Source organism: Paenibacillus hemerocallicola, assembly GCF_006265175.1.
Classification (GTDB): domain Bacteria; phylum Bacillota; class Bacilli; order Paenibacillales; family NBRC-103111; genus Paenibacillus_AB; species Paenibacillus_AB hemerocallicola.
Genome location: NZ_VDCQ01000029.1, coordinates 1 through 102,016 on the forward strand (window position 1 = coordinate 1; position 102,016 = coordinate 102,016).

The window sequence follows — 102,016 nt, forward strand, 5'->3', positions numbered from 1 at the left end:
CGATTGCTGCTTCAAATCCCGTTTCTGCGACAGGTCGCCGACCGTGTTATAGGTCAGCAAGTCCGCTTGACCGGCTGCGTCCACGTTTTGCTTCACGCGCCCGAGCTCGTCGTACGCTTTGGCGGTCGTATACGTTTGCCCCGCATCGTACTGCTTCGTATCCTTTAGCTGACCGAGCGCCGTATATGTATAGTCTGTCGCCTGCGACAACGGGTCAATCAGCTTGACGAGTCGGTTCAGCTTGTCGTACTGGTAGCTCGTCACTTGGTTTTTCGGGTCGGTGGTCATCACGGTATTGCCGACGTAGTCATACGTATAGGACGCTTGCACCTTGTTGTTGCGGTCCGGCCAGCTCGGGTAGACGGTGCTGGACGTAACACGTCCCAGTGGGTCATACTGCTTCTCCAGCACGTTCCATTTGACGTTGTCGTCGGCACTCCCTATTTGGTCCGGCGTCACCATATAAGATGTCTCTTTGCGCGCCAGCAAGTCGCGCACGGCTTTATACACATTGCCATAAGGGTCCGTCACTTGCCCGATCTGCCCCCATGCGTCATAGCCGATCGTTTGCACATTTTGCTGCGCGTCCGCGACGTAGATCGGCCGGCTCATCGCGTCATAATGATATTGCGCTTCTGCGATCCATTGTCCGCGCTGGTCGTCGTAGCGCTGCTGGTAAAGCGGATTGCCAAACCCGTCGTAGAACGCTTCCCTCACGTCATAGACCGTTACTCCGTTGGTCGAAAGATTTAGAACGGAAGTATAGGTTTTTACTTTCATCGTTTGAACGTTGGCGTTCGTTGCATCGAATCCGGACGATATTTGGTTTGGAGCGTATTCCGTTTTTGCTTCCATTTCATAGGTCGCGCCGTTTAGTCCGGTGACAGGCGGCTGCTTGACCGAGACCGGGCGCCCCAAAGCGTCGTACCGGTACGTTGTCACCCGTCCTCCCGGTGCCGTCTCGGATTGCAGCAGCCCGGTAAGCATACTGTACGTTCGGCTCGTTTGCATCGTTTGCGGCTGGTTATTGTCATCGGTATAAAATTGCGTGATGTGGGTCGGGAAAGCGTAACTGCCTGCCGGGCCGTAAACGGTTTCGGTTCGGGCCGTTTTGCCGTTTTCCAAGGTTCGGGTTGCGATCGTTTTAGAGACTTTGCCGTCTGTCAACTCATACGAATAATCGACGGATTCGCCGTTCGCGTTGGTTGATTTTTTGAGACGGCCCAGTAGCACAGGATTTGTATAATCAAAATAGTATTCGAAAGATTCCGTCAGCGTAGTATTCGCATTTTGCTTCCACTGCGATTGAAGCAGATCATGATAACTTGGATGGTATTGATACGTCGTGGTGTAGTCCGCTTTAACAGCCGTATTGTTGATATCATAATAGCCGAGAGGTTGTGTATTGCTCTCCAATCCACCCCAATTCGTATAAGTACGATCGACATACTGATCGTTAGCAACATGCCCAACCATATCCCTGTATTCCGATCGAGTCGGTTTGTACTTGAATATGGGATGAAACGTTTGATGAAGCATCGTTTTTCTTTCAAAATTCGAAGCGATTGTCTCGACTTTGTTAATTTGTCTATCCGCGTTGAAGGATGTCGCGGTTTGGAGGTTACTTTGGTTAATCGCCGCGGATTTATATGCACCTAAATTGCTATTCGGGTAATAGGTGTAGTCACCCGAATAATAGTACCCCACTTGATTTTTGCCGCCGAAATTATTAATTTCGAGTTCTGTCATTTCATGCTGAATGGATTGGAACAGGATGCGTACATATCTGGCCGTCGCGTTTAGACTATTGCTATAGTCGGCAATGCCGTTGCTTTTTTGAATTGCAACCAGGTCGGTCCAATTATTCGCATCGTTCGAAATCTGTATCGTGTATTGGGTAGTAGCGAATTCTGTTCCCATTCGCCAACGGATCAAAATTTGATTAAACGATTGAATCGATCCCAAGTCCACATGAAGCCATTCGTTCTGGGCGCTGCTCGGCCTCCAAAACGTGCCGGTATCCCCGTCCACGACATTAAGTCCGTTATAGTAAGTGTAAGTATCATTATCCGAGTCATAATCTGCTGCAAAAGAAGATACTTGAACCGATTTCTGTAATGCCAAATTTGATTTTGAAATGGACGGTAATCCGCTGCCCGTACGGTTTAAATCGTAACGCTCCTTGATGCGGAACGCATCCATCCAACCGCTTCCCATTAGGCGATGGGAGCTTTCGTACTCATAACGCGAGACGCTATGCGGATAGACGATCCCGGTCAGCAGTTGGGTATAGACCGAAGCGGAATTGCCGTAAAAACTGAAAGGCTGCTCTTTCGTGTCATATTGGTAATAAGTTATTGTTTCCTCCGAAGTACCCGGGCTCATGCTTGCCGAATATAAATAAGGCTCATATCGTCCGTCCACCATATGCCGCATTTTGGTGTATTTGACCGTAAGCTGTTTTCCGAGCTCATCCGGGTGAGTTACGGAAACTGTTACATTGTCGCCTGCGAAGGTAGGATTATCGATTGCGTTATCGTAAACAAACTGGATGATCCGACCGATACTATCCGTAATTTGACTAAGATACGGATACGAGCTTCCATTGACCGAACGGTTAATATGTGTAAATTTGATCTCGTTTCCGAATCGGTCCACAATTCCCAATACTCGGCCGTCATCGGCGAAATAAGTTTTTCGTTTATCGTTTGTGATGAATACATATACCGACGTCTTCTCCCCGTTCGAGTATGTGCCGGAATCAAGATCGAACTTGACGTCTTCCCTGGGGTATCCTTCCAGGTTGCTGTCGTCTAAAAAAGCTGTAAAGTACACCCGGTAGGCAGCGCCGGTTCCGTCATGGAAGTGGATCTCGTTTCCATTGTCCGGCTCTGCTTTCTTGATCTGCACGGAAGGAATGCCAAGCGACCATCCTGCGCCCAAGTCAAATCTTTCCCGTTGGTAACTCGTCTTCTCAGCAATACTCGCTACATTGAAGTTTTTACGGTAAGTGACATATCTTGCTTGTGTATAAGTATGGGTCACCGGATCAATATAATTAGCCCCATTCGTTTCCAGCAGACGGCAGCTATAGTCTGCGTAGTTCGAAGCATTTGCAAGACAAGCCGCCTGCGCTTCTTCGATAGTCCTGTAGTTGCTGCCAAACTCCTGATTCGGGCCGCTTCCCGTGCTGGAATACCAGACTAAAATATAATACCAGTAGTATACGTCCTTGTAATAATTCCCGTTCGTTCCCGCATCGGTAAACGACGCTTTCATCTCTCCCATTTGAGCTTGGTTGGAGTTGTAGTGACGGGTCAGCGCGAAATCCAATCCGTCCCGACCCGGCAGCACCAGATCCGATACGTTAATCGATAACGATCCGCTTTGCGGATCTATCGCTTCTTGACTCCGGTAGCGGTCCAAGTAAGGAGCTTTGTTGCTTTCGTTAATGGTTTGGGGCATCTCTACTCCATTCATCCTCAAGCTCCAGCCGCTAATGTCGACTGCTCCGAAGGCTGTGGAAGAAAAGCCCGTCAATAGAACGAAGCACAGAAGAAACGACTGAATTGTGCGAAGAAGGGTATACCTCATGGCTTTTCGCTTCCTCCCGCAACATCAAATTGTTCCTGTATTTGATGCGATAATGAATCTTTCCTCTTTTTCAATAAATCAGCCACAGCGCTTCCAGACGCTTGCTCCATACGGCTCAGCTTCTCGTCGGTCAAACGCAGCCCGATTACCTCTTTGTCCGTTAATCCGTACTTTTCCATATTCGTCTTCGAAACTTTACCGTAAAACCGATTCTCCCGATGAATTTCGGCTATTCCCACTCTTCCCTTTGCTTGATAACGATCGAGCGCATCTTTCATATCCGGCACCAGAGACTGATCCACTAATGCCAACAATGAAAATTGCTCTCCCAAAGTGAGAGTTTCTTTGTCCAATAGTTTGCCGGCATCCGAATGTTTCCGTTTCAACTCATCTACCAGCGGGCCGTATTTGGCCAATTGGAGTCGATTTTCGATACTCGTCCATTCGGATTGCTTCTTTTCCTCCAGGAGCTGGAAGGGATCGACATCCCATATGTTGGCCAACTCATCGGCTTTTAAGATATCGTCTATCGAAAAACCTTGATCAAATAATTCATCCGCTTGTTCCCGAGAAATATTATATTGATCTACAGGCGTATTCGGATCTATCCCTTGCTGCATTGTTCCAGATTCCAAGGCCTTTATCGGTTTGCTTGGCACCGACTCGCTGCGGGTTTGCAGCAGCAGTTCATCGGACGGCTGAGGGGGTGTAACTTGGATTTGCATACTATTTTCGGGTATCGATCTGTTAAGGATAGGTTCCAATAATTCATTGGCAAAGCCGGAAGAAATATTCCCGATGCCGGTTAGAACGATAACGGCTGCCAGGCAGACAGAGCTCCATTTTCGATTGTGTTTCAAGATTATAACCTCCATATATGTAAGATTCATGGAAAGAGCGCTGATTAGTTTAATGCTACTCCGGTTTGGTTCCCGTTGGCATCATAATGGTAGTCCAGAGTCTGACCATTCGGAAGAATGATATAATCAAGCTTGCCGGATGCGTCATAGTAATAACCTTGGGCTCCGATTGCCGCTTTGACGGTTCGACTCGGGGAAGATTCGTTGCCGACGACATCTTTCGCTTTCACGGTAAACGCGTGCAGCCCTTGCGACAACCCTGATGCTGTAAACGTCGTAGATGGGCTTGTGCCTATCAAAGTCGCCCCATTGTAAATCAGGTACTCGGACACGCCGATATCGTCCGTCGAAGCTGTCCATGCCAACGTAAAACTGCTGCTCGTCTTTCCTATTACTCTGAAATGCTCCGGGATAGTAGGAGGCCCTGCGTCCAGATTAGGAATGGATATGTTGCTGCGATACGCCCAATCGCCCCATTCCATATCGTCCTTCAAGCGAATTGCGAAACTCCATGTTCCGAGGGCCAGAGGCGCCGTAACATGATTGGATGCCGGTCCGTTAATTTCGCCGGAGTTATACGCCCAACTTGCCCAATTATCCCGCGTACCTACAACTTGATAAGCGGATTGGGCTTGTCCGTTCGGATCATTGTAATTCCATGTGAAATTTAAAACATTGGTATATAGCGTCTGGTTATCGTTGTAAGATGTAATCGACAACGACGGCAGAGAGTTCGGCAACATGTAACGGCTTTCGGAAAGCGGGGATTCAAGACCATAATTGTCCCAAGTCTTCACTCGCCAAAAGTAGAAGTTCCCACGTGACAAGACTCCTGCCGGAACGGTATAAGATGAACCTCCGGAGCCTACCCATCCTGTATCGTGTATGGGATTTCCACTAGAATTGTAAACGACGATTTGATAGGCGGATTGTACATTCCCTGGATCAGGGTCCGAGAATGTCCATTGCACGGTCGGGGTCGTCCCGGCAATGAGAACAGGAGACGCTGATGCAGGGTTTCCCGGCACCGGATTGGCCGGAGCATTGGGTGGCCGATTACCCAGAACGGTAAAAGTACCGGATTCGGCCCAATTCCCGTATAAAGACCCATTATAGGTACGTATTCGAACTTTGTTGGAAGTCGTGCTGGACGCTCCGGAAAAATTATAAGCATATGAAGTCGCCCCCGGATTCGTTAAGGCAACCAGATCGAACCATGCCCCGCCGTTTACGGACATTTGGACTTGATAACGCAGATTCCATTGAGGCGTATCCAAATCGTATGCCGGCTGCCAGACGATGTTGTAAAGTGTGTTTACTACTTCCGCGGCGATCGGAGACACGATAACGGGTGTACTTGGCGGTGATTTATAGACCACTTCAAGACTGGCGTGGGGTCCGATGGCAATATATGACCCGTCTCCGCCATACTTCCCATAAACCAATTGCCCACGGACGATAAATCCGTGATTCACTCCGGAAGTAACGCTGTCTTGAACTGCTCGCGACACGTCAAGATCAAAGGAATAAAATCCCTTTCCGTATACATAATTCTGCCTTATAGGAGGTACCTCATTTGTAGGATAAACCGAATAACTAGGTGCAAGAGCACCGTTTTGAGGATTCCAGTCTGCTGTCACTCTTGCGCTTGTAATATCAATACTATAGTCATGGTAGACACCCTCATCATCATAATCCTCGGGCAAAAAAAGTTTCGTCTTCAAAGCAGCTTGAAATGTTGTATAATTCGTGGAAATGGAAGATAAATCATACTTATATATAGCCGTGGCGCCATAGTCTAAGTTACATCCATTAATGTTGTAATAGCTGAAATAGGTTGAATTAACAAACCTGTTGTTGTAGCCATCCGTACAACCCGCTTTTATCGCGGAGGTCAAAATCACCGTAGGATCAATTACGATCGGGAATATCAGGCCTTGAACATCTGCGGTCAGATCCAAGTAAGTCTTGTTCTTCTCCACCCGAAGGGTTTGCGCCACATCGCGGTAAGTTCCGTCAGCGTCCACCAGCCATGCCGGTTGCAGCGTAAATTCGTTGGATCTCAGAGATTCCGACAACGGGCCCGTCACTTGGAAACTGAACCGGTGAGGAGCTGATGCATCCTTAAGCAAGATGGTCTCTTTAATCCCGCTTTCCAGCACCTGCAGCGTGACATCGGTTTGATTCCAGGCATTGGGATATAGCAATCCGGATTTCCCATACACAACACCCGCTACGTTGGAGCCCCCTACCGGCACAAACGTAAGACTATCGTTATTTTTGTTAATGGAGTACCCTTTCCCGAATCGTACTGGGAGAGTCGCATCAAAGGGGACTTGAGGCGCTTTAAAGCTCTCCTCTTGCAGCGCCTTGCCGGCTAGACGGCTGGATTTATTGAGAGCGGAAAGTTCCTTTATCGCTTTCGCGCCCGCTTTGGACAAAGGAAGATATACCATGTCCAGTACCGAATCCTTGTAAAGGGTAGTATCGATGTCATACAGTTTGTCGTCCTCTGCTTCATAGTGCTGATCTTGCATCGTTATAACCGCTCTATAAGACCCGTCCTTGCGCAAGTAATGCTTGCTGTTTGGCGTTCGCCTATCCATCGCTTCGCCGATGATTTCCGGATCTTCCTCTAGCAGTTTCCTCTCTTTCTCACCTGCTGTCTGATACACTTGCCGGGACACATCATTGAATTGGTTGTGGGAGTATACAGTATCCCCCACACTTGACAGCGCTTTCACTTCTTGTGCACCCATTTCCCCTGATGCGTAAGCAGCGTACGCCTGTCCGAGCATCGATATGGCTAGCAATGCAGATACGAGCCTCTTTCTTAGACCATTCAAACATTTCCCCTCCTAGTATAAAATGTATATCAATGAATAATTTTACTATAGAAGAGATCTTTTTGAATAGGTATTTTTAATCAATTGCGCAATATTCAACACCATTCGACTCACACACCCTCTGCCAATGGTCCTGTGAAATCAATGCGATATATAGTCCGATCTGCATAGTTCATATTGAGTTATACTTTGTTGGAACAACTTATGACACATGTAAACCATGTCCACAGCAAGTTCGAATTAAAGCATGACAAAAGGCCGTCGAACTCATCGGCAGCCTTGAGCGGTTTGATACCATTCCGTGTCCCGTTACTTTAGTATTACCGGGTAATATTCCACATTCTTTTAACCTCTACCAATACCTGATCATTGAATTCCATTCTGTATACGTCCGGCTTCGATGTTTGCAATAAAAAATTCAAATCGTACCGTTTGTCATAATACCCCATCATTAAAGTCATTACAGCCCCATGAGTGCCCAATACTAGCTTCCGTCCTCGGTAGATCTTTAATAGTTTTTTCAAGACCGCTATAGCTCGGTTCTGACAAACTGCGTTAGACTCCCCTCCCGTTAAGGAAAAGTTTGGATCAGAGAACGACTTCTCCAATAAAGGGAATAGCTCCTTATCGGGCATTCGATTGTCTTCATTAGAAAAAATTCTTTCTTTAAGATCTTCAAATACTAAAATTTCTTGTCCTGAGCAGCGAGCCAGCTCCTCAATGGTTAGGACAGCCCGTTGGTATGGACTAGAAACGAAAACCTCGATCCCCTCTCCTTTCAATAATTAAGTGATTCGATTAGCATCCGATTTCCCTATATCCGTTAACCCTCTTGTTCTTTCATTTCCTTCCATCTTCGGTGATTCGCCGTGTCTTACCATGTAAATAAAAGTTCTCATAATAGCCTCCATGAAGAGAAACTTATGATTCACAACTAACCCGTGCTGCTTTATATCGGAAACGATCATTGATAATTGGATATGCCATTCTTAAACGCTTGTTCATCATTGTTCTCAATACCAAACAGGGCTTCTTGCAGCGCAAATGTGCCTATATAAAAATTTGTCCGCGATTGAGCGCTTCCTAGTCCAGGGTAGGATTCATACATCAGTCGTAAGAAGCTCTCTCCGTAACCGCTCATTATGGCGGCAGCATCAATGGCCGGATCTCCGATATGTGCTCCGCCAAAATCAATTACTCCTGCAACTTTCGGTAGTGTATGTTCAATCAATATATTGCTCGTGCCAAAGTCTCCATGCACGAATGTCGGTTCATATTGAAAATTCAATGCGTTGTTTAGAAAATGTTCATTTAGAAAATGTTCAAAGTGTTTTCTAACGCGTAGTTGACCTTCATTACTCATATGGCGAAATAATTTGTTTTGAATACGCTTGTACATATCCTCCCAATACTTGTATGGATTGTTTTGATGAAGACGATCGATGAACTCACCTTGAAGAGGAATACGATGCAGTTCAATAAGAAAAGTTGATAACTGTCGGGCAATAACACGCAGATCAATACGCTTTATAGCGTGAAAGGTTTTCATGTCGAAGCATCTTCCCGGTATCATACGGTAGCCTACAAATACATCTCCCACGACCTGCGATTCGAGGTTCAGATAGATAGGTTTGGGAATATCAAGGGTGATATGCTTGTCTACGAATTGTAATAGCCGCGTTTCCGCTTGTAGATCGGCAATACCTTGTTGGTATTTGGGGAAACGGAAAATGAGTGTATTATTGACCTCAATGACAGTATTGTTTTGACCGTTTTCATTGAGTGTGACCGAATGGATGAATAGATCCGGATAAGCTTCGAGAATTTTTTGTACATATTTTTGCAGCATGAACAACCTCACTTTAAAAAGCTCTTGTGATCAAGGGCCTCATCGATAGTGCCCGTGATATTCGGGCAAGTACGGGATTCGTATCCAAGTAGTATGCATAGGCGATCAGCCCGAAGGACAGTGCCCAGCCGCGGCCTTGAGCCCAGGTGGCGTCGTCTACCGGCAGCGCTGCGCGGAATATATCACGGCTTTCGGCGGAGAGGAAAGTCCACGCGACCATCAAGTCGCATGCCGGATCGCCTACGCCCAGAGTGCCGAAGTCTATGACGGCGTGTAGTCGGCCTTGGGCGACCAGCAGGTTCCCCGGATGGAGGTCTCCATGGGAAAGCGGTAGCAGCGGGGCAAGCTTCGGCAGCCACCGTTGCTCCTTCTCAACTTGCCCGATGGCCCATTCGACGCCGGGTAATTGCACGGCCATATCCTCGCCGAGACGATAGATCGCATTGTCCGTCCCGGCCGATTCGACCGGCCTGATCGGATGGTCCGCCCATTGCGGAAATTGTTCGGCGATCAACCGCTTCACGAGAGTTGCGTCGATCTTCATCTTGTTCGCTTGGCTCATTTGAATAGACCCTCCTCCCTCAAATTCGGAACGCGGTCAAATGCTCCTTCATGGAACATGATACCAAACAGAATTAGGACTCAACCGGTAAAGAATGATTATACTGATTTCGGGCCGCCGCTCCATTCTCCAATACTACAAAAATAGACTATATGAACGGTATAATAGTAGTGCTTCTATATTCGAACCTCCATATACTATAGGATCAGGAACCTGGAGGTGATAGCATGCTTGAGCGCATCATGGGACTTTTGAACGGTAAGCAATCCAAGAAATTCGGTCTGGACAACCTGGGTCTTTTCAACGGCAAGCGCAGCAAGAAATTCGGTCCGGAAAAATTAATCGGTAAAGTAATCGGCAATTTTACAAGAAAGCGCCGCTAGTCCAGCCTATAGGTACAAATAGAACAATCCCCGCTCGGCTATACGCTGGCGGGGAATTGTCATGTTCAATTGTCTCTTTGTTCCGCTGTACTATTAAGTTTGATGTCCTTAATAAAAAATCCCAGTCGTACCTACGGTCAAAGTATCCTATCATTAATGTCATAACAGCTCACGCTTAAATCCTTTTTCATTTCATTTCGTCTTAGTAGGTGAGGTGGTCAAATGCCTGAAGATCAGGAGCTCGCCGAGGAGATCATGGGCGGCAGTCAAGCGGCGATGGAAGTGTTAACGAGAAATATTATAAGCCCATCTACGCCTTTGTCTATCAAAATATTGGTTCTGAAAGAAGGACGATTGCTTCATAAGGAAACACCGGAAAAGCTGTTGGCAGGCATTGGGGATAAAGTGTGGTCGGTTCTGGCGGACGAGATGGACATCGAACATCGGAAATGTTCTCAGAATGCTATTCCCGTTTACGTCCAATGTACATGAAATGTTCCGCCATACTCAGCAAATCCTCACGCTCGCATACTTGCTCGGCCAAGTCCAGCCAAGCGGATACCACTTCCTGCGATTGACCAAGCAGTTCCGGTTCGCGCAAATATAAGAAGCTCTCGCAATTGAGCAGATGCAGCTTTTCCAGTTGAAAAGGTTCGAAAAAGGGAAGCACATCTTTTGGGCGGATGAAAAAATTTTCCGAAAACCCCTGTCCGGCAAAGTTCGCATCGTCCACTATAGCATTGAGCTGAGCTCGCCTCTCCTCGTTCAGAATCAAGCTTGGATGTTGGATCAGATAATCCCACACGAAGGAGTACGAAGAAACAAAGGCCACGAAAAGCGTCCCTTTCGGCTTTAGTTTCCTCAAGCATTCATGAATCGTGGCAACTCTGTCGCGCTCGTCCTTCAGATGATACATCGGGCCCATGCAGAGCACATGATCATATTGTCCATCTTCAATAGCCGATAAATCGCGACAATCCGCACGCAAGCCGTTCAGCGGCAGTCCGAGCTCCTGTGCTTTATTCAGCGCAAAGTCTATGTTGTTCTGAGAAAGATCCGCCAAGGTCACTTGGCAACCAAGCTGCGAAAGGTAAAGCGAATACTTTCCCGGCCCCCCGCCGAGGTCCAGCACCTTGTCATTCGGTCTGACATAGCGGGTTATATAGCGTTTGCTAAGCTCATATTCGACCTGGTGGCGATCTAGTCGTTTCCACTCGTAGTTTACAGTCTCGTCATAAAACCTTCTTACGCTTTCAACGCTGTCCATGTAACCCCTCCCGAGCATACGATCGTTAACTCGAAATAAAAAAATCTCACCCCCAGGACCATAGTCTCAGGGACGAGATCTGAACTCCTCGCGGTACCACCCAGGTTCGCCGATAGGCCGCCAATATTGGAAATATGTTACCAAGTAATCGGGGTACTGTAAAAGATTCAATTTCACCTTAACAACTATTCAATTAATAACCCGGCCATTTACGCGGTGTTTTAAATAGAACAGGATGGCGGCACAGTCGATGTTAATAAACTGCAACGGATCGCTGTGGATCCGTTCGGCCAGTTCGTCTACGGTGATCCAGCGGGGGTTTTGCGTGCGGTCGCCTTCTTCGAGCAATTCGCCTTCCGCCTTGCAAACAAAGTAGTAACCGACCGAATCGATTCCGCCCTTAATCGTCTGGTATGCGGCAAATGGCCGAACACATTCGACAACAAAATTCGGATTGATCCCTTCCGTATCGATACGCGTATCTTCTCCTTCAATCCAAGTGACCTCGAGACCGGTTTCTTCCTTCACTTCGCGGCGCAGCGCCTCTGTCAACGACTCGAACTGCTCCACTCCGCCTCCCGGCAACTCCAGCTGTTTCGGTTGGTTCGGCTTGTTGCGCGTCTGAACTATAATTTCGGTTTTCCCATCGCGTTCGCGCTCTACGATGGCACGGGCATTGACATAAAACAATTGGACTCACTCCTTCTTCGGCAAAAGATATGTAATCTATTATATAATGGAAAATAATTGCTTGCATTGAAATTCTCTTCTCGCTAACTGTTTTTCTCACTTGTTGCATGAAACGATAGCAAAGATTCAGGCAAGGTCACTGAAGCTGAAGAAATACAAGTAGTCGAACAACCGGATTCGATCGAACCCGGCTTGCTCTTCATGTTCTTCATGTCGTTTGCTTCAAAGCTTCATCAAACGCGCGTTCCATTCGGTCGGCGTCCTTCAAAACCGCGAAGAATACGAACGGGCCATTTGATTTCAGCACATGCTTTTCGATCAGATAATACTCTTCGGGGCGATAGTCTTTGAATTTGACCGTTTGCGAGGAGAAAAAGAAGCCCAATGGAATCTACCGGGTCTTAGGGGCGCAGCGCGGCCTATAGACCCGGTGATTCGCTTGGGCTTCCCGACTGAATATGTTCCTGCAGAATGAATATGTTCCTGCAGAATGAATATGCGAAATGAATCCGAAGTCACCGCTCAGTCGGCGGCGGCACCCTTGTTGCGATGCACAAAGGCGCAAGCTGGACTGCGGCATGCATCGGCGTGAGGCGACCTTACGGGAAACTGAGAGGAGTGATGTTCCAAACCATCAAACAGCGTTCAGGATGCTCGAAATTCAACCAGTGAGTTGATCCGGGCGAATGGAGGAAGTTCAGATACGAATACGAATCTAACTATTACAAAAGGATTTATATTCCTTTTTCTCTCCTCATGACTAAATGAGGTCGAGTCCGGGCTTAATCTTGCCCCTGAACTCGACCTTTTTGGTTTTTTTCCCACATGGGCAATTGTGGGCAAGTAAAAGCCACACGACCTCCACTCTTTCGTACTGACATTCTCGTTTTAGCTTAATGATCCCACAATTCTTTTATCTTTAAAGAATTTATTAAATAAATACCGAACAAGCGGTCCCACAATTAGGAGCTGTAGAGGGAGAGCAAAAATAAAATTTTTAAAAACGAAAGAAAAATAACTTTCGAGTAAAGACTCTCCAGTTAGGTGGTTAGAAAAGTAAGCGGTTCCCAATCCATAAAGAGACATAAGGAGAACCATTCCAATCACCATAAAAAATGAAATGGATACAATCACAAATACATTGTTAGATTTGTCATACGGTAATGAAAAAGCAATTTTTCTTGCCACTGGACCGACAATAAATAATTCCAATAAGAAAGCGGTAAGAAAGCCCAAAATCAATTGAATAAGTATTCCTTTCAAGGATACCGTGCCAATCAAGTCATGTGTAAATAAATTATAAAATGTCATGACTACGACCATCCCACAGCACATCATCAACCCAAAATAAAAACTTTCTTTCTTAGTTGTTGGCAATTTCCATCATCCTCTCTTTTACCCTTGTTATTATAGAGATAATGGAAACTCCTCATAAGTGAAAAGTCTGTGAACATTTTGACGATGAATCGGCTTCCGCAATACATGATTTTCTGATTGCATTACACCTAATAAATCTAGGTTTGCATCATTTGGAAGGCTATAATCGATTATTCAAGGGTTGACAACCGTATATATCCGGTACCGTTCGGAATAGGGCACTGTCGAGCGATTGGAGAAGGCGACGATCCGGTTGATTCGAGTCAGTTGTCTAGACAATCGGGTATCCTCCCTTTCGCTGCGTTGCTCCAGAACGCCGGTTCGAATCGATTCCGACTCCTCCTCTGTCAGTGACACGCTTTGTAGCCACTCTGCCAGTGGCCCGCGCAAATCATGGAACTCATTCCAGCCCGAATCCTTCAATGGTCCGCCCCTCCTTACTGGTTTCGTTATTTGTCAGCTCGAGCATAACACGTTTACGGGCCAAACTAATTCGGTAGCGGACCGTACCGGCCGGTATCTCAAGCAATTCGCCGATCTCCGCACTGTTCATCTGGCCGACCAGATGAAGAATGAGTACGCTGCGCAACTCATCAGGCAGTCGACTGACCGCATCCTCGATGTGCTGCACATTACTTTTGATTTCGTAAGCCTCCTCCGGGGAACGACCGAATGCTCCCCGAACGATGGCATCTTGTCTCATCCGGCCCTCCGCTTGGTCGCGAGTCGTGCGCCGACGATAGTAATCGGTTATCAGATTTTTCGTTATCCGGAAAATCCAGAAGCGGCAGTTGACCCGCCCCATCTCATAACCGACATGGATTTGATTCCATGCCCGGAGAAACGCCTCCTGCATCAGATCTTTTGCCATTTCCCGCTGTCCTACGCGTGCCAGAATATAGGCAAATACCGCCCGGTGGTACGAATCGTACGCTTCATGGAAGAAGGCATCGTATGCCGGATCATCCATGAAACTCGCCCTCAAGCTTGTCGGAAACTTGGATCATGCTCATCTGTTCGACCGCGAGCGCCGTCAGGATCGGTACAAGCTTCTTGTCCGCAGCTTTCAATACCCCCATTTGAATAATTTCCGTAACCTTCTCCCGAATGAGCTCGGCGCTGACGTCGGATTCGATCACAAATTCCCCCATCAGAATCATCGTTATCGGTTCTTTCAAATAATCGAAAAACTCTCGGCCGAACCGTCCTTGGCCCATAAACCATCTCGGATTGCGGTGGTCATAAGCGATGATTTCCCCGCTCGTTTGCGTAATGAAAGGGGTCAACACGCCCTCGCTTCCCCGCGGGATGAACAGCTGTCCCACTACGATAAGCTGCTTGTAACCGAATTGGGTCGGGGGAGACGTGATGAGCAGCTCGCCCGTTACCAGAAGAATATCCGAGCCGTCGGCACTCGGGTTCTCGAGGAACTCGCCTCCGAGCTTCAATTTACCGCCGATCTGGTTCACTTTACTGCCTGCGGCCAGCGTAATGACCGAGCCGACGCTGCTCATTGGAATGCCGGCCAGCGTGCCTTGGAACGTATCGGATAAGAGAATCGTGGCGACCGACGAGATTCCCTTGATGTTGCGCAGTTCGTCGACCGACTTCATGTGTCTCAGGTCCAATACGGCGACTGAGGAGATACGGCCTTTTCCTTCCTGATTGCCGGGCTGATGGGCATCCATTAGGGTTCAACCTCCGCTTGTATAGTTTTTATAACATTCTATACCTATAAGACGAACGAAGGTGAAAACTGTTGGCTGTCGGGCCTTACCCGAGCATTTGTTGTATTTTTATCCGACATATCGATTTCATCGGGGGATAGCGCTTTCCCCGGACCGTTTCCCGACTTTGCACACGGACATCTTACTTGCCGACTTCCGCGGCAACCGCCTTATTGATTTCCTCATCCGCCTGGGCAAGAGCAGTGTTGACATCGATGGCGCCATTGACAAATTCATTGAATTTCGTCCGTACGATTCCTTCGGCTTTGCCCCGGTACGGGGACGCAATCGGATATTTGACCGGCTTGCTTTTGAATATGCTCTGCACGCTTTTCCCCCGAAACACTTCTTTATCCTTGCCGAACGCTTGCTTGATCTCGGCCTTTTGGAGCGGCGAAACTCTCCCCGACTTCGAGTTCTCGAGCTGCACCTCGTCCGATACGGCCGCCTCCACGACCTGCATCGCCCGGTCCTTGTGCTTGCTCGCCTTCGTAATCATAATTACACTTACGCTGGCGTTGCCATATACGTTCGGCTTTTCCGGATAGCTCGGGTATTGAACGACATCCCAATCGAGTCCGGACTTGGAGGCGATTTCCAATTCGCTCGCAATACTGAGATCGGCGTACATCGCTAAAGTCTTATCCTTTAGAAAATCGTCCTTCGCTTTACCGGTCGTCATATTTCCCGGAATCGTGTAGAACGCTTTCATAAGTTCGAAGACCCGCTTCCATTCATCCGTACGCATCGTCGCTTTATCCGTTTTGTAATCGATCGCCGCGATGCCGAGCGGCTGCGAAGCCCAAACCATGTTGCCGATATCGAAGCCGCGGAATTGCGTGCCCCCCTCATTGCGGGTTAATTTTCGGGCCGGCTCCAACATTTGCTCCCATGTCATGCCGTCCTTCGGATAGGGAACTCCGAATTTGTCGAACAAGCTTTTGTTGTAATAGAGCGCATGGTAGGCCAGACTGACCGGCAGTCCGAATAGTTCGTTCTTCGCGGAAGCGATTTTCACATCGTCTATGTAACCCGGCTCGAACCTGCCTAAATCCATATGGCGCGACCCGATAAGCGAAGTCATGTCGTACAGCAAATCTTTGTCCCGATAGGAAGCCAGCTTGCCGTTGTAGGAAACGATCAGATCGGGTGTCTCGCCTGCCAGGATAAGTTCGTCCAGAGTCGAGCCTTTCTCGCTCTTGTATATTTTCAACTCGATGCTCGGATGCTTCTTCTTGACTTCGGCCGCCACTTGATCGATATATTCCTGCTCGGTGCCGGAATCGTTTAGCAGAACTAGGCTTACGGGCTCCTCGCTAACCGGGGAAGCATCCGCTTCCTTCGTGCCGCCGGACGTTTTCCCGCACCCGGATGCGATGACGGAGATGAGAAGCATTAGAATAACCGATTTTTTATTGATCAGGTTCATGTCGAGTCCCTCGCTTGTCTGAATATTGTATATTTACACGTATAGATATCGACCGTGAGCCACCCGTCTCCGGATGATTCACAAGGACTTGCGTTCCACGAGCGTAGCCTGCAAAATACGGTCGGTTACGGGGCGCTTCTGCATTTTGGCCAGCATCACTTCCATCGCAATCTCCCCGACCTTTTCCCGCGGATAATGAATGACCGTCATGGGCGGAGCCGTCTGGGATGACATCAATATATCTTCCGAGCCCGCTACGGCAAGCCCGTTCGGAATATGGACGCCCTCATCGCGGCATGCCGCAACGATGCCTGCGGCCATCAGATCGTTCGCGCTGACAATGGCCGTATACCGGTCGGGCGCGGAAAGCGAGAGCTTGATCGTATCATAAGCCGATTGCAGCCCTCCTTCCGCATAAAAAACGTCGTGCTCCTCAATCGGCAGCCGTTCGATTTCCATAGCTCGCCGGAACGCCTCCAGCCGGTGCTGAAGCGGGTGCTCGGGGTCGCGGATCGCCATGAAAGCAATTCTTCCGTGCCCTTTCGCCTTGAACAGACGAATAAGACGCGTGTATTCGAATGTCCAGTCCAAGTCGATGCAGGTTACGTCCTCGGTACGGCGAGACACCGGCGTCGTAACCGAGACGAACGGTATGTTCTGTTTACGGAAATGCTGCAGCGTATCCTCCTGCAGAGACTGGCCGAGCAGGAATATTCCGTCCACCCTGCCGTTCAGCAAAGACTTCAGCTTGCTTTCCTTCTCCTTCTGGAACGTTTGGAAAAACAGCACGTAGTTATGCTTCGCCGCATCCTCCTCGAGGCGCAGCAGCAAGCCGGCCTCATGCGGATTTCCCAAATGATTGATCAGGACGGTAAGCTGCTCCGTCTTGCGCATCTTCAGCGCGCGTGCCGCCATATTCGTCTCGTACCCCAGCTCCTCTATAGCCTGAAGTACTTTCCGGCGAGTCTCTTCCTTCACGTAATTGCTGTCATTGAGAACGTACGATACGACTGCTATCGATACGCCCGCTCTATCCGCGACTTCTTTCCGCGTTGTCATAAATTCCTCCGCCGTTGCAGTTCAATTGTACTCGAATATCTTCTCGACAAACCCCTGTCCTGCTGTTGATTCAATCAAGTCCAAATCCCTTGCCTTGCCCAAGATAGTGATAGCGCTTTCTCGCGATGAAGCACTCCTCTCGATACAGCCAAGGAAACCGCTTACCCTTATAAGCTTGGGTAAAATGAATGCGACACCTCCCGAAAGCCATATTTACACGTATAGATAATGGAGGCAATGAAAAACGATCTATACACGTATCCATATTGTATGTCCTGCTTTTCCCGCAGTCAATATCTAAATAAAAAGCGGTAACGAAAGAGACTGCCGATTCGTGCCGGCAGCCTCGTCCCCGTTTATGGTTTGACTGCATATTTCTCGCGTGCCTGTTCGGTTGCCAAAACCATATTGCGCAATGATGCGACCGTCTCCTCGTACTTGCGTGTCTTCAGACCGCAGTCCGGGTTGATCCAGAATTGTTCCGGAGAGAGCACGCGCAACGCGCGGTCGATCATGGAACCGATCTCCTCGACCGTAGACACCCGCGGGCTGTGGATGTCGTATACACCCAACCCGATGCCTTTGTCATACGTATGCTCTTCGAAGCTTCCAATGAGCTCTCCATGGCTTCTTGATGTTTCAATAGAAATGACGTCGGCGTCCATGGCACGGATCGAATCTATAATATCGTGAAATTCGCAGTAGCACATGTGGGTATGAATTTGCGTCTCGTCCTTCACCGTGGAAGTGGATAGGCGGAATGCCCGGACGGCCCAATCCAGATAATGCGACCACTGCTCCCGCTTTAGCGGAAGTCCTTCACGCATCGCGGGTTCATCCACCTGGATCATGCCAATGCCCGCCGCTTCGAGCGCCTCCACTTCATCCCTGAGCGACAGCGCGATCTGATAAGCGACCTCTTCCCGCGGTTTATCGTCACGCACGAAAGACCAATTCAGAATGGTGATCGGCCCCGTCAGCATTCCTTTGACGGGTGCTTCCGTCAGGGATTGGGCGTAGACCGTCTCCGCAACAGTCATTGGCGACGTGAATTCGACATCGCCATAAATAATCGGGGGTTTCACGCAGCGCGATCCGTAGGACTGCACCCAGCCGTTAGCTGTAAAAGCGAAGCCGTCCAGCTTCTCGCCGAAAAACTCCACCATATCGTTCCGTTCGAATTCGCCGTGAACAAACACATCAAGTCCCAGCTCGCTCTGGACATCAATCCAAAGTTTTATCTGCTCTTTGATAAAGGCTTCATACTGCGAGTCGCTCCACTCGCCCTTACGCCACTTCAGTCGGGCGCTCCGAATTTCCGGCGTCTGCGGAAAGCTGCCAATGGTCGTTGTTGGCAAAAGGGGCAAATTCCAACGCTGTTGTTGCGCTTCTCGCCGAACATCTGCATGGCCTGAGCGGGACGACGGCTGGGACGCCAGATCGGCGATCCGTTGCCCCACGTGCTTGCGGGCGCGGGACGGCGATTGTTGCAGCGCTTCGCGGCTTCGTTTCGATACCGCCAACTCGGAGGCAATCGCTCCGGCACCGGATTGGCCGGCCTTTGTCAGCAGCACGAGCTCCTCCAGCTTCTCCTCTGCAAAAGCGAGCGCTTCGCGCAGCGTCGGCTCCAATCCGCTTTCCTGCGCGGCACTCACCGGAACATGCAAGAGACTGTTGGATGGCTGTACGAGGATGCGGTCTGCAGAGACGGCTTCGCCGATTGTTTGCAATAGGTCCAATTTGCTTTGAAGCTCTGCCTTCCAGATCCCCCTGCCGTCGATCAGTCCCACGCCGAGCACTTTGTCTTCGGGGAAACCGTGCTTGCTTACGGCCTGCAAATTCCGCCCTCCATCATGCACGAAATCCAATCCAATACCATGCACCGGCAACGAAACAACAGCCTCATAATGATCAACGGCTTCGAAATACGTCTGCAGCTGCAGCTTGATGCCAGGCGCTTCCTTCGTAAGGCGTTCGTATATGCGGGCGACATGAGTCAGGTCCTCAGCAGCGAGCGTCGTCGCCAAAATCGGCTCGTCGATCTGAACCCATGGCACACCTTCCGCTTCCAATTCGCGCAGCACTTGCCCGTATAGAGGGAGAAGCCGGTCAATCCATGGCGCCAGCTGCTCCGGCGTATAGCCCTTGGATAATTTCAAGAAGGTGTAAAGCCCGACAAGCACCGGTCTGCCTTCGATACCCAGCTCCGACTTCGCCTCGCGAAAAGCATCCAGCGGACGATTCCGTGTCAATTTCGGCTCGATTTCCCCCAACTCAGGAACAATGTAATGATAGTTCGTATTAAACCATTTCGTCATCTCGCAGGCGGTCGCTTCCCGGCTGCCGCGGGCCATGGCATAATAAACGGTAAGGTTCGGATAACCGCCCTCATAATGAAACCGTTCCGGAACGAGCCCGAACATGGCCGCCGTATCCAGCACATGGTCGTAGTACGTAAAGTCGCCGACCGGAATGACATCGATCCCCCGCTCTTGCTGAGCCTTCAGATTTCGCAGACGGATCGCTTTCAACTCCGTATGGAAGTCTTGCTCGCCCAGCTTGCCGGCCCAGTAAGACTCCAGCGCCTTTTTCCATTCCCTGTCTTTGCCAATACGGGGGTAACCCAGATTACCGCTTCTCATATGCTCATCTCTCCTTAAGAAGAAGATAGCATACTCACATAGCTATAACGTAACATCCATTATCTATTACCGGCTATAACCGGAAGCTATAGCAAGCCCATTAATCGGCTATACTCTGATGCAAGGCTTCAATATAAGCGGCTGCAAGCTTGGAAAGCGTTGCATTTCGATGACCGATCCACCCGACGTGGATCGTCTCGTCACTGGCCAGCGGGACCGGAATGATCTCGTTGCCGTTCAGATCGGCGCTCAGCACACCCGTGGAAATCGTATATCCGTTTAGTCCGATCAACAAATTAAAGAGTGTCGCCCGATCGTTGACGCGTATGCTTTTACGATGCGACAATGTGCTCAAAATTTCTTCGGAGAAATGAAACGAATTATACTCTCCCTGCTCAAAATATAAATATGGGTACTCCTGCAGCTGATCGAGGGTAACCACGGAATGAGTGGCGAGAGGGTTGTTGACGCTAATAAAAATATGCGCCTTTGCCGTAAACAGGCTTGTAAACGTCAGGTTTGCCCGCTTGAGCAGCCGATTGATCACTTTGGCATTAAATTCGTTCACATACAAAATCCCGATCTCGCTGCGCTGACTTCGCACGTCCTCGATGATTTCATGTGTCTTGGTCTCGCGCAAAGCGAGCTCGTATTCGTCCTGTCCATGCTCGCGAACCAGCTTCACGAACGCATTAACCGCAAAAGCATAATGTTGCGTCGACACGGAGAAATGCTGAGGCGAAGGCTTGGCGTTCAAATACCGACCCTCCAGCAGCTCCGCCTGCTCCATGACCTGCCGGGCATAACCGAGGAATTCGGCCCCCTCCTTGGATAACGAGATGCCTTTATTCGTACGTTCGAAAATGGTCACGTGAATTTCCTCTTCCAGCTCCCTGATCGCGTTAGAGAGACTGGGTTGGGATATAAAAAGACGCTTGGCCGCCTCGTTCATCGAGCCGCGCGCCGCCACCTCGATGACATATTTCAGTTGCTGCAGTGTCATATCGTGCCTCACTCCCTCATTTTCCTATACCAACAGTAACATACGCGGCTGCAATGCAGACGGTTTTGCGCCGTGTCTTGCATAAATAAGGAAAGCTTCTAAACGAAGCCTTCTCCACGAAGCATGACCCTGCGTATGAGGTTGCTTTTCTTCGTAAAGAAACTCGCCCTTCTCTTTAACGCTTTAGCGAAGTTAAACTTTCTTTAACGATAAAAAAAGCTTGATTGTTCAAGCTTTTCAGATTTGTTTAGAAAGTATACAAAAAGAGGAAGCGAGGAAGGCAAGGGGGAGGGGAATGCACTCCACTTCCGTTAAAATCGAGTTATTCGGATGAAAATTAGAGGTTATAACCCGATTTTAAAGTCAGACGCTCCGCTTTACGTACATTTCCCCAACCCCTTCCAGACGATACTGTTCTCTTTTGACTTTCTCAACAACCAAAAAAAGCTTGATTGCTCAAGCTTTTTTGGAAACTTCGCACACTCAGCCGCCCCTTGTACACGGCAACTGCTCTAACCCGATACGGAGTGTTATCCTGCCGGAAACCCCTTCAATAACCTTCAACCGGTCACCGGCGTCCGCCGCTTCCGAACGGTCTTGCGAATATAAACGGTTCGCTTGCGTCGTTCAGCTCTTGCAGAACATCGTGTGACAGTTCGAGCTGGACGGCCTTCAAGTTATCGTCGATCTGCGATTCGCGGGTCGCACCGGCAATGACCGTGCATACGGCCGGCTTATGCATCAGCCATGCGAGCGAAAGCGCCGTAGCCGTCGTTCCGATCTCGGCCGCAATCCGGACGACCCGGTCGCCAAGCTCCATCCGGTCGGCATCCATTCGCCCCGCAAAGTTCGGATTCTTCTCCAACAACGAGCCGCTGGGTACAGCGCCGCCGGAATATTTACCGGTCAGAATGCCTCCTGCAAGCGGAAAATAAGGGATTATACCGATTCCCTGGTCGATGCAAAGAGGCACCAACTCCCTTTCTACTCCGCGATCGACAAGCGAATAGCCCGGCTGAACCGTTACGTACGAGTTCAACCCTTGGCTTCTGCTGATAGCCAATGCTTTCATCATTTGCCATGCCGAGTAGTTGGATGCGCCGATATACCTTACCTTGCCGGAAGTGATCAGATCGTCCAATGCCCGGAGCGTCTCTTCGAGAGGCGTTTTCGGATCGAAAGCATGGATTTGATACAAATCGACGTAATCCGTGCGCAGACGACGCAGGCTTCCTTCCAGCTCCCGGATCATATGATAACGCGAAGAACCGCCGTCGTTCGGTCCTTGTCCCCGTTTCATCCCGACCTTGGTCGCCAGAATCACCTCTTGGCGACGGCCTTCGAATGCTTCGCCGATAATTTCTTCGGATTTCGTGCCGGTGTAAATATTCGCGGTATCGATAAAGTTAATGCCATTGTCTGCGGCATGATGGAGAACGCGGATGGACGTCTCTTTGTCTGCGCGTCCGCCGAACGCATTCGTACCTAATCCCAGCATCGAAACCTGCAAGCCGCTCGTACCCAAACTCCGATATCGCATTCCGGCTTCCTCCTATTCCCGCTATACTTTATGACCGTTATCCTACTCTTTCATTAATATGGCGGTTATGCCAGGTTCAATCAAATCGATAAATTTCACTGCATCATCCCGAGTGCCGACAACATCGGCATAATGATACGGAATGACAATACGCGGGTGAATAAGATTGGTCGCTTTGGCCGCTTCCTCGTATGCCATCGTATAGGTGCCGCCCATCGGAAGGAAAGCAACGTCTGCGTCGATATTTTCCATCTCCGGAATCAGATCCGTATCCCCGGCCAGATAATAGGACGCGCCGTTAACCGTAATGATGTATCCGACCCATTCCCGATCTTTCGGATGATTGCTCTTTTCCGTATTGTACGCCGGTACCGCCTTGTACGAAATATTTTTCACAGTCCCTTCTTCACCGGGAGCCGCGCCGACCACGTTCTCGAATCCGGCATTCGTCACTTTGTCCAGCTCTTTGGCCGGGAATACGATGGTCGCATCGCTTTTGGCTACCTTGCGGATTTCATCGAGATTGAAATGATCGCCATGCGTATGCGTAATAAAAATAAGGTCTCCATCCTTCGGCTCGCCGTCCACCTTGTAAGGATCGATGTATATGACTTGCTCCCCGGTAAGCTTGACCATCGATTGCTTGAATAGCTGTACGCCCTTCAGCACGTTCGACTTGGTCGTAATGGAAACGGTCATCTTCTCTTTGTTCCATACCGCTTCGGCCCCGAGCTTGTCTTTGATGAATGCCAGATCGACATAGACTCGGCCATCCTTCAGAAACGGCTTATTGCCGTTCGCGGAATTTTCCGGTTTAAACGTTACAGCCCCATTTCCTTCCCCGATCCGTACCGACGAGGCGCTCGCATCCCAATAGACGGAAATCCCCATATTCTCGGCAGCAATCCGGACGGGGACGTAGACGCCTGCCGTTACCGAATAAGGCTTGGCGTCCGGAAATACGATTTCACGCCCGTCCACCTGGACTGTTACCTGGGCGGTTGCTTGGTCGGCTGCGAACAATGCCCCAGTACCTGTCAAAGACAGGAGCAAAACTAGCAAAACGGCTACTCTTACCTTCATTTTGGATACCCTCCACAATATAATTTGTTGTTCCCATCTGGAAATGGCAGCGGGCCGAAGCCTGTATTTACCAGATAACAAATCCTTGCCGCAGATTGGATTCCCATTGACGATAACATTCTACAAGAGCCGTATAATTCCTGTAATGGAGTAGACAAAATGTTATAAATCTTTGTTCATAATCTCTATTTTCCTGGCCCGGGCTTGCGCGGGAAATGACTCGTCAACCCCGCCTTCGACCCAATAACGGACTTTCTGTCCAATCACTGCTGCTAGGAAAATCTGCAGCTGCCTCATTATGGATTCACCTCCATAAATTAAAACGAATCCGATAGCGTCATTCGCATACGGAAGCACATGCCTCGTCTTGCTCGGTGAAGGCTTGTCTGTCGCCTTTGCCGGCGTTCGCGCGACCACGTACCCGTCAAATAGCGGAACTGGCAAACGTTATTTACCCGTATATAATTATCGATAGACAAATAACGGAAATCCATTCCTCTATTCCGCTGCTCGCTACTCATATCACCTCGAAAGATCGAAATAACGGAAACCTGTGCCGTTATATTCAGCAGTGCAGCGAAAATCGAGACGATAACGGAACCCATTGCCGCTATATACAGGCAACGTGTTGTCACGCCTACCAAACCGCCTCCGGCTTGTATGCGGTCGTAGTTTTTTAAGGCCACCTACAAGCTTGACATAATGCTGTCAGGAACACCCCTATATAATAAAAACATAAGCAAACCAAATACGAGGAGGAAATTAATCATGACAAATCAAACGACGGTAAGCAACCATAATCTGAATACGGAGGCCGATATCCGGCCTTATCGTATCAACATCCCGCAGGCAGCGCTGGATCCGTCAACAACACCTGTTGGCGTAGCGGTATTCCAACAGTCCGATGTCGCAATCCGGTATGCTGCACAGCAAAATAACAACATTGTGCACTGGAGCGAGTATGACCGCGGCACCCATTTCCCGGGAATCGACGCACCGGATCTGCTTATTTCGGATGTGAGACAATTTTTCCGCAGTCTGCGTTCGAGGTAAACGATCGCATCCCTTAATTCGACCGGGGAGAAGGCCCGAAACCGTGGATCATGCGAAGCTGACAATGGTTGAGATTCACACTATTTTCGGGCAAAACGGTGCCGGAGTGCGATTTGATACAAGTGGTATGGTAATATTAAGCAAGGAATGGAAATGGGACGGTGAGGCAGCATGCACGGAAAAATATTGGTCGTAGACGACGAGAAGCCGATCGCGGAAATATTGAAATTCAACCTGGAAAAAGAAGGACATCAAGTCGTATGCGCATTTGACGGCGGCGCGGCGGTAGAGCTTGCCTTCATGGAAAATCCGGATTTGATACTGCTCGACGTCATGCTGCCGGTCAAAGACGGAATGGATGTATGCCGCGAAGTGCGCGCGAAGAAAGATACGCCGATCATTATGCTGACAGCCAAAGATTCGGAAGTGGACAAAGTGCTCGGCCTAGAGCTGGGTGCCGACGATTATGTAACGAAGCCGTTCGGATCGCGAGAATTGCTCGCTCGGGTAAAGGCCCATTTGCGCAGACAGAACAAATCGGCCCCAAACCAGCAGGAAGTGTCGGAGGCGGTCGGCTTGCACCTTCACCGGCTGATGATCGATACCGATACGTATTTAGTGTACAAGGATGGACAAATGCTCGATTTGACTCACCGTGAATACGAGTTGGTACATTATATGGCTAAAAATTGCGGCAGAGTGATGACGCGCGAGCATTTGCTGCAGGCGGTTTGGGGGTATGAATATTTAGGTGACGTTCGGACGGTAGACGTCACGATCTGGCGTTTGCGGGAGAAGATCGAGGACAACCCTAGCAGACCGGAATATATTATCACTCGACGAGGTCTAGGGTATACGATGCGCAATCCGAAGCCGGGAGGCGCCTTAAATTGAATGGCAAAGATGAACTCGTTACACGCAAGCAGCGGCAGCCTTGGATGAGAAAATACAGTCCTGGACTTCCGCTGTTTACCGTTCTCCTTTTAGTTGAAAGCTTTTGAAGATAATCGGATTTCAAATCATTCTTGGCGTTCAGCTTTTGAACGATAACCCGCTTTCCATCAAGGCAGTCCTAAGTTTAGGCAAAGATGCCGGTCCCATACCGTGAAGTTGCAAAATCTCTTTTTCACTATAGCTTGAGAGCTGTTGCAAAGTAGTTATTCCATTGTGCTCCAATGCTCGTCTTGCCGGTGCCGAGAGCAGGGAAAGCAATCCGTCGGCAGGCTTGCTTTTTTGCTCACAGATCGGGCACGAAGGACAATCGCTGCTTTTATAATAGTGGTGTCCTTCGTTGCAAGTTCTTAAATTTTTGTTTGAAGTTTCCATTTCTACATATCTCCTTTTCGCGGAATTAAGCTATCGGATAGTATACGATGCAATCCTACCGATCCACCCTGCGTAAGTCGGAAATATTTCTTGCATTAGCGGGTTTTATGCAAGCCTTTATATAGCGAACAAAATACAGATAGTCTTTTCTCAAGCGAACTCTCCTCCCTTATAGGAAGCCCCGGCCGCACACACTCTTCGAGCAGGACGCCGTTTTCAATATCGGCGTCGAAGACTCTGCAAAATCGTCTGCCGTTATATGGATACAAAGTATTTAATTCCGTATATATTTCTCCCCATTTATCCGCGTATGTTTCAATATCCCTCAAAACCTTTTCATAAAAAGCTTTACCAAAACGATTCCTTATCTTTTCAATTTCATTTTGACTGTAACAATAACGCTTGTCCATCCTTGATATCTGCCTCCGCTCCTCAACAAATCGTCTATTCGTGCTTAGCGAACTCGTAAAGTCGATCATCCAAAGTTTTGCTTAGAAGCTTGCAGCAGCCATTAGGAATAAGCTCGGAATCGATATACATACAAACCGGTGCATACAAATGCGGTTTGCCGGAAGAATACCGCCGCTGATCGGCGGCGCCTTCTCGGATGAGTATTTCGGCAATCACGCGAGCGCTTTGGACGCCGGATCGGAGCAATTGTTCGACCTTGGGCATTAAGCCGGTCTCCAATAACACTTCGCTGCCCGTGTAATTCATCCTCGCATTCCGATCGATCGTTTCCGGAACAGACAACCCCTCTACCGGATCCTCGCCGGGAAACAGCATCGTTACTTGTTCCGGCTTAACATAGATATCCGGAGCAGCATATGCAGAGACAGGGGATCCCACCCTTTTCAGTACCGCCTCTCTCCTTAATGCAGCTTGGTCCATAAAATCGATAATCTTCTTGCGGAACCGCACAATCTGTCGGTCCAGAAGAGGAAGCCGTGCCTCCATGTGAGCCTGAATGTCTTGCGGAATCGGAAAGCCTTCGGGTATAGAAATGGATAAAGCCGCTTGCATCGTCCATTTATCCCGAACCTTCACCAGAATCTCGTCCATTTCTTGATCCAAGACATCGAAGCCCTTCTTAATAAGCGATACGGTTTTCGCATCGAGCTCCAAATGCTCGCCTAGGTGAACGATTCCAAAATGCATGACATTTCCCGTAACTTTATGCTGTACCTGATGTTGGTAGCGTAATGGCCGCCCGCAATCGCACGGATAGTCCGAAGACACCATGCCGGCATCCCTGTATCCGGTATAGATCCAACCGTCCAAGAATCGTTCTACGTCTTCATGGGAAGCTCCTTCCGGAATGTCCGCCCCCTTCGCTTTGGCCATCATTTGCGCGAAGACCGTTCGACGGCTGCGAAGCATCTCATGGTTGAGAAAATGTCTTTGGTCGTCCGAAAGCGATTGAAACACAACGTCTCTTTCCTCTACAGACAGTTCAACTTTCACCTCGCAAGCCCTCTCTTCTCTTTAAAATGCCGGCTGAGCGATCGTTTTCGGCAACGATGTACAAGCCTATTATCTGTTGGCAGACGCCACTATTTTAACCGATTGAAGAGCGGCATGCCTGTCTCTCGTCAAATCTTCCCTCTTCATGTAACTATAACACAAGGATTACATCAGAAAATCGCTCCCTGCTCCCTACCATGATTAAATAGAAAAAAGGATCCAAGATTTTGTCCTTGGATCCTGCTTTCCGACAGGTTATTGGGGCGGGTGTTCTTCACTATCCAGTGCCCGCAAATGCCGGGTACAAGCATAGAGCACATATTCCCATCGATCTCCGTCATGCGCAACGGTCGTTACGGATGTATTGTGCAGATTGTCGCCTGTCGTTTCATCCCGGAGCAGCGCCTTTAACGTCTGACCGAGAAAAATACCGTGGCTGATCACGAGCACCTTCTTGCCGGGGTATTGGGCCGTTATATCCCGAATAAAGCTCATTCCCCGCTCGCGAAGCGATGCTTGGCTCTCCTCGCCCAGGTCGAGGTCGCGCCAATTCGCTCCCCATTTCGCCGGACGAAAGTGACCGTCGTCATTCCGCGCTGCCTCCTTTGCGGACTTTTGCGGGAACCGTCACTTCCGTCACAATCGGTCGGTGATCGGATGCAAGCGTCTGGACAATGTCCGCCGATTTCGTCCGGATTCCTCTGGATACGAGAATATGGTCGATTTTACGATTCGGTTTCTGTGCCGGGAAAGTGAACCCGGGGTCGCTGCGGACATGTGCCCATGTATCGTAAAACGTCGAAAAGAGCGGAGCCAGCTCGGGATTCGTCGTCTTCGCATTAAAATCGCCGAGCACGATTTTCTCATATTCGTTTTCCGACATCGCCTTCAGCATCTCTTTGACCTGTATGCTTCGGATTGCCGCTTCCGGACGGAAATCCAAATGTGTCGAATATACCTTCACATGAACGCCATGAACATCCAATAAAACCTCTGCCAGTCCCGGCCCAGACTCCGGAGCCGGGTTGGGGACTTGAGTGGATAGCCGGGTCATCTCTCGATTTTTCGCGTCGAGAATCGGATATTTGCTCAAGATCGCCACGCCGAATTGCCGGTTCGGCTCCCCTTCCCGCTTCGGGGGAAGATCGTAGATCGGAGCGAAGAACGAATTCATCTCCAGCTTCTGCGCCAGCTGCCGGACTTCATCCTCCAGACGACTTCGGCTTGCCCAATGCACATCCACTTCCTGCAGGCCGATTACTTCCGCCTTGGACTCGCGAATGACGTTGGCGATTCGGTCTAAATCATAAGCGTTATCCTCGCCAATGCCGGAGTGAATGTTATAGCTCATCACTTTCATATCGACATCGGTCGCGCGTGCTTCTTCCTGCGGGGAACATGAGCTTAGAAATAGACTTGTACTCAAAAGTGTGATCATAGCGGCTACCTCCCCGAATTTCCCCTTCTTACCGGCTCTTCCTCTTCCCAGAGCTTGCACCTCCAAGTCTTATTGCGTTACAGGACAATCCCTACCTTGCCCTCGTCGACCTGCACTTTGTAGGAGCGCGTCCGCACTTTGTCGCTGAAAATCGATTTGCCGGTCTTGATATCGAACTCCCAACCGTGCCACGGGCAGCGGACGAGCTCTCCCTTGCGGCCATACTCGTATTCGTACACCGGGGAAGGCATTGTCGTTCCGCATATTTGCCCTTTGCACAATTGCGCTCCTTCGTGCGGGCACCTGTTGTGCAGGGCGTACAGTTCCCCGTTTACACGATACACCCCGATCGATCTTCCCTCTATTTCCACGATAACCCGCTCGCCTTCCGCGATGTCGCCGGCTTCGCCCACATAATGAACTGCCATTTTTGCTCCCCCCGCTCTACAAATGATATAACGCCTTCGCATTCTCGTAATAGATTTTCCGCTTCGCTTCCGGACTGAGCCGCTTCAATATTTCCGTCGGCACGTCGTTGTCCCAATGCGGGTAGTCGCTTGAGAACATGAGGATATTCTCCGCGTCGATCATATCGAATATCGAGATCAGGTGCTTCGGGTCTTCGGGCTCCTCGATCGGCTGCGTGGAGAACAGGCAATGATCGCGTATATATTCGCTCGGCATTCTCTTCAGCCACGGTACGGAGGAACGCAGGCCTTTATAGTTTTTATCGAGCCTCCACATCAGATGCGGCAGCCAGGCGATACCGCCCTCGAGCAGAACGAACTTCAATCTCGGAAACTTCTCGAACACTCCTTCGCACACAAGACTCGTCAAATGCGCCATATAGTTTTGCGACAAGCTGGTGTGCCATTCCAAGTATCGCGTCGGATAACCGGACGCCGTCGGCGGGTTCGACCCGCCCGCGCCTTCCGTACCGGGGTGAATCGCGACAGAAAGGCCATGACGCTCCGCCGCTTCATAGATCGGGTGAAATTGCCGTTGGCCGAGCAAGGCGCGCTGACCGCTCCCCATAATCACTCCCACCATTCGCGGATGATCGGCCATCCTGTCTATCTCCCTGGCGGCCAGAAGCGGATCGTACGCCGAGACGAGAATCGACCCGCGGAACTGCGTATGCTTCTCCAACCAATTCTCTACTAAATGATCGTTATAAGCCGAAGAGATCGCAGCGGCATGATCCGGATCGTGCATCGTCGAGACGCCCATCAGGTTTCCGGTCAAAATGCCGTATTCGATATGAAACGGCTCAAGCAGATCCTTCACCAGAAATTCCGGGTCCGAAGCCGCCGGACCTCCCGAGGGCGGCCTGCAGTCATTGCGAATAACCCCGATCGGGCTCTGGTAGCCGTGTCCGGGCAGACCCAAGCCCGAGCCGGCCACTCTGGATTTCCAGGGCTCCGGCAAATAGGGGATAAGATCCATGTGGCTTTTCAAACTATTATGGATATCGACGTCAATGACTTTCATTTCCTGATTCATGCTAAGTTTAGCCCCCTTCATCGTCGGTACAGCTTTGCGCATCCATGCCTCGCAATCGTTATTTCACTTTGTTTCCTGCTAATATTGTAATCCGGTCGCCTATCGATTACGATTGGTAATCATATCGTTTTTTTAGTGATTCTTCGTTTTTGATTTCTATAAGGGAGGTTCCGATCCAAATGAAGATCGACAATATCGCTTTTCAGCATGCTGTTAACGGGAACTGGCGAGTGCCGCGGACAACCGTCAAGCACGATATCTTCCTTCTTGTCCTGAAAGGGGCGGCCACTTACCGGATCGGCCAACAAACCGTCAAAGTCCATAAAGGGGAGGGACTGTTTTTCCCGCAGGGCACGCTGCGCTCCGCAGAGTCCGACATCACGGCCGAACCGATTCAGTTGTATTCCGCACATTTTAGGGATTTATCGCTCGCGGACCTCCCCATGCGAGGCGAGCCGTTCATCCATATTCGGCCGCTGGGCTATGATTATCTGAAGCAGCGATTTTCCATGCTGAACGAATGCTGGATCGGGAAGATGCCGAGCTATGAGATGATATCCAGCGGCATTTTATTGGAAATATTGGGCACCGTTCAACGCGAGCTGTCCGGCGGCAACCATTCATCGGCCCGTCGGAACTTGGCACTCCGCATCCAGCAATACATCGTGAAGCGTTATCGGGAACCGCTCCGCCTCAGCGAGTTGGCTCAAATCGTCGATCGGTCGCCGACTTACATCGCTACCGTATTCAAGGAAGTTACGGGGCGCACTCCGATCGAATACATGCATGAAGTCCGCATCTCCGCCGCCCGCGAGCTGCTGCTGACCGACAACATGACGATCGGGGAAATCGCCGAATCGCTCGGTTACTGCGACCAGACATATTTCAACTATATGTACAAGAAAATAGTCGGCCATCCCCCTTCCCATACCTTAAAAATGCAAAGACCGATGTGATGCGGCGATTGTACCATTGCGCCCACCCTGGGCAAGCAAGCCGAAGCATGAAGAAACCATTGCCTGGCGCGGCGCATCATGCGTCTGCAAAGCAACGGTCTCTCATTTCCGTATTATCCTTTATTTCTCCGACCTGATCTGATCTTCAATCTTTTTGTTCGCCTCTTCCTCGTACTCCCGAAGTGCCGTATTGACATCTTTCTTGCCGGTTACCACATCGCTGAACGCATTGAGCAGAACGGCGTCGGCTTGCGTATAATAGGACGAGTAAGGCGACGCTGCGGCGACTTTCTCGGGGAAGAACGCTTTGATGTTTTTACCCGTATAGTTTTTGTTGTTTTTGCCGAACGCGTCCTGGACCGCTTTATCTCGAATAACCGTTGTAAATCCTTCCTTCGCCAGCTCGATCTGATTCTCGACCGAAGTCAGGAAAGCGCTTACCTCTACAGCCTGTCTTTTGTGCTTGGTTGTGGAAGTCACATAGAGATAATACGGATCGTATGCAGCCGCCACGCCTTTGGCTTCCGCATACTGAGGCAGCGATGCGACGTCCCAGTTTAACATTTCCGTATCGGGCATTCTGCGGGCCACGTTGGAGTAATGCGCCCACATCGCCAAGTTCTGATCCTTGAAGAACATATTTTCTTGCGCCGTTCCTTTGGCCATCGCGGCAGTCCCTACGTACCCCGGAATCATGAAAAATCTCGAGAAATTGTCGAATACTTGCTTGATTTTCCCGTCGGAACGCGCCTTATTCGTAGAGGGGTCCACCACTGTCACCGGTAATTGGCTTGTTTTAAGATGCCATTGCACGTTCGTGCCCAGTCCGTAGTACATGATCCCACCGTCCGTACGGCTCATCTTGACCGCAAGATCATAGGCTTCATCCCAAGTCATCCCGTCTTTCGGATAAGACACGCCGAATTTATCGAACAGGCTCCGATTGTAGAACAATAGCGGAAACTGCGTGAACACAGGCAGTCCGTATATCCCTCCCTTGGCGATATCGCGCTGCAGAGCAATAAGGCTCGAATCAAATCGGTTCAAGTCAAACTTGAGCTCATTCAGTACGTCGGATATGTCATTTTGAAGCTTGTAATTGAACATGTAGGCCGGAGTACCCGTACTCGTAACGAGCATAAGATCGATCTGTTCGCCTGCGGTTATTAATTCCTTCAGCTTGACGTTCTGGTTGGAAAGAAATTTAGGTGTAATATGCGGAAACTTTTTCTTGATCGCATTGCCGTAGAGCGACCAGAACATCTCGTCCGTCCAGTTGCTCTGTCCTCCGTAAAAGACAAGCTCGATCGGCTGCTCCGCTTTCTCCTTATCGGCCGGATTAGCCGGGCTGTTGCTTTCCCCGCTCTTGCCGCAACCGGCTAGAGTCGTTCCTGCAATGGCAAGTAGCGCAATCTGTGCAATCGTTTTATAAGGTTTCATAGTTCCCCCTGTTTCTGAGTTATGTGATATTGATCACACCTTAATTGTAATAGGAGGAAAGAACGGTTACGATTAGTGATCATACTGTTTTTTTAGTGATTTTTAGATTTACACAATCTTAATATGCATGGAATTACCTGCTTGATTGCAAACAACTATTTCTCGCGCTTCCCAGGTACGACGAACAAACGGATCATCCTTGAAATTGGGCATTCCGGGTCATACCTGTGATGAATGTCACAGCTACGGCAACCCCCGTCTCTTATGATAAAATTAGCGAATATGTACGAAAGGGGCGAAAGCGATGGGACGCCAGAAGGAGCATCTCGTCTACTTCAAGGTCATTCGTCAGCATGAAACCGAGCTGCTGCGGGGACTTATTTTTCTGGAGGAAAACCGGCAGCCGACGGTCGAGGACTTCGCGCAATGTTTGCGGGATTGCGGCCACAATGTGCGGATCGAGAACGAGAAGCAGTTTATATACCGGGCAACCGACGAGTCGGGAAACGAATATTTGATCGATGTGCTGGAGAACTACCGGAAGGCGGACTGGGACGGCCATGCCGACAATTTGTTCAAAAACTTCATAAAGCAGGAGCCGCAGCTGTAATCCGGGAAAAGCATAAAGCCAAGAATTCGATCGCCGATTGGCGAAGCGGTTCTTGGCTTTGCTTTGTTTGGCATATGAGGGCCGGAGCGAAGCGTAGTCCAAGCTTTACTCCGCTATTCTTACCATGTACTTCCCCGTGCCTCTGCCGGTGTTAGCGGGACCGAACCCATCAAATAGCGGAATTGAAGTACGCTATCAACCTGAGTCCCTCCTGTTCATTGCAAAATAAGGGAAAACCGTTCCGCTATTTCGCTGTTCCACGATCATTTTCACCACGAAAGATCGGATAACGGCAGCCTGTTCCGTTATCTTCAAATGTAGAACGAAATCCGGGACAATAACGGAATCCAGTTCCTCTATTTAAGGAGGCAATAAGTTGGCATACGCCTCATCAGGTGGCCCCCAGGTTGGATGCGAATGAGTGGAACATAACAACCGCATAGACTCCCGACTCGCGGGAATCGGGTGACGTATCGCTAACCTTTTCGGAAGCCTCTTTACAAGGCAGGTCTTATACGAAACGTACTCACCGCATCATGCCAAGAAGCTTGGCATGATGCGTGGAGACGGCCGCCATCGTGTTGGCGGCGGGGTCCATATACAGCTTGGCGCTGTTCAACGCCGTGGGACCTTCCATAAAGCCTCCGGCGATCAGCTTCAGCTTGCCGTCGTAATGGACGGCGTCGCCCGCCGCGAATATGCCGGGAATAGACGTGACCATGCCCGCCCCTACCTGGATCCGGTCTTCCTCCAGCTCGATGCCCCACGTCGCCAAAGGGCCCGGATCGCCCCGGAAGCCGTGGTTGACGAGCAGCTCGTCCGCTTCGAGACGCACCGCGCTTCCGTTCTCCGCATGAACGACCGTCGCTCCTTCGACGATTCCGCCGTCTCCATGAATCGCCTTCAGCTCGTAGGGCGTCATGATCCGGGCCGGTCCGCCGTACATTCGCGCCACATTCGCTTCCAAGCCGATGAATAAATCGCGGCGATGGACGACCGTCACCTGCGCGGCGATCGAACCAAGCGCATTCGCCCAATCGACTGCCGAATTGCCGCCGCCGGATATGATTACGCGCTTCCCGCGAAACCGCTCCAGATCGCGGACGATATAGTGCACATGCATACCCTCGTAACACTCCGCATCGGCCAGTTCCAGCTTCTTGGGCACCGGCTCCCCTTTGCCTGTCGCTAAAATGATCGTACGGGAATAGTGTTGCTCCCCGCCCGAGGCGGTCAGCCGGAACGTACCGTCCTCCCGCTTGTCCACGGAGACAATGCGCTGCTCCATCACGATAGTCGGATGAAACGTGCTGGCTTGCACGATCAACTGTTCTACCAGGGCTCGCCCGGAAATGATCGGGATACCGCCTATATCCCAGATCATCTTGTCCGGATACAGCAGCACCCTGCCCCCGAGCCGGGACGATCCTTCGATAATTTTCGTGCGAAGCTCCCTCATCCCGCTGTACAAAGCCGTGAATAGCCCGGCCGGTCCGCCGCCTATTATCGTTACGTCATACAATGCTTCTTCTTCGCGCATGTTCGTCCTCCGCTCGGCCGATAATGTCGGTCGACTTCGATCATAAGCCGGAGGATGCCGTCATTCCATAGAGCGCGTGGCGGATTTCCATGCACTCGGCGACGCCGCGGTCAACCGCCTTCATGAGAACGCCTTCCCTCCCCGGATAGCCGCGTCCAAGCGAAAGACCGCTCCGCGAAGATCCGTACACCGCTCCCGACCGGCGATACGGCACTGCATAAAGGACGATCGTTTGCGAGCGGCCGGACATCAGGTCGCGTTGCGTTCCAGCAGCAGGTTCGCCTGAATGTCCAATTGCATGTCGAGAGAGATCGGGTCGCCGGCCAAAAACTGCTCCAGATCGAGCTCGTATACCCGATTCCCCCGTACGGCGGGCAATGCGCGCCATATCTCGCCGCGCCGGATCGCCTCGGCTCGCTCCCCGCCTCCGTTCGCTTCATAGACCAGCAGGAACAAATGATCCCCCGCATACTGCGGCAGGTCCTCGACCGCTACCGATTTGTACTTGTGCTTGTCGATAATTTCCCGCCCTACCCGCGCAGGCGGCGACAGCCGCAGAGCGTTGTACAGATTGTAGCCGCCCCTCCCCCATTGATTGCCGAAGACGAATATATGATGGGCCCAAATTTCCACCACCGCCACCGTCTCATGCCTGCCGATCACGCCGGACAACCGTTTGCGCCAAAGCTCGGCCTTCTCTTCGAACCGGCTGATCCACGACTCCGCCTCGCGCTGCCGGCCGACGAGTCCGCCCAACGCGCGCAACTGGTCGAATGCGGTACGCGTGCCATATGGATGCATGGCGGTAGGCGCGATCGGCGAGAAGCGCTCGTATTCGCGCTCGTTGCCGGCTATGATCAGATCCGGCGCCAGCTCCAGCACCTGGTTCTGACTGATCGGATGTGCGACATCCGTTATGCCGGGTACCAGGTCCCGCAGGAAATATTGCTGCAGCAAATGCGTCTTGGCGCCGACCGGCTTGATGCCGAGAGCGAGCAGATGGCCGAGACACTCCGAGGCGAATATGCGCAGGTTGCTTCGCCGCTCCCGGGCGTATTCGCTGGGAGAAAGTCCGACCAACTGCTTGAACCGCCGGCTGAAATAAAATTCGTCCTTGTAGCCGATCGCCAGCGCCACATCTTGCAGACGGCAGTCTGTCAGCAGCAACTGCTTGGCGCGGTTGATCCGCAGATCGCTCAAATAGTCGGTCGCATTGCGCCCGGTAATTTTTTTGAACCAGTATGTGAATTGACGTTTGCTGACATTGGCCTCCCGCGCGAGCTTCTCCACGTCCAGCTCTTCCTGGTACGAGCGCTGCATACGGGAGATGATCCGCTCGACCGCCCGACGGACGTCCGGACCGTCCCCCGCCTCATGCATATGCTCGACCACGAGCAGCATCATCTCCTGGAAGCGCGCCTGATTCCGTATGCGTTGACGCATGTCGCCGCCGTTCCGCCCGGCATGCAGCGCTTGGGCGCAATCCAGAAGCCGGACGAACGGAACGGACTCCAACTCGCCGGAGAAAGAAGCGATGTCCGCCGTGTCGGGGGTCGCGGCAATGCTCGCCGAGTCGGCGGATAGCGACTCTGCCGCGCTTGCCGCCCCCGTCTCCCGAATGGAGTAGACGAACAAATAACCACGGAGCGACGCGGAGGCGGCGCCGATCTCGAGCTCGAGCAGCGACCCGGGCGCCAATCCGTAGCTGCGCCCTTTCGTCAACCGGCTGCGTACTCCGTCGATCCCGATGCGGCCTTCCCCCTCCGTCACGACGAGCAGCATGTGGGAGTCGATCGCCTGTCTGAACGGTCGTCGATACTCGTCCCCGCCAAGGTCTGCAATGCCGATCAGCTCGAATACGACGGAACGAAACGGAACTACCGTCGATTGAAGCATCCTATCCCCTTCTCCCGAACGCGCGTTAATTGATAACCATTCTCAATATATTATAAAACGACGCGTCCGATTCGGCAACAAGCAGACTGGACGGGACACAGCATGAAGCGTCGGCAGACTTCCGCTCCGTGTCGCCCTTCCGCCGAGGCCGCGGGATGCAGCTAATGCTCCATCCGGATCGGAAAGCCTTGCAAATGTTTCTCCTCGCGGTTTGAGTACCGGAGAAGCGCCGGTTGCGCATTTCGCCTTGATCGATCGGTCAAGGCGAGCTTGTCGCACACGAAAGGACGCACATCGGGCGCTGCCCGACTACGCCCTTTCTTAACGCTGCGAAACGTTAACTTCATTAACGCCGTTCATTCGATTCAGGAAGATCATTGCCTTGCAGCCGCAGACAGGCAGTTCCAACTCAAAACTAAACGCGGGTCGACTATTTGAACGAGAGCAACGACTTCACTTGCAGGTCCATTTGCTTCTCGATCGAGATCGGGTCGCCGTCGAACATGACGGCTATGTCGAGCGGGATGACACGGTTGTTTTTGACGGCCGGGAGGTTGCGCCAGATGGCGCTTTTCTTGATCTCCTCCGCGCGCTCGCTGCCCCCGTTCGCCCCGTATACGGTCAGGAAAATGTAGTCTCCGGCATATTCCGGCAGCAGCTCCATGGAAATCTCCGCATACTTCTCCTTGTCTATCACTTCGTTTATTACCCGAAGCGGGGGCTTCAGCTGCAACGAGTTGTACAGACTGTACCCGCCGCGTCCCCAATTGTTGCCGTATACGTAGATCGTCTTCGCCCACACCTCGACGATGGATACCGTCTCGCCAGGCTTGATAATGCCGTTCAGCTGCTGCCTGTACTGCTTCGCCTTCTCCTCGTAAGCGGCGATCCATCGGTCCGCCTCCGTCCGCTTGCCCACCGCGTCGCCGAGTATGCGCAGCTGCTCCATCGCGTTCGTCTGGCCGTACGGGAATACGATCGTAGGGGCAATCTTCGACATATCCTCGTACCCTTTCTCGTTCTGCGACACGATCAGGTCCGGCTTCAGGTCGAGCACCTTCTCCACATTCATAAACGGAGCCCCCGCATCCGCGATGCCGGCCAAGCGATCCTTCAAATGATACGATTCCAGCAAGGCGGTACGGACGCCGACCGGCTTGATGCCGAGCGCCATCAGATGGCCCATGTATTGATCGGCGACGACCCGCTGCGGCGAGGCAGGCACGTTTGTTTCGCCCATTTTATGCTTGACCGTTCTGACTGTCGGTACGCTGCCGGCGGTCGCTTGTTGTTCGGACTCCGCTTGCTTGGCGGAAGCGGCGCTCTGCTTCTCCGGCGATATGCCGTCCCCCGTCCGATTGCCGCCGCAAGCGACAAGCATGGCGGCCATGATCAGGGCCGCGCAGCCGGACAGCCCTCTTTTTCGATTGAACATCCTTTTTCCCTCCGTTTTTTATAATGATAACAATTCTCATTATCATTATAGTAGAGGATGTCCGACAACCGGCGCCATGGAGAGCAGAGCGGTTTTCTTTGTACTGTGGGACATTGGGCTGCATTGAGGTCAGCGAAGGCGACGAAGCGGCCGATGGCGTGTTGAATCTGGAAGCGATGCCTTTGCGAATAGAACGGAGCTGCATGCCGGTATTCGGATTTTTCTTGATCAGAAACGAAAAGCCCGGGTTGGTCGAGCTGACTTGCACAATAGCCATGTTCATCTCCTCCTTGTCTACTTTGCCATCATGTACATGCGGAATGTGACGGCGGCTGCAGCCACACTTCCCGCAAAGCGTCCCGGAACAGCGCGTCAAGCTCTGCGTCATTGCCGCCCTCGGCGGCCTTTAGGCAGACGGCCGTCCGTTCGTAATATTCGATTCGCTCCCGAAGGTATTCGTGGATCGGATTCAGTCTCGGCTCTAGATCCAGCTCGTCTCCGGCTTTTTTGCGCTCGAGCAGCTTCTCGACGACGTTGCGCAGTTCGCTGTCTTCGGGGACGAGCGCCTCTACCAGACGCGCGAATTCCATCGGCGGCATGCTGTCGTGCTTCTCGATCCAGCCGCAGGCGAGAATCGGGCGCAGCACGTAGAAATACTTTTTGATGCGGACCTGTTCCCCTTGCAAATATTCGCGGAAATTTCCTTTGGCCATATTCAGGTAATGGTACATGCACGATTTCGGGGAAAAAGTTAACGGCGATAAGCTTCGGATTCGCTCGGCCACGGAATAGCGCTCGTAATACGGTATCGGCGAATGAAGCCACTCCAGCAGCGGCGGGTTCGACTTGCGGAACAAGTTCAGCGCCTTCTTCAAATCCCAGCCGCTTATATCCAGCTTATCGTCGATCGGCCGTTCGATGACATCTCTTTTCTCGAAAATGGATACATACCAATCGACAGGCCGGACATAGACGAACCGTACGTCGTAGTCGCTATCCCGGGAAGGGAACCCCCAAGCCCGGCTGCCCGATTCGCACGCGTATACGATGCGTACGCCCTCCTCTTGCTCGATGCGCCGCAGCTCCTGCTTGATGATGCGGGTATACTCGGTCATGCCAATCCCCTCCTCCGTTCGGATGCAAACAAAAAAAGCCATGGACTCAAGCGTCCATGGCCGGTTAATCGGGCAAAAGATTCACTGCGCTAACAATACGGAGCTAGCGCGAAGCTTCACCTGAATACAGACCGGCGGGTCCGATGAGATGTGTAGTCGCCATATGCGGTTTAAACGAAAAGAGCTGTATCTCTTGAGCTTGAATAAGATTGAATGATGATGGACATGGACGATGCATGCTCGATCGGACCTCCCTTCGGAAACGAATAGTGAAATCATATGCGGCAACCCAGTTTCTGTCAATAGCAAATTTTGTTGCCGATGTCTTGATTATGCTCCGGTTCCGCCTTGATGAACAGGGTGAAAATATTACGACTCGACGCGAGCGGACGGTTCTCTTGGAGTATCTCAAGTCGGATCGACGTTCCGGTGGCAGGCGAATTCGTTTCCCCGGAAGGAGCTTGCGCCTTATCGGTCCCCTCTTGCGTCGTCAGGCATCAGAGGTCCTTTTTGCGGATGTCCCGCTTCCTCTATTGCCGGATGTAGGGAACAATAAGTTCCGCTATGGTCTCGTGAAGGGGGGGCGCGGAGGGGCAAACGGAAGTTTCAGTTCCTCTATTCGCGGAAATGCTGCGGTAAAAGGACCTTTTGTCGCCAATAGAGGAACTGATCGTTCCTTAAAGCGGCAGCGGAAGCCCCCACCGAAGAAATAGCGGAACTGCTCGTTCCGTTCCGTTCCGCTCCGCTCCGCTCTCCGCCAGTGCTCCTGTTCTCTCCGACAAAAGTAAAAACGGCCCGCGGCAAGGAGACTCCCTTGCAACGAACCGCTTATTACCGTGTATCGCCGTCATTCAGTAGGGCAGCACGATTTCCTGTCCCGGATAAATCCGGTTCGGGTTCGGGATCGAATTCAACCGATGCAGCGTTTGCCAGGTCGTCCCGATCAGCTTGGCGATTCTAGATAACGAATCGCCCGGCTGCACGATATATACTTTACCTTGAGAGACTGCACCGGGGGAAGTCGTCGGTACGGAAGACTGCGCCGCTGCAGCAGAAGAAGCCGAAGCCTCCGCACTCGCATTCGCAGCCGCCGCTTTCACCCGAATGCGGCCTTCAACCTTCGGCTGCACATCCCCTATGCTGCGGATGTAGGCAATGAGCGACTCCTCGAGGGAGGAGAAGTCGTTCGCGATCGGATAGTTTTTGAACATCGTATAGTTGTCGCCTCCGGCCGCCATGAAATCGTTGGTGGCGAGCGCGTACTCTTGCTCCGGATCAAGCGGCTGGCCCTTCACTTGAATCGAAGTGATGCGGGCGTTCTTCGGCAAGGACGGATCGAATTCGAACGCGACGCCCCCGACCTGCGGGAAGCCGCCGAGCGAATCCGGATAAGCCGACACGCCGAGCTCGAGCGCGGCGCGGATGTCCGAGCCCTTTACCTTCTTCGTCTGGATGTAATTGCCGAACGGAAGCACCGTGATAACCTGCCCCTTCGTGATCTGTCCCGCTTCTATGGAAGCCCGGATGCCCCCGCCGTTCGTAATCGCGACGTCGGCGCCGGTCTCGCTCAGCATCGCGTCCGCGATCAGGTTGCCCAGATTGGACTCGCCCACTCGCACGACTTCGCGGTCGCCGACCAGCTTCACTCCGACTGATCCGACTACCTCCTGCAGCACGCTCTCCTGCTCCTTCTTCACCTTGCCGACGATATCCAGCACCGTCCGGTCCGGGGCGATCTTCTGCTCGTCGAACTGCCGCTTGGAGATGAGGCTCGCCGACTTGCCAGTCAGCTTGCCGTTCTCGAACGCCAGGTCGACGCGGCCGACGTTTTTCAAATACTCGCCCGTCTGCGCGATCAGCACGCCGCCCTCCAGCGTCCCCTTCTCCATGACCGTGTGGCTGTGGCCGTCCAGAATAACGTCGATCTCCGGTACGGCTTTCGCCAGCTTGATGCTCGTGTCGACGCTCGAGCCGTCGACGCCGATGTGGGCAATCGCGATGACGGCGTCCACTTTTCCCTTCAGCTCGGCGACGATCGTTTTCGCCTCCTCGGCCGGGTCGGCGAACGTGATGCCCTCGACATTGTTCGGATGCGTCTTGTAGGCGGTCTCCGGCGTCGTCAAGCCGAAGATGCCCAGCTTGATGCCGTCCACTTCCTTAATGACATAAGGCTTCAGCAGCCGATTGCCGTCCGCTTGCTTGACATTGGCGCTCACTACGGGAAATTGGGTCAGCTTGCTCAGCTCGACCAGACGCGCGTACCCGTAGTTGAAGTCGTGATTGCCCGGCACCATCGCGTCGTAGCCGGCGGCATTCATAATATCCACGATACTTTTGCCTTTGACCAGATTCGCGATCGTCTGGCCGTGGAACGTATCGCCGATATCCAGCAGCAGCGTATTCGGATGGTCCTTTTTGTAAGCTTTGACCATAGTGGCCATCTCCGCATAGCCGATATTTTCTTGGCTGGATTCTACCCTGGAGTGAATGTCATTCGTGTGGAAAATCGTAATCATCCGCGCCCCGGTCTCGGCCGCGGCGGCCCCCTGGGCTACGGACAGCATGAGCAGCAGCGCGAGTGCAAGCAGCCCCAAGCTCCATTTGCCGGTTCGTCTCATATCGGTTCTCCTCCTCGAATCAGTCGGAACTGAGTATCCCAATCAGTATACGACCCGATTGTTCGGGGAATTTTTTCCCGACGTAAAGATTATGTAAAGCCCTTTATCACCCCGAGTTGCACACCGCTTCGCTTACCCGCCCGACGCGAAAAAAGGCGCCGAGAAGGCTACACCCCCCTCAGCGCCTATAGGCTTATGATTCCGTTCCCGCTCGCATCATTCGTTGCCGAAGTCGATGCTCATCATATCGCTTAACTCGATGATGTCGAAGCCGTCGTCGTGACTTAGCTTAATCGCTCCCGCTTCCCGGTCGACTCTCGTCACGATCCCTCTGATCTCCCGATCCCGCTGGTCCAAATAACATCTGAACGTAACGAAGGTCCGCTCCCGCATCAGCTCCTCGAGCCGCATCAGTATCGATTCCTTCTCCCGGTGTAGCTCGTCGTTAATAACAATCAATGGCTCCTCCTACTTCCTTCTTATATTCCTTATTTGCCCACGCAGCTCCTTCCAACCATCATAGCAGACCGCACTGAACAAAATCTGAACAAACTCAGGCAAGTTTCCCACGTTATTCGTTCCGTGTTAAAATAAGGATAAGCACGGCTATGCGAAGGACGTGATCTGTATGCCCGAACCTGTCGTTCAAGGCGGACTGTCGAGAAGAAACCGGACACCCGTCAAAACAAAGCTCCCCGAGTCGACGCGCCGCATTCCGGCTCAAGGGGACGTCATCTTGATTTTTATCGCGCTAAGCTATGTCTTATTGGGAATATTGAAGGCTCGGGAGACGGTTGTCGTCGAGCCGGCCGTCATCGCCAGCTTTTCGCTCGCCGGCATGTTTTTTGCGCTATCCGATCTCGCGAAGATCGGGATTCGGTGGACCGGCCGCTTGATCGGATCGATCTGCCTGGCATTGTACTACGCCTTCCTTCTGGCAAGCGCATTATGCCTCATCGTAGTACCGCTATCGTACGGCTCGATCGGCTGGCTGGGGTCTATCATTATCCCGCTCGGCGATATATCGACCTTTGCCGGAATGGGAGTCATTATAGGCATTATCGTCATTAACAACATATGGAGGCGCTCTAAACCGACCGATCCGGCGAAGATCGGCACGGCCGGGGAGACGTACGAAGCGTAACGAACGGTCGCCTTCCGTCTTTCCCGTGCATACTGCGTGTCCGGGAGAATTACGAAATAGGGCCGCAAGTAAGCCGCCCGGAACAAGAAACCTCCTTCCCCGACTGCCACAGCGGTTAAGGAGGTTTTTTCACGTTCATGCCATGTCTATGCGGGCTTCTTCGTCTGGCCGTCCAGCATCTTGGCCTGCTTCCATTTTCCGAACCGGTAATACCCCACATTCAGCAGAGCGGCAATCGCAAAGCTGATCGGAAAGCTCCACCAGATGGAGTCGAACCCGTAACGACCGCCAAGCCAATACGACAGCGGAATGCGGACGATCAGCAAGGCGATGAAGGTGAACACCAGCGGCACGACGACCGCTCCCGACGATCGCACGACCCCGGCCACCACATTGAAAATACCGAACAGGATGAACGACCACAAGGTCACATTGTTAATATGCACGCCGATATCGACGGCTTTGCCTTCCGGCGGGAGGAACAGGCTTACCGCTTCCCGATTGAACAAATGAATCAGGATCACGATCGAGCCCGTCAATACGATATTGAAGCCCACGCCGCTCCACGTTATCCGATGAACCCGATTCCAGTTGCCGGCGCCGATATTTTGAGCCGCCATCGAAGTGACCGCTCCGCCGATCGCCATCGCCGGCATCTGCACGTAGGCCGATATTTGGTTGGCTACTCCGAATGCCGCCGACGCTTCGGAGCCGTATCGGTTGACGAGATGAATGAGCAGCAAATTGCTGAGCGAGACGACGACCATATTGATCCCCATCGGCAGCCCTTTGGCGATCAGCGATTTCAAGATGGCCCCGTTCAAGGTCAACAGGTGCAGATCGTTTCTGGTAATGCGGAGGAAATATTTCTTGGCATACAAATACACGATCAGCAGGCCGAAGCTGACCAGTTGCGCGATAAACGTAGCGATAGCCGAGCCCGATATGCCCATCTGCGGAAACGGCCCCATGCCTTGGATGAGCAGCGGGTTGAGCACGACATCGAGACCCGCGGACAGCAGCAAAAAATAAAACGGCGTCTTGGCGTCGCCGGACCCGCGCAATACGGCCATCACCAGATTATAGCCGAACATGAAAGGAACTCCGGCAAACAAGATGCGCGTATACGCGACCGCAAGCTCCATCGCGTCGGGCGGGGTATTCATCCAAGAAAGGATGGCCGGAGAAAATATAACTCCGATTCCGCCGACAACGATCGAGAGCGCAGCGAAAAATACGACGCTCGTGCCGACGACCCGCTTCGCCTCCTCTACTCGTTTGGCGCCCAGATTTTGCCCGATCAAAATGACCGCGGCCATGGCAATGCCGAAAATCGAGCTGATCAGCAAAAACATCAGAATATTGGCGTTGGACGTGGCGGCTAGCGCCTGCTCGCCCAAAAATTTGCCTATCCATACGGCATTGATCGAGCCGTTCAGAGACTGCAGCACATTGCCGAGCAGGATGGGCAGAGAAAATAAAAACAACGTTTTGGCGATCGGTCCTTCGGTTAAGGAAGGGCGATTGCCTTTTAGTTTGGACGGATTCATACGGTTCTCCTTACTGGGATTGTGGCTTCCATTATACCTCCTGGCGGAGAACATTACGAGTCCGAATCGAACAAATGTTTCTATCTATGATTTGTGAAGACTGGATGAGGATTCCTCCGGACCTCGCTGGAACAATTGCGGCTGCACTCGCATTCGACGAAGCAAACGCAGGTACGGTGCGCTTTCCTGACTTAATTTCCTTCATTCTGCTGCATGCGAGCGTTCAGACAAAACAATGAACCAAATTCCACTATTGGCGAACTTAGGCTCAGCAATAGTATAATTTGGTTCAGTAATTTCGGAATCCCGCCCAAAACAGGCGAATTAACGCATTTAGGTAATTTGGGAATTTGGTTCACTATTACCATCGCCCAATACCGATTGGCTCCCAACCTGCCGACAGGCACTTACCAATCGCTTGACTCGGCTATCCCCGGGCACACCGACACTTACCATTACTCCCGGGCGCTCACCGCTTGCTTACTCGACTGCCGACTGTCACCGATCACACGCCGCTTACCTGCGCGTTCCGTCTGGACAGCAGCTGCTCCAGCCGCTGCGTGGCGGCTTCCTCCGTCTCCAGTCCGGACCAGTACAGCTTCGCCTCGCGGTAGAACATGTCCAGCTCTTTAATGGACATGTTCAGGGCGCCGAACGTCCGGAATGTCGGGATAATGTCCCGATACATATGGAAGCGCGAAGGACGGTAGATGCTTTCCTTGCCGGTCCATTCCGCGGCCGGCTTCAAGCCCGGTATGCTGAGCGTTTTCTGGCGGATCATGAGCTGCGTCCGGTACGAGACCAGAAAATCGACGAAAATCCGGGCGCTGTCCTTTACCTTCGAATTGGCGTTGATGGCCAGTCCGATGAGCAGCAGCAGCGTCTTCGAATCGTTCAAGTACGGCAGCGGCGCGATATCGTATTCGAACTCCTTGCGGCGCTCATGATGGTTCAAGCCCAAATACGTCGTCATAATCATCGATACTTTCTCGCTGAAGAACAGCTCTTCCGCATCGCCATCCTTCTCGGACAAAAAGAGCGGAAACCGATTCTGCAAATAAATCAGCTCGCGGCACGCCTTCAAGCTCTCCGTCAGCTGCTCGCCGTTAATGGAAAAGCTCCCCTTCTCGTCCCGTTCGAAAGGGATACCGCTCTGCAGGAGAAATACGGGCCAACGGTTGCTGGACGGAAAATGGAAATAGAAGCCGAGCCGTTCGTTCTCCACCGTCAGCTTCGACGCCTGCTCGAACAGAACGTTCCATCGCCAGCCGCTGTCCGGCTCCAGCACCTCTTTCTCCCGGAAGTGATCCTTGTTGTAGCATAAAATGAGAGGAGAGAATACAAAGGGCTGCGCCTTCAGCCGTCCTTTATTCGTCAGAGCCTCGGTCAGGAACGGGTATATATGCGGATTCGGCTCGAAGGTCTCCAGTTCATCCAACCCGTCGTTCAATCTGAAGTCGTCATAACCGTTGTAATTCATCGTAAAGACATCTAGCGCATCGTCGTCCATCATCGCCTTGACTCTGCCGTACGTGTTCAATGTGGAGGTAGTCGGAGTCAACTCGATGCGAATGCCGGGATACGCCTTGTGAAACTCCGCGATCAGCGTCTTCATGATCGCCTCTTGGTACAGCGACGAGTGGCAGCCGAACTTCAGGACAACCGTGTCGTCCCGGGAAAATCGGGCTACTTTGTTGCCCACTCTCGGTATTTTCTCGATCAATCGTTCGGCTACGAGCACTTCCAATCCTTGACGGACCGACTTGTTGCTGACCCGGTACTGTTTGGCGTAAGCTTTCTCCGAAGGGAGGAAATCCCCCTCACGGAACACCCCGGTCATGATCTCGTTCCGAATGGCATCGACCATGCCTTCCAATCTCGCCTGAAAAGTCCTGCGGCTCGGTTTCTCCGAATCTTCCATGTTTCCCGCCACCATCTGTTCGATATATTATGTACTTTAGCATACAGGAAGTTGCAGGCCGCTTCAAGAAAAGGCTCGACTCGCCCTTCATGCCGGAGAAGCCTCCACAGAGCTTCTCCGTTCCGGACGAATCGAGCCGCACATTCATTCCGCTATCCCTTAACGGCGATAACGATACACTTCGCCATTGTCCAGCACGATCCATGGCTTCGATTGTGCCTCTCCGGCCTTCAGCGCCGCGATCGGATGCCGGAAGCGGACCGTTTGCTCAATCGCGCCTTGGTCGGACAGCCGGACCAGCAAGCCGTTATCGGCCGCGGCCCAATATTTGGCCGTACCGTTTTGGTTCGAGCCGTCGACCTGCAGTACGCGGTCCGCAATGGCGGTGCGGAAGCGAACCGTGCCGTCCGGGTTCAGCGCATAGAACTGGAAGCCGTCGGAGCCGGCCAACAGCTCCGGTATGCCGTCACCGTTATAATCGCCTTGGCGGATATCATTCACCTCGCCGCCGACGTTCCGCTTCCATCTCTCCTGCAGCTTGCCGTTATAGCCGACGAACCGGACCTCGCTCTGCTTCGTGCCGAAGGCGATGACCGGCGCGGCGCCGGCGCTCGGGTGCCGGAACAGAGTCGCGACTTTCCAGCCCGGTCCTCCACCTGTTCCCCCACGGGTAACCTGCTTTTCGTTCCAGTAAGCATAGTAGGCGTACTCCAGCGCGTACATCCCTTCATCCTTGCCGTCGCCGTCAAAATCGGCGAATTCCATATCCTCGATGCCGTAATAATACAGCAAATCCTCGTACTGCAATTTGCCGGCGGCGTCCAGTCCGTAAATGTATCGGAACTGCGAGCCGACCATGACCCACGGGGCCTGATCCGCTCCGTTCACATAAGCGACCCTTACGTTCGTGATGCCCAGCAGATTGCCCTTGCGCTCGCGATGCGCGGTGTCGCTCGGGAACTTGTAATTCCACAGCTCCTGGCCCTGGGCATTCAGCGCATGCACGTACCAATTCTCGGTTGCGACGAATACGACCGGCTGGCCGTTCAACTGCTGGACGGTCACCTCGTTCACGCGTCCCGCCGCCGGGAACGTCCATAGAACGGTTCCCACTTCGTCTATCGCCTGCACTTTTCCGCCGATGCCGCCAAGTACGGCTTCCTCTTTGCCGTCGCCATTCAAATCGCCCCAAGCGCTGTCCGTCGCCCGCTCGGAAAATGCGTATACCCGCTGCCAATCGCGCGTACCTTCCGGACGGCCGGGACGATCGCCCGCACGGTCGCGACCGTAATCGTTGTTGTCGTATACAAGGTCATATCCGTTATCGTCATTCGCGACATAACCATCTTGATCGCGGTCCTGACCGCCTCGCGGCTTCCCTTGTCCCGGACGCTCTCTCTCCTTCAGCGCCCGCTCGAGCCGCTGATCCATCTGCCGATTCCACGCGGCGGTACCGCTCTCCAACGCTCCGCCCCGGATCGGGTCGCCTTCGGCATCGTATTGAACCCGGTCTCTTCGCAGAGCATACGTCGCCCATTCGCCATTCGACGTATCCATCGCGAACATGACGGGCTCGGCGAATTGCAGCGTTTGCGAGCCGATGCGCACCCGGGTCGCTTCGGCGGCAAGCAGACGGCCCTCGCCGATCAGATGGAACTTCCCGTCGGAGCCGAAATCGGCCGTATCGAGAGCGGACTGCACCGCATACCATTGCTTGTTGCGCTGCTTGATCTCGAGCGTGCTGTCATTCAACCGCCGCGTATTGACTTTCGGTCCGTCCTCCTTGCTGCTGGACAGCACATTGATGAAGCCGGCCTGTTCCCCGGCCGCATAGCCGCGCTCCTCCAGCACCTCGCTCAGCACCGTCTCCTTGTCGGCATATGGATACGGATATTCCGATTTCCAATATTTCATAAAATGGCCGTACCGGTCGATCGTCCGCAATTCCGAATCGTCCAAGCTTTCGATCGTCATCGAGACGCCCTGCTGCTCCGCCTCGAATCGGTCGTCGCGGAGTTTCGGCGTACCCATCGTCTGCCAATTGTTTTTCAGCACATAGCTGCCGGCTTCATTCAGCTTTATCTGGTCGTAGATCAAGTAGAACGAGCCGTTCGGGCTAATGATCGAACGCTCCCAGTCGGTACCGTTATAGTTCGGCACCGTGCTGCGGCTTACGCCGATCCCCTCGATGTCAGCCGCCCATTGCAGCTTGGCGAGAGGCGGCTTCTTCTGCTGCTCGCCATCCTTCACGATCACGAGCCCGGAATGATGCTCCGGCGTATTCTCGATATAATCGCGGTCGGTGAGGAACAACCGGCCGTTCGCGCTGTAATTGAGAATGGCGTTGCCGTCCTGATGCCCGTGCGCGCCGGCCGAGAAGCCGTCGACGATCAAATAGCTGTCGTCCGGGCCGAAGCCTTCGCGGAACGTCATCTTGTGGAACGAATCCGGGAGGGCGACGTCGAGCTGAGTCTGCTCCGTGCTAAGCAGATCGTCGTAGATGCCTTGCTCGACGGGGTAAGCCTGCAGCTTCGGATGAGCTCCCTCGGGCGGCTCGGCCGCTTCGCTCAGTTTAACCGGCGTATACCGGTGAATCGGGTAGTCCAGATCGCTCATTCGCTGCCCCGGGAACGGCCCCGTCCTCGTCCTCTCGAGCAGGAAGCGGTACAGCGGATCGCCGTAGAACAGCGTCGCCGCATTCATCACCTGCGAATGTCCCCACGAGTAGGCGTTGCTGTAGCCGAACGGATACGTATCGCCGCCGCCCGACATCGTGCCCAGATTATCGATCATGAGCGCGTTCAGATCGGCGCTCGGACGCAAGCTGCGGGCGATGAAATCGAGATTGCCCGTCGCCATGCCGTAATCGATATTCGTCATCGGCACGTGCATCAAATAATCCGATCCTTCGTCCAAGCTGATATAGGACGTATTGCCGGTAAAAATCCGTTCACCCAGCTGCCTCCACGCCGCCGTCTCCGGCAAATCGTAGTAGCCGCCGAAGTAAGTGCTCCCCGCAATCAGGGACAGCGCCGGGAATATTTGGTGATTCCAGCGCGGACCGCTGGCCTCGGCTTTCGTCAAATAGCCGTCCTTGGAGTTCGCTTCGTACGTAATATAGAAGGCCGAGACGATCTGCTTGCGCTCGAGCGCGCTGAATATCGGCGAAGCCTCCAGCACCGACCAGTTCTGGATGATCGTATCGCCGTCGGTCCACATATTTTGCCTTTCGTTCAACTGCGTCCTCGCTTCGGCGGGATACCGGTTCACATAATTGGCATAGCCGACAAGCAGCTTCTTGTAAATTTCTCCGAAGCCGGCATGACCGGTCAGCAAATAATTTTCGCCGAATATTTTGATCCGGGACAGCACGTAGTGAAGGGATGCGGCATCCGTCTCGCTGCTCGCATTCGGCTTCAGCCGGGACAGCCACGTATTGACCGAGTTCAGCGCGGTTTGGACGTTGGCCGGCGTCGGATTGCCGTCATATTGCAGGTAAGAGGCCGCCTGAGCGGACAGCTTCGCTTCGAACAGCCACGGGATGACCGCCTCGCTCTGCGCTCCGACGATTTGCAGCAGCCGGTCCGTGCCGAGTCCGGCCCCCTCCAGATCGCTCGAGCCGATGACGACGGTGTTCCCGCCGAGCCCGAACGGATCGATTACCGTCTGCAGCTGGTAGCCTCCGTCGCCCGGATATACCGCATCCGCATAAGACATGCGCAGTCCGTACAGCCGGGCCAGCTGCTCGTTGTTGCCGAGCGTCCCGAGTACGATCGCGGAGCCCGCCCAGCCGTCGCGGAACTTGTCGCGATTCGGTCCGACTACGCTGGCCTGTACGTTCCAGCGGCTTTGCAGCGCATCCGCGATCCTTGTGCCGAGCGCCTGCCAGGCCGCATCCTCGGGAACTACGATCTGCAGACCGTGAACATCGGTGGCGCCGTGCAGAGGCCGCATCGGCAAGTTATGATAAGGCGGTATATCGTTCGGACTGAACACATTGACGTCGAGAGAAGCTTGAGCGCTTCCGTAAGTAGCCTTTACGACCGTCGCACCGGGCGATACTCCGCTGACGCTTCCGCCGACGGCCGTCGCCACATCCGGTCGTTCGGACGCGTAGACTACCGTATTGTCATTCATAAGCCGCACATCTCCATTCGTGTAATGGCCGAACAAATAAACCGGCTCCGTACGTCCGACATTCACGTTCAGCGATTCCGGATAGAAGCTTAAGCTTTGCAAGCTTCCCGCCGGGGCGATCGCCGCGTCGCGGATACGGACATTGTCCAAGTAAAACGTGCCGAGACCGGTCGATATCGTGGCGAAACGCAGCAAATTGACCGATGTCGCGGCCGTATCGCGGAAAGCCGTATCCTTGCGGATCAGAAGCGGCTTATCCCCGTCGAAAACGGTTATCGTTTTCTTCCCGGCCGCAGCGTCGAAGTCGACCCTGAACCGGTACCATTTGCCCGGCTCGTACGTTTCCCCGGTCGTTACGCGCGCGGCGCCGTTATAATATTCGATCGTCCCGTTGGCCAGCAGGCCGATCCACTCCACCGGCTTCGTACCCGATGGACCGGTGCTTTCGAGCAGCATGACCAGCCGGTCGGCCGTATCCGCCTTGACCCACCATTCCACGCTGCCCCGTTCGACCGGCGCGAACGCCACGCGGCCGCCCATCGCCTTCGTCTTGTCGTTGTCCATAATTTTTACAGTCTTGGTGCCGCTGACCGCATACGTTTGATCCGTTACGGTCACTTCCGCGCTTGCGTTCGTCCAGCCCTGCTGTCCGTTCAGCGGGCCAAGGCTGAAATTCTCGAAATCATAAGCGATTTCCCCCGTGGCGGCATCAATCCGGTTGCCCGGCAGCCCGGCGAGCAAACCGCCGAAAGCGACGACGACGGCCAACAGCAAACTGAGCGCCCCTCTGCCCGCCGCCGGATTAAGCCATTTCCGAAACTTGTGGAACCTCATCATTCATACTCCCTCCCGAACCGAAACTTGTGTTCCCTTCGCGATAAGCCGATGTTCAATCATTCATCACGCGATCATTAGCGGCGCATCCTATCACCTCCTCCGAAAATAAACAACTAAAAAAGACTGCCGCAATGATGTCTACTCATGCGGCAGCCTTTCCCTGTTATGCCAAAACGCTCATTTGCTCCTCTTTCACTTCGCCCTGCAGCTTCTCGCCCGCCAGCACGCGCTTTACCTCGTCAATCGCAAATTGCCCGATGCGCTTGATTCCGTTATTGACCGCTCCGGCAATGTGCGGCGTCAAAATGCAGTTCGGCAGGCTGCGAAAAGGATGATCGGGCGCCGGCGGCTCCGGATCGGTCACATCGAGGCAAGCGAACAGTCTGCCCTTCCGCAGCTCCTCGACAAGCGCATCCTCATCGACGATCGATCCGCGCGCCGTATTGATCAGAATCGCGTCATCCTTCATTAAAGCAAGCCGATCGCGATCGAACATCTTATACGTCTCGGGAATCGACGGGGCGTGAATGGAGACGACGTCGCTCGTCGCGAGCACCTGCGCCAGCTCCGCCTTGATCACTCCGAGCTCGGTCGCCTGCGCGTCCGTCATGATCGGATCGTAGACCATAATGGTTACCTCGAAGTTGCGGAGCAAACGGATATAATGCTTGCCGGCCTGACCTGCGCCGATGACTCCGACGGTTACCTGATACAGCTCGCGGATCCGCTCCTTGCCTGCGTTCCAGCCTCCGCCGCGGGTCGTCTGCGAGAGCTGCCACATATTTTTCAACGAAGTAATGGTCAGTCCTAGCGCAGTCTCGGCGACGCCCCTGCCAAGCGGGCCATTGCCGCTCGAAACGCGGATGCCCCGCTCCCACAGCTCGGGAGTTACGATTCCTTTGACGGTTCCGGCGGCATGCATAACCGCCTTGAGCCCCGGAGTCCGATCCAGAATGTCCTGCGTCAATTTGGAGCATCCCCATGAGGTGATGGCGAAGTCGGCCCCTGCGATCACTTCCTTCAGCGTTTCCGGCTGAGGCGAACCTTCCTTGACGTTTCGCACGACGGTACCAATGGCCTCAAGCTGCTTCCAATGCGAATCGTCAAAGATTCGTTCCTGTATTCTCGGTTCCGGCAGTATGGCTATTTTGACTCCCATGTTCCTTCTCCATCTCCTATTCGTCGATCAAGCTATCTGTTATTTTTTTGCCTTTTCCTTCTCGAGCTCCGCCTTCAGCTTCTCGTCGATCTCGCGCAGCGCCGTGTTAATATCCTTCTTGCCTTGCGCCACCTCGATGAAAGCATTGCCTACGAGGTTTTGCTGCGTTCCTCCCGGAACGGTGACTTCCCCCATTTTGCGTTTCGGCGTATAGTTGGCGGGTTTATAGAAGTTGATCGCATTCATGTTTTTCTTGCTGTAGACCGGATCGGACTGACCGAGCACCTTCGCGATCTCCGGATTGTTCAGTGTCGTCGGTATGCCCAGCTTCGAGTCGGATATCTGAGATTCGTCGGACAGCATCGCCATGATCATCTCGAACGCCTCGTCCTTATGCTTGCTCGTATTCGTAATCGCCCAGTAGGCGGGTCCGCGCTGCGGCATCAAATTTGGTCCGTCGTTGAACTTTGGATAGGATACGATATCCCAGTTCACTTCCGGAGGAATGACGAGATAAATGTTATGCTGGTTCGTCATCAATGCGACGTTGCCTTTGTTGAACGCTTTGTCTTCCAGACTGGACGTACTCTCGATCGTATTGCTCGGGATTTGGTAAAACCGGAGCAGGTTTTGGAACAGCGTGCTCCATTTTGCAGAATCGTGCAATCCATCGGCAGTCGGACTGAGAATCGGCAGCGACAGCACGTTGTCGCGCAGCGTGTTGACCGGATTGGCGCTGAAGCCGCGGTATACCGTCCCGCCGTCCACGCGCGTCATCTTCTTGGCCAGCTCGTGCAATTCATCCCACGTCATGCCGTCCTTCGGATAAGCGACGCCGAACTTATCGAACAAGTCCTTGTTGTAATAAAGCGCTTGCGGGAAATAAGGCGGTACGGGCAAGCCGTAAAGGGCGCCGGTGCCGCCGGCATCGACGATTTCGTCAATAAACACTTTGTTGAAACGATTAACATCGTACTTGTACTTTTTAACCATTTCGGTCAAATCGTATCCGATTTTATAATCCAGATACCCGGTCTGCAGCGTCGGGACGTCGGTCCGGATAATGTCCGGTATTTTATTGGCGGCGACCAGATCGGATATCGTCTGTCCTTTGCCGCTCATAATATATTCGATCGTAACGTGCGGGAACTTCTGCTTCAGCGTGGCGCTGAAACGTTTGTCGAACTCCTCTTGCGAAACCCCGGCCGTGAAGATCGTCATCGTATACGGCTCTTTCGGCTTCTCCTCCGCTTTCTTGTCCGTCGAGCCGGCCGCCCCCGTACCTCCGCTTCCTTGACCGCCGCAGGCCGAAACCAGTACGGAAGTCATCAAGGTAAGAGCTACCAATTTGCTTTTTGTTTTCATCGCAGCTTTCCCCCAACTAATTTGTTTGATTGCATGTTCACATATTCATACATCTTCTATATCCGTACGCGAATCCCGGACTGCCGTTCGCGCTGGTCGCGCTGGTGCCCGTTCACCTCCCCCTTTATCGCTCCCACGATGCCGCTCTAGTTGATTGGTTTATACGTGGTTCCCAATAAGCTACAACTTCATTTTAGAAAGCGCTTCATTTTTTGTCAACTGGTTTATTTCCAACGTTCAACAAAGTTCGCATGATCGTTTCAAATGAAAACGGATACATCTTTGCTATATAAGGATTATATGCTTTTAAAATAATTTCAAAAACCGATTTACGAATAAAAGATCCGCCAATCGTGGTTCCCAACTATAAATACTAAGAAACCAGATTTCGTTTGGTTTACGACGCAATTCTCTGGTTTCCCAAAACTGCAACGGCACAATGCACGAACAAAAGGAGACTGGTCTTCCTAAGCGGGGAGAGGTTTGTAAAAAAAAAGGGGGGGGCCGAGGTTCGATGCTTATTCAAAGTATAGATTCCCGATGAATCATTCGTCCCGCATTGTGTATAATGAAAGTATTTCCTGCTTATCAGAGGCGCGGCGAAAGGGGATTTATTGGAAGCCAATGAAACGAAACGGCGATTTTATATATTTGAAGCTATATAGATTATTAAGAGAACAAATTATGAACGGCCTGATAAAACCCGGGGAATTCATTATGCCGGAAAGCGCGCTGTGCAAACAATACGGCATGAGCCGGAAATCGGTCAGACGGGCGCTGGACGAGCTGCTGAAGGAAGGAATGATCGCCAAGAGGGTCGGACTGGGCACGTTCGTCCCGCCGGATTTCTCCATTCCCGCGGCGGACCGCAAAGTATTGCGCATTCTCGCTCCTTATCCGGCCTTCTTCGTCGATTCCGGGCTGCCGTACATTTGCGATGCGTTCCGCCGCAAGCACCCGGGCGTAGATATAAATGTGCTGAGCTTGCCTGCGGCGAGATATTGGGATTCGATCTTACAATCGGAACGAATGGGCTACAACCCGCACGTCGTGTTCTGTTCCGACAGGATATACCGGGAGCTTGAAGCCGAATCGACTTTCGTCGATCTCGAGCCGCTGCTCGGGGATGCTTTATCCGGGGTGTACCCGAAAATCCGCAACGCTTTCCGTCGCGAAGAGGGAATCGCTGCGGCGCCGATTACATTTACGCCCGTTTGTCTGGCCTATAATCCCGAATTGTTCGCAGCCGGCGATATCCCGCCGCCCAAGCCGCATTGGAACGTGAACGACTTTATGAATGCGGCCGAGAGCCTGACCTCCGCGCATGACGGCAAAATCAACCGGTACGGCTTCAGCTTCTTCTCGTCATATAACCGCTGGCTCGTCTTTGCCCTGCAAAACGGAATGCGCCCTTCCGGCAAAAACAACAAGCAAATCATTTCCGGATCGCTCTCCGTCCTGCAAGACTGGCTGAATCGACGACGGATCTCTACCGTCTACCACGACAACATGAATCTGGCCAATCCGTTTATTCACGGAAAATCGGCGATGACGCTGACAACGCTGTTCGAAATGTCGAGCTGGGGAGACCGGGAGCTCGGCTTTGCGCCGGAAATCGCCCCGCTGCCGTTCGGAGATACGAAATCCACGCTCATGCAAGCCAATTTTCTGATGGTGCCGAAAGCCAATGAGGAGGTTGAACTGTCGATGGACTTCGTGAAGACGGCGCTAGAAGCCGAAGTTCAGAAAACGATCTGCGACCGCACCCCTTTTCTATCCGTCTTGGAGGCTGTGAACCTGGCCGTCAGATCGCAAGCTTATTTGAGAACGATCAATGTCGGCAACGGCTTGATCGACCGCAATTATTTTATGCATGAATTGATCGAGTCCGCCGATCAAGCCGAATTACGGGCGGAGATGAGTTTGTTCTGGCTCGGGCTGGAGGACGCGGAGACGATAGCCGAACGATTTTGAACGAGAAGCCACGCAACGCTCGAAGGAGCATACCGACTCTGCGACGATAACGCAGGCCGATATGCTCCTTTCTTTGTACGACAGCTTAATGGGATATACCGCTTAACCGAGCAGCCGTCGCGCGTTGCCACGACATAACGCAGCTCTATCCGAATCGCTTATATTCGCCGACGCCAATTGCAGCGCGGTCGCCTCCATGACCTGGATCGGCGTGCAGGAGCCGTACGCCGCCAGCTTCATTTGCCCGCTCCTGCACAATGCGGCTATAGCGGCCAAAGGCCCGTTCGTAAACCACAAGTCGAGCAGCACGCGCTCCGTATGATGGCCGTCGTTCAACAGCTCCTTCACCCGATCCCATTCATTCACCTTCAAGCCGCTGATCACGACCGGCAAGTCGCCGCACAGCCGGAGCAGCTCGGCCAGCTCGTGAAACGGAGCGGCCTTCGCTCTGAACCGCGGATGCTGCAGCCTGTCGTCCTCCAGCCTCGCGCTTACGTGCAGAGGCAATCCGAGCTCGTTCAGCCGGCCGGCCAGCTCGCCTACCTGCGGAATGAGCAGACTGTAATCATGGTAGCCCGGCACGAGCCGGATACCGCGGACGCCCGATTGTACGGCCCACTCCAACTCCAGGTCCCAGGCGGCTTCCGCCGGATTGAGAATGGCGACCGGCCACAGCCGTCCGTCCGCCGCCGTCTCGGCGAACAGCGCCTCGTTGCCCGAACGCGTATCGAAGCCGAAGACAGAGGCGATGTGGCTGACGCATATCCCTTCCAAACCGTACTTGTCGGCCATCGCGGACAAGTCGTCCGCACCTGCCCGTATTTCCAGCCGTGTCGGCCATTGGCCTATAAATGCCGTCAAATCGACAGCCTGCTGCCGTACGAACGGCTCCAACAAGTGCATCATTTCGCCACCTCCGCCAATAGACGCTCCATATTTTTGCCCATGACCGATTCGTTCTGCTCCGGCGTCAGCCCGGCGCCGATCACTTTGCCGATATTGCTCGCGAGGTCGGCTCCGTGCAGATCGGAACCGAAGATGACCCGCTCCGCGCCAAGCCGCTTGACCGCGATGCTTACTTCGCCGCCCCCGATCGGCGAGCCGGACGTATCGGTGTACACGTTGTGGTGCGGCGCCACGATATTCATCGACGACTCCACCTGACCGGACATGTGGGCCATAATGATTCTCGCCTCCGGATAGCGGCTTGCCAGATTGGCCACGTTCAGGGCCGTCGTCTCGTACGGCATCTGACCGACCGTCTTGCGCCACGCATGGACGAGAATCGGAGCCCGATAAGCGATCGCTCGCTCGATAAACGGATAAACGAGAGGGTCGTCGCACAGCGTAGCCACCCACAGCTTTAGCCCGATCATGCCTTGATCCTCGAACCGCCTGCGGAAGTCGTCGAGCGCTTTCTTTCCGTGACGCGGATTCACGTAGTAATACCCGGCGATCCGTTCGGGATGTCGGCCCATGACGGCGACCAAATCGTCGTTTGCCCTGCTGATCCGCTCGAAGGTTGGATAATATCCGATCGTGACGACCGAGCTGCAGACGAACAGCTTGACTCCGAGTCGGTCCCCTTCCTCCAATACGCCGGGATAAAGGTCGGAACCGCTCAAGTGAATGTGCGCATCGATCATTTCGCTTCCCCTTCCATCGTCTCCGTATATTCCTTGCACGCCCGATCCAATCGGTTTAACGCTTCTTCGATATGCTCATCCCGATGGCTGAAATTGACATAGGACGTATTGTACATCGATACCCCGTGCTTGTAGGCAAGCCGGAAAAACCGCTTCAACGCCGCCGCACCCTCGACCCCTTGGCCCGCTAAGCTCGGACAAGGCCAGAAGCCGCGTAACGCGATCGGCACGCCGTATTGCTCGAACAAGCGCTGCAAGCCGCCCCACATCGCTTCGCCCTGCTTCCACAGGAAGCCGACGACATCTTGCTGCTTATATACGTTCATGCATGCTTTGGCCGCGGCGAGCGACAATGTCTCGCCTCCGAACGTGGAAGAAATGCTCACCTTGCCCGGCGCGCAGCAGGACATGATTTCTTGCTTTCCCGCGTAGACCGATAGCGGCATGCCGTTGGCGATGCCTTTGCTGAATACGGCCAGATCCGGCACAACCCCGAAATATTGCTGCGCGCCGCCAATGGCGATGCGGAACCCGGTGACGATCTCGTCATAGACCAGCAGGGAGCCATGCTTGGCGGTCAGCTCGCGGAGTGCCGGGTAAAACGCGTGCCCGGCTTCCATGTCGGGATAGTTTGCCGCTACGATGACGGCGGCGATCCGGCCGTCGTACTCCGCGAACAGCTTCTCCAAGCCGGCGATATCGTTCCAGCGGCAAGCATGGTGCAAGGCGCTCAGCGCATGCGGGACGCCCGGCAGCACGGCCGTCGTTCTGTCCGGCAGCGTAGCTCCGCCGACGGCAAGCCCGTTCAGCCAGCCGTTATAGCCGATCTGCACGATATGATCCCTGCCGGTGAAAGCACGAGCCAGACGGATCGTGGCGGCGATCGCTTCCCCGCCGGTTTTCAGAAAGCGGGCCTGCTCCGCGCAAGGGACGAGCTCGCAAAACATCTCGGCAACCTCGCCCTCCAGCGGATGCGGATGACCGAATACGATCCCGTGCTCGAGTTGCTCGCGAATGGCCTCGTTGACCGCGGGATACCGGTATCCGAGCGTGACGGGACCAAGCCCGTTGCGAAAGTCGATATAATCCCTACCGTCGGCGTCCCATACCCGGCATCCGTCGCCTCGCACAATGACGCCGGGCTCTTCCGGGGCATACTGGGGAGCTTTGGACCCCGTGCTCGATCCCCAAGGAATCGAAGCATTCAATCGTTCCGTCCATCGCTGCGAATGTGTCAGCTGTTCATTCGGCATAGTTTCTTCCACCCTTCCGTATCCGTATGGCTGCCAGCCTTTTTATTTTTTTCGTTCCTTGTCGACTTCCAGCTTCAGCTTCTCGTCCAGCTGTCGCAGCGCCGAATTCAGATCGGTTTTTCCTTGAGCCGCATCGAAGAACGATTGATAGAGCAAGGCCAGCTGCGTCGCCCCCGCCACATCGGGCAACTCCGCTTTGCGCTTTGGGGTAAACGGAGCGGGCTGATTCGCGTTGAGCGCGTTCATATTCACTTTGCCGTACACGGCATGCTCCTTGCCCAAAGCGTCCTGGATCGGCTTGCTCGCGAGCGTCGTAGGAAGGCCTGCTAGCGAATCCTTCATCTGGATCTCGTCTGAGAGCATCTCCAGGACGACCTGAAACGCCTCGTCCTTATGCTTGCTTTGCTTCGTTATCGAGAAGTAGGCCGGACCGCGCTGGGGCATCAGCTTCGGCGCGCCGCTCATCGACGGAAAGGCGACATAGTCGTATTTCACTTCCGGCGGGATATTCTGATACACGCTGTGCTGGTTAACCTGCATCGCGACGGTTCCCTTGCCGAACATGCCCGCTTCGGCCGAATTGTTGGCAGCAATCTCGTTGCCCGGTATTTGAAAAAACCGCAAGTAATTTTCGAAGATGAGCTTCCATTTCTCTTGATCGGCCAACTTATCGGCGTTCGGATCCAGAATCGGCAGCGAGTACGGATTGTCGCGAAGCGTTGCTCCCGGATTAAAGCTGAATCCGCGGTACGCCACGCCGTTATCGATCCTCGTCATCTGCTTGGCAAGCTCGTACACTTCGTCCCAGGTCATGCCGTCTCTCGGATATCGGACCCCGAATTTGTCGAACAAATCCTTGTTGTAATACAGCACATGCGGGAAGTACGGCGGCACGGGCAGCCCATACAAGGCGTTGCTGCGGCCAAGCGCGACGAGCTCATCCATAAATACTTTGTTGAAGCGCGCGAGATCGTAATTGTACTTCTTGACGTAAGGAGTCAAATCTTCTCCCAAGCCCAGGTCCAAATAATTGCTGAGCAGCGTCGAAATATCCGTCCGGATAATATCCGGAATCGTACCGGCCGCCACCATCTCCGGAACCATAGTGCCTTTGGCATTGATTACGTAATTCACGGTGATATGCGGGAACTTCTTCCCGAGTACTTCCTTGAACCGGCTGTTGAACTCCTCCTCGGTCACCCCTCCGCCATGGATCGTCAGCGTTATCGGCTCTTTCGGTTTCTCCAGCGCCGCCGATCCGGGATTGTCGTCCTTGCCGCCGCTGCATGCGGTGAGCGCTGCCATAGAACAAATCAATAATGCGTACCACTTGCGTTTGTTGAACATTGGACCCCTCCTTGTTTCTGTATAATGGGTACATGTTACCCACATGTACCCATTATACGACAACGATGTTCGATTGGAAAGCTGAAACAATCGACTTTTTCCAATTTCCCTACCGAACATATACTTCACCGTTGCGTAAAATGACCCATGCTTGGTCCAGCTTGTCGTTGACGAGAATGTCGGCAATGTCTGAAGAAAAGCGGGTCGCGCTTTCCATCGAGCCGTCGGAAGTAAGCGTAACGAGCTTGCCGTTATCTGCTCCGGCCATATAACGGACCCCGCCGTCCGCCCTCAGCGCGTTCACTTTCAGCACGCGGTCGCCGATCGACGCTCTCCAGCTCACCCGACCGTCCTCATCCAGCGCATACATTTGATGACCGCCCGAGCCGGCTATGATTTCCGTTTTGCCGTCTCCTTTGAAATCGTTCACTTGAATATCGTTCACTTCTCCGCCCACGTTGATCATCCAAACGTCTTTCAGCGTGTTGTCCTGGAATCGGGCCAAATGCACCCGATTCTCCTTCGAGCCCAAGACTGCCGCGGCGGGTCCGTTCTTATAAGCCGGGAACGTCCTCACGGCCTTCCAGCCGGGGCCCGTATCTCGAACGGCTCTCAGAATGGGAGCTTTCTCCTTGAATATCGCGGGATACACGTATTCCATCCCCAATATGCCCATATGCTTGCCATTCCCGCCAAAATCGGCAAACTGCATATCCTCGATGCCGTAATAGTAAGCCTCTTCGCTATATACTTGCTTGCCGCTGCGGTCCAATCCGATCAAGTTATTGAACGAGGTGCCGACCATGATCCACGGGTCTTCCTCTTGGCCGTCGACATAAGCGATGCGGATGTTGGTCACTCCGATCAAATTCCCGTGAGAAGGCGTTTGGGTCGTGGTCACGAGCTTCGTCCATTTGACGCTGCCGTCGGCTTCGAGAATATGGACGTTCCAGTTCTCGCTTGCCACCGTCACTACCGGCTTCCCGTCTAGCTGCTGCACCGTCACTTCGTTAACCCGGCCACGGCTTTCATAAGTCCATAGCGTCTCCCCGCTATGGCGGAAAGCTCGAACTTTCCCGTTGACGCCCCCGACGACGAGCTCTTCGATCCCATCCCCGTCCAGATCGCCCAATGCGGAGCCGCTTACCGCTTCGTCAAACGAGATCCGTTTCTCCCATCCTTCCGGGCTCTTATCGGGCGTAAACGTCCTTTTGTGGATCGGAGCGGATCTCTTCATCTCCAGCTGTTCCTTCAACCGTCGGACGGCTTCCCGATCCAGCTCATGCGTCCCTTCCTGGACGATCCCTTCCGTGAGGGGATTCCCTTGCCCGTCGTATTGGACCAGCCCTTTTGCGACCGCAAACGCCTTCCACGTCTTGCGTTCGGCATCCAGCTTGAACAGGACGGGCTGAACGAAGCTCAAGGAAAGCGCGCCGAATTCGACGCGGGTCGTACCGGCAACCGTCAATTCACGGCCGTTCATCATATAAAGCCCGCCGTCCGAACGGAATTCCCCGGTATCGGCCGACCGGCCCCATAAGGCCAGCCATTCGTCGCCCTCCTCCCGGATGCGCATCGTATGATCGTCGATTCGCTCCGCTTCCGCCGTGGCCCCGTCCGTTGTGGAGCTGGACAGCACATTGACGAACCGGAACGATTCCCCTGCCCGGTAAGCCCGCTCTTCCTTCACCTCGCGGAGAACGTTCTCCTCCTTGGCATAAAAGTAAGGCGTCTTGCGGTTATAGTATTGTTGAAAATGGCCGTATCGGTCGTAAGTCCGCAGCTCGGAATCGTCCATGCTTTGCAGAGTCATCGTCACGCCTTGCTGCTCGACCTCGAAGCGGTCGGCTTTGACCGATGCGTTCCCGAGCGTTTGCCATACGTTCTCCAGCACATAGCTGCCGTCTTGCTTGAAGTCGATTTGGTCGTAGATGAGATAGAAGCGTCCTCCCGGACTGATGACGGCACGCTGCCAGTCGGTGCCGTTATTGTCGGGCAGCGTTGTCAGGCTGACGGCCATACCGTCGGCATCGCCAAGCCAATCCACTCTCGCCAGCTTCGGCTTCATTTCCTGCACGCCGTCCTTGACGACGACGATGCCGTTCTTATGCTCCGGTCCCCGCTCGATATAATCGCGGGCGTCGATAAAGATGCGGCCTTTATCGGTGTAACGGAGAAACGTGTTGGCGTCATGGTGATTGTGCGCGCCCGCCCCCGTACCGTCGATCAGCAAATACGAGTCTTCCGGACCGTATCCTTGGCGGAACCCCAGTTTGTGGAACGATTCCGACTGCGGCACGTTGATGTCCTCTTTCATTTCTTTCGCCAGATCCCCGTATACGCCCGAATCGACCGGATAGCCCGACACAAGCGAGGTTCGCGCGGATGCCGCCGTTTCCCCCTGCGCCATGTCCGTCGCGTAGCGATGAAGCGGGCGGATCAAATCTCCCATCGCCTGATTCGGAAACGGCCCGCTTCGGGTACGCTCCAGCAGCAATCGGTAAGAAGGATCGCCGTAAAACCAAGCGGCCGCATTCAGAATCGCCGAATGCCCCCAATGATAAGCGCTGCTTCTGCCGAAGGGAACGACATCGCCGCCCCCGACCATCACGCCGAGATTGTCGATCATGATCGCTTGCAGATCGGCGCTGGCTCGCATACCCTCACGAAGAAAGCGCCGGTCTCCCGTCATCAGCGCATAGTCCAGCGTCGTAATCGGCACATGCATCATGTAGTCGGAACCGTCATCACGCGAAATGACAGCCGTATTGTTGGTAAACATTTGCTCCCCGATCGCGTACCAGCTATCGACTTCCGGCAGAAGCCCGGGATAATGGCTGCGGAAATAAAAAGCCCCGGTCATGAGCGAAAAGGCGGGATACGTTTCATGATTGTTCCGCGCGAATTTCTGCGAATGCCTCGGAATGTAGCCGTCGTTGCCGTTGGCGTCGAGCACTACATACACCGCGGATACGATACGCTTGCGCTCCTCGTCGGTAAATATAGGCGAAGGCTCGTTTACATACCATGCTGCAAAAAACGAATGCCCCGCCGTCCATATATTTTCCCGCTGTTTCAGGTGGGCCTTCGCTTCTTTGGGATACCGGTTGAGGAAATCCGCAAAGCCGAGCATTATTTTTTTGTATTGCGCGCCTGCCGCCTCGCTGCCCGTCAAAAAATAGTTTTCGCCGATAAGTCCGGCATCGGATAAAACGGTCAACGTTGCGCGAAAGCTTCTTGCAGCCGGGTCGAGCTTCGCCAATAGCGTGTCCGTGGCGGACAAGGGCTTCAATACCGCGGATAATTCGCTCGATACGACGGCTTCGTTCAGCCAGCGCAGCCGGGGTTCCGGAGACGACTCTAGCAGGTCGAGCAGCCTGCCCTGTCCTTTCCGCAGCCCGGCCAAATCGCTTGCCGCCAAAATGACGGTATTGCTTTCGAGGCCGAACGGATTGATCAGCGTCTGCAACTGGTAGCCGCCTTTACCGGGGTATATCGCATCGGCGTATGTGTACTTCATCGCATACAGCTTGCTCAAATACCCGTTATTGCCCAGATTGCCGACCAGGATCGTATTCCCCGACCAAGCGTCAGGCAGCCGGGCGGCGCTTTCCAGCTTGACTTTGCTGCCCCATTTGGCGACTATTCTCCCCGCGATAGCCTCTCCCGCTTTACGCCAATCCGGGTGATCGGGCACGATGATCGTCAAGCTGTCCAGACTTGTTTCCCGCTTCAACGTTCGAACGGGAAGATCGAACGCAGGGGGGACGCCATTCGTCGGTCGGACCGCGCTTTTGTCGCGTTCAGGCGCCGCCGCTTCGTCAGCGGTACCGCGAGCTTCGGTATTCACTGGATCCTCTCCCCTAGTTGTCCCGATGTACCAGCTTAGAACGCTTGCAAACGCCAAAGCGAAGCAAATGGTCGCAAGTACCTTTACTCTTCTTCTGATCATGGGACTCCTCTTTCTGAAATGGTTTGGTTGGCAAACCCGGGCCGGACAGCTTCGAGCCTTCAATCGCCCCCCGATGATTCCGCTTACATTGTATTTTACTTACGGCACCGCCCCCTCCTTTCCGCTGAATTTGTTGCTCAAAATATGGTATAGGTGCGGTATATGTACCCTATTATAGGTGACAATCGTCATGCTGTCAAAAGATTGCTTCCCGATGTTTGACATTTTTTCTTTACTCTTTACGGCATCCGTTTTACAATAATAACTAATTAGTTAGTTATTTATTGGCAAAGAGGTGATCGTATGGTCTCGACCAAGGGAGAGGCGAGCCGAAGCAGGCTGATCGCTTCCGCGGAGGAGCTGTTTGCGCGCAAAGGCATTCACGCGACGACCGTCAGTCAAATCGTCGCCCACGCCGGTCTGACTCAGGCGGCCTTCTACTTGTATTTCAAAAGCAAGGAGGAGATGGTTACGGAGCTGCTGGATACGTTCGAGCGGAGGCTTGACCTATTCACGGACGCCGGACGCCACGTCGGCGAGCTGCCCGGAGGCGAGATCGAAGACCACGTCATCCGGACGTTCGCCGGTCTATTCCGGCTATTGGGCGACAATACGAATTTGACGCGAATCGCTCTCCAAGGGACGGACCGGGGGGAGCTGCTGCGGGATCGAATCGTCAGCCGGATTGCCGACAATATGGCGAACAACCAGTCGCTAGCCATCGTACGACCGGAGGTGGAACCGACGCTGGTCGCCGAATCGGTGGTCGCTTCGGTAGAGCGGCTCGTCTACCGCTATATCATGACCGGGGAGAAGGATGCGGAGCAATTGGGCCGTCAGGCCGGCAAGCTTTTTTTGCGCGGCATATTGAATCATCATCGAATCGGCGGATAGGGGTGTAACCTTGATACTATTGGATCTGTTGAATGCCCATATTCATCTTCTCAGCCTGCTATGGCTCTTTCCCGTCTTGTTCTTGTTTCACGACTTCGAGGAAATATTGACCGTAGAGCATTGGAGCCGGACAAACGGCGAGCGGATCATGCGGACATTGCCCTCCTTGGCCCGCCAGCTGTACGCCTCCTCCTTCCGGATGAACACGCGGCAATTCGCCGCCGATGTGCTGTGGGTGTATACCGTAATCGTCGCCGCGACTGCGGCCGCGGTGTTCTTTTCCTTCTACTTGCCTTATTTGGCGGCGCTTGCCGTTTTCTTCCTGCACGTATTCACGCATGCCGGCCAGTCGCTTTATTTGAAATCGTATACGCCCGGCGTCATCACTGCGATCGCGCTTGTTCTGCCTTACTCCGCATACGCCTACTACCGTCTGCTCTCGGAGCAAATCATCGATTCGGGGGATATCCTCGCAAGCTTGTCGATTGTGATCGTTCTCGTTCCGGTTGCACTGATGCTGCTGTTGAAAGGAAGACGGCGGCACAGCATCTCCTGATGCCGCAGCCGCCGCGCTCCCTTTCCAGCCTCCGTACACTATGTTCCATTTCGAAGCTCTCGTATTCGTGGGTCTGGCACAAGCAGCCGTGGCCTGTGCCCGTCATGGTCCCGTCATACACGGCGGCGTCTTATCTGGACTTCGCTTCGGCCAGCCCCTTCATCGCACCTTCGTGCGCGTCTCTCAAGGCACTGTTCATATCTTTATTTTCCGCGAGCACCTTCATCATCTCGGGCAGCAAGTATTTATCCTGGGCGTTCACATTGTTAACGAGCCCCGGCGCCCGCCCCTGAGGCTCCGGAGCGAATTTGACGGAATAAAACGCTTTGATGTTCTTGCCCTTGTAGAGCGGGTCGTTCTCCATGTAAGCCTTCTTGAATTTCTCGTCGGTCAGCACGGGAAACAGCCCATCCTTCGCCATCTTCAACTGATACTCCTCCGACGTCATATATGCCGCTACTTCAAAGGCGGCCTGCTGCTTTTTGCTGCCCTTCATGATGAAGTTGTACCGCGCGTTCGCCTGCAGTCCGACGCCCGGCTTCTCCTTATAGGACGGAACCGACACGATGTCCCAGGCAAATTCCCACTGCGGGGTATTCAATGCCATGATCGTCATCCCGGATAGGCCCGTCTGGAATACTTTCCGGTCTTCTTCCTTGAAAGCCGTCTTCAGATCGAATTTCAGCCCGGGCAGCGTATAGAAGCGCAGCCAGTTGCCGGCGATTTTTTTCCAGTCGTCGTGTTGGAATGTCGACTTCTCCTCCTTCGGATCGAGATAAGGCAGCTCGAACGGATTGGCGGCGAAAAACGTGTCCCCCCAGCGGTCGCTGAAGCCGCGGTATTGGACGCCTTGCTCGAAGCGGGTGAGCTTCTTGGCGATCTCGTACATGTCATCCCAGCTCATGCCGTCCTTCGGATAAGCGACACCGAACTTGTCAAATAAGTCTTTGTTGTAATATAAAGCGTTTACAGTCATATTCAAGGGCAATCCGACGATTTTGCCGTTAGCCGCCTTCTGCATGATCTCGATCGTAATCGGATCGAGCCGGGATACGTCGTAGCTGTTGCTCTTGATCAGCGGAGCGATGTCCTCCGTCAAGCTGAGCGCGTTCAATTGGTTCGGGAGCGCCCCCTTCGATCCGACGAACACGTCGGGAGGCGTTCCCGCCGCAAGCAAGTCCTCGATGTAGGCTCCTTTCTCCGGGCGGATTCCTTTCAAGGTGATGTGCGGAAACTTCTCTTTGAGCGGAACGACGTAAAATTTCTCGAACTCCTCCATCGTGGCGGAATACAACGAGAACGTAAGCTCGACCGGCTCTTTGGCGGCCGCTTTCGGAGGTTGGCCGGACCCGCTCTCTGCGTTTGACCCGGCCGGTCCGCCGGCGTCTTTACCGCCGCAGGCGGCGAGAACCGGAACGGTCATACACAACATTACAAAAGCTTTTTTCCACATATCTGTTCCCCCATATCGATTTTAGTTTTTTGCCGCGCTCCCAATAAGTCCGGTCAACAGCTTCGCTGCTGCGGTTCGGCGGGCAAGGAAACGTGGCCTACAAAAGCACGGCTCAATCTGCCTTTGTTACAACTTAACTGGAAAAGATGAGGCTGATGAAAAAGTCTGCAAAGAGAGGAAGCGCCGGAGACAAGAGGTGGGGGAATGCGCTCCACATCCGTTAAAATCATGTTGTTTTAAGATTTTAGGTGGTTACAACACGATTTTAAAATCAACCGCTTCGCTTTCCGCGCATTTCCCCCACCTCTTTTTGTATGACAAATCTTGACTTTTTCAACAACCAGAAAAGATACAGCTAAATATAGAGAAAAGGATAATTTTGTTAATATAGATGGAAAACATACATCTATTTCCCCGCCAAACGGTGTTCCGGCAAACAATGGGCGAAAATAAATGGACAATTTCCAGCTAACTAGGAACGTTGGTTGTTTCCACTAAAATTAACTGCATTTTTTCCAGCTGATACGACCCGATCACCGGACTCTGAAGGGTAGCGCTTTCCTTGCGTGAAGGAGACGTTCTGATCGGAGACGCAGGACTGAAGTATCTGGCAGTTAATGGCAGTGGTCGGCAGTATCTGTAAACATTTGTCGTAATGCGGCAGTAGATGGTAGTATCTGACGGCATATGCCCTCGGGCCCCGCGCATCCTGTGCGGGATCTGGGCGGGCCCCTGCCCTGACGCAATCCGCCCCTTCTCCACGCCCTCGAACGAGGTCAAAGGTGAGGCCTGCATGAACTTTTATCGCCCTATCCTGCTTTGCCTCACGCTGCCTTGTTCCCGATCCACTCCACTTCTTCCATATCTTCCATGCTTTCTTTCTTCCTTACCTTCCTTGTGCCTTCCTTGTGCCTTCCTTGTGCCTTCCTTGTGCCTTCCTTGTGCCTTCCTTGCACTTCCCTACCCTTTATTGCTTTCTGTCTTTCTGTCCTTCTGTCTTTCTGTCTTTCTGTCTTTCTGTCCTTCTGTCTTTCCGTCTTTCCTTCTTTCTGTCTTTCTGTCTTTCCGTCTTTCCGTCTTTCCGTCTTTCCGTCTTTCCGTCTTTCCGTCTTTCCGTCTTTCCGTCTTTCCGTCTTTCCGTCTTTCCGTCTTTCCGTCTTTCCGTCTTTCCGTCTTTCCGTCTTTCCGTCTTTCCGTCGCCTTCTACCTGCCGTACCTCGCTCACCCAACCCCGCTTATTTGGCGATGATACAGCGAATGTCCAGCGGCCGCGCTCCGGCCGCATCCTCATCGACCTTAAGCGTGATCGTGCCGTCCGTATACTGCCACTGCTCGTTCGGCTGCAGCCGTTCGCCGTTCACCGTCACCTCGGAAGGCTCGCCGTCCGCGTGAATGCTGATCTCGTACGAGCGCCGTTCCGGCATCCCCTCGTACCGGCCCTCCCTGACGCCGATGCGAATGCGGATTTCGTTCCCGCTATTTTCCGAGGAAATCGAGGTTAGCGCTAACCTTCCATCGACATATTGGCATGTCGTACCGTCATCCTCATACAGCGCAAATTCGCTCTTCCCGTGCGGATAAAAGTGCAGGCCGATCGTGTCGAGCGGCTTCTGTCCGACGTAATCCATCTCCGGCCATTCCGGGATGATTGCGCCCGCCTTTATGAACAACGGTCCGCCGCGATCGTCCGGTATGTTCGCCTTGATGTCGGCCGGTCCGACGAAGCGCTCTCCGCTCCAATAATCGATCCATACTCCCTCGGGAAGATGGACGTCATTCGTAAAGGCCGCCACCAGCAAATAATCGCCCAGCATATATTGCTGCGTAAGTCCGTCGGATTGCGGATCGTCGGGATAAGCGAGCGGCATGGCCCGGATGATCGGCATGGCGGTTCGCGCGGCAACGTGGGCGGCGGAGTAAATATACGGCAGCAGCCGGTAACGCAGCTTCGCATACGTCTTGAACATCGGCAGCAGGTTGTCTCCGAGCAGCCACGGATGACGCCAGTACGCCCAGCTGTTGACCTGCGACCAAGGCTGCAGGAAGCCGAAATGGATGCCTTCCGGGGTGAACACGTCCATGTCGCAGCTGGCGTTCGCATGTCCGGCCATGCCGTGGTTCAGCATCGAGATGAGCGGCTTCGGTCCGCCTCCCGTATCCCCCGCCCATGTCGCCGCATACTGCTGGATGCCCGCATAGCCGCCGGACGAGTACACCATCGGCCTCAGTCCCGTATGCTCGCGGAAGCCGTCGTGCATCTGCTTGTTGAGCAGCACCGGGTACGCATTGTGCAGCTCCTCGTCATCCATGCCGTTGCCCCATTTGCGGTCGGGATGCTCGTTCACTTGCCGCGCTCCGTCCATTTTGAACGCCTTGACCCCTTGATCGACGAATGCCGTCAAATGCCGGAACCACGGCTCGTCGCGCTTCGTCAGCCCGTCCATATAGACGGGAGCGTGCGCGCGCATGTCTTGCTCGAAATCGTCGGCATTGTAGTCGTCGGAGGCTCCGTCGCTTCCTCCGGCCCTCGCCTCTTGCCCCGCCAGCTTCTCCGCCTGGTACGTCACGTCGTAATCGCTGCACAGCCACAGGCTGAGCTTGAAGCCGAGCCGCTCCAGCGCGCCGACGAACGTCTGCGGCCCCGTCCGGGCCCAGCCGGGAACATAGAACCGTTCGGGATGCCATTTTTTGTCGACCGAATAATCGTAATGTTTCTCCATCCAGCCCGGCTCCAGGCCGATCAGGTCGCAAGGGATGCCTTCCCGGCGGAAGCTCATCGCATCGTCCAGCATTTCGCGGGCGTTGGCCTGCTGATTGCACACGAAGGTCAATCCGTATGCCCATAGCGGCAGCAGCTGGGGCTTGCCGGTAATATCGGTGTAGCGGTCGAGAAGCTGCCCGTAATCCGATCCCGCTATCAAATAATAGTCCAGCTCGCCGCGCTTCGCGAACAGCTTCCAGCGATCGGGCTTCTGATGGCCCAAATCGAAGAAATGACGCCAGGTCGTGTTCAGGAACAGCCCCCAGCCTTTATTGCTGTACAGAAACGGGATCGGCGAGTAGCAGTCGACGTTTTTCACCCACATTTTGGCCCGATGGCCGCGCTTTTGCAGCAGATGTCTGGACTCGTCTCCAAGACCGTACAGCTTCTCGTCCCCGGTCAGCTCGAACTCCGCGGCAAATCCCGTCCCGGATGGCGAAGCCGGCCGCTCCGTTTCCCGCAGCAGCACCTGACCCCGTTCGTCGCGGAACACGATCCGGCCGTCCCGTTTGCTCACCGTGACGAGGGCGAAGCCGGTCTGGACGGTCACCGTCTCCCCGTTCTCCTCGCATTCGAATCGCACCGGCGGCCATTCTTTTCTGACGATGTCGTACTTGTTCAAAGCCGCCTCGGGAAACCGGGAATCCGCCCGCCGACGTATGCGGAACGTATGCCCGTTTACCGGCTCCACCCTCAGGGTGTCTCCGCCTAGCAGCGGGACATCCACCCATCTTTCATTCATCCGGCTCCATCTCCCCCTCTATTTACGGTTCCCCTTCATTGTATAGAACATCGCCCGCCGAACCTATGTCGATCGATTGCGGGAATATGGTATTCTGATGACTTCTTTTGAGATTTCATGGTAAAATGAATGCACTTCACCGAACGAACGGTTTGACTTTGATTTCTCGTGGTACCGCATTCCCGCAGAATCGCTTTCCTGCGGTGCTCCTTTTTTCTACGACAGCATAATCCGCATACAACCCGGAAATAGAGGAACCGTATTCCGTTATTGTCTTGAATTCCGTTGCACTCCCGAATATAACGGAACAGGCTGCCGTTCATTCAATCTTTTCGGGTGAAATTGATCGTGAACAGCGGAGGAGTGGAACGGTTTTCCGTTATTAGGCTGTGGACACGGGTATTCAGGTCCATAACATACGCCAGTTCCGCTATTTGATGGATTCGCTGTCTCGCAAGCCAAGCGCCGGCCAAGGCGGCCAAGCCTTCACCGATGCGATACACGCGCTTCTGTACGCGAATTATAGTTTTTTCCGCAGCTTCGCTTCTAACGTTCCTTCTTCGCTGTTCATTTTATGGGAGGTGCTCCTGCCTTGTCCTCTACGATCCATTTCGCGCTTCCGGACGGCCTCTTTGTCCGCATCCAGGCCGTTGCCGGGCATACGTTCCGGGTACGGGCGGGCTATTCCCCCGATTTCCCCGAGCCTCCTCTCGTCCGCTACGGCTTCATATCCGAAAGCGGCGGCGGAGCGGCATGCGAAGCCGAGCAGCTCGGGCACCGTGTCCTTCTGAAGACGCGCCAGGCGATGCTGGACGTCGACAAGCTAGACGGAACGCTCGTATTGTCGCGCGCGGACGGGACTCTATTGACCAGCAGCGCGGCGCCTCCCCGCTGCGGCACGGCGGACGGCTACGAAGTCGGTCTGCGGATGACGGAGGAGGAGAAATTTTATGGACTCGGCGATACGGTAAAGGATCGTACCCAGCTGCGCGGCCTTCGCTGCGACATAAGACAGTTGAATGACGCCAGCCGGGTGCCGGTCCCTTTCCTGATGAGCAGCCGGGGATGGGCGATTCTCGTCAACACGACACGGCCGCATACGATCGACATCGGCTGTTCGATAAGCGACCGGCTTTCTTTCGGCGGGCAAGAGAGCGAATACGATTATTATTTGATTGCGGGAGAAGGCTGCGATACGCTTCTGGACCGCTTCACGAACTTGACGGGCAGGCCGGCCGTGCTGCCGATCTGGGCGTATGGACTGACCTTTATAAGCAATCAGTATGCCACCGCGCGCGACGTGATCGAGGACGGACTCAACTTTCGCCGGGAAGGCATTCCTTGCGACATGATCGGCCTGGAGCCCGGATGGATGGGGACGATGCGCGATTACTCCACGGGCAAAACCTGGCACCCCGAACGCTTCGCCGTGCCGAGCTGGGATCCGAAAGGCCCCCGCACGTTCATGGGCGCGCTGCAGCGGATGGGCTTCAAGCTGAGCTTGTGGCTGTGCTGCAATTACGACGCGGCCTTCGAGGAGGATCGGCACATAGTTGCGACAACGGGGACGAGACCGGAGGTCGGAATTAGGCCGGAGACGGCAATGGAAACGGAGGCCTCATCCCCGCCTCCCGGAGCAGAGGAGATCTGGTACGGCCATCTGGAGAAATTCGTCGAGCAGGGCGTATCGGCGTTCAAGCTGGAGGGGTATGCCTACGAGAACTATCCGGACAAGCAATGGGCGAACGGCATGAGTGCCGAGGAGACGCACCACCTGTACCATCTTCTGCTCTGCAGGCAAATGCATCGCGGTTATTCCGGTCAAACGGGACGCCGCGCGATGATCTACTCCATGAAGGGGTATACGGGAGTTCAGAAGTATGCCGCCACATGGACCGGCTATCAATATGTGAACCTGATCGAATTGCTGAACCAGAATATGTCGGGGAACGTTAACGCCTTGACCGACATGGAGGTGCATGCGCCCGCCGGCATTCATTTCGGATTTCTGCAGACGTTGTCCCAAGTGAACAGTTGGGCGTATTGGCAGCACCCCAGTCTGCTCGATCCGGGCCTGCTGCAAATGTTTCGCGCGTACGCGAAGCTGCGCTACCGGATGATTCCGTATTTGTACTCCGCCGCACACGCCGCGGCCAGAACCGGTATGCCCGTCATGCGGGCCATGAGGCTGATGTTCCCCGACGATCCCCGGTCGGACGGACTGCTCGAACAATACATGCTCGGCGACGCTTTGCTGGTCGGCTTGACGGAAAACGTTTATTTGCCGGCAGGCGTCTGGATCGACTATTGGACGGGCGAACGCCATACCGGTCCGCAGGAGCTCGCTTGCCGCGTTCCTTCGCATGCCGGCGGTCCCTTGTTCATCCGTGCGGGAGCCATTATCCCCGTATGGCCGGAAATGAGCCATCTCGGGCAAGGCTCCCCGGAGCTGATCGGCCTACAAGTTTATCCGCAAGGATCGAACGAGTATACGCTATACGAGGACGACGGCATCACTTACGATTACTTGGAGCACAAAGTAGCTGTAACGAAAATCGGCTTCCGGTCGGAGGGGTCTCGGTTGGCAATCCGCATTGAACCGCGATGCGGCCAATATGCGGGTATGCCGGAGAAGCGGATGTACGAGCTGTCGATCCACGCGGATGCGGAGCCGTCCGAGCTGCTGCTGAATGGGGCGCCGCTTGCTCTTCATCCCGATGATGCCGGGGACTCCCGAATGACGGACAGTTGGCAGTTTGACCGAGCGTCGTCGCTCATCCGCTTGACCGTCCAAGAGGATCCCGGCAAGCAGCATCCCGTCCGTATCGAGGTAGGTTACGATTCGGACGACATCGGCCGCCCCATGGCGAAACGGACGGCAGGTCTTCCCCCCTCGCCCAAGGCGTCGTCCACGAACAAGCTGATCCGGCAAGTGATTGCCCAAGTCGACGAAGGCTTGGACCGGGAGCTGACGCTGCATCTGGTCGCGGAACGGCTGCACGTGAACTCCTCGCACCTGAGCCGGCTGTTCAAGCGGGAGATGGGCATCCCCTTCTCCGCATACGTGCTCGACAAAAAGATGGAGCGGGCCAAGCAAATGCTGCTCGCCGAACACAAAATCGGAGATGTTGCGGACTCTCTCGGGTTTACGGACTCCAGCCACTTTATTCGCGTATTCCGCAAATATTGGGGAATGACTCCGGGTAAATTGAAAGCTCCCGGTCCTGCCCGCTAGCGGATAAGGCTGCCGGTCCATCAGGATAGGCGGCCTTCCTGACGTCCGACAAACAAGACCGCTCCTTTCCGTACTTTCGGCCAAAAAAGGGGGTGCAAGCGATGCATTCATCGGAAGCCAGCCTGCTCTATGCAGGATACTCCAGACATTCCGAGCCCTATTACGCCAACTTCAAGAAGGGCTTGAATTTTTATTTGTTTCGTCTACAGCTGGAAGGCGGCTGCATGGCATGGATAAATGACCAGTTTACGCCTATCGTTCCCGGCGATTTGCTGTTGTATGGACCGGGCGAAGCCTACGAATTGCAGATCGAACCCCGCAAAGGAGGCAAACGCTCGATCAGCGCCGATATTTATTTCGTCTGCACCGGCCATAAAATCGACGAATGGTGGAGACGCGGATCGTTCCCCACAAAAGTTAACATCTCCTTTGACGATGGACTCATCAATCTATGGAGACATATCGTCTCCGAAAAACGAAAGCGTCCCGGGAAGCGCTCGGACCTGCTCAATTCTTTGGCTTGGGCATTATGCCTTTCCATCGAGCAGGCTGTAAACGAAACGGCTAAAGAGAAGGAAGGGAAAGAAGCATTTATTGCGTACATCATGAAGCAATATATCGAGAAAAACGCAACGAAGCCGCTCACTCTCGAGATCATTTCCAGAAACGCCGGCTTAAGCGTTTCCAGAGCCTGTCATCTCTTTAAGGCTACTTTCGGCCAATCGATGATGGATTACTGTATTGAGATTCGGATGTCCATGGCGTGCGAGTACATCCTGTACAGCAGCCTGTCGCTGGAACGGATCGCGGAATTGGCCGGATTCCGGAACTATCCGTATTTTTGCCGCGCTTTCCGCATGCGTTTCGGGATGTCGCCGAAGCAATATCGGCTTTCGAGATAATCGCGCTGCAAAAAAGCAAAATAAGACCTCGTATCGTTTGCCGGGAAGGCGCGGATACGAGGTCTTACGCCATTACGGTTTCTTCTCCGGCTGGTTCACTTCCACCCGTGCCTCAGCGGTAAACCCGCCATCCCCTGTCTTCACGATGACATAGGCGCTTCCTTTCCGTATTGCCTGTATTTCCCCATCAGCGCTCACTACGGCTACCTCGGGATCGGTTGAATGCCAGATCAGGGATCGGTTTGTCGCATTTTCCGGAATTATGGCGGCCTCCAGCTTGGCCGAATGATGCCCTTTTAACGAAATAACTTGACGATCCAATGTTACCCCGCTAACCGGGGTAATGCCGGCGATGACCAGCGGATCCGTTATCGATCCGGAGCCTCCGGTAATAAGCGGGCTGCGCTTCAGCTTCAACGCGGGAACAACCCCGACTGCCCCGCTGCCAGCGTTGGCGGCCAATATGTTTTCGTTGCCGTATACGACCCTGACCCCATAGGAGCTGTCGGCATACGCATCACGCAGCCAATAGGACCAGTTGCTTTCCGGTTGCAAAGCCGCCGGAATTTTCAGCTCCGATTGGCCGATTGCCTGCAAGGTCGGTTTTTTTGCATGGGTCTCGCCTTTAGCGATCAGGAAGCGGGACAGCTCGCTGATGCTTGGCACAAATACGGTATCCGTCACATTTTTATAGTAAGCCTGCTCGCCGTTTTGCTCGGCGAGAGAAGGGGCGGAGCTCCATGCATGCTTTTCGGTGCCCCCGTCTTTTTGTCCCTGGTCCCGATCGGAGAGCAGTACTTTATGGATGACGGGTTGAATCGCTTCTTTTTCCGCGGAAGTGAAGTCATGCAGGAATCCGGACTCCCTTTCGAAATTGTTGTAAAACCCGAGTACATGATTGTTGTCCGGCGGCTGGTGCGTATAGGGCACCGTCTCCGCTTCGCTGTTCAGCCATTCGCGTATGGTCGATTTCTCCCAATAATTGCTGCCGAAGCCGGCGCGCGAGTCATCGGCCGTATCGGCCGTACCGTCTCCGTCGTAGTCGACTTGGTCCCCGATCGCATCGAAAGGCTTGAGAGAGACGATTCGTTCCGAGAGCAGCAGGCTGCTTCCGTCGGCATCTTGTCCGACTACCTTCCAAACGATCGATTCCCCCCGGTATTTGCCGAACTTCACATATTGACCTTCCGATAGTCCGCCGGGATCGACGTTTTGCGCTTGTACTCCGCCCCATGTAGAGGTCATAAGAGCGGTTGCCAGAGCGAGCGATAACCATCGTTTCTTTTGCGGCATAGCCGTCACTCCTTTCTCCAGTCGTTATTTGACTTGAAACGGAAAATTCGCCGTTCCGACATTGTGATTGCCGTCGTATACGCTCAGAAAGACGCGGTAGTGCCCGGATCTCATCGGCGCATAAAATCCCATTTTATTCGGTTCTCCCGCCTGAACGTCATAAATGATATCCGGGATTTGCCGGGAAGGCTTGCTTGTGTAATCCGCCTTGAACTCGTCCCGGATTTCCCATACGTAGGAGAGAGGGTCCGCTTCCGGATCAAGGGCGACGGCCTTCATGAGGAAAGGGTCTCCCGGGTTTAGCTGCACCTCGGCGGCGACGGACGGATCCAAAGCGAGGTTGCCGTAGGCTCCTCCGCTGAATGTCAATTCCTTGACTGCCGGCGATCGATTGACGGGGTATGTCCCGGTCCAGGCCCGACTGATCTCATCAAAGAGCGGGGTCTTCTTGTGATCTTCCAGCAATAGGTTATACCACGTATGCGTAGTGCCGACTATATCGGCTATTTTGAATACAAATGAACCGACTGCCTTGTCCGGATGGCCCGCGATATGATTCTGGTACCGCTCGTAAATCAATTTGGCCTTTTGGTCGCTGTTCAACTCGATCGGCGCCAATCCGTTTACGTTTTTAACCTCGTACGTTGCATCCGGCCCGAATTCGGTAATCATATACGGACCGTTCCATCCTCCCTCAACGACTACATTTTGATACGCGTTACCAATATGCGTATATGTGTTTACGGCAATGATGTCGATATGCGGCGCAATAGCTTTCACGTTTTTAACCTTAGCCGGACTGGAACCTGCGAGAACCGCAACCGTCGGATGATTGGGATCGTTGTCATGGATAAATTTGCCCAGCTCGTTTACGTGATACCAAACGTCCGCGTTGCCCTTATCCGTTTCGTTGCCGATCGCCCATGCGATAACGGCGGGATGGTCTTTGTATTGCATGACCGCTTGTTTAAACTTGTTTAATTGCTCGGCGATTTTATTTTTGTAGGCCGGGTTGGAATAGTCGATTCCCGCATCCTGCTGCAACAGAAATAGTCCGATCATCACTCCGACCCCATTCTCGTATGCCCGGTCCAATATATCCCATCCGTTCAAAGAATCCTCGTGGTTGTAAGTGCGCAGCGCGTTTCCTCCCATAGTGGCGGTTAACTCCACGTTTTCCGAGCCCGCTACGCCTTTAAGGAAATACGGCTGACCGTTTCTTCGGAGACTGAAGCTGCCATTTCCGTCATGTACGATTTCGACTTTGATCGGTCCGCTGTATCTCGGATTCGGATAAGGTATTGGATCTTGCGTAATCTCCTTCAATACAAGCTTGACGGCATCGGCCGCGATAAGACCGCCGTATTCCCCGGACATCTTAATAAAATAGTTGTCTCCCGACTTGAATTCATAAGTCCCTATATAATTCCACGTCCCGCCGTTCTCCCGCTGATTGACGAAAGGAGAAGAATCGACCGAGTAGTTGCTGTTGGCCGGGCTGTACGCTTCCATTCCGTCCGAGGACTTGATTTGAAGCGGCACCGCTTCAGGCCGTTCCGGACCGGCAGGCCATTTCATATAAATCTCGTACTTTCCGGATGTTTTCATCTTGGAAGTAGACCATTTTGCCGCATTGGATCGGTCGGGGGTCGCATCCGTCACTCTTGCGTAATGGCTTCCCTCATAACCCGCCCCTGTCGTGTCGCTCATCCAGGAACCGGAGACGGAGAACCGTGAATCCGTATTGTCAATCATCATCTCGTCTCCGACGTTGGTCGGCATTTCCGGCGGCGCCGGATCGGGCGGCAAGGCGGAGGTCGGTTTCTTGAAAACAAGCTTCAAGGCATCCGCAACCGTTACCCCGTCGTCGCTTCCCGATATCATCACATAATGCCCGTGCCCGGGAGTGAAGTAGTAAGTACCGATCAAATTCCACCTGCCTCCGAGCTGCTGTTGATTGACCGTTTTGGATGTGGCGAGCCCGAGGTCGAATTTGATTTCCAGCGGAGCTGCATCCGCCTTATCCTCGCCCGCCTCCCATCTCATGTACAAATCGTATTGCCCGGCCGGCATATCGTCCGGAATACTCCATTTGGCCGTGTTCTCCGGATTCCCCGCTGGTCCGGAGGTCACCATGTAATCGCTTCCGTAAACGGCCGCGGTAGCTGTTTTCCGTATCCATGAGCCGGTGGTGGAGAATGGCGAGTATGTATTGTCCAGCACCGTCCCCGGAGGTGTCGGATCGGGCTCGGGGTCCTCGGATGCATGCTTCAATACAAGCTTGACCGCGTCGTAAAATACGTAATCTCCTCCGGCGATATTGGACAGCTTGACATGCTGATCCTCCCCGGCCTGCAGCTCGTAGGCTCCGATATAATTCCATACCCGGCTTCCGACTTGGCTTCCGTTTATTTTTTGATTGACCGTTCTGGACGCGTCCGTGCCATTCTTATGCTTGATTTCCAGCGGAGCGGCCGCCGATCTGTTCGAATGGGATACCCATGTCATGTAAATTTCATATTCGCCGCTGATAGGGATAATCGGCTTCCAAACCCCATACGTTGCCGGATCGTTGCTCGTAAAGTAGTTTGATTCGAAAGCAGCCGAATTTATCGTGTTGCCGCTCCATGTCCCGGGTGACTTCGCAAACGTTCCGCTAAGGTTGACCTGATTGTAATTGTTGCCGTTGTCCACGATAATTTCCAACGGTTCGGCACGAATCGTTTTCGTTTGTCCGAACAGCTGCAGCGCCGTGCAAAGCAGTACGGCAATCAACAGCTTCGCTATTTGCTTCTTTACGATCATTCCGCTATTCCATCCTTCCTGTTCATGTGGTTTTGTGAATACGACGGAAAAAGCCCGCCGGGAACGGCAGGCTTTTCTCGGCCATCGATTACAGCCGCACCTCGCGTCCGGTTTCCGCTGATTCGTAGATGGCACTTAATATTTTTATCATGTCGACACCGTGCTCCGGGGTAAGGATCGGCTTGGCGCCCCGAACAATGCAATCGATAAAATGCTTTAAATGCTCCCCATGCGCGGAGACGTTCGATTTGCCCATAACGGGAATAATATTGGACAGCTGTCCGGCGGTTTCCGTAAATAATTGCAGCTCTCCTCTTTTGATGCTTGAGCCCGCCTTCGTGCCGCGAAGCTCCACAAAGTTCATTTCTTCCCCGATATTCGACGCCCAGCTGAATTCGATTTGCAAGGATGCACCATTTTCGAAGCGGATAAATCCGATAGCCAAATCCTCGACGTCGAAGGTGCCGTCTTCCTTTTTATCGCCGAAGGCGCTATGAGCGGAATCGGATATTTCGTTATTCGCAAACTTGGTGTAGGTTGCTCCCGACACGGCTACCGGCCGCGGATTGCCCATCAGCCAGACGGCGAGATCGATCATATGCACGCCAAGGTCGATCAGCGGTCCCCCTCCCGACAACTCCTTGGTTGTAAACCACCCGCCTTTTCCCGGAATGCCGCGCCTTCGAATCCATCCGCAGCGGCCGGTATAAATATCCCCCATGTTGCCCTGTTCAATATACGTTTTCAAATACCGGGACGCCGGCGTAAACCGGTTATTCCGCATAGCCATCAACACTTTTCCGCTTTGCTTGGCCGCGTCGGCCATTTTCTGCGCTTCCTCCGGGCTCACCGCATCCGGCTTTTCCGTAAACGCATGCTTGCCCGCCTCCAGCGCCGCAATGGCGATCTCGGAATGAAACCGGTTTGGCGTACAGATGTCCACGGCATCGATATCCGGCTGGAGCAGCAATTCCCTATAATCGGCGTATACCCGATCCACGTTGATTTCTTTGGCGATTTTCTCCGCCCTTTCCCGGTTGATGTCGCACACGGCGACAATATCCACCTCCGGATGCTCCAGCAGCGGCTTCAAGTGCGCTCCTCGAAAAATAGCCCCGGTGCCGACGATACCCAACCTTAATTTGCTCATTTTGTATGAACCTCCAACTCCGATAGTAGACGCATTATATTGGTATAGCTGGTGTCGACACAGTCCATGGCGTCGCGCGGACATACGTCCTGCTCCACTACGTACCACTCGACGCCGCTTCGTTCTCCCCATTGCAAGATCGGTTTGAAATCGATGCACCCCGTCCCGATTTCGGCATATGACTGCCCGTCGTCATTCGTCATATCCTTCAAATGAATAATCGGCATCCGGCCCGTGTATGTCTCGATATAGGCAGCCGGATCGAAGCCGACCTTTCGTATCCAGTACACGTCGATTTCCGCCAATATCGGGTTGTCTTCGTCCGGATTCAGCATAAAATCCAAAGCATTCCTTCCATCCACCGTCGTATCGAATTCATAGGCATGATTATGATAGCTGATCCGAAAGCCTCTCTCCCTCAGATGGACGGCCGCATCCTGCAGCGTCCGCTTGATTTGACGATAGCCCGATTCGGTCCGCATACTCGGATGCACGGAAGGACAAATAATGTCTTTCGTCTGAAGCAGCTCGGCTTCTACGACGATTTGGTCCAATTTATTGGCAATTTGATCAAAGCCCACATGCAGTCCCGCCGCTTTCAGCCCTGTTTCGTTAAGGACGGACGCAAGCTCCCGGGGATCATAATCGTGAAAGCCCGCAAATTGCACTCCGGCCCAACCCCTATTTGCCAGCGTGCGAAGAACTTCCGGAAAATGCTGTTGGCACTCCTTGCGCAACGTATACAGCTGTACGGCCAGCTTCTCTCTCATCCCGCTCGCTCCTTTATATAACGGCCTCCTGAAACTTCCCGTTCACGTCTTCGCCCAACCAAGCGCCTTGGCGGACAAGCTGCCTTTGCAGCTCCTCTATATCGATGCCGCGGCTGCTTCGTTTCCCCTGCTTGGCCAACAAGGCCGCAGCCGTACCCGCCGCCTCTCCCATGGCAAAGCAGTTTGGCATGACCCTCGTGGACCCTTGGGTTGCCCGATCGGTGGAGATGGAGCGTCCGGCCACTATGACATTGTCGATACCGACCGGCAGCAGAGCGCGGTACGGGATGCCATGGGATTCCCCCGGGGGTAAATGGGAAACGACCATTCCGCCGGTAGGCTTAGCCATATGAATATCGATAAAATAAGAATTGCGCGCTATATCGTCGGGAAAAGTACGGCATTGCATAAAATCATCGGCGGTAACGACTACATCGCCGACAATGCGTCGCGTTTCCCGGATGCCGACCTGCTCCCCGGTGAGAACTAGAAAGCCGTTTGCGAATCCGGGAATCGTTTGCTTCAGCCACTCTACAATGTGCCGGACCAGATCGCGCCCTTCGATGGCTCCCCGTGTCAAATCCTCCGCCTTCGAGCCGTCAATCCCGAATACGTGACCGAAGTTAAACCCGGCGGTATGATCGTTGACCCAAGAAATACCGGCCCAATCCCGGGCTACCCGCAGCGTGCCTTTCGCTTTGGCCTCATTGATCGCGGCCTTCAGGCTCGGCCCGTGCTCCTTTACATATTCCATATACTTCAAACGGTCGAGATTGCTCATCACAAAGCACATCGTTCCCGGCTGCAGCTCTCCTTCGTCGCCGCCTTTGGCGAATTGCCCTCCGGCATGGTAGGCGAGATCCGCATCGCTGGAAGCGTCCACGAATATTTTGGCTTTAACGGCCTGAGTGCCGGTCTTGTTATGGATAATAGCCGCCTCGACTATTCCATTTCCGTGAATGACATTGCCGACGAAGGTGTGGTACAGGATGTTTACCCCCGCCTCCATCATCTTGTCATCCAGCAGCTTTTTGAGAACTTCCGCATCGATGGGGACCCAATTGAGCTTATCCCCCCAAATGGCTTGAAACTCCGGCTCCATCCGGGACTTCATTTCATTCAAAATTTCAAGTCCGATGCCCCGGATCACCGGCTTCTTCCCGTCGGTATACGGACACCAAGCCGGCACCTGGGCAACCGTCGCCATGCCGCCGAGGTATCCGCGCTGCTCGATGAGCAGCACGGAAGCTCCATTTCGCGCCGCGGCCAACGCAGCCCCGACACCTGCGGGTCCTCCCCCGGCTACAAGCACGTCCACGTCGGCATACACGGGGATATCCATGGCGGGAATCGTCATTCGTTTCGTCACGGCTTCCAATCCTCCTATTTTTTCAGCTCGGCCTCGATATATTTGTTGATTTCTTCATCCGCTTCGCGCAGCGCCGTATTCGTGTCCTTCTTGCCTGTCATGATCGCTCTTAAAGCCTCATTCGCGATAGCTCTCGCTTTTCCGTCATATTTCCCCGCGGTTACCGGCGTGCCGACGGAATCCTTGAAGAGAGCCTCCAAATTTTTGCCTTTGGCGTAGGTCAAATCGCCGGCATACACTTTTTTCGCATCCTCGTTTTTGACGACCGGAATATATCCCGCCTTTGCGCGCAACGTTTGCACTTCATCGGACAGCCAATACGCGAGAACCTGGAAGGCCGCATCCTGCTGCTTGCTCGTCGGTGCGATTCCGAGAATAGGCGAGTTCATCTGATTGTTGCTTGGCGTTCCCTTGATCGTCGGATAAGTCACGAGGTCAAAGTCAAGGCCCGACTGAACGGCGGCTTCCAAAGTCGTATTATTGAGATTGAACAGGTTCGGACCGGTCCGCATGGCGAGAATTTGTTCCTTCAGAAATTGGTTTTGCTCGGAATAAGCCCCGGCGCTTTCGTTGCCCGGTATGTTGAAAAAGGAGGCGTGCAAATCCATCCATCTTTTCCACGGATCGGTGTTGACGGATCCCTTCAACGTTTTATAATCTACGAAGGTTTGCCCCAGCTGGTTTTTGTAGACGATATTCAACTCGTTGAAGTTGAACCCCTTATATTGGATGCCGTCCGTATGTCTCGTCATTTTCTTGGCGATTTCATATACGTCGTCCCAGTTCATCCCATCCTTCGGATAAGGCACCGCGAATTTATCGAACAATGCTTTGTTATAAAATAGAGCATGATTATTCAATACAAACGGGAACACGGGGATATCTCCGTTGTCACCGTATGATTTCAAAGTTTCCATAACGCCCGGCACGAACCGGGTCGTGTCGAAGCCATGCTTTTTCATCAACGGATTCAAATCCGTATATACGCGAAGCTCCTTGTTCGTGTACAGCTCGCCCAACGGCGCATAGATAAGATCGAACTGCTGGCCGGCCGTGAGCAATGCGGCAAGCGTTTCTTCCTTTTTGGTCGTCGCCTGAACGACATTAAGAGTAATATGCGGAAACTTCTTCTCCGTCAATTGTTTGGCCATAGCGGCCCAAGGCACGTCCTGATGGCTGTTCAGAAACGATAAGGTGATCGGCTGCGGGGCGGCCTCCTTCTTCGGCTGCTCTCCGTCGACATTCGGTTGAGCGCTTTCCCTTTGACCGCAAGCCGTAGCGATTAAGGACACAGTCACTGCAAGCAGCAGTATTTTTTTAGAATTCATCTTGAAACCCCTTTCTTGATTTATTCTACTCGGATGTTGCTTCGCGCTGCATCCACATTCATTATATTTCGCATGGATCGCGCCTGAGAATGATGTATCTTCCTGAAACTTGACTTATATTGCTGTTCTTTTCCGGAAGGAGTTGACGCCGCGATCGTCGAATGACTTGGAGCAAGCGCATCATCCGGGAGGCGGACAGATGGGAGCATATCCGATTACGATCGTGTATCAGGACTACTGGAAGGAAAAACCGCGATTTATCAAGTCCAGGGCCAACGAGCCCCGCTGGCTCATGTTCGCCGTGGAGGACGGCCGGTTTACGTATCAGATCGACGATGTGGGAGGAGAAGCTGCCGCCGGGGATATCGTGATTTGCCCCCCGTGCATGGAGTTTCGGCGGGAGGTCGTCGCGCCGCTTTCGTTTCATTATTTCGTTTTTCATACTCACGATAACAGTGAACCCGGCGAAGGAAGATCGATCGATTTGCTTCGCAGCCTGTTCTCGTTCAAATATACGGCGAGCGAGCAGGATCGCCTGTTCAACAATTTCCGGCTGCTGAGCCGCATGTCCCGGACCCAGGATGCCCAGAGCAAGCGGTGGATGCAGCATTTCGTCAACGACATTTGGGTGCTGTTCCATTTGGATGCGGAGCAGCTGGCTACGCAAGACCGGCTGGCCGAGGACAAGCTGATGAAGGAAGCCAAGGCGCTCATCGACCATCATGCTTTCCGCGAGGTCCGGCTGCAGGACATTGCCGCCCTGCTGCACATCCATCCGGTGCAGCTGAGCCGGAGGTTCCAGCATGTATTCGGAATAGCCCCCTCCCGCTACCTGATCTCGGTCCGGATGGAGAAGGCCAAGCGCCTGCTCGTGCAGACGGAGTATACGCTCGACCATATCGCCAGGCTGTGCGGGTACGAGAACGGTTTTTATTTCAGTCGGGTGTTTACCCATTACAGCAAAGTAAACCCGTCGCAATACCGCAAAATGTACGGGATTGGTTCGCCTTGAGTGCGACAAAGAAAGGAGAGCCGAATGAAAACTTTCTATCTCCTTAGACATTGTAAAGCGACAGGTCAAGAGCCTGAATCCGCCCTCACTCACCTGTTCGATAAAATTTGGTGAGGACTTAGATAAATTCGGCATCACGCGGATGATTTTGACGCTCGCTGGCCGACTCTCAGGTTCATCCGTCCGAGCGGACGTCCCTCCGGGATCGCCCCACCCTTTCAAGGCACCGCAAACATAAATAATCCACGTCGTCTGACGTGGATTATTTATGTTTGGCGGACACCAGCGGGATCGAACCGCTGAGCGCATCGCTGCCAGCGATGCGATCTCCCGCCTTCATGTCACCTGTGCCGACACAAGTTCTGCGTATTTTCCGCCTAGTGCCAGTAACTCCCCGTGAGAGCCTTGCTCCACGATTCGCCCCCCGTCCATCACCAGGATTCTGTCAGCCTGAACAATGGTGCTAAGCCGTTGAGCAATGACAATCCGGGTACATCGGAGCGACGCGAGCGCTTCCTGGACGTACGCTTCGGTGACCGTGTCCAATGCGCTTGTTGCCTCGTCCAGCAGTAAAATAACCGGATCGTGGACCAGCGCCCGAGCCAGGGCCAACCGCTGCCGCTGCCCTCCGGAAAGTGTTGTTCCCCCTTCCGCCAACAAGGTTTCATAGCCCATCGGCATGTCGAGAATATCGTCATGAATCTGCGCCAGACGAGCTGCCCGGATGACGGACTCTATCGGTAGGGCCGGATCGGGAAGCGCAATATTGTCCCTGATGGTTGCAGCGAACATGTAGGGATGCTGGGGCACGATGCCGATTTGACGACGAACGGAGCGAAGGTCCAGTTCAGCCAGACGGATGCCGTCATACAGGATTTGCCCCCTGTTTGGCAGGTACATTCCCAGCAGCAGGCCGGCCAAGGTGGATTTTCCCGATCCGGAGCGCCCGACAATGGCAACGAACTCACCGGGACGAATCTCAAGGGACACGTCCTGTATGGCCTCCTCCGATAAAGGACCATATTGGAAAGAAACCCCCTGCAAGCTGATGCCGCCCATCAAATTTCCTGACTTCCTTACCTTGGACAGATCCTGTTCCGGCGGCTTATCCAAGACATCGTTCAACCTGTCGATATAACTGCGAACTTGCTCCAACTGGACGGCGGTCGTAAGCAGGCTCGAGAGAGGGACCAAAAAGCCTCCGGCCAGTGCGCTGAGCGCCAGCATACTGCCGAGCGTTAGACTCCCCTCCAATACTTGGACGCCTCCGACCACCAGAATCAAAAGCGGCGACCCCATACGAATCGTACTGAACAGTGATTCTACGTTAGCATGGAGCCGGTCCCGTTTCAGCAGCTGGTTCACCTCATGAATAAAAAGCCCGGACCAGTGCCTGACGGCACGTTCTTCCGCGCCCGTCGCCTTGAGCGTCTCCATCCCTGCCAGCACCTGTACCAGGTATGCGCTGGAACGGGCGTTAGCCTCCAACCCGACAATTGTTAATTCGCGGAGACGCCTCCGGGATGCGAGAAAGATGCAGATTTGAACCAGCCCCAATCCGAGGGTGACCCATCCAAGGGTTGGGTTCGCAACGAGGAGGATCATCAAATAGGTGATGACCAACCCGCCATCCAGAAGCGTCGAGACCGTACCGGAGGTTAACATCTCTCGCAGTACGGTGTTGCTTCCGACTCTGGACATGAGATCGCCCGATGTCCGGGATTGAAAAAAGGTGTACGGAAGGTCCATCAGATGCGTAAGGAATCCTTCTGTCATCTTCCGGTCCAGGATGCTCCTTAGATGGAGCAGCAAATGTGACCGAACCAGTGAAGCCAGCAGTTGAAAAAGGACAATGGCGAGCAGCCCGACAGACAACACAGTCAGCAGCGAGTAGTGGTGTCCAGGCAGAACTCGGTCCACCAGGGCGCCGGTCAGAACAGGCAGGGCGAGTGCAAGGATTTGAATCAAAACGGACATCAGCACAATCTTGATCAACAGGCCGGGAGACTGGAATACGATTTTGAGATGCCGCCATAAGGGCTGCTCCGTGTGCTTCGACGGCTGGAAGCCGTCACCCGGCTCCAGCAGAAGGGCGACGCCTGTGAAGGAACGGCGAAACTGTTCCATCGGGATGATCCTGCGTCCGAAGGAAGGATCGACGATCTGAACACCATGCGGAAAAATCCGTTCAAACACGACATAGTGATTGAAGTTCCAGTACAGGATGGCACCGGGAGCGAGGTCCTGCAGGTAGTCAAGCTCAAAGGTCACTCCGTTTCCATCGAGGCCAAACCAGTGGGCGGCCTTCAATAGAGACCGGGCATCTAATCCGTCCCGTCCGGAGCCTGTTGCCTGACGTACTTCATCGAGCTTGACGGACATGCCGTAGAAACATAAAACCATCGCCAGACATGCTGAGCCGCAATCCGCCGTCTCCATTTGAAGGATGACCGGAATCTTGCGTCTGAACCGTATCCGGTTATCCAAGGAAGCCACCTCCGAACAGCGTTTCAAGATAAGGCAGTCTGCCTGACAGGACGAGTCCCGCAACGATGGCGCTAACAGAGATGACAAACCAAAACGTACAGTTCACCCAGACCGGAATCGGTTCAATTTCAGTCTCCTTGACTTGTTCCTCGTCCCTATGGGCAAGCGCCTCCTCTCGGAACACGACTCATCTCCCTCCTCTTGTTCGAGCCGACCATGACTCGTAAACCCGGGCCAAATAGTCATAGAGAACTAGCTCTTGGGCACGATGAGCCGAGCGCAACAACCGGTTCACATGCATATGAATGAAACTCGCCGCCAATTGGTCGACGGAGGGAAAACCAGTGCCCGGCCGTTGTAATGCCTGCAAATGCTCTGCCGCTGCTATGATTCGTTCCGACCGTTGCCGAAGGATGGCGAAACCCGGCGCCAGCCAATGGCCGCTGTCCGGATAGGCCGTAAGGTCCTCCTCAATAACGTGCCGTTCCTTGCGAAACCGTTGTCCCAGTTGGATCCTTAAGGCTCTGTCCATTCCGAACTCCTTCGCAAATCCGTCCCGAGCACGGCTAATCACCTTATACTTCTTATCCATGTCCAACCCCAGATCATCCAGGAGCAGGTGAATTCCCCGAAGGGCAAGCCGCCAACGGGCATCCCCGTCGTCCCTATGGAACGCCTCGATCAGAGCCAGGACAGCTTCGCTGTCCATGCGGAAAAGCTCCTCCGCTGCCCTTATTCCCTCCGGACCGCCGTATCGATTCCACTCCGGGACATAGGTGTCAAGTTGAACTCCCCAAACACTGCCGTCATTCAACAACGGAGCAGCCGCCGCCCGAAGAGCCGGGAGGACCTCCGTCAAGAGTCTCTGAGGGTTTCCGTGGAGACGCAGACGCAGATGAAAATCAGGGTCGGTATAGCGGATAAAAAACCAGCGGTCAGCCGCACCGGATTGCAAAGCATTGGCGGTAACCGGACGGATAACTTCCCGCAGCACCCGGTCCGCGGTAGCTGTACCGGTATAGAGCTTGGCATAGAGCCACTCCGACCCCGGAAGAAATGTGCGGCGAGACGGGGAAATTTTCGATGCCGCCGGTCGCTGGGGCGCATATACGGCAAGGTCTGCCGACTCCGCTTGGCGCACGAAGGGAATCACCAGTTCATGGACGAAAGAACCTTCGGGTCCGGAGGCAATCAGGCGGTCGGGCGATGGGAACAGCTCCGTCAATTTTGCTTCATCTCGCCCTTTTACCAAATCAACGAACGATTCCAAACTAAGGACATTATCCAGGTCCACAGGCAGCTCATTGTCGAAATCCGCAAGAACAAACAGCCGCGGAATCCCCCTTTTGGCTGCCCATTCCCGTACATATCTGCAGCGGGCTGCTCCCTGAAACTCGCCTAGGGCACGAAGCTCCGCCTTCGTGACATGCCACTGAGCCCTGGAGAGCACGAGCCGCCCATGAACCACTCGGGGCAGGAACGGACAAGTCGACAGCGGTCCCCAATTCCAACCGAAACTGGAAGAAACCCCCTCTGACTGCAATGAACATAGAAACCGATAAATGCCCAGTCCGGGCAAATCAAAGTTATGGGCCGTGGACATACGGGGAATGACTTGCTTCCGGAGTCGTACGGAGCGGAGGATGATGCGCTCGCCTTCAACCGAGACGGTCAGATCGTCAATAGGAATCTGTTTCTCTATGGGAGCGCCCGACCGGCCCAGATACGCGATCTCGTATTCGCGGAGCACGGGGCGAGCGATTACATTGCCTATACGTCCCTCCGGCAAATGCACAATTTCGGCAAAGACGGCGTCGGACCTAAACGCCTCCTCCTCCCGCAAGTGATGGCGTACGTGGCGGCAGAGAACCTGGTCAGCCGAGCAAAATCGCCCAAGCTGCCGCGCCCCGGAGGGACCGCCTCCCCCCTTCAGCCAGACTTGAAAATCCCCATGTTCCACTGCATCGGTCGTGGAGGCCGCCAGCCTTGCCGTCACGGAAAATGCATCCGGCAGCGGCAGCGGGATTTCTTCCCCAGCCATCTCATCGATTTCTTCCGTATCGATCGATATCTCCCGGGCTCCGGACGAGAGCGCCTCGGCCAACTTGCGAAGCAGCACTGCATGTGGTTTCCCCCACTGTCTGCTTTCGTTGCCGGACGAGGGAAAAACCAAACCCCCTATTAAAGGAGAAGGCTCCACATGGGCGGCATCCGCTTCACGGAAGCCTATCCCTGTCTCTTCATCGAGCGCCTCCGCCAAGGCGACCTCTTGGTCCCCGTATCGGGTAAGGAAAGTCTCACGGAACCGGTCCAGGAAGCTTTTCTGCGATAGTCGGCTCAAGCGATGAAGGATCTGAATCCCCCTGGTGATTTCCTCAAGAACCTCTTGCCCGACGGTCAAGTCAGGTGTCGGCTTGGTCATATCTACTTGGAATAATCGCGGCAGTTCGACCTTGGCCGGCAGGCGGGTCATGCGTTCCCCGATTTCCCGGTAGCGCCCCGGATCGATCCCCAGCCCTGAAGCGTCCAGCTCCTCCAAATCCTTCTCCACCTCAGTCAGGTGCTTTGCCGCTTGTGCAGTGGCGGGATCGCGCTCCAGCCGCGAGATTAATTCGCGAATCGCCTCTGCATCGGTAACTGCGGGCACAATGTCGGGCATCAGGATCTGGCTGTCGATCAATTCGTGGAGGTAATCTACGCCCTCTTCCGGGGTTATCTCCGGATCATGCGCCACCAGAGCCTCCACGAGAGAACAAAAACCGGCTCCGGCTTGGGCACGTTCCAACACCCGATCCAAATATTCCGTCGGATTCACCGCTACTAAATGAGAAGAGCGGTTCGCGCCATGGAGACGGGCTTCCGCATATCTATACCGTCCTGCTGTCCGGTAAAGGCTGGAGTTCGGATAGTAGGTGAATGAACTGCGGATGTCCCGGATCTTCCCGAGCGTCTCCGCAAGCGAAAAGATATAATCCATGTCAAGCCTTGTATGGCGTTGATAGGCATGAATAGGAGGAAGGAGCATGCTGGTCTGTCTGCCGACGGTACCGATGGAATATCCGGCAAAGAGCCCGAACGGCGTCGCCCGCCCTGACATGCGGCACACATATCGAACCAGCGCCGATTCAATATTTTTCCCGCGTTCGCTCGCCGGAGCCTCGACCCACAGACGGATCTGATCTTCCAGGTCCGGCGAAGCCAAGAAAATGGCCTCCCGTATGTCAGGACGGGCCACGAATGCCCGGAGACGGTCACGCAAGAGGGACTGATCCACACAATAGGAGGTATCCCATGCATCGGAGTTGTCTACGGCCATATGCGATTCTGTTCCTTTACTCCACGCGATCAGTTCTTCGAACGGGAGCAGCGGGGTGCGTAAAACGAAAAAACCCGCCGGTCTAAAGCAAGGCGAATGCCGATGCACAATCATGGTCTCCTCCTGAAATACCGAGAAGGGACAGGATACGTCTCCCGCCCCTTCATCGATACCGGTATTAGTTCTGTGTTACTTTGTTGCCCCAGAAGAATCGTTTGTGCACCCAAAATAGAGCGTCGCCGCCCTGCCGCCGACTACGTTCTTAATCTCGGACTCCGTGAGCACGCGAACGGTCTCCTTGTGAAGAACCAGTTTCTTGGCGATTTTTTGATCCTTTTTATCCACCTTCAATCACCTCCTTTCCGAGCGTATTGAGAATGAGTTCCCAACAGGCTCCACCGGTATACATACCGCAAATGCATATATAACGGTGGAGCCCGGGGAACACTGCCGATAGTCTTACATAGAAGATACGAGAAACATGCGATCCCAAGCAGGCTCGACCGGCGTACACGCAGCTAGAAGCGTTAAAGCGGTTCCGGCGCTGCCGCAGAGAATTCCAGGGTCGGCGGCCCGCTCCGTTTGCTCCCGCAGCAAAGATACGGTTTCTTCAAGCCAGAATCGCGCCGCTTGCCTCAGCACCTCATCCCCTGTCATCTGGAACATGCGGTTGTAAAGGTGTGCCAACCCGGCGGTACCCTGGCAAAAACCCGCATCCTCCATCCCGCAAGCCTCATACGGCCGAGTTGCTGCATGCCGGGCGACGGCGAGAGCCTCATTCCTCCACCTTGTGTTTTCAGCACCTCTCGCAGCAATCATCAGCGCCATCGCGATCCCCGGATCCCCATAGTCCCATGCGGCCCCGGCTACCGGTTCAGGCTTAACTCCAGGAGTGAACGCGCCGGGGAAGAGCCCCGTTGCCGCCAAATCCAGCCGTTGTGCCAAAAGCCACGGGACGGCTCCAGCCAGAAGAGACTTGCATTTTTGTTCGGCAACCCCTGCACGGCAGGCTGCGCCGAGGAGTGCGATAACACCTGGAACTCCGTGCGCCATTCCCAAGTTATAATAGCCTTGGGGGCATAACTTTCGAACCCGCTCCGGGAGTGACTCCGGCGGAATTTGCCAACCGATCCCCTGAGGCGTTTCTACAGCGATTTCCGAAAGCCGATCAATCACACGCTCCAAGCACGTAACTGCCGAAGCGGAGGGCAGCCGCTCCAGAAAGTAAATCCCATATCCGACCAATCCGTCGATCAGGCCGTAGTCGCCTCTCCAGGGAGTACGGTTCACATAATCCAGGAGTACGCCGTCCGCCTCGGCAAAGGGATCTTCGAAATCAAAATCGCCAAGCTGTTCCTGAAGATGGGCAAGAGACCACGCTATACCTGTAAAACCGCCATGTAGAGCTGAAGACATAGGAGCAGCCGCAGCCTTGTTCATGGCTTGCTCAAGAAGCTCTGCGGCAGTAGAGGCATCATCGCCGGACCGTACTCGATCCAAATAGGCGAAAAAAACCGCTAAACCGCAAGTACCCTCGCTCAACGTCGGATTTTCGAAAAGGGTCAGATCCGGCTCGGCGGATCTTTTATTCTTGCGCCAAGAAGCCCGGAGACTTTCTGCAATTCCATCAACTGCTTCCAGGGCACGGGTCCTCGCATTTCCTTCCAAAATCGGACTCCACTCGATTGACAAAAGCTCATCACCTCGAATCCATCCGCGGCTTTCCAATTTATCCCGCCGACACTCAAAATGATATTGGATTCTTACAACACCAGCTAGTTACAAACTGTCATAATCTCTGTCACTCTTTTTTGTCGTGTCTGATCCGTCTTAGGACCCTTTTTTTACCGTCATCCAATAACGTACGGGACTTACGCCCTAAAGATGAAACCCATGATGGGCGTACAAAGAAAAACCTTCCGGGGAAATTGAAGTGGTTTCATGATCGGTATTGGTGGAGCCAAGGGGGGTTCATCTCAATAGCTTCGATGCCCCAGGAATGAATGTCCGAATTTCAATTGAACCTGCCTTCAATTGAACCTGCTTCGAAGCTCATTCGACGAAGCAGATCGCAGCGGAAGATTCAGACGCCGTGCTCCTCCGCTTTCGCTCGTCTGCGCGTACGAACCCCGGGGTTCGCCCCCTTTCATTGCCCACCAAAACAAAAAATCCACCTCTTGTCGAGGTGGGATGATTGAGTAGATATGGATTTGATAAAAGTTATTGACATAAGAACGACCTCGGTGATATATTGTGCATACACAAAATACACAATTTTGAAATGGAGGAGACGATATGCTGGCATTAGATATCAAAAATTTAAATAAAAAATATGAACATTTTCATTTAAAAAACGTAACTTTTCAACTGGAAAAGGGTTATATTATGGGATTTATCGGAGCCAATGGTGCGGGAAAAACAACCACCATCAAATCCATTTTGAATTTGATACGTATGGATAGCGGCGAGATTCATATTTTAGGCAAGAACATGGACGAGCATGAAGTTGAATTGAAACAAGAGATTGGCTCTGCATTTGGAGACATCAACTTTTATACGCGCAGTAAAATCAAAACGTTAACGAGTGTGATCAAAAGGTTCTATTCGAATTGGAATGATGAAACCTATTACAAGTATTTGAAAAAATTCAACTTGATTGAAGACAAAAAAATAGCTGAATTATCAACCGGCATGAAAGTAAAATACAGCTTGGCCATTGCCTTATCACACGGCGCAAAGCTTCTGATTCTGGATGAACCAACAAGCGGACTTGATCCGGTTGCCAGAGACAATTTGCTAGATATTTTTCAGGAGCTGGTGCAAGATGGAGAGATCAGCATCCTGTTTTCAACTCATATCACATCTGACTTGGAAAAATGTGCGGATTATGTTACCTATATCCACAACGGACAAATTATCAACAGTGCGGAAAAGGAAGAATTTATCGATACGTATCGCTTGTTGAACGGTAAGAAAGAGCAATTGGATATGGTCAAAAACCATCTAATCGGCTACAAAACAAATTCTTTTGGCTTTACAGGCTTGATCCATACAAAAGACTTTGATCCATCATCAGATATCAAATCATCCGTACCGAATCTTGAGGAGATTATGATCTACTGCTCGAAAAAGGAGGATATGTATGTATAACTTATTAATGAAAGAATTAAAGTTAGGCGTAAGTCCTTTTTTTTATATCATGCCTTTCTTGACAGGCGCCTTAATGCTAATTCCCGGATGGTTATATTTCCTTGTCATCCTTTACTTTTGTTTTATTACGATACCGAACATGTTTGCAGGCTATAAAACTCAGAACGATTTAATATTTTCAAGTATGATGCCTGTAACCAAAAAAGACATTGTAAAAGCAAGGGTGTCCGTTATTGTAATCCTGGAGGTAATGCATATTGTTATTGCCATGATCTATGGCGTGATAACGCTACATTTGTATCCGAATCTTAAGTACATTTTCTTCTCACCCTCCTTTGGTTTCTGGGGACTCTGTTTTGTCATGCAGGCGATTTTCAACATTATTTTTATCACCATGTATTACAAGACGGCGTATAAATACGGAGCGGCAGCGTTTATAGCCATTGCAGCTGCTATGCTGTTTGCCGGGGGCGCAGAATGGCTCGGCATACAAAATCCGTTCGTATTTGATCTTCTCAAAGGAACTGGTGCTGACAATTTGACCATTCAACTATCCATCCTGATCACGGGTATCGTGATATTTGCGATTTTTACGATAATCGCTTATTATATTGCCAACAAACGGTTTGAGAAAGTGGAAATATAATGAACATAGCGATTTCGAACACATCTGATAAACCCATTTATCAGCAGCTTTTTGAACAAATCAGCGCACAAATTCTCAAGGGCGAACTAGAAAATGGGTATAATTTGCCACCCATACGACAAGCGGCTACGGAGCTTCGTGTTAGTATCATTACCGTCAAAAAAGCGTGGGAAGAACTCGAACGACATGGTTTGATTTACACCGTAACCGGCAAAGGATGTTTTGTCGCTGATCTCTCACCCGATGAGATGCTTCAAAAATGCAATGAAATGATCCTGAAGCAGATGGTTATTGATACTTCCTATTACAAATCCTTTGGCCTCACAATAGATGAAGTTTATGAGCTTTTGAAGGAAGTTTATTGAACGTGTAGAAATGAACAGAAAACCACCTCCTATGGACGTGGTTGATTTGTTTTATTGGCGGAGCCGAGGGGGATGCCACTCGCAGTGAAACCCAATAAGATGTCCGAATCCTGATTTAAATTGCTGACGAAGCGAATTCGACGAGGACTTTTAGCGGTGGATTCAGACGCCGTGCTCCTATTAGTGAAGGTATCCTGCGGAACCTTCACTTTGTTTCATCCGCGCGGACGAACCCGCAGGGGTTCTCACCCCATGGCCTCCAAATGAAAGAAGCACCACAACCAATAGGTTGAGATGCTTCTTTTCATTATGGAGCCTAGGGGGATCGAACCCCTGACCTCATCGCTGCCAGTGGAGCGATCTCCCAGCTAAGCTAACTCCCACGAACCATACATCTCCATATATGGAGCCAAAGTCATCATTGTTCTTGCTGAACATCGGGATGTGCTGCTATAAGATCGGTCTGAAATCTGCAGCACGGAATAGAGCGGATTTGGAGGTAGTTCGAAGGTAAACCCACCCCAAGGTTGTCCGAAGGTGGGTTTTATTGCCCTATGACTTTAGAAGGGAAGAGTCTTACTTCATCTTGCTCTGGAACTCCTCGATCTTCTTCTTCGCTTCTTCCTCGGCCAGCCGCATCGCGGTGTTGATGTCCGCTTTATCCTGCCATACTTGGGTGCCGTATTTGGCGTAAATCGTGACCAGCTCGGCATCGTACAGCGCTTTTGGCGGAATCGGAGCCGGCTTGTTGTGGAAGATCGCCTTGAAGTTTTTGTCCTTGAACACCGATTCTTGGCCGAGCGCGTTGCGAACGCTTTCGCTTTTCAGAACCGGCATGATGCCTTTTTTGGCCAAGCCCGTCTGGAATTCCTCGGAGGTCATGTAATTCAGCACCTCCATGGCGGCATCCTTGTTTTTCGCGATGCTTGTAATGCCGAAGTTGATCGAATTGATCTGCGAGCCGACGCCGGGATTGTCCTCGAAGCTCGGTAGCGACACGATGTCCCAATCCACTTCCTTCAGCTGCTCGGTCCAGATCGTAATCAGGCTGGACAAATAAGCCATCATCGCCACGTTTTTCTCCTTGACGAACGGCGTATTGTCGGGGATTGCCTGGATGGCGCCCGGCGATAGCTGCGGATCGATGAAAAAGGTTTGGTAAAAGCGCTTCCACAAATCGTTTTTGTTGACGGTCGGCGTATGGGTCGCCAAATCGGCATTCGGAATCGATAAAGGATTCATCCGGGTGAGCAGCGTCGGGTTCATCCCGAAGCCGGAATACTGCACGCCGCCGTCTTGGCGGGTAAGCTTCTTCGCCAGATCGGTCGTCTGCTTCCAAGTCATGCCGTTAGTCGGATAAGGGACGCCGAACTTGTCGAAGATCGACTTGTTGTAGTAGAGCACCAGGTTGTTGCCGTATACGGGCAGGCTGTACATTTTGCCGCCGGACAGCTGCTTGATGGCATCGATGGAGGTGGACTCGAAACGGCTCAGATCGACCTTGTGCTTCTGGATCAGCTCGGTCATATCGTACTGGAGCCCGTTGGGAATCAGGAAGTTTTCGTAAAAGCCGATGGAATGATACGTAATGTCGAAGCGGGTCCCGGACGTAAGCATCTCCGGCAGCGTCGTACCCTTCTGGCTGAAAATATACGATATTTTGTAATCCGGAAACTTTTTGCGAAGGGCATCCCCGAACCGGTAATTGAAGCTGTCCTCGGGATCGCCGTTAATGGCGTAAAATACAAGCTCCACGGGCTCCTTGGGAGCGGTCGGCTTCGGCGTGCTCCCTTCGCCCTCGCTGTTCTTGTCGGATTGGGTCGCGCCCTGACTGCAGGCCGCCAATAAGGCGGCCGACAGACCGAGAGCGAGGGTAAGCGAGCCTGCTTTGCGAAACGGTTTGTTCGACATAGGCACCCTCTTCTCATATAATGGTTCGTTATGGTTAAACATCCAGCGATTGACCGTCCTGCAGCAACCGTTGCCTCAGCACGGCGTAATCCACATCCTGGACGGCTCGGCCGTCCGCAAGCGCCAGTGCCGCAGCGGTAGCCGCGGATTGGCCCAGCACCATGAATACCGGCTCCATGCGGATCGAGCCGTAAGCGATATGGGAGGAGGACAGACATACCGGCACGAGCAGGTTCGTGCATTCTTCACCCTTCGGTACGATCGCCCGGTAAGAGATCCGATACGGCCCCAATACCGGAATTTCCACGTCGCCCTCGTTGACGCAGCGGCCGTCGAGCACGATCCGCCGACAGTTGTGCGAGTCCATGCCGTAAGAGGCGAGACCGATGGAATCTTCCGCGATCTGGTAACGAAGACAATGGTTCTGGTTCATGACTACGTCTCCGACCAAGCGCCGGCCTTCCCGCACATACAAGTAATGCGGCCAGTTCGCCGTACTCGGAAATTCGTCGGCCGGCAATCCCCAACGGCTAACCTCTTCACGTATCGCCTGCGGTACGCTTTCGTCATTGGACAAGAAGTACAGCATGCCGAGATTGTAATGAACGTGCTCCTGAAAAATGCGTTCCCGCGTGGCGTAATCGCCCTCGGGCCATTCGTGGTTCGCCCCGATATGGTCGGTGCTGACCCCGCCGAAGTTGTTCAAGTCGGTTTTGCCGTTCGGCATCGGCTTGTGCAGCCTCATCACGTCCCATACTCCGGCGCGGATATACCGCGACAGCAGCGTAAACTTGCTCGGGTCGTACCCGGGCGGCTGGGGGAAAGCGACACGGTTGTCCGGAACGTCGGTCAGGCAGAGACGGAAATTGTAAGCCTGGATCGAGCGGTCGCCCTGCCCTTGAATGCCCGGGGCCGCATCCGACACGCCGTACAGCAGCCCGCTGTCGGGCTTGCCTTCCGTGACGAACGGGTCGACCCAAGCTTTGAACGTATGATGGGGCGAGCCGAACTGGATGCCGTTCCACGTTTCTTTGTAGACCGTGTTCGCCTCTCTTCCGACGTGGTACGATACGCCTGCGCGTGCGAACAAATCTCCCTCGTAAGTCGCATCGATAAACATTCCGCCGCGAAATACGTTCCCGTTCTCCATCGTGATCTGCACGATTTTACCGTCCCGCTTCTCCACCTTCTCGAGATGCTGGCCGAGATAGACGGAGACGCCCGCTTTCTCCAGCATGTCGCCGAAGATGTTCTCCGCAACGTGCGGCTCCATATACCAAGCCGTTCCATCGGCATCGTCGCTGCCGTAATGGCGGCCGAGCGCCTGATAAAACTCGCGTGCGATGCCGCCGATCGACGTCTTGTGTCCGAAATCGGTCCGGCCGAGGCCGCTTGCCGTCAGCCCTCCCAGATGCTGTCCGAATTCGGCGATTACCGCTTTCAGTCCCATGCGGCTCGCTTGCACCGCTGCGGCTATCCCGGCGGGCGTGCCGCCGTAAATGCACAGGTCGGCATCCACCTGCAGCGGATTTTCGCTTTTGGCAGCCGGCGCGTAATACCGCAAAGCTTTGAAGTCAGTCAAGACCAGTCCCCCCTCTTTTGTCGCATGCAGTTATCGTCTTGTCGTGCCTTACAGATCAAGCTTACCGGATACGGCTTTCCGTTGAACATACAGAATCTTATTTGGTTTTGTACTTTCTTTCATGCCGCGGCAGCGGAAAAAGACCCCGGAATGCTGACTCCGGGGTCTTTCCTTGCGTTCCATTCGCCTATTTTTTCATCTCCGCTTCGATATATTTCTCGCCCTGCTCCTGCGCATTGCGCAGCGCCGTATTGACATCCATCTCGCCCGTTATGATCTTCAATATATTGGGCGTCAAATATTTTTGCATCAGATCGCCGTCATAGATGCTTTGGTACGCTTTCGGAGCAATCTGGTTCACGTAGACCGCTTTCCAGTTTTTGTCCTTATATTGGCTCTCGCTTCCGATCAGCTTCTTCACGTTGTCGTCGTTCAGCACCGTCATGAACCCTTGCTTGGAATATTCCGTCTGCATCTCCACCGAAGTCAAATATTTGATGACCTCCATGGCGGCGGCTTTGTTTTTGCCCGTATTCGTAACGGCGAACATTCTGGGCGATGCCTGCGAGCCGATCTTCGGCTGGTCCTTGAGCGTCGGCAGCGATACCAGATCCCAGTCGATGTCTTTGACATACTGCGGCCCGTCGAACGGAAACTGCGAATTGAACACCATCGTCGCGAGCTCCTGCGATGCGGTCATTTCCGTATAATACGGCAGCTTCTTCTTGGCGGCGGCCCACGACGTGTAGTTGCTCGTCGCCTCGTTCATGAAGTACAGCTCGAGCGCTTTTTTCCAACGCTCATCCGTAAACATGGGCTTCTTCGTCTTCGGATCGTAGAACGGCACGGACTGCTGGTTCATCCGCAAAATATGGTTCGGCGAAGCGGAATAGCCCATATAGTTCACCCCGCCGTTCGAGCGGGTCAGCTTCTTGTTCATCTCGTGCAAGTCGTCCCATGTCATTCCGTCCTTCGGATAGGGCACGCCGAGCTTGTCGAATATCCCTTTGTTGTAGAACATCACTTGAACCATCGTCAAGACGGGCAAGTAATATATTTTTCCTTCCCCCATCGTCTTCACCGCATCGATCGTCGTCTGCTCGAACTTGGTCAAATCGACGCCGTGGGTCTTGATCAAGCCAGTCATATCGTACTGCTGACCGGTGCCGAGGAGCGGACTGGAGATCGTCTCCAGCGACGCGTACACGAGGTCGACATTTTGACCGGCTATCGTCAGATCCTGCAGTCTCGTGCCTTCCTTGGCTTGGATAAAGCTGATCTTCATATTCGGAAATTTCTTGCGGAGATATTGTCCATACGTCTTCTCGAACGGCTCGTCGGACCCGCCCGCCAAATCCTGAATGACGACCTCCAGGGGCTCCTTCGTGTAATCGATCGCGGCGGGAGCCGGAGTAGACGCTCCCGGCTTTTCCTCGGCCTTCTGCCCGCCCGAACCGCCGCTGCACCCGGATACGAGAACGACCGCAGCCATCGAACCGGCCATCATCATCCCAATCTTCCGTTTAAACATGGTAACGCCCCCGATACTTATATATTTGGAAAATATTATGGAAATCGATTTCTTTAAAGCTCTGGAACAGCGGCATCCACCGAGTAGTTGCCAGTTGCCGACGCCCGCAAAACGCGCCCGCAGCCCCGAGCGATGCCAGCAGCTTCCTTCTGCTCAGCCCGGTCGTTGCCCCCGCTTCCCGTTCAGCGGCCTTCCCCGCATCGATGATGTCCGGATCCGGCTTGTTTCCCGACATGCCCATTCCTCCCTGAACCGTATTGGTCTCGCGCTGCGCAATGGGCCCTTCAAAAGCGATGCTGGCCTTTTTATCATATTCCGAGTACTTTTGACGGAGACCCTTTACTTACACTCACCATTTATATTAATGACTGCAATCGATTTCTGCAACCGCTTTCTTCCGTTATTCATTTTATTGATTCGATGTCCGGATCGTATTCATATTATGAATTTAATGGTAAAATGAAGAATCCTCTCCCAGTCGGCAGGTGACTCCCTTGAACAATGATTTGCTGGAAGCGTTCCTATGCGTCGCCCGTACGAAAAGCGTCAGCCAGGCGTCGGAAATTTTGTTTTTGTCCCAGCCTACCGTCACGCACCGGATTCAATCGCTGGAGAAAGAGTTGAACGAGCGGCTCTTCGTCAATAAGAACCGGCAAATGACTTTAACCGATGCCGGACAGGACTTCCTGCCTTATGCGGTGGACATTTTGAACAGCTGGAATCGCGGCTTGGAAAAAATCCGCAACCGTTCCGAGGAACCCGAGGGGAAATTGACCGTCAGCATGTTTTATCATGCCTCGATGCTGTATGGGGAGAAAGTCGTATCGTTCGCGGAAAAGTATCCGATGATCCATTTATCCGTCAAAACGTTGACACCGGAAGACTCGGTCGAACAAATCGTGGACCGCAAAGTGCAGCTGGGGTTCGTCCGTTCCATCCGCCACCCCGCGTTATCTTATCACAAAATGAAAACCGGCAACTTCGTGCTGGCCGTGCATCCGAATCATCCTTTGTCCAAAAGGAAGCAGATCGTTCCCGGCGATTTGAACGGAGAGAAAATGGCGTTTCTGTACAATGGGGCGGCCGATCAGAAAATAATCGACCAATTTTACCAGGAGTACGGCCAAGCCTCGGAAATCATTATGGAGACGAACAACTTCGAGGTTTGCAAGCATTTTATTATGAAACGTCTCGGCCTTGCTTATTTGCCTCAATATACGATACAAGCGGAGCTGGACGAAGGCTCGATTGCCGGCATTCCGGTAACGCTGGCCAAACAGCCGCCCGAGTACGATATCGATCTCGTCTGGCTGACGGAGAACGCCAATCTCACCTTGTACCGTTTGTTTATTAACCATTTTACGGGTAAATCGTAATGGGTACCGCACGCATCAGGGACACCGAGTCGCTCGCGCAAGCGGGGAGGCTGCCGCATGGATCGTTAATCCGACAGCTTCGCGTAAATGACCGTATCCCTTAGCTCGCGGCCGTCCGCCGACAAATCCTCATTTCTTAGCGTTCCTTCCAAAGCGAAGCCCAATCTTTCCGGAATGGCGCGGCTTTTCTCGTTCCGCGAATCGCACCGGATCTCCACTCTGCAAGCCTTCAGCTCGTTGAAAGCAAACGACGAGATGCCTTGCACCGCTTCCGTCATGTATCCTCTGCCGCTGTAGCGGGTGTCCAGCCAATAGCCGATTTCAAACTTCGGAATGTCCCAATTCGGGTTGTGCAGACCGGATGAACCTATCAATCGTCCCGTTTCTTTCAGAAACAGCAGCAGCCTCATATCCTCGCGCCGCAAAAACTTCGCGTGGGATTCGCGGATGCCCGCTTCCGTCCCCGACTCCGACTGTTCTTTATTCGCAAAGGGAAGCCAAGGCCTGAACTCGGCTAATGAGGCTTGCACGGCTTCATACACCGCTTTCCCGTCCCCAGGCATAGGCATTCGTATGAACAGCCGTTCGGTCGTAAATTCGGTCGGAACATCCAGCAGGATCGGATTCATGGTCGACACTCCTTCGCATCATACTTTCCAGCTATTATACACGAAGACGGTTCGAGGTCGCCTCCTATTTTTACCGGAACCGTGTACTTTAATTTTTATATGAGTTGAACTATAGATTTTCAGGTTGTTGAAAAAGTCAAAAAGAGAGATTTGTCATACAAAA

The 102,016-nt window shown here is 53.3% G+C and carries 79 protein-coding genes and 3 pseudogenes; 17 read left to right on the forward strand and 65 right to left on the reverse strand.

Features of this window, described 5'->3' with window-relative positions; genetic code table 11:
- The 6 genes and pseudogenes from FE784_RS20060 to FE784_RS20085 all read right to left on the reverse strand — a co-directional run.
- The coding region (locus tag FE784_RS20060) for a galactose-binding domain-containing protein (RefSeq protein ID WP_176706379.1) at positions 1–3,480 on the reverse strand (3,480 nt) is incomplete at its 3' end.
- 110 nt (positions 3,481–3,590) lie between these two features.
- Positions 3,591–4,454 carry a DUF4179 domain-containing protein gene (locus tag FE784_RS20065; protein WP_139604013.1) on the reverse strand — a complete coding sequence of 288 codons (864 nt, stop codon included), beginning with the start codon at positions 4,452–4,454 and terminating at the stop codon, positions 3,591–3,593.
- Between the two features lie 44 nt (positions 4,455–4,498).
- Positions 4,499–7,300, reverse strand: coding sequence for a fibronectin type III domain-containing protein (locus FE784_RS20070; RefSeq protein ID WP_139604014.1), 2,802 nt, complete (start codon positions 7,298–7,300; stop codon positions 4,499–4,501).
- A gap of 320 nt (positions 7,301–7,620) precedes the next feature.
- Positions 7,621–8,199: pseudogene (locus FE784_RS20075) on the reverse strand (histidine phosphatase family protein).
- 65 nt (positions 8,200–8,264) lie between these two features.
- Complete coding sequence (locus tag FE784_RS20080; protein ID WP_139604015.1) at positions 8,265–9,149, reverse strand: phosphotransferase family protein; 885 nt, start codon at positions 9,147–9,149, stop codon at positions 8,265–8,267.
- A gap of 13 nt (positions 9,150–9,162) precedes the next feature.
- Entirely contained in the window at positions 9,163–9,711 is a 549-nt protein-coding gene (locus FE784_RS20085) for a phosphotransferase (RefSeq protein ID WP_139604016.1), read from the reverse strand.
- Positions 9,712–9,938: 227 nt separating this feature from the next.
- On the opposite strand from FE784_RS20085, the gene FE784_RS41015 reads away from it, so the two are divergent.
- Complete coding sequence (locus tag FE784_RS41015; protein WP_176706380.1) at positions 9,939–10,094, forward strand: hypothetical protein; 156 nt, start codon at positions 9,939–9,941, stop codon at positions 10,092–10,094.
- Between the two features lie 222 nt (positions 10,095–10,316).
- A complete protein-coding gene (locus FE784_RS20090; protein ID WP_139604017.1) occupies positions 10,317–10,586 on the forward strand; it encodes a hypothetical protein in 270 nt (89 codons plus the stop codon).
- Here the strand turns inward: FE784_RS20090 and FE784_RS20095 are convergent.
- The 14 genes and pseudogenes from FE784_RS20095 to FE784_RS42900 all read right to left on the reverse strand — a co-directional run bounded on the left by FE784_RS20095 (position 10,558) and on the right by FE784_RS42900 (position 24,208).
- Entirely contained in the window at positions 10,558–11,361 is an 804-nt protein-coding gene (locus FE784_RS20095; protein WP_176706381.1) for a class I SAM-dependent methyltransferase, read from the reverse strand. The two genes, FE784_RS20090 and FE784_RS20095, sit on opposite strands and share 29 nt — an antisense overlap.
- 189 nt (positions 11,362–11,550) lie before the next feature.
- Entirely contained in the window at positions 11,551–12,051 is a 501-nt protein-coding gene (locus FE784_RS20100) for an NUDIX hydrolase (protein WP_139604019.1), read from the reverse strand.
- Positions 12,052–12,259: 208 nt separating this feature from the next.
- Positions 12,260–12,418 (reverse strand): annotated as a pseudogene (locus FE784_RS20105) (DUF4358 domain-containing protein); the annotation flags it as partial.
- Positions 12,419–12,939: 521 nt separating this feature from the next.
- Complete coding sequence (locus FE784_RS20110; RefSeq protein ID WP_139604020.1) at positions 12,940–13,428, reverse strand: DUF2798 domain-containing protein; 489 nt, start codon at positions 13,426–13,428, stop codon at positions 12,940–12,942.
- 174 nt (positions 13,429–13,602) lie between these two features.
- Positions 13,603–13,851 (reverse strand): hypothetical protein, encoded by a 249-nt coding sequence (locus FE784_RS20115; RefSeq protein WP_139604021.1) that lies wholly within the window; start codon positions 13,849–13,851, stop codon positions 13,603–13,605.
- Positions 13,829–14,398 carry an RNA polymerase sigma factor gene (locus FE784_RS20120; RefSeq protein ID WP_139604022.1) on the reverse strand — a complete coding sequence of 190 codons (570 nt, stop codon included), beginning with the start codon at positions 14,396–14,398 and terminating at the stop codon, positions 13,829–13,831. Before FE784_RS20120 ends, FE784_RS20115 begins: the two co-directional genes overlap by 23 nt.
- The gene (locus FE784_RS20125; protein ID WP_139604023.1) at positions 14,391–15,116 is read right to left on the reverse strand and encodes a hypothetical protein; all 726 of its coding nucleotides are present in this window, start codon (positions 15,114–15,116) and stop codon (positions 14,391–14,393) included. The genes FE784_RS20120 and FE784_RS20125 overlap by 8 nt, the downstream gene beginning before the upstream one ends.
- A 181-nt stretch (positions 15,117–15,297) precedes the next feature.
- Positions 15,298–16,584 (reverse strand): ABC transporter substrate-binding protein, encoded by a 1,287-nt coding sequence (locus FE784_RS20130; protein ID WP_139604024.1) that lies wholly within the window; start codon positions 16,582–16,584, stop codon positions 15,298–15,300.
- Between the two features lie 78 nt (positions 16,585–16,662).
- On the reverse strand, positions 16,663–17,643 hold the full coding sequence (locus tag FE784_RS20135) for a LacI family DNA-binding transcriptional regulator (RefSeq protein ID WP_139604025.1): 981 nt from the start codon (positions 17,641–17,643) through the stop codon (positions 16,663–16,665).
- A gap of 356 nt (positions 17,644–17,999) precedes the next feature.
- On the reverse strand, positions 18,000–20,285 hold the full coding sequence (gene metE, locus FE784_RS20140; protein WP_139604026.1) for a 5-methyltetrahydropteroyltriglutamate--homocysteine S-methyltransferase: 2,286 nt from the start codon (positions 20,283–20,285) through the stop codon (positions 18,000–18,002).
- Positions 20,286–20,385: 100 nt separating this feature from the next.
- Complete coding sequence (locus tag FE784_RS20145; protein ID WP_139604027.1) at positions 20,386–21,288, reverse strand: LysR family transcriptional regulator; 903 nt, start codon at positions 21,286–21,288, stop codon at positions 20,386–20,388.
- A 568-nt stretch (positions 21,289–21,856) separates the two neighbouring features.
- A complete protein-coding gene (locus tag FE784_RS20150) occupies positions 21,857–22,828 on the reverse strand; it encodes an aldo/keto reductase (RefSeq protein WP_139604028.1) in 972 nt (323 codons plus the stop codon).
- Between the two features lie 42 nt (positions 22,829–22,870).
- A complete protein-coding gene (locus tag FE784_RS20155; RefSeq protein WP_139604029.1) occupies positions 22,871–23,911 on the reverse strand; it encodes an MBL fold metallo-hydrolase in 1,041 nt (346 codons plus the stop codon).
- A gap of 162 nt (positions 23,912–24,073) precedes the next feature.
- Positions 24,074–24,208 (reverse strand): DUF3221 domain-containing protein, encoded by a 135-nt coding sequence (locus tag FE784_RS42900; RefSeq protein WP_139604030.1) that lies wholly within the window; start codon positions 24,206–24,208, stop codon positions 24,074–24,076.
- Between the two features lie 471 nt (positions 24,209–24,679).
- On the opposite strand from FE784_RS42900, the gene FE784_RS20165 reads away from it, so the two are divergent.
- Positions 24,680–24,964, forward strand: a complete 285-nt coding sequence (locus FE784_RS20165) for a hypothetical protein (RefSeq protein ID WP_139604031.1) — start codon at positions 24,680–24,682, stop codon at positions 24,962–24,964.
- 171 nt (positions 24,965–25,135) lie between these two features.
- The gene (yycF, locus tag FE784_RS20170) at positions 25,136–25,858 is read left to right on the forward strand and encodes a response regulator YycF (RefSeq protein ID WP_139604032.1); all 723 of its coding nucleotides are present in this window, start codon (positions 25,136–25,138) and stop codon (positions 25,856–25,858) included.
- A gap of 138 nt (positions 25,859–25,996) precedes the next feature.
- Here yycF and FE784_RS20175 read toward each other — a convergent pair whose 3' ends face one another.
- From FE784_RS20175 to FE784_RS20205, 7 genes are all read right to left on the reverse strand, one after another.
- Entirely contained in the window at positions 25,997–26,290 is a 294-nt protein-coding gene (locus tag FE784_RS20175) for an RNA polymerase alpha subunit C-terminal domain-containing protein (protein WP_139604033.1), read from the reverse strand.
- Between the two features lie 95 nt (positions 26,291–26,385).
- Entirely contained in the window at positions 26,386–26,700 is a 315-nt protein-coding gene (locus FE784_RS20180; protein WP_139604034.1) for a hypothetical protein, read from the reverse strand.
- Between the two features lie 34 nt (positions 26,701–26,734).
- Positions 26,735–27,754 carry a DUF3895 domain-containing protein gene (locus FE784_RS20185; protein WP_139604035.1) on the reverse strand — a complete coding sequence of 340 codons (1,020 nt, stop codon included), beginning with the start codon at positions 27,752–27,754 and terminating at the stop codon, positions 26,735–26,737.
- Between the two features lie 255 nt (positions 27,755–28,009).
- The gene (locus FE784_RS20190; protein WP_139604036.1) at positions 28,010–28,288 is read right to left on the reverse strand and encodes a histidine phosphatase family protein; all 279 of its coding nucleotides are present in this window, start codon (positions 28,286–28,288) and stop codon (positions 28,010–28,012) included.
- Between the two features lie 52 nt (positions 28,289–28,340).
- A complete protein-coding gene (locus FE784_RS20195) occupies positions 28,341–29,192 on the reverse strand; it encodes an endonuclease/exonuclease/phosphatase family protein (RefSeq protein ID WP_139604037.1) in 852 nt (283 codons plus the stop codon).
- Between the two features lie 77 nt (positions 29,193–29,269).
- Positions 29,270–29,620, reverse strand: coding sequence for a Rieske (2Fe-2S) protein (locus tag FE784_RS20200; protein ID WP_139604038.1), 351 nt, complete (start codon positions 29,618–29,620; stop codon positions 29,270–29,272).
- A gap of 16 nt (positions 29,621–29,636) precedes the next feature.
- Positions 29,637–30,695: an amidohydrolase family protein gene (locus tag FE784_RS20205; RefSeq protein WP_139604039.1), complete on the reverse strand. Its 1,059-nt coding sequence runs from the start codon at positions 30,693–30,695 to the stop codon at positions 29,637–29,639.
- A 179-nt stretch (positions 30,696–30,874) separates the two neighbouring features.
- On the opposite strand from FE784_RS20205, the gene FE784_RS20210 reads away from it, so the two are divergent.
- On the forward strand, positions 30,875–31,651 hold the full coding sequence (locus FE784_RS20210) for an AraC family transcriptional regulator (protein WP_139604040.1): 777 nt from the start codon (positions 30,875–30,877) through the stop codon (positions 31,649–31,651).
- A 120-nt stretch (positions 31,652–31,771) separates the two neighbouring features.
- On the opposite strand, the gene FE784_RS20215 is transcribed toward FE784_RS20210, so the two are convergent.
- Complete coding sequence (locus tag FE784_RS20215) at positions 31,772–33,091, reverse strand: ABC transporter substrate-binding protein (protein WP_139604041.1); 1,320 nt, start codon at positions 33,089–33,091, stop codon at positions 31,772–31,774.
- Positions 33,092–33,395: 304 nt separating this feature from the next.
- Between FE784_RS20215 and FE784_RS20220 the strand changes: the two genes are divergently transcribed.
- Positions 33,396–33,701, forward strand: a complete 306-nt coding sequence (locus FE784_RS20220) for a hypothetical protein (protein ID WP_139604042.1) — start codon at positions 33,396–33,398, stop codon at positions 33,699–33,701.
- 526 nt (positions 33,702–34,227) lie between these two features.
- Here the strand turns inward: FE784_RS20220 and FE784_RS20225 are convergent.
- From FE784_RS20225 to FE784_RS20255, 8 genes and pseudogenes are all read right to left on the reverse strand, one after another.
- The gene (locus tag FE784_RS20225) at positions 34,228–35,241 is read right to left on the reverse strand and encodes an NAD(P)/FAD-dependent oxidoreductase (RefSeq protein WP_139604043.1); all 1,014 of its coding nucleotides are present in this window, start codon (positions 35,239–35,241) and stop codon (positions 34,228–34,230) included.
- Between the two features lie 40 nt (positions 35,242–35,281).
- Positions 35,282–35,491 carry a hypothetical protein gene (locus FE784_RS20230; protein WP_139604044.1) on the reverse strand — a complete coding sequence of 70 codons (210 nt, stop codon included), beginning with the start codon at positions 35,489–35,491 and terminating at the stop codon, positions 35,282–35,284.
- Positions 35,491–37,137, reverse strand: a complete 1,647-nt coding sequence (locus tag FE784_RS20235; protein ID WP_139604045.1) for an AraC family transcriptional regulator — start codon at positions 37,135–37,137, stop codon at positions 35,491–35,493. Before FE784_RS20235 ends, FE784_RS20230 begins: the two co-directional genes overlap by 1 nt.
- Positions 37,138–37,567: 430 nt before the next feature.
- Positions 37,568–38,572 carry an ABC transporter substrate-binding protein gene (locus FE784_RS20240; RefSeq protein WP_139604046.1) on the reverse strand — a complete coding sequence of 335 codons (1,005 nt, stop codon included), beginning with the start codon at positions 38,570–38,572 and terminating at the stop codon, positions 37,568–37,570.
- Between the two features lie 172 nt (positions 38,573–38,744).
- A pseudogene (locus tag FE784_RS42905) lies at positions 38,745–38,849 on the reverse strand (hypothetical protein); the annotation flags it as partial.
- Positions 38,850–38,877: 28 nt separating this feature from the next.
- Positions 38,878–39,687 carry a nucleotidyltransferase domain-containing protein gene (locus FE784_RS20245; protein ID WP_139604047.1) on the reverse strand — a complete coding sequence of 270 codons (810 nt, stop codon included), beginning with the start codon at positions 39,685–39,687 and terminating at the stop codon, positions 38,878–38,880.
- 851 nt (positions 39,688–40,538) lie between these two features.
- Positions 40,539–42,305, reverse strand: a complete 1,767-nt coding sequence (locus FE784_RS20250) for a 5'-nucleotidase C-terminal domain-containing protein (protein WP_139604048.1) — start codon at positions 42,303–42,305, stop codon at positions 40,539–40,541.
- 216 nt (positions 42,306–42,521) lie between these two features.
- Positions 42,522–42,764: a YolD-like family protein gene (locus FE784_RS20255; protein WP_139604049.1), complete on the reverse strand. Its 243-nt coding sequence runs from the start codon at positions 42,762–42,764 to the stop codon at positions 42,522–42,524.
- 169 nt (positions 42,765–42,933) lie between these two features.
- On the opposite strand from FE784_RS20255, the gene FE784_RS20260 reads away from it, so the two are divergent.
- Positions 42,934–43,449, forward strand: a complete 516-nt coding sequence (locus FE784_RS20260) for a hypothetical protein (RefSeq protein ID WP_139604050.1) — start codon at positions 42,934–42,936, stop codon at positions 43,447–43,449.
- Between the two features lie 146 nt (positions 43,450–43,595).
- Here FE784_RS20260 and FE784_RS20265 read toward each other — a convergent pair whose 3' ends face one another.
- The 5 genes from FE784_RS20265 to FE784_RS20285 all read right to left on the reverse strand — a co-directional run bounded on the left by FE784_RS20265 (position 43,596) and on the right by FE784_RS20285 (position 54,418).
- The gene (locus FE784_RS20265; protein WP_139604051.1) at positions 43,596–44,999 is read right to left on the reverse strand and encodes an MATE family efflux transporter; all 1,404 of its coding nucleotides are present in this window, start codon (positions 44,997–44,999) and stop codon (positions 43,596–43,598) included.
- Positions 45,000–45,504: 505 nt separating this feature from the next.
- The gene (locus FE784_RS20270) at positions 45,505–46,920 is read right to left on the reverse strand and encodes an extracellular solute-binding protein (RefSeq protein WP_176706382.1); all 1,416 of its coding nucleotides are present in this window, start codon (positions 46,918–46,920) and stop codon (positions 45,505–45,507) included.
- Between the two features lie 159 nt (positions 46,921–47,079).
- Positions 47,080–51,894, reverse strand: coding sequence for a hypothetical protein (locus FE784_RS20275; RefSeq protein WP_139604053.1), 4,815 nt, complete (start codon positions 51,892–51,894; stop codon positions 47,080–47,082).
- 163 nt (positions 51,895–52,057) lie between these two features.
- On the reverse strand, positions 52,058–53,053 hold the full coding sequence (locus tag FE784_RS20280) for a hydroxyacid dehydrogenase (RefSeq protein ID WP_139604054.1): 996 nt from the start codon (positions 53,051–53,053) through the stop codon (positions 52,058–52,060).
- Between the two features lie 39 nt (positions 53,054–53,092).
- The gene (locus tag FE784_RS20285; protein WP_139604055.1) at positions 53,093–54,418 is read right to left on the reverse strand and encodes an ABC transporter substrate-binding protein; all 1,326 of its coding nucleotides are present in this window, start codon (positions 54,416–54,418) and stop codon (positions 53,093–53,095) included.
- 624 nt (positions 54,419–55,042) lie between these two features.
- Here FE784_RS20285 and FE784_RS20290 point away from each other — a divergent pair.
- Entirely contained in the window at positions 55,043–56,392 is a 1,350-nt protein-coding gene (locus FE784_RS20290) for an extracellular solute-binding protein (protein ID WP_281287134.1), read from the forward strand.
- A gap of 102 nt (positions 56,393–56,494) precedes the next feature.
- Here FE784_RS20290 and FE784_RS20295 read toward each other — a convergent pair whose 3' ends face one another.
- The 5 genes from FE784_RS20295 to FE784_RS20315 all read right to left on the reverse strand — a co-directional run bounded on the left by FE784_RS20295 (position 56,495) and on the right by FE784_RS20315 (position 64,488).
- On the reverse strand, positions 56,495–57,298 hold the full coding sequence (locus tag FE784_RS20295) for an amidohydrolase family protein (protein WP_139604057.1): 804 nt from the start codon (positions 57,296–57,298) through the stop codon (positions 56,495–56,497).
- Entirely contained in the window at positions 57,295–58,038 is a 744-nt protein-coding gene (locus FE784_RS20300) for an amidohydrolase family protein (RefSeq protein ID WP_139604058.1), read from the reverse strand. The genes FE784_RS20295 and FE784_RS20300 overlap by 4 nt, the downstream gene beginning before the upstream one ends.
- The gene (locus FE784_RS20305) at positions 58,035–59,291 is read right to left on the reverse strand and encodes an aspartate aminotransferase family protein (RefSeq protein ID WP_139604059.1); all 1,257 of its coding nucleotides are present in this window, start codon (positions 59,289–59,291) and stop codon (positions 58,035–58,037) included. Before FE784_RS20305 ends, FE784_RS20300 begins: the two co-directional genes overlap by 4 nt.
- Positions 59,292–59,333: 42 nt before the next feature.
- Positions 59,334–60,638 carry an ABC transporter substrate-binding protein gene (locus FE784_RS20310; RefSeq protein WP_176706384.1) on the reverse strand — a complete coding sequence of 435 codons (1,305 nt, stop codon included), beginning with the start codon at positions 60,636–60,638 and terminating at the stop codon, positions 59,334–59,336.
- Between the two features lie 109 nt (positions 60,639–60,747).
- On the reverse strand, positions 60,748–64,488 hold the full coding sequence (locus FE784_RS20315) for a hypothetical protein (protein WP_139604061.1): 3,741 nt from the start codon (positions 64,486–64,488) through the stop codon (positions 60,748–60,750).
- Between the two features lie 405 nt (positions 64,489–64,893).
- Here FE784_RS20315 and FE784_RS20320 point away from each other — a divergent pair, with 405 nt between their 5' ends.
- Both FE784_RS20320 and FE784_RS20325 read left to right on the forward strand, forming a co-directional pair.
- Positions 64,894–65,484, forward strand: a complete 591-nt coding sequence (locus FE784_RS20320) for a TetR/AcrR family transcriptional regulator (RefSeq protein WP_139604062.1) — start codon at positions 64,894–64,896, stop codon at positions 65,482–65,484.
- A gap of 10 nt (positions 65,485–65,494) precedes the next feature.
- Positions 65,495–66,040 (forward strand): HXXEE domain-containing protein, encoded by a 546-nt coding sequence (locus FE784_RS20325; protein WP_342779121.1) that lies wholly within the window; start codon positions 65,495–65,497, stop codon positions 66,038–66,040.
- 130 nt (positions 66,041–66,170) lie between these two features.
- Here FE784_RS20325 and FE784_RS20330 read toward each other — a convergent pair whose 3' ends face one another.
- From FE784_RS20330 to FE784_RS20335, 3 genes are all read right to left on the reverse strand, one after another.
- The gene (locus FE784_RS20330; RefSeq protein ID WP_139604063.1) at positions 66,171–67,493 is read right to left on the reverse strand and encodes an ABC transporter substrate-binding protein; all 1,323 of its coding nucleotides are present in this window, start codon (positions 67,491–67,493) and stop codon (positions 66,171–66,173) included.
- Positions 67,494–68,317: 824 nt separating this feature from the next.
- Complete coding sequence (locus tag FE784_RS41020; RefSeq protein ID WP_176706385.1) at positions 68,318–68,722, reverse strand: hypothetical protein; 405 nt, start codon at positions 68,720–68,722, stop codon at positions 68,318–68,320.
- A 6-nt stretch (positions 68,723–68,728) separates the two neighbouring features.
- On the reverse strand, positions 68,729–70,996 hold the full coding sequence (locus FE784_RS20335) for a glycoside hydrolase family 31 protein (protein ID WP_139604064.1): 2,268 nt from the start codon (positions 70,994–70,996) through the stop codon (positions 68,729–68,731).
- 592 nt (positions 70,997–71,588) lie between these two features.
- Between FE784_RS20335 and FE784_RS20340 the strand changes: the two genes are divergently transcribed.
- Complete coding sequence (locus FE784_RS20340; RefSeq protein ID WP_176706386.1) at positions 71,589–74,231, forward strand: TIM-barrel domain-containing protein; 2,643 nt, start codon at positions 71,589–71,591, stop codon at positions 74,229–74,231.
- 101 nt (positions 74,232–74,332) lie between these two features.
- Positions 74,333–75,133 (forward strand): helix-turn-helix transcriptional regulator, encoded by an 801-nt coding sequence (locus FE784_RS20345; RefSeq protein ID WP_139604066.1) that lies wholly within the window; start codon positions 74,333–74,335, stop codon positions 75,131–75,133.
- A 72-nt stretch (positions 75,134–75,205) separates the two neighbouring features.
- Here the strand turns inward: FE784_RS20345 and FE784_RS20350 are convergent, their stop codons facing one another.
- From FE784_RS20350 to FE784_RS20375, 6 genes are all read right to left on the reverse strand, one after another.
- A complete protein-coding gene (locus FE784_RS20350) occupies positions 75,206–76,426 on the reverse strand; it encodes a DUF6273 domain-containing protein (protein WP_139604067.1) in 1,221 nt (406 codons plus the stop codon).
- 24 nt (positions 76,427–76,450) lie between these two features.
- Positions 76,451–79,231: a golvesin C-terminal-like domain-containing protein gene (locus tag FE784_RS20355; protein ID WP_139604068.1), complete on the reverse strand. Its 2,781-nt coding sequence runs from the start codon at positions 79,229–79,231 to the stop codon at positions 76,451–76,453.
- A gap of 88 nt (positions 79,232–79,319) precedes the next feature.
- Positions 79,320–80,381, reverse strand: a complete 1,062-nt coding sequence (locus FE784_RS20360) for a Gfo/Idh/MocA family protein (RefSeq protein ID WP_139604069.1) — start codon at positions 80,379–80,381, stop codon at positions 79,320–79,322.
- Positions 80,378–81,151: a sugar phosphate isomerase/epimerase family protein gene (locus tag FE784_RS20365; RefSeq protein ID WP_139604070.1), complete on the reverse strand. Its 774-nt coding sequence runs from the start codon at positions 81,149–81,151 to the stop codon at positions 80,378–80,380. Before FE784_RS20365 ends, FE784_RS20360 begins: the two co-directional genes overlap by 4 nt.
- A 13-nt stretch (positions 81,152–81,164) precedes the next feature.
- A complete protein-coding gene (locus FE784_RS20370; RefSeq protein ID WP_246132108.1) occupies positions 81,165–82,520 on the reverse strand; it encodes an FAD-dependent oxidoreductase in 1,356 nt (451 codons plus the stop codon).
- 14 nt (positions 82,521–82,534) lie between these two features.
- Complete coding sequence (locus FE784_RS20375) at positions 82,535–83,848, reverse strand: ABC transporter substrate-binding protein (protein ID WP_139604071.1); 1,314 nt, start codon at positions 83,846–83,848, stop codon at positions 82,535–82,537.
- 199 nt (positions 83,849–84,047) lie between these two features.
- On the opposite strand from FE784_RS20375, the gene FE784_RS20380 reads away from it, so the two are divergent.
- On the forward strand, positions 84,048–84,860 hold the full coding sequence (locus FE784_RS20380) for an AraC family transcriptional regulator (protein WP_139604072.1): 813 nt from the start codon (positions 84,048–84,050) through the stop codon (positions 84,858–84,860).
- A 336-nt stretch (positions 84,861–85,196) separates the two neighbouring features.
- Here the strand turns inward: FE784_RS20380 and FE784_RS20385 are convergent, their stop codons facing one another.
- The 5 genes from FE784_RS20385 to FE784_RS20400 all read right to left on the reverse strand — a co-directional run bounded on the left by FE784_RS20385 (position 85,197) and on the right by FE784_RS20400 (position 92,355).
- Positions 85,197–87,347: a peptidase domain-containing ABC transporter gene (locus FE784_RS20385; protein ID WP_218103793.1), complete on the reverse strand. Its 2,151-nt coding sequence runs from the start codon at positions 87,345–87,347 to the stop codon at positions 85,197–85,199.
- A complete protein-coding gene (locus FE784_RS20390; protein ID WP_139604073.1) occupies positions 87,340–87,531 on the reverse strand; it encodes a hypothetical protein in 192 nt (63 codons plus the stop codon). The genes FE784_RS20385 and FE784_RS20390 overlap by 8 nt, the downstream gene beginning before the upstream one ends.
- A 3-nt stretch (positions 87,532–87,534) precedes the next feature.
- A complete protein-coding gene (locus tag FE784_RS20395) occupies positions 87,535–90,777 on the reverse strand; it encodes a lantibiotic dehydratase (protein WP_139604074.1) in 3,243 nt (1,080 codons plus the stop codon).
- A 75-nt stretch (positions 90,778–90,852) separates the two neighbouring features.
- Positions 90,853–91,008 (reverse strand): class I lanthipeptide, encoded by a 156-nt coding sequence (locus tag FE784_RS41025; RefSeq protein ID WP_176706387.1) that lies wholly within the window; start codon positions 91,006–91,008, stop codon positions 90,853–90,855.
- A gap of 114 nt (positions 91,009–91,122) precedes the next feature.
- Entirely contained in the window at positions 91,123–92,355 is a 1,233-nt protein-coding gene (locus FE784_RS20400; protein WP_176706388.1) for a lanthionine synthetase C family protein, read from the reverse strand.
- A gap of 603 nt (positions 92,356–92,958) precedes the next feature.
- Between FE784_RS20400 and FE784_RS20405 the strand changes: the two genes are divergently transcribed.
- Genes FE784_RS20405 through FE784_RS20415 form a run of 3 tightly spaced genes read left to right on the forward strand, consistent with a single transcriptional unit; the run spans position 92,959 to position 94,824 of the window.
- Positions 92,959–93,813, forward strand: coding sequence for an ABC transporter ATP-binding protein (locus tag FE784_RS20405; RefSeq protein WP_139604076.1), 855 nt, complete (start codon positions 92,959–92,961; stop codon positions 93,811–93,813).
- Positions 93,806–94,459: an ABC-2 transporter permease gene (locus FE784_RS20410; protein WP_139604077.1), complete on the forward strand. Its 654-nt coding sequence runs from the start codon at positions 93,806–93,808 to the stop codon at positions 94,457–94,459. The genes FE784_RS20405 and FE784_RS20410 overlap by 8 nt, the downstream gene beginning before the upstream one ends.
- Entirely contained in the window at positions 94,459–94,824 is a 366-nt protein-coding gene (locus FE784_RS20415) for a GntR family transcriptional regulator (RefSeq protein WP_139604078.1), read from the forward strand. The genes FE784_RS20410 and FE784_RS20415 overlap by 1 nt, the downstream gene beginning before the upstream one ends.
- 576 nt (positions 94,825–95,400) lie before the next feature.
- On the opposite strand, the gene FE784_RS20420 is transcribed toward FE784_RS20415, so the two are convergent.
- The 4 genes from FE784_RS20420 to FE784_RS20435 form a co-directional block, all read right to left on the reverse strand.
- Positions 95,401–96,735 (reverse strand): ABC transporter substrate-binding protein, encoded by a 1,335-nt coding sequence (locus tag FE784_RS20420; protein WP_176706389.1) that lies wholly within the window; start codon positions 96,733–96,735, stop codon positions 95,401–95,403.
- A gap of 34 nt (positions 96,736–96,769) precedes the next feature.
- Positions 96,770–98,317: an FAD-dependent oxidoreductase gene (locus tag FE784_RS20425; RefSeq protein WP_246132109.1), complete on the reverse strand. Its 1,548-nt coding sequence runs from the start codon at positions 98,315–98,317 to the stop codon at positions 96,770–96,772.
- Positions 98,318–98,504: 187 nt separating this feature from the next.
- Positions 98,505–99,848, reverse strand: coding sequence for an extracellular solute-binding protein (locus tag FE784_RS20430; RefSeq protein ID WP_139604080.1), 1,344 nt, complete (start codon positions 99,846–99,848; stop codon positions 98,505–98,507).
- On the reverse strand, positions 99,841–100,083 hold the full coding sequence (locus FE784_RS20435) for a hypothetical protein (RefSeq protein ID WP_139604081.1): 243 nt from the start codon (positions 100,081–100,083) through the stop codon (positions 99,841–99,843). The genes FE784_RS20430 and FE784_RS20435 overlap by 8 nt, the downstream gene beginning before the upstream one ends.
- 259 nt (positions 100,084–100,342) lie before the next feature.
- On the opposite strand from FE784_RS20435, the gene FE784_RS20440 reads away from it, so the two are divergent.
- Complete coding sequence (locus FE784_RS20440; protein ID WP_176706390.1) at positions 100,343–101,224, forward strand: LysR family transcriptional regulator; 882 nt, start codon at positions 100,343–100,345, stop codon at positions 101,222–101,224.
- A 65-nt stretch (positions 101,225–101,289) separates the two neighbouring features.
- Here FE784_RS20440 and FE784_RS20445 read toward each other — a convergent pair whose 3' ends face one another.
- The gene (locus tag FE784_RS20445; protein WP_139604083.1) at positions 101,290–101,853 is read right to left on the reverse strand and encodes a GNAT family N-acetyltransferase; all 564 of its coding nucleotides are present in this window, start codon (positions 101,851–101,853) and stop codon (positions 101,290–101,292) included.
- Positions 101,854–102,016 lie beyond the last annotated feature (163 nt).

Bases quoted from the DNA above. Each gene is read 5' to 3' on its own strand.
- FE784_RS20435 (WP_139604081.1), bottom strand. From the start codon at position 100,083: ATGTCGGGAAACAAGCCGGATCCGGACATCATCGATGCGGGGAAGGCC.
- FE784_RS20395 (WP_139604074.1), bottom strand. From the start codon at position 90,777: ATGATTGTGCATCGGCATTCGCCTTGCTTTAGACCGGCGGGTTTTTTC.
- FE784_RS20365 (WP_139604070.1), bottom strand. From the start codon at position 81,151: ATGAGAGAGAAGCTGGCCGTACAGCTGTATACGTTGCGCAAGGAGTGC.
- FE784_RS20130 (WP_139604024.1), bottom strand. From the start codon at position 16,584: ATGAACCTGATCAATAAAAAATCGGTTATTCTAATGCTTCTCATCTCC.
- FE784_RS20275 (WP_139604053.1), bottom strand. From the start codon at position 51,894: ATGATGAGGTTCCACAAGTTTCGGAAATGGCTTAATCCGGCGGCGGGC.
- FE784_RS20135 (WP_139604025.1), bottom strand. From the start codon at position 17,643: ATGACAACGCGGAAAGAAGTCGCGGATAGAGCGGGCGTATCGATAGCA.
- FE784_RS20265 (WP_139604051.1), bottom strand. From the start codon at position 44,999: ATGAATCCGTCCAAACTAAAAGGCAATCGCCCTTCCTTAACCGAAGGA.
- FE784_RS42900 (WP_139604030.1), bottom strand. From the start codon at position 24,208: ATGAGGCAGCTGCAGATTTTCCTAGCAGCAGTGATTGGACAGAAAGTC.
- FE784_RS20205 (WP_139604039.1), bottom strand. From the start codon at position 30,695: ATGAATCAGGAAATGAAAGTCATTGACGTCGATATCCATAATAGTTTG.
- FE784_RS20090 (WP_139604017.1), top strand. From the start codon at position 10,317: ATGCCTGAAGATCAGGAGCTCGCCGAGGAGATCATGGGCGGCAGTCAA.
- FE784_RS20345 (WP_139604066.1), top strand. From the start codon at position 74,333: ATGCATTCATCGGAAGCCAGCCTGCTCTATGCAGGATACTCCAGACAT.
- FE784_RS20270 (WP_176706382.1), bottom strand. From the start codon at position 46,920: ATGGAAGATTCGGAGAAACCGAGCCGCAGGACTTTTCAGGCGAGATTG.
- FE784_RS20310 (WP_176706384.1), bottom strand. From the start codon at position 60,638: ATGTTCAACAAACGCAAGTGGTACGCATTATTGATTTGTTCTATGGCA.
- FE784_RS20080 (WP_139604015.1), bottom strand. From the start codon at position 9,149: ATGCTGCAAAAATATGTACAAAAAATTCTCGAAGCTTATCCGGATCTA.
- FE784_RS20250 (WP_139604048.1), bottom strand. From the start codon at position 42,305: ATGAGACGAACCGGCAAATGGAGCTTGGGGCTGCTTGCACTCGCGCTG.
- FE784_RS20300 (WP_139604058.1), bottom strand. From the start codon at position 58,038: ATGATCGATGCGCACATTCACTTGAGCGGTTCCGACCTTTATCCCGGC.
- FE784_RS20405 (WP_139604076.1), top strand. From the start codon at position 92,959: ATGCTGGCATTAGATATCAAAAATTTAAATAAAAAATATGAACATTTT.
- FE784_RS20230 (WP_139604044.1), bottom strand. From the start codon at position 35,491: ATGTCCGGCCGCTCGCAAACGATCGTCCTTTATGCAGTGCCGTATCGC.
- FE784_RS20430 (WP_139604080.1), bottom strand. From the start codon at position 99,848: ATGTTTAAACGGAAGATTGGGATGATGATGGCCGGTTCGATGGCTGCG.
- FE784_RS20355 (WP_139604068.1), bottom strand. From the start codon at position 79,231: ATGATCGTAAAGAAGCAAATAGCGAAGCTGTTGATTGCCGTACTGCTT.
- FE784_RS20155 (WP_139604029.1), bottom strand. From the start codon at position 23,911: ATGAAGGTAAGAGTAGCCGTTTTGCTAGTTTTGCTCCTGTCTTTGACA.
- FE784_RS20280 (WP_139604054.1), bottom strand. From the start codon at position 53,053: ATGGGAGTCAAAATAGCCATACTGCCGGAACCGAGAATACAGGAACGA.
- FE784_RS20445 (WP_139604083.1), bottom strand. From the start codon at position 101,853: ATGAATCCGATCCTGCTGGATGTTCCGACCGAATTTACGACCGAACGG.
- FE784_RS20200 (WP_139604038.1), bottom strand. From the start codon at position 29,620: ATGGCAGTTCATTATGTGGGCGAAGCCGGCGACATCGCGGAAGGCGAG.
- FE784_RS20150 (WP_139604028.1), bottom strand. From the start codon at position 22,828: ATGCGATATCGGAGTTTGGGTACGAGCGGCTTGCAGGTTTCGATGCTG.
- FE784_RS20245 (WP_139604047.1), bottom strand. From the start codon at position 39,687: ATGACCGAGTATACCCGCATCATCAAGCAGGAGCTGCGGCGCATCGAG.
- FE784_RS20350 (WP_139604067.1), bottom strand. From the start codon at position 76,426: ATGCCGCAAAAGAAACGATGGTTATCGCTCGCTCTGGCAACCGCTCTT.
- yycF (WP_139604032.1), top strand. From the start codon at position 25,136: ATGCACGGAAAAATATTGGTCGTAGACGACGAGAAGCCGATCGCGGAA.
- FE784_RS20305 (WP_139604059.1), bottom strand. From the start codon at position 59,291: ATGCCGAATGAACAGCTGACACATTCGCAGCGATGGACGGAACGATTG.
- FE784_RS20420 (WP_176706389.1), bottom strand. From the start codon at position 96,735: ATGTCGAACAAACCGTTTCGCAAAGCAGGCTCGCTTACCCTCGCTCTC.
- FE784_RS20095 (WP_176706381.1), bottom strand. From the start codon at position 11,361: ATGGACAGCGTTGAAAGCGTAAGAAGGTTTTATGACGAGACTGTAAAC.
- FE784_RS20295 (WP_139604057.1), bottom strand. From the start codon at position 57,298: ATGATGCACTTGTTGGAGCCGTTCGTACGGCAGCAGGCTGTCGATTTG.
- FE784_RS20335 (WP_139604064.1), bottom strand. From the start codon at position 70,996: ATGAATGAAAGATGGGTGGATGTCCCGCTGCTAGGCGGAGACACCCTG.
- FE784_RS20125 (WP_139604023.1), bottom strand. From the start codon at position 15,116: ATGGATGCCCATCAGCCCGGCAATCAGGAAGGAAAAGGCCGTATCTCC.
- FE784_RS20235 (WP_139604045.1), bottom strand. From the start codon at position 37,137: ATGCTTCAATCGACGGTAGTTCCGTTTCGTTCCGTCGTATTCGAGCTG.
- FE784_RS20260 (WP_139604050.1), top strand. From the start codon at position 42,934: ATGCCCGAACCTGTCGTTCAAGGCGGACTGTCGAGAAGAAACCGGACA.
- FE784_RS20220 (WP_139604042.1), top strand. From the start codon at position 33,396: ATGGGACGCCAGAAGGAGCATCTCGTCTACTTCAAGGTCATTCGTCAG.
- FE784_RS20360 (WP_139604069.1), bottom strand. From the start codon at position 80,381: ATGAGCAAATTAAGGTTGGGTATCGTCGGCACCGGGGCTATTTTTCGA.
- FE784_RS20375 (WP_139604071.1), bottom strand. From the start codon at position 83,848: ATGAATTCTAAAAAAATACTGCTGCTTGCAGTGACTGTGTCCTTAATC.
- FE784_RS20145 (WP_139604027.1), bottom strand. From the start codon at position 21,288: ATGACACTGCAGCAACTGAAATATGTCATCGAGGTGGCGGCGCGCGGC.
- FE784_RS20290 (WP_281287134.1), top strand. From the start codon at position 55,043: ATGAAACGAAACGGCGATTTTATATATTTGAAGCTATATAGATTATTA.
- FE784_RS20285 (WP_139604055.1), bottom strand. From the start codon at position 54,418: ATGAAAACAAAAAGCAAATTGGTAGCTCTTACCTTGATGACTTCCGTA.
- FE784_RS20210 (WP_139604040.1), top strand. From the start codon at position 30,875: ATGAAGATCGACAATATCGCTTTTCAGCATGCTGTTAACGGGAACTGG.
- FE784_RS20415 (WP_139604078.1), top strand. From the start codon at position 94,459: ATGAACATAGCGATTTCGAACACATCTGATAAACCCATTTATCAGCAG.
- FE784_RS20320 (WP_139604062.1), top strand. From the start codon at position 64,894: ATGGTCTCGACCAAGGGAGAGGCGAGCCGAAGCAGGCTGATCGCTTCC.
- FE784_RS41015 (WP_176706380.1), top strand. From the start codon at position 9,939: ATGCTTGAGCGCATCATGGGACTTTTGAACGGTAAGCAATCCAAGAAA.
- FE784_RS20380 (WP_139604072.1), top strand. From the start codon at position 84,048: ATGGGAGCATATCCGATTACGATCGTGTATCAGGACTACTGGAAGGAA.
- FE784_RS20165 (WP_139604031.1), top strand. From the start codon at position 24,680: ATGACAAATCAAACGACGGTAAGCAACCATAATCTGAATACGGAGGCC.
- FE784_RS20180 (WP_139604034.1), bottom strand. From the start codon at position 26,700: ATGGACAAGCGTTATTGTTACAGTCAAAATGAAATTGAAAAGATAAGG.
- FE784_RS20195 (WP_139604037.1), bottom strand. From the start codon at position 29,192: ATGATCACACTTTTGAGTACAAGTCTATTTCTAAGCTCATGTTCCCCG.
- metE (WP_139604026.1), bottom strand. From the start codon at position 20,285: ATGAGAAGCGGTAATCTGGGTTACCCCCGTATTGGCAAAGACAGGGAA.
- FE784_RS20240 (WP_139604046.1), bottom strand. From the start codon at position 38,572: ATGTTCAATCGAAAAAGAGGGCTGTCCGGCTGCGCGGCCCTGATCATG.
- FE784_RS20120 (WP_139604022.1), bottom strand. From the start codon at position 14,398: ATGGATGATCCGGCATACGATGCCTTCTTCCATGAAGCGTACGATTCG.
- FE784_RS20175 (WP_139604033.1), bottom strand. From the start codon at position 26,290: ATGGAAACTTCAAACAAAAATTTAAGAACTTGCAACGAAGGACACCAC.
- FE784_RS20215 (WP_139604041.1), bottom strand. From the start codon at position 33,091: ATGAAACCTTATAAAACGATTGCACAGATTGCGCTACTTGCCATTGCA.
- FE784_RS20225 (WP_139604043.1), bottom strand. From the start codon at position 35,241: ATGCGCGAAGAAGAAGCATTGTATGACGTAACGATAATAGGCGGCGGA.
- FE784_RS20330 (WP_139604063.1), bottom strand. From the start codon at position 67,493: ATGTGGAAAAAAGCTTTTGTAATGTTGTGTATGACCGTTCCGGTTCTC.
- FE784_RS20410 (WP_139604077.1), top strand. From the start codon at position 93,806: ATGTATAACTTATTAATGAAAGAATTAAAGTTAGGCGTAAGTCCTTTT.
- FE784_RS20085 (WP_139604016.1), bottom strand. From the start codon at position 9,711: ATGAGCCAAGCGAACAAGATGAAGATCGACGCAACTCTCGTGAAGCGG.